Source organism: Sphingobium trunci, assembly GCF_022664535.1.
Lineage (GTDB): Bacteria > Pseudomonadota > Alphaproteobacteria > Sphingomonadales > Sphingomonadaceae > Sphingobium.
The window spans coordinates 1-114,779 of the sequence record NZ_JAKUJY010000012.1 but is presented as its reverse complement, the minus strand read 5'-3'; the positions used below and the strand labels follow the sequence as shown (position 1 = coordinate 114,779).

106 protein-coding genes and 1 tRNA gene (1 of these 107 running past the window's edge) are annotated in these 114,779 nt (G+C 65.4%); 55 read left to right on the top strand and 52 right to left on the bottom strand.

The features are described from left to right. On the bottom strand, positions 1-1,145 hold the 5' portion of the coding sequence (locus tag MJ601_RS12580; RefSeq protein WP_242126889.1) for a ligase-associated DNA damage response DEXH box helicase. It extends 1,267 nt beyond the left edge of the window; 1,145 of the gene's 2,412 nt are visible here — the first part of the coding sequence; it begins with the start codon at positions 1,143-1,145; its stop codon lies beyond the left edge, outside the window. Positions 1,146-1,321: 176 nt separating this feature from the next. On the opposite strand from MJ601_RS12580, the gene MJ601_RS12575 reads away from it, so the two are divergent. After that, positions 1,322-2,647, top strand: a complete 1,326-nt coding sequence (locus tag MJ601_RS12575; RefSeq protein WP_242126887.1) for a cystathionine gamma-synthase family protein — start codon at positions 1,322-1,324, stop codon at positions 2,645-2,647. After that, the gene (locus MJ601_RS12570) at positions 2,644-3,576 is read left to right on the top strand and encodes a 2-hydroxyacid dehydrogenase (RefSeq protein ID WP_242126885.1); all 933 of its coding nucleotides are present in this window, start codon (positions 2,644-2,646) and stop codon (positions 3,574-3,576) included. The genes MJ601_RS12575 and MJ601_RS12570 overlap by 4 nt, the downstream gene beginning before the upstream one ends. Here MJ601_RS12570 and MJ601_RS12565 read toward each other — a convergent pair. Continuing rightward, positions 3,573-4,247: an HAD family hydrolase gene (locus tag MJ601_RS12565; protein WP_242126883.1), complete on the bottom strand. Its 675-nt coding sequence runs from the start codon at positions 4,245-4,247 to the stop codon at positions 3,573-3,575. The two genes, MJ601_RS12570 and MJ601_RS12565, sit on opposite strands and share 4 nt — an antisense overlap. A gap of 99 nt (positions 4,248-4,346) precedes the next feature. On the opposite strand from MJ601_RS12565, the gene MJ601_RS12560 reads away from it, so the two are divergent. The 4 genes from MJ601_RS12560 to MJ601_RS12545 are packed head-to-tail and all read left to right on the top strand — an operon-like array spanning position 4,347 to position 7,887. Continuing rightward, complete coding sequence (locus MJ601_RS12560; protein ID WP_242126881.1) at positions 4,347-5,456, top strand: MlaE family lipid ABC transporter permease subunit; 1,110 nt, start codon at positions 4,347-4,349, stop codon at positions 5,454-5,456. Further along, positions 5,456-6,304: an ABC transporter ATP-binding protein gene (locus tag MJ601_RS12555; RefSeq protein ID WP_242126879.1), complete on the top strand. Its 849-nt coding sequence runs from the start codon at positions 5,456-5,458 to the stop codon at positions 6,302-6,304. The genes MJ601_RS12560 and MJ601_RS12555 overlap by 1 nt, the downstream gene beginning before the upstream one ends. A 3-nt stretch (positions 6,305-6,307) precedes the next feature. After that, positions 6,308-7,270: an MlaD family protein gene (locus MJ601_RS12550; protein WP_242126877.1), complete on the top strand. Its 963-nt coding sequence runs from the start codon at positions 6,308-6,310 to the stop codon at positions 7,268-7,270. An 11-nt stretch (positions 7,271-7,281) separates the two neighbouring features. Next, a complete protein-coding gene (locus tag MJ601_RS12545; RefSeq protein ID WP_491572915.1) occupies positions 7,282-7,887 on the top strand; it encodes an ABC-type transport auxiliary lipoprotein family protein in 606 nt (201 codons plus the stop codon). 46 nt (positions 7,888-7,933) lie between these two features. Here the strand turns inward: MJ601_RS12545 and pepN are convergent, their stop codons facing one another. The 7 genes from pepN to MJ601_RS12510 form a co-directional block, all read right to left on the bottom strand. Then, positions 7,934-10,534 (bottom strand): aminopeptidase N, encoded by a 2,601-nt coding sequence (pepN, locus tag MJ601_RS12540; RefSeq protein WP_242126875.1) that lies wholly within the window; start codon positions 10,532-10,534, stop codon positions 7,934-7,936. Between the two features lie 70 nt (positions 10,535-10,604). Next, a complete protein-coding gene (locus tag MJ601_RS12535) occupies positions 10,605-11,525 on the bottom strand; it encodes a ParB/RepB/Spo0J family partition protein (RefSeq protein ID WP_242126873.1) in 921 nt (306 codons plus the stop codon). Beyond that, the gene (locus MJ601_RS12530; protein WP_242126871.1) at positions 11,522-12,304 is read right to left on the bottom strand and encodes a ParA family protein; all 783 of its coding nucleotides are present in this window, start codon (positions 12,302-12,304) and stop codon (positions 11,522-11,524) included. The genes MJ601_RS12535 and MJ601_RS12530 overlap by 4 nt, the downstream gene beginning before the upstream one ends. Next, positions 12,301-12,942 carry a 16S rRNA (guanine(527)-N(7))-methyltransferase RsmG gene (gene rsmG, locus MJ601_RS12525; RefSeq protein ID WP_242126869.1) on the bottom strand — a complete coding sequence of 214 codons (642 nt, stop codon included), beginning with the start codon at positions 12,940-12,942 and terminating at the stop codon, positions 12,301-12,303. Before rsmG ends, MJ601_RS12530 begins: the two co-directional genes overlap by 4 nt. Next, complete coding sequence (gene mnmG, locus MJ601_RS12520) at positions 12,939-14,789, bottom strand: tRNA uridine-5-carboxymethylaminomethyl(34) synthesis enzyme MnmG (protein ID WP_242126867.1); 1,851 nt, start codon at positions 14,787-14,789, stop codon at positions 12,939-12,941. Before mnmG ends, rsmG begins: the two co-directional genes overlap by 4 nt. A 72-nt stretch (positions 14,790-14,861) precedes the next feature. After that, a complete protein-coding gene (mnmE, locus tag MJ601_RS12515) occupies positions 14,862-16,145 on the bottom strand; it encodes a tRNA uridine-5-carboxymethylaminomethyl(34) synthesis GTPase MnmE (RefSeq protein WP_242126866.1) in 1,284 nt (427 codons plus the stop codon). Positions 16,146-16,172: 27 nt separating this feature from the next. Continuing rightward, complete coding sequence (locus MJ601_RS12510; protein WP_242126863.1) at positions 16,173-16,427, bottom strand: DUF6489 family protein; 255 nt, start codon at positions 16,425-16,427, stop codon at positions 16,173-16,175. A 160-nt stretch (positions 16,428-16,587) separates the two neighbouring features. Between MJ601_RS12510 and MJ601_RS12505 the strand changes: the two genes are divergently transcribed. Together MJ601_RS12505 and MJ601_RS12500 are read left to right on the top strand one after the other, a co-directional pair. Further along, positions 16,588-17,286, top strand: coding sequence for a dienelactone hydrolase family protein (locus tag MJ601_RS12505; RefSeq protein ID WP_242126861.1), 699 nt, complete (start codon positions 16,588-16,590; stop codon positions 17,284-17,286). 15 nt (positions 17,287-17,301) lie between these two features. Beyond that, positions 17,302-18,270 carry a quinone oxidoreductase family protein gene (locus MJ601_RS12500; protein WP_242126909.1) on the top strand — a complete coding sequence of 323 codons (969 nt, stop codon included), beginning with the start codon at positions 17,302-17,304 and terminating at the stop codon, positions 18,268-18,270. 126 nt (positions 18,271-18,396) lie between these two features. On the opposite strand, the gene MJ601_RS12495 is transcribed toward MJ601_RS12500, so the two are convergent. Together MJ601_RS12495 and rho are read right to left on the bottom strand one after the other, a co-directional pair. Next, the gene (locus MJ601_RS12495; RefSeq protein WP_242126859.1) at positions 18,397-19,116 is read right to left on the bottom strand and encodes a YjbE family putative metal transport protein; all 720 of its coding nucleotides are present in this window, start codon (positions 19,114-19,116) and stop codon (positions 18,397-18,399) included. 131 nt (positions 19,117-19,247) lie between these two features. After that, positions 19,248-20,504 carry a transcription termination factor Rho gene (gene rho / locus MJ601_RS12490; RefSeq protein ID WP_242126858.1) on the bottom strand — a complete coding sequence of 419 codons (1,257 nt, stop codon included), beginning with the start codon at positions 20,502-20,504 and terminating at the stop codon, positions 19,248-19,250. A gap of 261 nt (positions 20,505-20,765) precedes the next feature. Here rho and MJ601_RS12485 point away from each other — a divergent pair, with 261 nt between their 5' ends. Further along, a complete protein-coding gene (locus MJ601_RS12485) occupies positions 20,766-21,734 on the top strand; it encodes a retroviral-like aspartic protease family protein (RefSeq protein WP_242126856.1) in 969 nt (322 codons plus the stop codon). 189 nt (positions 21,735-21,923) lie between these two features. Here MJ601_RS12485 and MJ601_RS12480 read toward each other — a convergent pair whose 3' ends face one another. From MJ601_RS12480 to MJ601_RS12455, 6 genes are all read right to left on the bottom strand, one after another. After that, entirely contained in the window at positions 21,924-23,993 is a 2,070-nt protein-coding gene (locus MJ601_RS12480) for a transglycosylase domain-containing protein (RefSeq protein WP_242126854.1), read from the bottom strand. A gap of 111 nt (positions 23,994-24,104) precedes the next feature. Then, positions 24,105-24,509 (bottom strand): peptide-methionine (R)-S-oxide reductase MsrB, encoded by a 405-nt coding sequence (gene msrB, locus MJ601_RS12475; protein ID WP_242126907.1) that lies wholly within the window; start codon positions 24,507-24,509, stop codon positions 24,105-24,107. Positions 24,510-24,549: 40 nt separating this feature from the next. Then, positions 24,550-25,575, bottom strand: coding sequence for a DNA polymerase III subunit delta (gene holA, locus MJ601_RS12470; RefSeq protein WP_242126852.1), 1,026 nt, complete (start codon positions 25,573-25,575; stop codon positions 24,550-24,552). Beyond that, complete coding sequence (gene lptE, locus MJ601_RS12465) at positions 25,572-26,081, bottom strand: LPS assembly lipoprotein LptE (protein WP_242126850.1); 510 nt, start codon at positions 26,079-26,081, stop codon at positions 25,572-25,574. Before lptE ends, holA begins: the two co-directional genes overlap by 4 nt. 120 nt (positions 26,082-26,201) lie before the next feature. After that, on the bottom strand, positions 26,202-28,718 hold the full coding sequence (gene leuS, locus MJ601_RS12460; RefSeq protein ID WP_242126848.1) for a leucine--tRNA ligase: 2,517 nt from the start codon (positions 28,716-28,718) through the stop codon (positions 26,202-26,204). Positions 28,719-28,803: 85 nt separating this feature from the next. Further along, a complete protein-coding gene (locus MJ601_RS12455; protein WP_242126846.1) occupies positions 28,804-29,253 on the bottom strand; it encodes a DUF3576 domain-containing protein in 450 nt (149 codons plus the stop codon). 273 nt (positions 29,254-29,526) lie between these two features. Here MJ601_RS12455 and MJ601_RS12450 point away from each other — a divergent pair, with 273 nt between their 5' ends. Then, entirely contained in the window at positions 29,527-30,261 is a 735-nt protein-coding gene (locus MJ601_RS12450; protein WP_242126844.1) for a hypothetical protein, read from the top strand. 303 nt (positions 30,262-30,564) lie between these two features. On the opposite strand, the gene MJ601_RS12445 is transcribed toward MJ601_RS12450, so the two are convergent. Beyond that, positions 30,565-31,119 (bottom strand): thiamine phosphate synthase, encoded by a 555-nt coding sequence (locus tag MJ601_RS12445; protein WP_242126843.1) that lies wholly within the window; start codon positions 31,117-31,119, stop codon positions 30,565-30,567. A gap of 22 nt (positions 31,120-31,141) precedes the next feature. Here MJ601_RS12445 and MJ601_RS12440 point away from each other — a divergent pair, with 22 nt between their 5' ends. Continuing rightward, a complete protein-coding gene (locus tag MJ601_RS12440; RefSeq protein WP_242126840.1) occupies positions 31,142-31,876 on the top strand; it encodes a YggS family pyridoxal phosphate-dependent enzyme in 735 nt (244 codons plus the stop codon). Here the strand turns inward: MJ601_RS12440 and MJ601_RS12435 are convergent. Both MJ601_RS12435 and pdeM read right to left on the bottom strand, forming a co-directional pair. Continuing rightward, complete coding sequence (locus tag MJ601_RS12435) at positions 31,854-34,637, bottom strand: TonB-dependent receptor (RefSeq protein ID WP_242126838.1); 2,784 nt, start codon at positions 34,635-34,637, stop codon at positions 31,854-31,856. The two genes, MJ601_RS12440 and MJ601_RS12435, sit on opposite strands and share 23 nt — an antisense overlap. A 190-nt stretch (positions 34,638-34,827) precedes the next feature. After that, positions 34,828-35,490, bottom strand: a complete 663-nt coding sequence (gene pdeM, locus MJ601_RS12430) for a ligase-associated DNA damage response endonuclease PdeM (RefSeq protein ID WP_242126836.1) — start codon at positions 35,488-35,490, stop codon at positions 34,828-34,830. Between the two features lie 46 nt (positions 35,491-35,536). On the opposite strand from pdeM, the gene trhO reads away from it, so the two are divergent. Continuing rightward, a complete protein-coding gene (gene trhO / locus MJ601_RS12425) occupies positions 35,537-36,385 on the top strand; it encodes an oxygen-dependent tRNA uridine(34) hydroxylase TrhO (RefSeq protein WP_242126834.1) in 849 nt (282 codons plus the stop codon). Here the strand turns inward: trhO and MJ601_RS12420 are convergent. The 4 genes from MJ601_RS12420 to MJ601_RS12405 are packed head-to-tail and all read right to left on the bottom strand — an operon-like array spanning position 36,382 to position 38,455. Beyond that, positions 36,382-36,642, bottom strand: coding sequence for a hypothetical protein (locus MJ601_RS12420; protein ID WP_242126832.1), 261 nt, complete (start codon positions 36,640-36,642; stop codon positions 36,382-36,384). The two genes, trhO and MJ601_RS12420, sit on opposite strands and share 4 nt — an antisense overlap. A 3-nt stretch (positions 36,643-36,645) precedes the next feature. After that, entirely contained in the window at positions 36,646-37,353 is a 708-nt protein-coding gene (locus MJ601_RS12415) for a M48 family metallopeptidase (protein WP_242126830.1), read from the bottom strand. A gap of 16 nt (positions 37,354-37,369) precedes the next feature. Then, positions 37,370-37,795, bottom strand: coding sequence for a YcgN family cysteine cluster protein (locus tag MJ601_RS12410; RefSeq protein ID WP_242126828.1), 426 nt, complete (start codon positions 37,793-37,795; stop codon positions 37,370-37,372). 3 nt (positions 37,796-37,798) lie between these two features. After that, positions 37,799-38,455: an SCO family protein gene (locus MJ601_RS12405; protein ID WP_242126826.1), complete on the bottom strand. Its 657-nt coding sequence runs from the start codon at positions 38,453-38,455 to the stop codon at positions 37,799-37,801. 48 nt (positions 38,456-38,503) lie between these two features. Between MJ601_RS12405 and MJ601_RS12400 the strand changes: the two genes are divergently transcribed. Next, on the top strand, positions 38,504-39,106 hold the full coding sequence (locus tag MJ601_RS12400; RefSeq protein ID WP_242126825.1) for an ankyrin repeat domain-containing protein: 603 nt from the start codon (positions 38,504-38,506) through the stop codon (positions 39,104-39,106). Positions 39,107-39,386: 280 nt separating this feature from the next. Here MJ601_RS12400 and MJ601_RS12395 read toward each other — a convergent pair whose 3' ends face one another. The 11 genes from MJ601_RS12395 to MJ601_RS12345 form a co-directional block, all read right to left on the bottom strand. Then, a complete protein-coding gene (locus MJ601_RS12395; RefSeq protein ID WP_242126823.1) occupies positions 39,387-39,881 on the bottom strand; it encodes an MmcB family DNA repair protein in 495 nt (164 codons plus the stop codon). A gap of 114 nt (positions 39,882-39,995) precedes the next feature. Beyond that, a complete protein-coding gene (locus MJ601_RS12390; RefSeq protein WP_242126821.1) occupies positions 39,996-40,643 on the bottom strand; it encodes a cell wall hydrolase in 648 nt (215 codons plus the stop codon). 177 nt (positions 40,644-40,820) lie between these two features. Further along, positions 40,821-41,159: a DUF1491 family protein gene (locus MJ601_RS12385; RefSeq protein WP_242126819.1), complete on the bottom strand. Its 339-nt coding sequence runs from the start codon at positions 41,157-41,159 to the stop codon at positions 40,821-40,823. Further along, entirely contained in the window at positions 41,149-41,631 is a 483-nt protein-coding gene (locus MJ601_RS12380) for a PaaI family thioesterase (RefSeq protein WP_491572914.1), read from the bottom strand. The genes MJ601_RS12385 and MJ601_RS12380 overlap by 11 nt, the downstream gene beginning before the upstream one ends. Further along, positions 41,606-42,073 carry a PTS sugar transporter subunit IIA gene (locus MJ601_RS12375; RefSeq protein WP_242126815.1) on the bottom strand — a complete coding sequence of 156 codons (468 nt, stop codon included), beginning with the start codon at positions 42,071-42,073 and terminating at the stop codon, positions 41,606-41,608. Before MJ601_RS12375 ends, MJ601_RS12380 begins: the two co-directional genes overlap by 26 nt. A gap of 119 nt (positions 42,074-42,192) precedes the next feature. Next, positions 42,193-42,789 (bottom strand): ribosome hibernation-promoting factor, HPF/YfiA family, encoded by a 597-nt coding sequence (gene hpf / locus MJ601_RS12370; RefSeq protein WP_242126813.1) that lies wholly within the window; start codon positions 42,787-42,789, stop codon positions 42,193-42,195. A 92-nt stretch (positions 42,790-42,881) separates the two neighbouring features. Beyond that, positions 42,882-43,574 carry a DNA polymerase III subunit epsilon gene (gene dnaQ / locus MJ601_RS12365; protein WP_242126810.1) on the bottom strand — a complete coding sequence of 231 codons (693 nt, stop codon included), beginning with the start codon at positions 43,572-43,574 and terminating at the stop codon, positions 42,882-42,884. 32 nt (positions 43,575-43,606) lie between these two features. Continuing rightward, complete coding sequence (coaE, locus tag MJ601_RS12360) at positions 43,607-44,200, bottom strand: dephospho-CoA kinase (protein WP_242126905.1); 594 nt, start codon at positions 44,198-44,200, stop codon at positions 43,607-43,609. A gap of 5 nt (positions 44,201-44,205) precedes the next feature. Next, positions 44,206-45,027 carry a shikimate dehydrogenase family protein gene (locus MJ601_RS12355; protein ID WP_242126808.1) on the bottom strand — a complete coding sequence of 274 codons (822 nt, stop codon included), beginning with the start codon at positions 45,025-45,027 and terminating at the stop codon, positions 44,206-44,208. Next, positions 45,024-45,617 carry a Maf family protein gene (locus MJ601_RS12350; RefSeq protein ID WP_242126806.1) on the bottom strand — a complete coding sequence of 198 codons (594 nt, stop codon included), beginning with the start codon at positions 45,615-45,617 and terminating at the stop codon, positions 45,024-45,026. Before MJ601_RS12350 ends, MJ601_RS12355 begins: the two co-directional genes overlap by 4 nt. Before the next feature lie 4 nt (positions 45,618-45,621). Further along, positions 45,622-46,443, bottom strand: a complete 822-nt coding sequence (locus tag MJ601_RS12345) for a pyruvate, water dikinase regulatory protein (RefSeq protein WP_242126804.1) — start codon at positions 46,441-46,443, stop codon at positions 45,622-45,624. 286 nt (positions 46,444-46,729) lie between these two features. On the opposite strand from MJ601_RS12345, the gene hemE reads away from it, so the two are divergent. Together hemE and MJ601_RS12335 are read left to right on the top strand one after the other, a co-directional pair. Then, the gene (gene hemE / locus MJ601_RS12340; RefSeq protein ID WP_242126801.1) at positions 46,730-47,794 is read left to right on the top strand and encodes a uroporphyrinogen decarboxylase; all 1,065 of its coding nucleotides are present in this window, start codon (positions 46,730-46,732) and stop codon (positions 47,792-47,794) included. Continuing rightward, positions 47,794-48,234 (top strand): CopD family protein, encoded by a 441-nt coding sequence (locus tag MJ601_RS12335; protein WP_242126902.1) that lies wholly within the window; start codon positions 47,794-47,796, stop codon positions 48,232-48,234. Before hemE ends, MJ601_RS12335 begins: the two co-directional genes overlap by 1 nt. A gap of 33 nt (positions 48,235-48,267) precedes the next feature. Here MJ601_RS12335 and panC read toward each other — a convergent pair whose 3' ends face one another. Beyond that, the gene (gene panC / locus MJ601_RS12330; protein ID WP_242126799.1) at positions 48,268-49,116 is read right to left on the bottom strand and encodes a pantoate--beta-alanine ligase; all 849 of its coding nucleotides are present in this window, start codon (positions 49,114-49,116) and stop codon (positions 48,268-48,270) included. Positions 49,117-49,225: 109 nt separating this feature from the next. Between panC and MJ601_RS12325 the strand changes: the two genes are divergently transcribed. The 13 genes from MJ601_RS12325 (at position 49,226) to MJ601_RS12265 (ending at position 63,104) form a co-directional block, all read left to right on the top strand. Continuing rightward, positions 49,226-50,032 carry a division plane positioning ATPase MipZ gene (locus tag MJ601_RS12325; protein WP_242126797.1) on the top strand — a complete coding sequence of 269 codons (807 nt, stop codon included), beginning with the start codon at positions 49,226-49,228 and terminating at the stop codon, positions 50,030-50,032. Next, on the top strand, positions 50,032-50,466 hold the full coding sequence (locus tag MJ601_RS12320) for a molecular chaperone DnaJ (RefSeq protein WP_242126795.1): 435 nt from the start codon (positions 50,032-50,034) through the stop codon (positions 50,464-50,466). Before MJ601_RS12325 ends, MJ601_RS12320 begins: the two co-directional genes overlap by 1 nt. Before the next feature lie 17 nt (positions 50,467-50,483). After that, positions 50,484-51,851 (top strand): phosphoglucomutase/phosphomannomutase PgmG, encoded by a 1,368-nt coding sequence (gene pgmG / locus MJ601_RS12315; protein WP_242126793.1) that lies wholly within the window; start codon positions 50,484-50,486, stop codon positions 51,849-51,851. Positions 51,852-52,284: 433 nt separating this feature from the next. Then, positions 52,285-53,583, top strand: coding sequence for an OmpP1/FadL family transporter (locus tag MJ601_RS12310; RefSeq protein ID WP_242126791.1), 1,299 nt, complete (start codon positions 52,285-52,287; stop codon positions 53,581-53,583). Positions 53,584-53,636: 53 nt separating this feature from the next. Continuing rightward, a complete protein-coding gene (gene ispG, locus MJ601_RS12305) occupies positions 53,637-54,797 on the top strand; it encodes a flavodoxin-dependent (E)-4-hydroxy-3-methylbut-2-enyl-diphosphate synthase (protein WP_242126789.1) in 1,161 nt (386 codons plus the stop codon). After that, complete coding sequence (locus MJ601_RS12300) at positions 54,794-55,048, top strand: hypothetical protein (RefSeq protein ID WP_242126787.1); 255 nt, start codon at positions 54,794-54,796, stop codon at positions 55,046-55,048. Before ispG ends, MJ601_RS12300 begins: the two co-directional genes overlap by 4 nt. 42 nt (positions 55,049-55,090) lie before the next feature. Next, the gene (locus tag MJ601_RS12295) at positions 55,091-56,026 is read left to right on the top strand and encodes a DMT family transporter (RefSeq protein ID WP_242126786.1); all 936 of its coding nucleotides are present in this window, start codon (positions 55,091-55,093) and stop codon (positions 56,024-56,026) included. A 10-nt stretch (positions 56,027-56,036) separates the two neighbouring features. Further along, positions 56,037-56,528 carry a GNAT family N-acetyltransferase gene (locus MJ601_RS12290; RefSeq protein WP_242126784.1) on the top strand — a complete coding sequence of 164 codons (492 nt, stop codon included), beginning with the start codon at positions 56,037-56,039 and terminating at the stop codon, positions 56,526-56,528. A gap of 231 nt (positions 56,529-56,759) precedes the next feature. Continuing rightward, positions 56,760-59,075, top strand: a complete 2,316-nt coding sequence (locus tag MJ601_RS12285) for an FtsK/SpoIIIE family DNA translocase (RefSeq protein WP_242126782.1) — start codon at positions 56,760-56,762, stop codon at positions 59,073-59,075. A 624-nt stretch (positions 59,076-59,699) separates the two neighbouring features. Next, positions 59,700-60,338 carry a LolA family protein gene (locus tag MJ601_RS12280; protein WP_242126780.1) on the top strand — a complete coding sequence of 213 codons (639 nt, stop codon included), beginning with the start codon at positions 59,700-59,702 and terminating at the stop codon, positions 60,336-60,338. A gap of 413 nt (positions 60,339-60,751) precedes the next feature. Beyond that, positions 60,752-61,549, top strand: coding sequence for an exodeoxyribonuclease III (gene xth, locus MJ601_RS12275; protein WP_242126779.1), 798 nt, complete (start codon positions 60,752-60,754; stop codon positions 61,547-61,549). Then, positions 61,549-62,607 (top strand): GTP cyclohydrolase II, encoded by a 1,059-nt coding sequence (gene ribA / locus MJ601_RS12270; RefSeq protein WP_242126777.1) that lies wholly within the window; start codon positions 61,549-61,551, stop codon positions 62,605-62,607. Before xth ends, ribA begins: the two co-directional genes overlap by 1 nt. Beyond that, on the top strand, positions 62,604-63,104 hold the full coding sequence (locus MJ601_RS12265; RefSeq protein WP_242126775.1) for a L,D-transpeptidase family protein: 501 nt from the start codon (positions 62,604-62,606) through the stop codon (positions 63,102-63,104). The genes ribA and MJ601_RS12265 overlap by 4 nt, the downstream gene beginning before the upstream one ends. Before the next feature lie 56 nt (positions 63,105-63,160). On the opposite strand, the gene MJ601_RS12260 is transcribed toward MJ601_RS12265, so the two are convergent. Continuing rightward, positions 63,161-65,920, bottom strand: coding sequence for a [protein-PII] uridylyltransferase (locus MJ601_RS12260; RefSeq protein ID WP_242126772.1), 2,760 nt, complete (start codon positions 65,918-65,920; stop codon positions 63,161-63,163). Between the two features lie 9 nt (positions 65,921-65,929). Then, the gene (gene mutS / locus MJ601_RS12255) at positions 65,930-68,593 is read right to left on the bottom strand and encodes a DNA mismatch repair protein MutS (RefSeq protein WP_242126771.1); all 2,664 of its coding nucleotides are present in this window, start codon (positions 68,591-68,593) and stop codon (positions 65,930-65,932) included. A gap of 137 nt (positions 68,594-68,730) precedes the next feature. On the opposite strand from mutS, the gene MJ601_RS12250 reads away from it, so the two are divergent. After that, positions 68,731-70,992, top strand: a complete 2,262-nt coding sequence (locus MJ601_RS12250) for an NADP-dependent malic enzyme (protein WP_242126769.1) — start codon at positions 68,731-68,733, stop codon at positions 70,990-70,992. Between the two features lie 84 nt (positions 70,993-71,076). After that, a complete protein-coding gene (locus MJ601_RS12245; protein WP_242126767.1) occupies positions 71,077-71,574 on the top strand; it encodes a flavin reductase family protein in 498 nt (165 codons plus the stop codon). A gap of 28 nt (positions 71,575-71,602) precedes the next feature. On the opposite strand, the gene MJ601_RS12235 is transcribed toward MJ601_RS12245, so the two are convergent. The 6 genes from MJ601_RS12235 to MJ601_RS12210 all read right to left on the bottom strand — a co-directional run bounded on the left by MJ601_RS12235 (position 71,603) and on the right by MJ601_RS12210 (position 82,384). Beyond that, positions 71,603-75,340 (bottom strand): cadherin domain-containing protein, encoded by a 3,738-nt coding sequence (locus MJ601_RS12235; RefSeq protein WP_281061287.1) that lies wholly within the window; start codon positions 75,338-75,340, stop codon positions 71,603-71,605. Positions 75,341-75,491: 151 nt separating this feature from the next. Continuing rightward, entirely contained in the window at positions 75,492-76,859 is a 1,368-nt protein-coding gene (locus MJ601_RS12230) for an HlyD family type I secretion periplasmic adaptor subunit (RefSeq protein WP_242126765.1), read from the bottom strand. Further along, positions 76,859-78,547 (bottom strand): type I secretion system permease/ATPase, encoded by a 1,689-nt coding sequence (locus MJ601_RS12225; RefSeq protein WP_491572916.1) that lies wholly within the window; start codon positions 78,545-78,547, stop codon positions 76,859-76,861. The genes MJ601_RS12230 and MJ601_RS12225 overlap by 1 nt, the downstream gene beginning before the upstream one ends. An 11-nt stretch (positions 78,548-78,558) precedes the next feature. Continuing rightward, positions 78,559-79,782: a glycosyltransferase family 4 protein gene (locus tag MJ601_RS12220; protein ID WP_242126760.1), complete on the bottom strand. Its 1,224-nt coding sequence runs from the start codon at positions 79,780-79,782 to the stop codon at positions 78,559-78,561. After that, entirely contained in the window at positions 79,779-81,119 is a 1,341-nt protein-coding gene (locus MJ601_RS12215) for a pectate lyase (RefSeq protein ID WP_242126758.1), read from the bottom strand. Before MJ601_RS12215 ends, MJ601_RS12220 begins: the two co-directional genes overlap by 4 nt. Further along, the gene (locus tag MJ601_RS12210) at positions 81,116-82,384 is read right to left on the bottom strand and encodes a sulfotransferase family protein (protein ID WP_242126756.1); all 1,269 of its coding nucleotides are present in this window, start codon (positions 82,382-82,384) and stop codon (positions 81,116-81,118) included. The genes MJ601_RS12215 and MJ601_RS12210 overlap by 4 nt, the downstream gene beginning before the upstream one ends. Here MJ601_RS12210 and MJ601_RS12205 point away from each other — a divergent pair. The 3 genes from MJ601_RS12205 to MJ601_RS12195 all read left to right on the top strand — a co-directional run bounded on the left by MJ601_RS12205 (position 82,383) and on the right by MJ601_RS12195 (position 86,895). Then, positions 82,383-83,741, top strand: coding sequence for an O-antigen ligase family protein (locus MJ601_RS12205; RefSeq protein ID WP_242126900.1), 1,359 nt, complete (start codon positions 82,383-82,385; stop codon positions 83,739-83,741). The genes MJ601_RS12210 and MJ601_RS12205 overlap by 2 nt on opposite strands. Positions 83,742-83,875: 134 nt before the next feature. Next, complete coding sequence (locus tag MJ601_RS12200) at positions 83,876-86,161, top strand: GumC family protein (RefSeq protein ID WP_242126753.1); 2,286 nt, start codon at positions 83,876-83,878, stop codon at positions 86,159-86,161. Positions 86,162-86,244: 83 nt separating this feature from the next. Continuing rightward, positions 86,245-86,895, top strand: a complete 651-nt coding sequence (locus MJ601_RS12195; RefSeq protein WP_242126751.1) for a helix-turn-helix transcriptional regulator — start codon at positions 86,245-86,247, stop codon at positions 86,893-86,895. A 63-nt stretch (positions 86,896-86,958) separates the two neighbouring features. Here the strand turns inward: MJ601_RS12195 and MJ601_RS12190 are convergent, their stop codons facing one another. The 6 genes from MJ601_RS12190 to MJ601_RS22030 form a co-directional block, all read right to left on the bottom strand. Then, positions 86,959-88,320: a lipopolysaccharide biosynthesis protein gene (locus MJ601_RS12190; RefSeq protein WP_242126749.1), complete on the bottom strand. Its 1,362-nt coding sequence runs from the start codon at positions 88,318-88,320 to the stop codon at positions 86,959-86,961. A 103-nt stretch (positions 88,321-88,423) separates the two neighbouring features. Beyond that, positions 88,424-89,032 carry a LuxR C-terminal-related transcriptional regulator gene (locus MJ601_RS12185; protein ID WP_242126747.1) on the bottom strand — a complete coding sequence of 203 codons (609 nt, stop codon included), beginning with the start codon at positions 89,030-89,032 and terminating at the stop codon, positions 88,424-88,426. Between the two features lie 478 nt (positions 89,033-89,510). Beyond that, on the bottom strand, positions 89,511-90,158 hold the full coding sequence (locus tag MJ601_RS12180; RefSeq protein ID WP_242126744.1) for a PIG-L deacetylase family protein: 648 nt from the start codon (positions 90,156-90,158) through the stop codon (positions 89,511-89,513). 39 nt (positions 90,159-90,197) lie between these two features. After that, positions 90,198-91,112, bottom strand: a complete 915-nt coding sequence (locus MJ601_RS12175; protein WP_242126742.1) for a formyltransferase family protein — start codon at positions 91,110-91,112, stop codon at positions 90,198-90,200. After that, positions 91,075-91,671 (bottom strand): sugar transferase, encoded by a 597-nt coding sequence (locus MJ601_RS12170; protein WP_242126741.1) that lies wholly within the window; start codon positions 91,669-91,671, stop codon positions 91,075-91,077. Before MJ601_RS12170 ends, MJ601_RS12175 begins: the two co-directional genes overlap by 38 nt. Continuing rightward, a complete protein-coding gene (locus tag MJ601_RS22030; protein ID WP_242126739.1) occupies positions 91,668-92,855 on the bottom strand; it encodes a glycosyltransferase family 4 protein in 1,188 nt (395 codons plus the stop codon). The genes MJ601_RS12170 and MJ601_RS22030 overlap by 4 nt, the downstream gene beginning before the upstream one ends. Positions 92,856-93,246: 391 nt before the next feature. Here MJ601_RS22030 and MJ601_RS12160 point away from each other — a divergent pair, with 391 nt between their 5' ends. From MJ601_RS12160 to MJ601_RS12110, 11 genes are all read left to right on the top strand, one after another. Next, a complete protein-coding gene (locus MJ601_RS12160) occupies positions 93,247-95,355 on the top strand; it encodes a polysaccharide biosynthesis protein (RefSeq protein WP_242126737.1) in 2,109 nt (702 codons plus the stop codon). 18 nt (positions 95,356-95,373) lie between these two features. After that, positions 95,374-96,591 (top strand): DegT/DnrJ/EryC1/StrS family aminotransferase, encoded by a 1,218-nt coding sequence (locus tag MJ601_RS12155; protein WP_242126735.1) that lies wholly within the window; start codon positions 95,374-95,376, stop codon positions 96,589-96,591. Between the two features lie 22 nt (positions 96,592-96,613). Beyond that, entirely contained in the window at positions 96,614-97,456 is an 843-nt protein-coding gene (locus MJ601_RS12150; protein WP_242126733.1) for a sulfotransferase, read from the top strand. A 144-nt stretch (positions 97,457-97,600) separates the two neighbouring features. Beyond that, a complete protein-coding gene (locus tag MJ601_RS12145) occupies positions 97,601-98,176 on the top strand; it encodes a polysaccharide biosynthesis/export family protein (protein WP_242126731.1) in 576 nt (191 codons plus the stop codon). Then, on the top strand, positions 98,176-99,414 hold the full coding sequence (locus MJ601_RS12140) for an outer membrane beta-barrel protein (protein ID WP_242126730.1): 1,239 nt from the start codon (positions 98,176-98,178) through the stop codon (positions 99,412-99,414). Before MJ601_RS12145 ends, MJ601_RS12140 begins: the two co-directional genes overlap by 1 nt. A 135-nt stretch (positions 99,415-99,549) precedes the next feature. Beyond that, positions 99,550-100,686: a glycosyltransferase family 4 protein gene (locus tag MJ601_RS12135; RefSeq protein WP_242126728.1), complete on the top strand. Its 1,137-nt coding sequence runs from the start codon at positions 99,550-99,552 to the stop codon at positions 100,684-100,686. Beyond that, positions 100,683-101,540, top strand: coding sequence for a sulfotransferase domain-containing protein (locus MJ601_RS12130; protein ID WP_242126726.1), 858 nt, complete (start codon positions 100,683-100,685; stop codon positions 101,538-101,540). Before MJ601_RS12135 ends, MJ601_RS12130 begins: the two co-directional genes overlap by 4 nt. Before the next feature lie 2 nt (positions 101,541-101,542). Then, positions 101,543-102,667, top strand: coding sequence for a glycosyltransferase family 4 protein (locus tag MJ601_RS12125; protein ID WP_242126724.1), 1,125 nt, complete (start codon positions 101,543-101,545; stop codon positions 102,665-102,667). 94 nt (positions 102,668-102,761) lie between these two features. Next, positions 102,762-103,478, top strand: coding sequence for a metallophosphoesterase family protein (locus MJ601_RS12120; RefSeq protein WP_242126722.1), 717 nt, complete (start codon positions 102,762-102,764; stop codon positions 103,476-103,478). Next, complete coding sequence (locus tag MJ601_RS12115) at positions 103,475-104,458, top strand: ATP-grasp domain-containing protein (protein ID WP_242126720.1); 984 nt, start codon at positions 103,475-103,477, stop codon at positions 104,456-104,458. The genes MJ601_RS12120 and MJ601_RS12115 overlap by 4 nt, the downstream gene beginning before the upstream one ends. A gap of 14 nt (positions 104,459-104,472) precedes the next feature. Further along, positions 104,473-105,357, top strand: coding sequence for an NAD-dependent epimerase/dehydratase family protein (locus MJ601_RS12110; protein ID WP_242126719.1), 885 nt, complete (start codon positions 104,473-104,475; stop codon positions 105,355-105,357). A gap of 85 nt (positions 105,358-105,442) precedes the next feature. On the opposite strand, the gene MJ601_RS12105 is transcribed toward MJ601_RS12110, so the two are convergent. Then, positions 105,443-106,006 carry an outer membrane protein assembly factor BamE gene (locus tag MJ601_RS12105; RefSeq protein ID WP_491572913.1) on the bottom strand — a complete coding sequence of 188 codons (564 nt, stop codon included), beginning with the start codon at positions 106,004-106,006 and terminating at the stop codon, positions 105,443-105,445. Between the two features lie 87 nt (positions 106,007-106,093). Here MJ601_RS12105 and MJ601_RS12100 point away from each other — a divergent pair, with 87 nt between their 5' ends. From MJ601_RS12100 to dinB, 4 genes are read left to right on the top strand one after another with little or no spacing between them, the layout of a single operon-like run. Beyond that, the gene (locus MJ601_RS12100) at positions 106,094-106,609 is read left to right on the top strand and encodes a ubiquinol-cytochrome C chaperone family protein (protein WP_242126715.1); all 516 of its coding nucleotides are present in this window, start codon (positions 106,094-106,096) and stop codon (positions 106,607-106,609) included. Further along, entirely contained in the window at positions 106,606-107,130 is a 525-nt protein-coding gene (locus MJ601_RS12095; RefSeq protein ID WP_242126714.1) for a DUF177 domain-containing protein, read from the top strand. The genes MJ601_RS12100 and MJ601_RS12095 overlap by 4 nt, the downstream gene beginning before the upstream one ends. Further along, positions 107,127-107,690: a hypothetical protein gene (locus tag MJ601_RS12090; RefSeq protein WP_242126712.1), complete on the top strand. Its 564-nt coding sequence runs from the start codon at positions 107,127-107,129 to the stop codon at positions 107,688-107,690. Before MJ601_RS12095 ends, MJ601_RS12090 begins: the two co-directional genes overlap by 4 nt. Positions 107,691-107,735: 45 nt before the next feature. Next, complete coding sequence (dinB, locus tag MJ601_RS12085) at positions 107,736-108,818, top strand: DNA polymerase IV (RefSeq protein WP_242126710.1); 1,083 nt, start codon at positions 107,736-107,738, stop codon at positions 108,816-108,818. Positions 108,819-108,821: 3 nt separating this feature from the next. Here the strand turns inward: dinB and MJ601_RS12080 are convergent, their stop codons facing one another. Continuing rightward, positions 108,822-109,634 (bottom strand): DUF1134 domain-containing protein, encoded by an 813-nt coding sequence (locus MJ601_RS12080; RefSeq protein WP_242126707.1) that lies wholly within the window; start codon positions 109,632-109,634, stop codon positions 108,822-108,824. A 228-nt stretch (positions 109,635-109,862) separates the two neighbouring features. Between MJ601_RS12080 and MJ601_RS12075 the strand changes: the two genes are divergently transcribed. From MJ601_RS12075 to MJ601_RS12045, 7 genes are all read left to right on the top strand, one after another. Next, positions 109,863-109,954, top strand: a tRNA-Ser gene (locus MJ601_RS12075). A gap of 143 nt (positions 109,955-110,097) precedes the next feature. Next, positions 110,098-111,096, top strand: coding sequence for a tyrosine-type recombinase/integrase (locus MJ601_RS12070; RefSeq protein ID WP_242126705.1), 999 nt, complete (start codon positions 110,098-110,100; stop codon positions 111,094-111,096). A 291-nt stretch (positions 111,097-111,387) separates the two neighbouring features. Next, positions 111,388-111,738: a hypothetical protein gene (locus MJ601_RS12065; protein ID WP_242126703.1), complete on the top strand. Its 351-nt coding sequence runs from the start codon at positions 111,388-111,390 to the stop codon at positions 111,736-111,738. Positions 111,739-111,790: 52 nt separating this feature from the next. Next, positions 111,791-112,249 carry a hypothetical protein gene (locus MJ601_RS12060; protein ID WP_242126701.1) on the top strand — a complete coding sequence of 153 codons (459 nt, stop codon included), beginning with the start codon at positions 111,791-111,793 and terminating at the stop codon, positions 112,247-112,249. Then, complete coding sequence (locus MJ601_RS12055) at positions 112,203-113,471, top strand: hypothetical protein (protein ID WP_242126700.1); 1,269 nt, start codon at positions 112,203-112,205, stop codon at positions 113,469-113,471. Before MJ601_RS12060 ends, MJ601_RS12055 begins: the two co-directional genes overlap by 47 nt. Then, positions 113,464-114,126, top strand: coding sequence for a dCTP deaminase (dcd, locus tag MJ601_RS12050; RefSeq protein WP_242126697.1), 663 nt, complete (start codon positions 113,464-113,466; stop codon positions 114,124-114,126). The genes MJ601_RS12055 and dcd overlap by 8 nt, the downstream gene beginning before the upstream one ends. A 228-nt stretch (positions 114,127-114,354) precedes the next feature. Beyond that, on the top strand, positions 114,355-114,779 hold a 425-nt coding region (locus tag MJ601_RS12045), incomplete at its 3' end, for a patatin-like phospholipase family protein (RefSeq protein WP_242126695.1).

Below are 114,779 nucleotides of genomic sequence, written 5' to 3'. Positions count from 1 at the left end.
TCGGCGTCGCGTTCGCCCGCCTCCACGGCGTCCAGTGCGGCGCGCGCCTCGAGATATTCGAAGCGGTTGCCCGGGATGAGGATCGCTTCGCTGGGCGTGTCGAGCCGGTGATTGGCGCGGCCGATGCGCTGCAGCAGGCGCGAGCTGCCCTTGGGCGCGCCCATCTGGATCACGCAGTCGACATTGCCCCAGTCGACGCCGAGGTCGAGCGAGGCGGTGGCGACCAGCGCGCGCAGCCGGCCCGCCGCCATCGCCGCCTCCACCTTGCGGCGAGCTTCGATGGAGAGGCTGCCATGATGGATGGCGATGGGCAGGTTGGCGTCGTTCACCGACCAGAGTGACTGGAAGATGAGCTCGGCCAGCCCGCGCGTGTTGCAGAAGACGAGCGTGGTGGCGCGGCGCTCAATCTCCGCCATCACCTGTTTCGCGGCATATTTGCCCGAATGGCCCGACCAGGGGACGCGGCCTTCGGGGATGAGGATGGCGACATTGGGATCGGCGCCCTGTTCGCCGATGACAGGCGTGACGGCGCCGATGTCGCCATCCGGGGCGAGCCAGGCGCGATAGGCGTCGACATCCGCGACGGTGGCGGACAGGGCGATGCGGCGAAGGCCGGGATGGATGGCTTGCAGCCGGGACAGCGAGAGATTGAGCAGGTCGCCGCGCTTCTGGGTGGCGAAGGCGTGGACTTCGTCGACGATGACGGTCTGCAGGCCGGAGAATAGCAGGAAGCTGTCGGGGTAGCTCAAGAGCAGCGACAGGGATTCGGGCGTGGTGAGCAATATCTGCGGCGGGCGGGCGCGTTGGCGGGCCTTGCGGTCGGAGGGGGTGTCGCCGGTGCGGGTTTCGACCCGGATCGGCAGGCCCATTTGCTCGATGGGCGTGAGGAGGTTGCGGCGGACGTCGACGGCGAGCGCCTTCAACGGTGAGACATAGAGGGTGTGGAGGCCCTCTGTCGGATTTTCGATCAGGCCGGCGAGCGTCGGGAGGAAACCGGCCAGCGTCTTGCCCGCGCCGGTCGGGGCGACGAGCAGGGCGTGTTCGCCGGATCGGGCGGCGGCCAGCATGTCGAGCTGGTGGCGGCGGGGTGTCCATCCGCGCGCGGTGAACCATTGCTCCAGCGGTTCGGGTAGGCCTTGGTCCATCAGGCTGATGTAGGAAGAAGGGAGGGCGTTCGGCAAGCTGGGCCGGAATGGTAATATAAGTTTAGTCTGGAGGAATAAAATTACGCCTTGCCTCTGGCCCCCTCCCCCCTCCCCGCGTTACACTCCCCACCATCGGAGCGGCGCAGCAGATGCCGCAGAACATGCAGGAGAATCGAATGACCGGCGAAACCGAAGCCGACCTCACCGGCGTGGAACCCGCGAACAACCGCCGCCGCCCCAAGGCGCCGATCATGGAGATTGACGGGCGCAAGCTGAAGCCCGCGACGCTGATGATGGGGCATGGCTATGACCCGACCCTGTCCGAAGGCTCGCTCAAGCCGCCCATCTTTCTCACCTCCACCTTCGCGTTCGAGAGCGCGGCGGCGGGCAAGCGGCATTTCGAGGGCGTGACCGGGATCAGGCCGGGCGGGGCCGAGGGCCTCGTCTATTCGCGCTTCAACGGTCCCAATCAGGAGATTGCCGAGGATCGGCTGTCGGTGTGGGAGGAAGCCGAGGACGCGCTGCTCTTTTCCAGCGGCATGTCGGCCATTGCGACGACGCTGCTGGCGCTGGTGCAGCCGGGCGATGTGATCGTCCATTCCGCGCCGCTCTATGCCGCGACCGAATCGCTGATCGGGCGCATCCTGGGGCGTTTCGGGGTGCAATGGCTGGATTTCCCGGCCGGCGCCACCGAGGAGGAGATCGGCGCCGTGATCGAAAGGGCCAAAGGCCTGGGCCGCGTGGCGATGATCTATCTGGAAAGCCCCGCCAATCCGACCAATGTCCTGGTCGATCTGGAGGCGGTAGTTGCGCGGCGCGACTTTTACTTCGCAGGCGAAGAATATCGGCCGCCGATCGCCATCGACAACACCTTCCTGGGCCCGCTCTGGCATCATCCGCTCAGCCATGGGGCCGACCTCGTCATCTACAGCCTCACCAAATATGCGGGCGGGCATAGCGATCTGGTCGCGGGCGGGGTGCTGGGGCCGAACGGTCTCATCAACACCATCCGGCTGATGCGCAACACCATCGGCACGATCCTCGACCCGCATTCGGCCTGGATGCTGCTGCGGAGCCTTGAGACGCTGGAATTGCGGATGAGCCGGGCGGGCGAGAATGCCGCGAAGGTCTGCGCCTGGCTGAAGAACCAGCCGCAGGTGGAGAAGGTCGTCTATCTCGGCTTTCCGGAGACGGAACGGCAGGCAGACATCTACCGCCGCCATTGCAGCGGGGCCGGTTCGACCTTCTCGCTTTACCTGAAGGGCGGGGAGGCGGAGGCCTTTGCCTTCCTCGATGCGCTGAAGATCGCCAAGCTGGCGGTCAGCCTGGGCGGGACCGAGACGCTGGCGAGCCATCCCGCCGCGATGACGCATCTGTCCGTGCCCGCCGAGCGCAAGAAAGCGCTGGCGATCAGCGACAATATGGTGCGCATCTCCATCGGCTGCGAGGATGCGGACGACCTGATCGCGGACTTCGCCCAGGCCTTGCGGGCGGTCGGATGAGGGAGGCCCGCCCGCTGATCCTGGTGGCGCAGCCGCATCTGGCACCGCTGCTGGCGCTGCTCTCCGCCCGATATGACGTCATGCCGCTGTGGGAGGAAAGCGGGCGCGCGCGGCTTGCGGAGGCGGAGGTGCTGGTGACGGCGGGCGAGTTCCGGCTCGACCCGGCGATGCTGGAGGCGATGGCGGCGCTGCGGCTGATCGCCTGCTTCACCGTGGGCTATGATGGGGTCGACCTTGACTGGGCGCGGGCGCGGGGCGTCGCCGTAAGCCATGCGGGCGACGCCAATGCCGAGGATGTGGCCGATCATGCGCTGGGCCTGATCCTCGCCCATCGGCGGCAGATCGTCGTCGGCGACCGGCAGGTGCGGTCCGGCGAATGGACGGCGGGCGCGAAGATGCTCACCCGGTCGATGGCGGGGGCGCGGCTGGGGATCGTCGGCATGGGCAGCATCGGCGTGGCGCTGGCGCAGCGGGCCGAGGCGATGCGGATGCGGGTGGGCTGGTGGGGTCCGCGCGACAAGCCGGACCTGCGCTGGGCGCGGGCGGCCGGGCTGCAGGCGCTGGCGCGGGAAAGCGACGTCATGGTGATCGCGGCCAGGGCGACCGGGGAGAATCGGGGCATGATCTCGGCGGCGGTCTGCGATGCGCTGGGGCCGCAGGGCCTGCTGGTGAATGTGGCGCGGGGTCAGCTGGTGGATGAGGATGCGCTGATCGCTGCCCTGCGCGAAGGGCGGCTGGGCGGCGCGGCGCTGGATGTGTTCGAAAGCGAGCCGACGCCCGCGGAGCGCTGGGCCGACGTGCCCCATATCGTGCTGACCCCGCATACCGGTGGGGCGACGCAGGAGGCGGTGGCGAAGATGGCGCAGATGCTGCAGGCAAACCTTGCCGCGCATTTTGCGGGGGAACCGCTGGTTTCGCCCGTATCCTAATTCCAGTCGACGCGCGTCCAGCCGCGTTCCGCCGCCAGTTTCGCCAGCGGCTTGTGCGGGTTGGAGGCGAAGGGAATATCCGCAAATTCCAGCATCGGCGCGTCCGACACATGGTCCGAATAGGCGCGGATATGCGCCATGGACCGGTCGATCGCCTCGGCCGCCATCCATGCCTTGATCATGCGCAGCTTGCCGGTGTCGTAGCAATTCTCGCCCGCGATCTTCGCGCGGACATAGCGCAGGTCCTGGCTCAGATGATCGGTCGCGATCACCGCGTCGAAGCCCAGCCGCCGGGCGATCGGCTCCACATAGAGACGGTAGGACGCCGTGGCGAGGACGAGCGTATAGCCGTCCGCCCTGTCCTTCGCGATCTGGGCCAGCGCGCCGGCGCGGACATTGCGCGCCACCACCTTCGCCGCATAGCTTTCGACATGCGGCATCAGCTTCGCCCGCTCGACATTATGGCCGATCATCAGCGCCTGGTTGAGTTCCTTCAGCCGCTGGCGGGAAATCAGCTTCAGCACATAGGCCAGCATCAGCAGGATCACGCCGGGAAACAGCGCCAGACGCCACGGCGCCATGCGTTTCGCGACGTGGAGAAGGAAACCCGTATAGGTGCCCGAAAAGGTCACCGTGCGGTCCATGTCGTAGAAAGCGATCCTGTGCGTCATGCCGTGTCCGAAACTTTTTGGGGCGTCCCTTCGTTTGATCGTGCGGATGGGCCGTTTCGGCTTGCCGTGCAACCGATAATGGACCACATCTCCGCCTTGATGAACAAAGCCGCTGATCTTGCCCAGGAAATGCACGATGGCAAAGAGGTCGTCCGGCTTTCAGGCACGCTGTCCATCGCCTGTCTTCACGACCTTTCCGACAGGCTGGACGCCATTGCCGGTCCGGTCGACGCCATCGACCTGAGCGGCGTCGACCATATGGACACGATCGGCGCCTGGGTGCTGCATCGCACGATCAAGCGGCTGGATTGCAAAATCACGGGCGATCGCTGCGACGCCGAACGGCTGATCGCGGCGGTCGGCCAGCTCGACGAACCGGTCAATATCCGCCCCGACTATGTGCCGCCCTGGGAACGGGTGGTGGGCCAGATCGGCGAGGCGGTGGTCAATTCGGGGGCCACGCTGCTCGGCCTGCTCGGCTTTTTCGGCAGCACCCTGGTGGCGACATGGAACGTCATCCGCCATCCCGGCCGTTTCCGCGTCAATGCCGTGGTCCAGCGCTTCGAAGTGGTCGGCGTGTCGGCGCTGGGCATCATCGGCCTGATGAGCTTCCTGATCGGCATCGTCATCGCCCAGCAGGGTTCGGTGCAGTTGCGCCAGTTCGGCATGGAGATGCTGACGATCAATCTGGTCGGCCGCCTCACCTTCCGCGAGCTCGGCGTGCTGATGACCGCGATCATGGTCGCGGGCCGTTCCGGTTCCGCCTTCGCCGCGCAACTGGGGACGATGAAGCTGACCGAGGAGGTCGATGCCATGCGCACGATCGGCGTGTCGCCGATGGAGGCTCTGGTGCTGCCGCGCACGCTGGCCGTGGTGGTGATGATGCCGCTGCTGGGCTTCTATTCCTCGATCGTGGCGATCATCGGCGGCGGGTTCCTCTGCGCCGTGTCGCTCGACATTCCGCCCATCACCTTCGTCCAGCGGCTGCGCGAGGTGGTGCCGATCCATGACCTGTGGGTCGGCCTGATCAAGGCGCCGGTGTTCGGCGTCATCATCGCGCTGGCGGGCTGTTTCCAGGGCATGCAGGTCAAGGCCAATGCCGAGGAAGTGGGCCTTCGCACCACATCGGCCGTCGTGCAGGCGATCTTCCTGGTGATCGTGCTGGACGCCTTCTTCGCGGTGTTCTTCACCTGGGTGGGCTGGAACTGATGGCGCCCGAAGAGGAGATCAGCGCAGAGGAAGCCCGGGTCGAACAGGCGGTCGAAAAGGACGACATCGCCATTTCGGTGCGCAATCTGAAAAACAGCTTCGGCGACCAGGTGGTGCATGAGGGGCTGGACCTCGACGTGCGCAAGGGCGAGATTCTGGGCGTGGTCGGCGGCTCGGGCACCGGCAAGTCGGTGCTGATGCGCTCCATCATCGGCCTGCAGACGCCGGAGGAGGGCGAGATCCACGTCTTCGGCGAATCGATGATCGGCCGTCTGGATGACGAGGCGCTGGCGATCCGCAAGCGTTGGGGCGTGCTGTTCCAGGGGGGCGCGCTCTTCTCCACCCTGACGGTAGCCGAGAATGTCGAGGTGCCGATCCGCGAATATTATCCCAATATCGGGCCGCAACTGCGCGACGAGATCGCCGCCTACAAGATCCGCATGACCGGCCTGCCGGCCGAGGCTGGCCCCAAATATCCGGCGGAACTGTCGGGCGGCATGAAGAAGCGCGCGGGTCTGGCGCGGGCCCTGGCGCTCGACCCCGACCTGCTGTTCCTGGACGAGCCGACGGCGGGGCTGGACCCGATCGGCGCGGCGGCCTTCGACGATCAGACGCGCAAATTGCAGCAGACGCTGGGCCTCACCGTGTTCCTCATCACCCATGACCTCGACACGCTCTATTCGATCTGCGACCGGGTGGCGGTGCTGGCGGACAGGAAGGTGACGGCGGTCGGCACCATCGACGAACTGCTGGCGACCGACCATCCGTGGATTCAGGAATATTTCAACGGCCCGCGCGGGCGCGCCGCGACGGCGGCCGTCGCTCGCGAACAGGACAAGAGGCGATAGGATATGGAAACCCGCTCCAACCATGTGCTGGTCGGCACGGTCACGCTGCTGCTGCTGGCCGCGATCATGGTCGCCGCCTTCTGGTTCTCGCGCCTCTCGCAGGGCGACAATATGGAATATGACATCTTCTTCAAGCAGTCGGTGAACGGCCTCGCCAAGGGATCGAGCGTCAACTATTCGGGCGTTCCTTCCGGCCAGGTCGAGAAGATCGAGCTGTGGAAGCGCGATCCCAGCTTCGTGAAGGTGCGCATTTCCGTGAAGGAAGGAACGCCGGTATTGCGCGGCACGACCGCGACGATCTCCGGCGTCGGCTTTACCGGCGTTTCGGAGATCGTGCTGGACGGCGCCGTCAAGGGCGCGCCGCCCATCGTCTGCCCGGCGGACAATACGCTGGCCATCTGCCCCGACGGTGTGCCGGTGATCCCGACCAAGCCCGGCGCACTGGGCGAGCTGCTCAACAATGCGCCGCAACTGCTGGAACGGCTCTCGACCCTGACGGAGCGGCTGACCGAATTGCTCAACGACAAGAATCAGCAGTCGATCGCGGGCATCCTGGCCAATGTCGAGCGGATTTCCGGGTCGCTGGCGGACCGCAGCCCGGAAATCTCCGCGACGCTGGCCGAAGCGCGCGTCGCCGTGCAGCGCACCGGCATCGCCGCCGAGCAGATCGGCAAGCTGGCCGCGACGACCGATGGCCTGCTGAACGACGAGGGCCGTCCGCTGATGGCCGACCTGCGCAAGAGCGTGCAATCGGCCACGCACAGCATCGATACGCTGGACAAGACCATTGCCGAAGCCCAGCCCGGCGTCCACGCCTTCAGCAACCAGACCATGCCGGAAGTGAACCAGCTGGTGCGCGACCTGCGCGAAATGTCGCGTTCCTTCCGCGGCGTCGCCGAAAAGCTCGATCAGCAGGGCGCCGGGTCGATCGTCGGATCGCCCAAATTGCCCGATTACAAGCCATGAGAGAGGCTGCGATGATGTTCCACAAGAAACCGGGCCTCGCCCTTGTCTGCGCCCTCGCTCTGTCGGGCTGCGTCTCCTTCGGGGGCAAGCCGCCGGAACGGCTGCTGTCGTTGGATGCCGCGCAGAAGGTCCAGCCCGGCACGCTGCGCAGCGCCAGTCCGGGCACGACGATCACCATCGCCGATCCCGAAGCGCCCAAGATGCTGGACACGGTACGCGTTCCGGTTCGCACGTCGCCTACCTCGGTCGCCTATGTGACCAAGGTGCAATGGGCCGACACGCCGCGTCACCTGTTCCAGAAGCTGCTGGCGGAGACCATCGCCGCGACCAGCAACCGGATCGTGCTCGATCCCGGCCAATATTCGGCCGATGCGGGGCAGCGGCTGATGGGCGAGCTGGTCGATTTCGGCCTGGACGCGACGGGCCATCAGGCGGTCGTGACCTATGATGCGATGCTGGCGGGACCGGGCGGCGTGGCCATTGCCAAACAGCGCTTCACCGCCAGCGCGCCCGTGACCGGCAAGATCGACGCGCTGAGCGTCGGCGCGCCGCTCAACGCCGCCGCCAACAAGGTGGCCGCCGATGTGGCGGCTTGGCTGGCGGCGCAGGGGCGTTAGAAGCCGGTTCGCGCCCTCTTCCTGAGTGGGCGGATCGGGGCCGGGGTCACTCCAGGCTCTTGCCCGCCTGTTCGGTGACATCCTTGGACAGGCCCGGCTCCGCCAATATCCGTTGCAGTTCCGCCCGCATCAGGGCCGCCCGTTCCCCGTCGAAGCGCTTCCAGCGGCCGAGCGGCGGGACTAGACGGGCTGCGGTCTGAGGATTGAGCTTGTCGAGCGCGATGATGCAGTCCGCGACCAGCCGATAGCCCTTGCCCGACTTGTGATGGAACGCCCACTGGTTGCCGGCAAAGGCCCCGTAGAGCGATCGTACCCGGTTGGGATTGGCCATGGTGAAATCCCTATGCTTCCCCAGTTCCTCGACCAGATCGACCGTATCGGGATGGAAGGCGAAGGCCTGGGTCTGGAACCATTTGTCCAGCGTCAGCGCATCGTCGCGATAACGGTTGTAGAAGATGTCGAGCGCAGCTTCCCGCTCCGCGCTGGTGCCATTGGCGAGCGTCGCCAGCGCCGCCTGCCGCTCGGTCATATTGTCGGCTTCGCTGAACTGGCCGAAGGCGACGGCCGGACCGTCCGAGGCGCCTGACGCCGCGAGATAGAGCAGCGCGGTGTTGCGCAGCTTGCGCGCGCCCTTTGCCGTGGAGGAGAGCGCGAAGGCGTTGGCCCTGGTCCGGGCATGGATATCGCGCCACAGCGGCTCCAGTTCGGCGCCGATCCGTTTCTGCAAGGCATCGCGGGCGGCGTGGATCGCATCGGGATCGACCACCGCCATCTGGTCCCCCAGATAGGCCTCGCTCGGCAAGCGGATCGCTTCCGCGACGAAGGCCGGGTCGAGCAGCGGATCGGTGGCGGTGTTGCGGATCGCCGCGACCACCGCATCCTCGTCCACCGGCTGCCCGGCGATGCGGCCGACCAGCACATTGACCATCAACTGCTGCATCGCCTCATAGCGGGCGAAAGGATCGTCATCATGCGCCGACAGGAAAGCGAGATCGGCCTGGCTGCGATTGGTTCCGACGATCACCGGGGCGGAAAAGCCACGATTGATCGACAGCACCGGCGCGGTCGGCCAGTCGGCGAAGGTGAAGCTCTGCTGCGCCTGCGTCAGCATCAGCAGTTCATCGCCGCGGCTCTGGCCCGTCTCCCTGTCGAACAGGGCCATGCGCAGCGGGATCGCCATGGGCCGCTTTTCCGGCTGGCCCGGCGTCGGCGGAACCGTCTGCTCCAGCCGCAATTCGGCGATTCCGGTTTCAGGATCATGGGTCAGCAGCGCGCGGACATGGGGCGTGCCCGCCTGCTCATACCAGCGGCGGAACTGGCCAAGGTCGATCCCGCCCCCCTCCTCCATCGCGCGGACGAAATCCTCGCAGGTGGCGGCCTGCCCGTCATGGCGCTCGAAATAGAGATCGGTGCCCGCCCGGAACCGCTCCGGCCCCAGCATCAGCGCCATCATGCGGATGAGCTCCGCGCCCTTGTTATAGATGGTGGCGGTATAGAAGTTGCTGATTTCCATATAGGATTCGGGCCGCACCGGATGCGCGAGCGGGCCGGAATCCTCCTGGAACTGGGCCGCGCGCAGGATGCGGACATCCTCGATCCGCTTGACCGCGTGGCTGCCCATGTCGGCGGAGAAATTCTGATCGCGAAAGACGGTGAAGCCTTCCTTGAGGCTCAACTGGAACCAGTCGCGGCAGGTGACCCGGTTGCCCGACCAGTTGTGGAAATATTCATGCGCCACCACGCCCTCGACGCCATCATAGTCGATGTCGGTCGCGGTTTCGGGATCGGCCAGAATATAGCGTGAATTGAAGATGTTAAGGCCCTTATTCTCCATCGCGCCAAAGTTGAAATCGGCAACGGCGACGATGTTGAACACGTCCAGATCATATTCGCGGCCATAGACCCGCTCATCCCAGGCCATGCTGTTCTTCAGCGCCTGCATGGCATGGGCGGTGCGGGGCAGATCGGCTTCCTTGACCCAGATGCCAAGCTGCACTTCACGGTCGCTCATTGTGACGAAGCGGTCGGCATTGCAGGCGAGGTTCCCCGCCACCAGGGCGAAGAGATAGCAGGGCTTGGGGAAGGGGTCGCTCCAGCGCGCCCAATGGCGGCCGTTGGGAAGGTCGCCCTGCTCCACCGGGTCGCCATTGGCCAGCAGCACCGGGTACAGCGCCTTGTCCGCGCTCATCCGCACGTCATAGCGCGAGAGCACATCGGGCCGGTCGGGGAAGAAGGTGATGCGCCGAAAACCCTCCGCCTCGCATTGGGTGCAGAGCAGCCCGCCGCTGGCGTAAAGGCCCATCAGCTTGCTGTTCCCCTGCGGCGCAATCTCCACCAGCGTTTCGATGACATGCTCCGTCCCGGACAGCGGGATCAGAAGCGCACCGGCCTCCAGCGACCATTGATCCTGGGACAGGGGCTGGCCGTCGACCTTGATCTCCAGCGGGATCAGGCCGTCGCCGTCCAGCCGGATCGGGCGGTCATGCTCGCCATTGCGGCTGACCGACAGTGTCGCGCTTACCCGGGTCGCGGCCGCATCCAGATCGAAATCCAGAGCGAGGTCGGGGACCAGCCAGTCGGGCGCACGATAATCTTCGCGGCGAATGACGGCGGGAAGGGCGGCGGGGGAGGATTGCATGTCGGCCATTCCCGCAACCTAAGGATCTGGCGGGTAAAAGGCCAGTGGTGGCGCGCGGAAATGCGCACCACCCGGACGGTCAGATGCGTTCGCCAGACAGGCGCTGGCAAAGCATGTCGAGCTGGTCGAGCGTCGAATAATGCAGCGACAGGATGCCGCCACCGCCATTGCCGTAACTGATATCCACCTTCACGCCCAATATATCGGCCAGATGCTGCTCCAGCGCGGCGATATCCGCGTCATTGTCCTTGGGTGCGGCTTCGCGTCGCCGAGGCTGCGCGTCGTCGCCCTTTTTGGCCCGGCGCACCAGTTGCTCGGTGTCGCGCACCGAAAGGCCCTTCGTTTCGACCGTCCGCGCAAGGCTTTCGCAATCGGGCGCGCCGATCAGGGCGCGGGCATGGCCCATGCTCAACCTCTGCTCGATCACCTGCTGCTGCACCGGTGCAGGCAATTCGAGCAGGCGCATCAGATTCGCGACATGACTGCGCGATTTGCCGACGAGGCGGCCGAGCGCTTCCTGGCTGTGATGAAATTCCGCGATCAGCTTGCGATAGGCTTCCGCCTCTTCGATCGGGTTCAGATCCTCGCGCTGGATATTCTCGATCAGCGCGATTTCAAGCGTTTCCGCCTCGTCAAAGTCGCGGACGATGGCGGGGATGCGGTGGAGCTGCGCCCGTTGCGCGGCGCGCCAGCGCCGTTCGCCCGCAACGATCTGGAAACCGCCGCCATGGGGGCGGACGATGATCGGCTGGATCACGCCGCGCTTGGCGATGCTATCGGCCAATTCCTGGAGCGCGCCATCGTCGAAATGGCGGCGCGGCTGTTCGGGGTGAGGCTGGATCAGCGCCACCTCGATGCTCTGGATCGCCTTTGTCGAGGGCGGCGGGGCGGCATTGGCCGCCACCGGCTCTTCGCGCGCGACATCGCCCAGCAAGGCGGACAGGCCCCGGCCCAGACCCTGCGGACGCCGGGCCGGCTTCGTCAGATTCTCTTCACTCAAGCGGCAACCTCCTGACGGGGCAGGCGCGCAATCAGTTCGCGCGCCAGACGCATATAGGCTTCCGACCCCGGACAGCGAAAATCATAGATCAGCGCCGGAACACCATGGCTAGGCGCTTCGGACAGGCGAACATTGCGGGGGATGACGGTGGAAAAAACCAGGTCGCCCAGACAGGCGCGCACATCATCCGCCACCTGGTCGGTCAGGCGGTTGCGGCGGTCATACATGGTCAGCGCCACGCCCATGATCGACAGGCCGGGATTGAAACGGCCCCGGATGCGCTCGACCGTCTGGAGCAGTTGCGACAGACCCTCCAGCGCAAAAAATTCGCATTGCAGCGGCACCAACAGCGATTGGGCGGCGACCAGCGCATTGATCGTCAACAGGCCCAGCGAGGGAGGGCAGTCGATCAGGCAAATGTCCCAGCGGCCCGGCTGCGCCTCCGCCAGCACGCGCTCCAGCCTGTGAGTCCGTTCCTCATATTCGATCAGTTCGATTTCCGCGCCCGACAGGTCCTGCGTCGCGGGCACGATGTCCAGCTTGGGCACGCGGGTCGTGATGATCGCATCTTCCAGCGCGCAATTGCCGACCAGCAGATCATAGCTGGACTGGCTGCGTTCCGACTGGTTGACGCCCAGGCCGGTCGAGGCATTGCCCTGCGGGTCGAGGTCGACCAGCAGCACGCGCAGGCCCGTCGCAGCCAGGCCGGTGGCCAGATTGATCGCGGTCGTGGTCTTTCCGACGCCACCCTTCTGGTTGGCAATGGCGATTTGGATCATCCTCGGGCTTTCCTCCTGGCGGATCTGACGGCGCTTGCAACGATGATCGCGCTATCGGCATCCGTCACGCTGCGTTCCACGTGGAACACACCTTGCCATGATCGAGTCGCCGCCTCCAGTTCATTCTGCGCATTTCGTCCTTTTGGCAGCACCCAAATGGTCTTTTCTGTGGACAGATGGATCGCGGATTCGAGCAAGCGGGGCAAAGGCGCATAGGCGCGGGCGCTGATGATCGCCGCCCGTGCCGCAGGGACGGTTTCGACGCGGCCGCCAAAGACACTCGCATGGGTCAGGCCGATACGGGATAGCACGCTGTTGAGAAAATCGATCCGCTTGCGGCGGGATTCGACCATCTGCACCGGCCGGTCCGACAATATGGCCACGACGATGCCCGGCAGACCGGCGCCCGATCCCAGGTCGATCCATGCCCCGTCCCCTGCCGAGGCGGCGAGCGGCAGAAGCTGGGCAGAATCCACGATATGGCGCGCCCAGACGTGGGGGCGCGTCGATTCCGCTATCAAATTCTGCTGTTCCATCTCCTCCAGCAGGATGGCGACATAGGCTTCGAGCCGCTCCCATGTTCCACGTGAAACATCGAACTGCCGATCGAGCCAGGCCCGCGCTTCTTCTTCCGTCACGCCGCGCGCCGCCGGATATGCACGAGAAGGGCCGCCAGCGCGGCGGGCGTGATGCCGCGAATGCGACCGGCCGCCGCCAGCGTGTCGGGACGCGCCCGATCAAGCCGCTCGATCATTTCCGTGGATAGGCCACCGATGTTGGCAAAGTCGAAATCGGCGGGAATGACGACCCGCTCATTGCGGCGCAATTCGGCGATCTCCGCGTCCTGCCGTTCAAGATAAGGGGCATAATGTGCGTCCTCCAGAATCTCGGCGCACAAATCTTCCGCGACCGTCTGGAGCGACGGCGCCAGGTCGAGCAGCAAAGCCCGGTCGACTTCTGGAAAGCGCGCCCAATCGAACAGGGATCGGCGGGCGCCGTCCTGACGAACCGCCGCACCCGCGCGCGCCATTTCGGTCGCGGACATGAGACGGGCAAGCTCGACTTCCACCCTCTCCCGCTCCGCCTGCCGCGCTTCATAATGAGCCGCCCGATCCGAACCCAACAGGCCATGCTCCTGCGCCACCGGACCAAGCCGCGTACCAGCATTGTCGGCGCGAAGCCGCAAGCGATATTCCGCCCGCGCCGTCAACATGCGATAGGGTTCGGTGACGCCCTGAAGGACCAGATCGTCGATCATCACACCGATATAGCTGCTTGCCCGGTCCAGGATCAGAGCTGCCGCCCCCCTCGCCCGCGCGGCGGCATTGGCGCCCGCGACCAGCCCCTGTGCAGCGGCCTCCTCATAGCCGGTCGTACCGTTGATCTGCCCGGCGCAGAACAGGCCGGGAATGGCGCGCGTTTCCAGCGACGAGTCCAGCGCGCGCGGATCGATATGATCATATTCGACGGCATAGCCCGGCACCACGATCTCGGCCTTCTCCAGCCCCGCCATGGAGCGGATCATCGCCAGCTGGACATCGGCGGGCAAAGAGGTGCTGATGCCATTGGGATAGACCAGATGATTGTCCAGCCCTTCCGGCTCCAGGAAAATCTGATGCCCGTCGCGGTCGCCAAAACGGATCACCTTGTCCTCGATGGACGGGCAATAGCGCGGGCCGCGCCCCTCGATCGCGCCGCTGAACAGAGGCGATCGTCCCAGACCTTCACGGATGATGGCATGGGTCCGGTCGTTGGTGCGGGTGATCGCGCAGCTCAGTTGCGGCAACAGGCGCACGGGCGACAAGGCCGACATGGTCCAGCCTGCGCCGTCCGACGGCTGCTCCTCCAACTGCGCCCAATCGATGGTCCGCCCGTCGATACGCGGCGGCGTTCCCGTCTTGAGCCTGCCGATCGGCAGGTCGAGCGCGCGCAGTTGAACGCCCAGCTCGGTCGCGGCGCGCTCGCCGGTGCGGCCGCCGATGCTGGTCTCCTCGCCCCGGAACAGCTTGCCGCCCAGAAAGGTGCCGGTCGCCAGCACAACGGCCCGAGCAAGGATATGGCGGCCGTCGGCCAGACGCAGTCCGGATACTTCGCCCCGCGCCAACAGCAGTTCGACCGCCTCGCCCTCGACAATCTCCAGTCCGGTCTGGCTATCGAGCAAGCGGTGAATTTCCGCGCGATAGAGCTTCCGGTCCGCCTGTATGCGCGGCCCCTGGACCGCCGCGCCCTTGCTGCTGTTGAGCATGCGATAATGAATGGCGGCGGCATCGGCGGCGCGGGCGATCAGCCCGTCCATCGCGTCGACCTCGCGAACGAGATGGCCCTTCCCCAGCCCGCCGATCGCCGGATTGCAGGACATCGCCCCGACTGTAGCCCTTTCAAAGGTCAACAGCGCGACCGACGCGCCCTTGCGCGCCGCCGCAGAGGCTGCCTCGCAGCCCGCATGGCCGCCGCCGACCACGATCACATCATAGCTTGTCTGCATGGGAGGCCCCTTATCAGATTCGGGCCGGCCGGGTCAAAACTGTTTCAAGACTGTTCCACGTGGAACATCAGATCATTTGCCGATACAGAAGCCTGCAAACAGATGGTCCAGCATATCCTCCGTGCTGGCCTGTCCGGTCAGGGCGTCGATGGTGTTGCGGGCCTGGCGCAATTCCTCCGCCGCTATCAGCAGGTCATCCCTTCCAGCCGCCGCCCGTAGATGCTGTTCCAGCAAAGCCGCGCCGTCACGCTGGCGACGGTGGAGGGCATAATCACCCTCCCCCGGCAGCAGGCGAGCCGCACGCTCCAGCAATGTCGCGACCAGCCGTTCCATCCCCTGTCCCGTCCGGGCCGAAAGACGCAGGCCCGGCCGGTCGTCCCGATCGCGCAGGTCGGCCTGTGCCGCCACGAGGATTGCGTCTTCACGGGGCAGGTCCGCCGGATCGCCAAGCCACAGGATGATATCGGCGGCATCGAGCGCCATGCGCGCCCGGTCCATGCCGATCGCCTCGATCGCGTCGCCCACTTCGTCACGCAGACCCGCCGTGTCCGTGAAAAGAAAGGCGACGCCGCCGATGGCCGCCGGCACCTCGATCCGGTCCCGCGTGGTCCCGGCAATGTCGGAGACGATGGCGGCCTCGCGTCCGACCAGATGATTGAGCAGCGTCGACTTGCCCGCATTGGGCGGCCCGGCCAAGACCACCCTGATGCCGTCGCGAAGTCTCTCGGCCGAGGGCGCCGTCAATATGGTGGCGACGTCCCGCGCCAGCGTGAGAATCTCGCTGCTGATCCGCGCCTCTATCCCGGCGTCGGGGACGTCATCCTCATCCGAGAAATCCAGCGCCGCCTCGGTCATAGCGGACAGGCGGAGCAGCGCTTCGCGCCAGGCCTCGACCCGGCGGGAAAAATGGCCCTCCGCCATCATCAGCGCGGCGCGCCGTTGTTGCTGCGTTTCGGCGGCGAGCAGGTCCGACAGCCCCTCCACGGCGTTCAGGTCCATCCGGCCGTTGACGAAGGCGCGGCGGGTGAACTCCCCCGGTTCGGCGCGGCGCAGCCCCGGCAAGCTGCCCAAGGCGTCCTCGACCGCCGTCACGACGGCCCGCCCGCCATGGCAATGTAACTCGGCAAGATCCTCGCCGGTGACGGTTCCCGGACCCGGCAGCCAGAGGACCAACGCCCGGTCCAGGGGCGCCCCGTCGCGCGGATCGGTGAGCAGGGCCAATCCCGCCCGCCGCGCTGCGGGAATCCGTCCGGCCAGGGCCTCCAGCGCGGCACCTGCCCTTGGCCCGCTGATCCGGATGACCGCGATCCCGGCGGGCGGGGCGCCGCTGGACAAAGCGAAGATGGTGTCGGTCACGGCAGGCTGTGCGGGGAAATCGCAGTCCTAATTCTTGTCGCCATTCTTGCCCGGCATTCCGGCCAGGCCGATGTTCATCATCTGCTGGAACAGGCGCATCCCCGCATCGCCCAGCGGCGAGAAGCTCTTGAACAGGGTTTCCATCTGCTCGACATTGGCGATCCCGTCGAAACTGTCCAGCACCGTCTTCACATATTTGTCATGAATCGGTGTGACATCGGGCAGGCCGAGGAAAGCCCGGGCCTCCGCAGGGGTGCAGTCGACATCGACGCTTACCTTCATATCAGACTACCTTTTGTGGGTGCGAGCACATGCCCACCCCTCATGCCGCAACAAGGATGATAAACGCAAATTTTTTGACTCCTGCGGCGTTGCGCTGGCCAGCACAGTGGCCAATATGCTGTCGGATTTTCGAGACCGAGAAAGAGGAAAGGATTTTTCCATGGCGACATTTACATCCATATCCACGCTGGAGGGTGATGCCCAATTCGATGTCTATGTTGCCCGGCCGGAGGGGACGCCCAGGGCGGCGATCGTCGTGATCCAGGAAATTTTCGGCGTGAACGAGGGCATCCGCCGGAAATGCGACAGCTGGGCGAAGGCCGGCTATCTGGCGCTCTCGCCCGACCTGTTCTGGCGCGAAAAGCCGCATGTCGAGCTGGACCCCGACGTGCCGGAGGAATTCCAGGCCGCGATCGGACATATGCAGGAGTTCGATCAGGATCTGGGCATCCGCGATATCGAGGCGACGATCAAGGCGGCTCGCGCCGAACTGGCTGACGGCGGCAAGGTCGGCCTGGTCGGCTACTGCCTGGGCGGGCGGCTGGCCTTCATGGCGGCCTGCCGGACCGATGGCGATGCCTTTGTCGGCTATTATGGCGTGGGAATCGACGGCCTGCTGGGCGAACAGCATGCGATCGGCAAGCCGGTGCTGCTGCATGTCCCCACCGCCGACGGCTTCGTCCCGGCCGACGTCCAGCAGAAAATGCATGAAGGGCTGAAGGATAACCGCCATGTCACCCTGTATGACTATGAGGGGCTGGACCATGGCTTTGCCGCCGAAATGGGCAATCGCCGCAATGAGGAGGCCGCACAACTGGCCGACCAGCGGACCGCCGATTTCTTCGCGGCGAATCTCTGACGGGAAGGACGGATGATGGTTCAGGCTTGGCGGATGGTGGTCCGGTCCCATGGCGGGCCGGAAGTGATCGAGCGGGAGGATTTCGATCCGGGAGCGCCCGGCGAAGGCGAGCTGTTGATCGCGCAGGACGCCGTCGGCCTGAACTTCATCGACACCTATTATCGCACCGGCCTCTATCCCCTGCCCTTGCCGACCCCGCTGGGGTCCGAGGGCGCGGGCCATGTCGCGGCCGTGGGGCCGGGCGTGACCGGCTTTGCGGTAGGCGACCGGGTGGGCTGCGTCAGCGGCATGGGCAGCTACGCCACCCACCGCATCGTGCCGGCCGACCGGGCGGTCAAAATCCCCGACGGCATCAGCACCGAAGATGCCGCCGCGATGATGCTGAAGGGCATGACCGCCTGTTATCTGGCCGAAGATACCATCGCCTTGGAAGCGGGACAGGCCGCTCTGGTCCATGCAGCGGCGGGCGGCGTCGGGTCGGTGCTGGTGCCGTGGCTCCGCGACAAGGGCGTGACCGTGATCGCGCACAGCGGATCGGCGGAAAAGGCCGCGCGGGTGGAGGCGGACCATAGCCTGCACGGTCCGTTCGACACTCTGGCGGCGAGGGTGCGTGAATTGACCGGCGGCAAGGGCGTGGACGTCGTCTATGACGGCGTCGGCAAGGATAGCTGGTCCGCCTCCCTCGCCAGCCTCAAGCGGCGGGAACTGATGGTCAGTTACGGCAATGCGTCGGGGGCAGTGCCGCCGGTCAGCCTGCTGGACCTCAGCCGGGGCGGATCGCTTTACGTCACCCGCCCGACCCTGTTCGACTATATCGTCACCCAGCAGGAGCTGGATCATACCGCCCAGAGGCTGTTCGATCGCATGGCGCGCGGGGTGGTGAAGACCGTCATCGGCCAGCGCTTCGCCCTGGCGGACGCGGCGGATGCGCATCGGGCGCTGGAGGCACGCCAGACGATCGGCAGTACCGTCCTCATCCCCTGAGGATAAAGACCTGTTTTAATGGAATATTTTCGGCAGGGAGCGGGGATTGCCCCCAGCCCCGGCGACTGAGCGCCACGAACCGGCGGACGGCTGATCCCTCCGCCGGACCTCCGCCGGGCCGCGGGATCAGACGAACAGGGTCAAAATGCCCACCTGATGGTCGACGATGCCGTCATAGATCATCTTGAACGCGACATAGACGATCACGGCAAGGCCGATATAGGCGATCCAGCGGAAGCGCTCTATATATTTGGCGATGATGTTGGCGGCGATGCCCATCAGCGCCACCGACAGGATCAGGCCGATGATGAGGATGCCGGGATGATCCCGCGCCGCGCCCGCCACCGCCAGCACATTGTCAAGGCTCATGGACACGTCCGCGACGGCGACGGCCCAGGCGGCGCCCGCAAAGCTCTTGGCCGGACGCAGGCCGGAAATATCGTCATCGCTTGTTTCGGGCGTGTCCCCGCCCCTCTCCGGATGCAGTTCGCGCCACATCTTGAACGCGACCCAGAGCAGCAGCAGCCCGCCCGCCAGGATCAGGCCGACGATCTGCATGAGCTGCGTCACGACCAGCGCAAAGGCGATGCGCAGCACCAGCGCCGCGATGATGCCGATCAGGATCACCTTCCTGCGCTGCTCGGCCGGAAGGCCCGCCGCCAGCGCACCGACGACGATCGCATTGTCGCCCGCCAGCAGAACGTCGATCATCAGCACCTGGCCGAATGCAGCCAGCGCGGCAGGCGAGCCGATATTGCTGAAATCATTGACGATATGCGCCCAGATATCGGCTGGTGAGCCGGCCCCCTGGGCCGCGGCAGCGGCGGTTGCGAGTAGGTCGATCATGACGGCCTGCTATCCCCTGAAAATATGGGCCAAAATGAAGGGCCGCCAGACCGGAGTCCGACGGCCCGAAAATCGCGGCGGCGCGATGACATGGATCGGGCTTCCGGCAGAAGCACAACCCATGCAGCCGCTTACTGGTTCATCGAATCGAAGAAATCCTCGTTGGTCTTGGAATCCTTCATCTTGTCGAGCAGGAATTCCATGGCATCGACCGTGCCCATCTGCATCAGGATGCGGCGCAGCACCCACATCTTGGACAGCTTGGCCTTGTCGACCAGCAGCTCTTCCTTGCGCGTGCCCGACTTGCCGACGTCCAGCGCCGGGAAGATGCGCTTGTCCGCCACCTTGCGGTCCAGCACGATTTCCGAGTTGCCGGTGCCCTTGAACTCTTCGAAGATGACTTCGTCCATGCGGCTGCCGGTGTCGATCAGCGCGGTCGCGATGATCGAGAGCGAACCGCCCTCCTCGATATTGCGCGCGGCGCCGAAGAAGCGCTTGGGACGCTGGAGCGCGTTCGCATCCACACCGCCGGTCAGCACCTTGCCCGAGGACGGCACCACCGTGTTGTAGGCGCGGCCCAGACGGGTGATCGAGTCGAGCAGGATCACCACATCCTTCTTGTGTTCCACGAGGCGTTTGGCCTTTTCGATCACCATTTCGGCGACCTGGACGTGGCGCTGCGCCGGTTCGTCGAAGGTCGAGGAGACGACCTCGCCCTTCACGCTGCGCTGCATGTCGGTGACTTCTTCCGGACGCTCGTCGATCAGCAGGACGATCAGGAAGACTTCGGGATGGTTGTCGGTGATCGCCTTGGCGATGTTCTGGAGCAGGACGGTCTTGCCGGTGCGCGGCGGCGCGACGATCAGCGCGCGCTGGCCCTTGCCCTGCGGCGAGACGATGTCGATGACGCGGGCCGACTTGTCCTTGATCGTCGGGTCGAGCGTGTCGAGCGTCAGCTTCTGGGTCGGATAGAGCGGCGTCAGATTGTCGAAATTGACCCGGTGACGGACGACTTCCGGATCGTCGAAATTGACCGAGATGAGCTTGGTGAGCGCGAAATAGCGCTCGCCATCCTTGGGCGCGCGGATTTCGCCTTCCACCGTGTCGCCGGTGCGCAGGCCGAATTTGCGGACCTGGTTGGGCGAGACATAGATGTCGTCCGGACCGGCGAGAAAGTTCGCTTCCGGCGAGCGCAGGAAGCCGAAGCCGTCGGGCAGCACCTCGATCGTGCCCTCGCCCATGATCTGCTCGCCATTGTCGGCCTCGACCTTGAGGATCGCGAACATCAGGTCCTGCTTGCGCAGGGTCGATGCGCCTTCGACGCCCAGCTCCTCCGCCATGGTCACGAGTTCGGCAGGCGCTTTTTTCTTGAGATCCTTGAGGTGCATTCGCGTGAAGTCCGATGGGTTGAGAAAATGAGGAAGGGGGGAGGGGGGAAGATCAGGCCCGGCAGAGACTCGGGAAAGACCCGCTCCGGACGGGCGGGATAGAATGTCTGGCGTTTAGCGATCCCACCCCGTCCAAGTCAAGGCGGCTGCATGCAGGAAAGCGACAGAAAATTGCCGCCCTGCGCCCTGCCGCGAATGAAATGGGATGGGCGGAGGTCCGGCGCCCATGCTATACGGGTATAAAATATGGAGGATGAGGAGATGGCCCGACCCTGCGCCGTCCGGCGTGCCGCCCTGGGCATCGCGCTGGCGATCGCCAGCCCTCCGCTCGCCGCGCAGGACCGTCCCGCCCTCGACCCCGCCGATCCGCCCGCGGTCGTCCGCACCGTGCCCACCGCCGACGCGCGCATCACCATTCCCATCCAGATCGACGGCAAGGGGCCGTGGAACTTCGTGGTGGACACCGGATCGCAGCGCACGGTCGTGTCGCGCGAACTGGCCGAGCGGCTGGCATTGCCGCCGCGGGACCGGGTCACGGTGATCAGCATGACCGGCCGGGCGGAGGTGGAGACGGTCGCCGTGCCGCGCCTGGGCTTCGGCCGGACGGTGGTCGACGATATCGAGGCCCCGGTGCTGGAGGGCGAGAATATCGGCGCGCCCGGCCTGCTGGGACTGGACGGGCTGCACGCCAAGCGGCTGCTGCTCAATTTCCGCACCGGCCGGATGGAGATCAGCGACAGCAGGCAGGGCTGGCGCGACCCCAATGTCATCATCGTCGAAGCGCGGCGGCGCAAGGGTCAGCTCATCCTGCTCGATTCCGACGTGAACGGGACGAAGGTCAGCATCATCCTGGACACCGGCACGGCGATCAGCGTCGGCAATATGGCGCTGATGGACAGGCTCTTGCGCCGGAAGAAGGCGCCCGCGCTCAACATGGTGTCGCTGACCAGCGTGACCGGCGAGACGCTCGCCGGACAATTGGGCCTGATAGACCGGGTGCGCATGGGCCGGGTGACGCTGAAGGACATACCGGTCATGTTCGCCGATGCGCGGCCCTTTGCCGAACTGGAGCTGCAGGACAAGCCGGCGCTGCTGCTCGGCATCGACGCGCTCAAGGCGTTCGATCGGGTCGCGATCGATTTCGGGCGGGGGAAGGTCGACTTCCTGCTGCCCGATACCGGCCTGCTGGACCGGACCCGCTTTGCCGCGACGCGGCGCGCCGCAGGCTAGGGTAGGGACACCCCAGGGTCAGGACCCCAGGATCTGTGGGGATTGAGCCCAAGGCGGGCTGCAAATGACGGCTTTCTGCGCTTCCAGCGCTCACGACCTGCCGGTCGCTCCGTGCCGGTTCTCGAAATCCGCCATTTTAGCTGCGCTGGGCTTCGGCTCGCCTCACCCGGCACTGAATCCCCACACATCCTAGTGCGGCTGTTGTTGTTGCTGCTGCTGCTGCCGGTTGCGGCCCAGCACATTGTCGATCCATTGCTGGTCCAGGCGCGGCGGTTGCGGGCGATCGGCCGGATTGGGCGCGGCGTCCGGGCTGTCGCCGGACGGCTGATCCTCCTCGCCTGTCCGCTGCTGGCTACGCTCGATCGGCAGGCCGTTCTCGTCGACCATCATGCCATTGTCGGGCTGGCCATAATAGGCTTCCTCGTCCGGTTCCAATTGCCATTCGGGCAAAGTCACCTGGGTCTCGAACTGTTCCACCGGGCGATTGGCGACCGCCACCTTCATATAATCGGCAAAGGCGCGCGCGGGGGCGCGGCCGCCATAGAGGGCGGGCACCGGCCGGGCATCGTCGCGCCCGACCCAGACGCCGGTGGTGATGCCGCTGGAAAAGCCCAGGAACCAGCCATCCTTGCCGCTGTTGGTGGTGCCGGTCTTGCCCGCGACCGGGCGGCCGATCTGCGCCGCCTTGCCGGTGCCGGTGCTGACCGCCGTCTGCATGAGGTCGGTCATGCCCGCCGCCACCCAGGGGGCGACCAGCACGCGGCTGGTGTCGTCCTGATGCTCGTAGAGGACGCGCCCGTCGGCGGTGGTGACCTTGGTAATGCCATAGGGCGTGACCGCGACCCCCTTGCGCGCGACGGAGGCGAAGGCGCGGGTCATGTCGATCAGGCGGACATCCGACGTCCCCAGCACCATCGAGGGATGGGTGTTGATCGGCGTGGTGATGCCGAAGCGGCGCGCCATGTCCGCGATGGTCGGGAAACCGACCTCCACGCCCAGCTTCGCCGCCACGGTGTTGACCGAATAGGCGAAGGCGGTGCGGATATCGATGTCGCCCGAATAGCGGCCATTGCTGTTGCGCGGCTTCCATCCGTTGATGTCGACCGGGCCGTCGGTGACCCCGGTGTCGGGGGTATAGCCCGCCTCCAGCGCCGCCATGTAGACGAAGATCTTCCACGCCGAACCGGGCTGGCGCGTCGCCGTGGTGGCGCGGTTGTAATTGGAGGTCACATAATCGAGACCGCCGACCATCGCCCGTACCGCGCCGTCCCGGTCGAGCGACACCAGCGCGCCCTGCATCCCGTTCGAGACATTGGCCTGCACCGCCGCCGTCGCCGCCTTCTGCATGCCGAGGTCGATGGTGGTATAGACCTCCAGCGGCTCATTGGGTTCGTCGATCAGCGTGTCGAGCTGCGGCAGCGCCCAATCGGTGAAGTAGCGGACGCTGTTCTGCGGCGGTTCGGGCGCCATCTTCACATCCTGGAGATGCGCGTCGGCGCGCTCCGACGGGCTGATCTTGCCATTTTCCTCCATCAGTTCCAGCACCACGCCCGCGCGGCCGATGGCGGCTTCGGCATCGGCGGTGGGGGAATAGCTGGAGGGCGCCTTGACCAGCCCCGCGATGATCGCCGCTTCGGGCAGGTCCAGGCTGGTCGCGGGATGGCCGAAGAATTTGCGGCTCGCGGCATCGATGCCATAGGCGCCGCCGCCGAAATAGACCTTGTTCAGATAGAGTTCGAGGATCTGCCGCTTGGAGAATTTGCGCTCCAGCGCCAGCGCCAGAACCATTTCCCGGACCTTGCGGCCCCAGCTGTAGCTGTTGTTGAGGAAGATGTTGCGCGTCACCTGCTGGGTGATGGTGGAGGCGCCCTGCCAGCGGCGTCCGCTGCCGCGCCGTTCCATCGCCACCCAGGCGGCGCGCGCCATGCCGATGGGATCGACGCCGGGATGCAGATAATAGCGCTTGTCCTCGGTCGAGACCATGGCGTCGACCATCACGGTCGGGATCTGGTCGAAACTGAGCCAGCGGCCGAAACTCGGCCCCAGCGAGACGATGACGCTGCCGTCCGCCGCATGGACGCGGATCATCTGCCCATTGGGCGAGGATTTCAGCGATTCATAATCGGGCAGCGACTGATAGGCGATCACCACCGCCACCACGACCGCGATCGCCGCGCTCAAAAAGCCGACGAGGCCGATCTTCAGCCCCCGTACCAGCCATTTCTTCACCTTGCCTCGCGGTTCGCTCGATCGTGCCATGGTTCGCCCGGATATGCGCTAAACAGAAAGGCGGCCAGTGGAAAAGCCGTGCAGGCCGCACATGAAGTTCATGGCTGTGAAGAGAAGCGACGCTTTACCGGCGATGAACGATCATTCGCCGTCGTCGCGCGGCTTGAAATCCAGCGATGCGCTGTTCATGCAATAGCGCAGGCCGTTGATCCCCGGCCCGTCCGGGAAGACATGGCCCAGATGGCCGTCGCACTTGGCGCAGCGCACTTCGGTGCGGATCATGCCATGGCTGTTGTCGCGGATTTCGTCGACCGCGTCGATATCGACGGGCGCGGTGAAGCTGGGCCAGCCCGAACCGCTGTCATATTTTTCCTCGGCGTCGAACAGCTCGGCGCCGCAGCCCGCGCAATAATAGAGGCCATCGGCCTTGTTGCTGTTATATTTGCCGGTAAAGGCCCGCTCCGTGCCCGCTTCGCGCAGGATATGATATTGTTCGGGGGAAAGGCGCTCACGCCATTCCGCGTCGGTCAGATCCAGCTTGTCCATGCGCGGCAATATGGCGATGGCGCTGCGTCCGATCAAGCGCTTACCGCTCCCGCGCCGCCTGCCGGGCAATGGCGAGCAATTCATGGCGGACCATCAGGTCGCCCAGCCCCCTGCCCGACCGGCTGGCACGCTCGGCCTGGGCCAGACGCTGGATCACGCGGGCGATGCCGGTCGCGTCCCACAGGCGCACCTGGCGGGTGACGACGCCCTTTTCCTTCCAGAACACCGCCTTGCCCGCTGCCTCGACCGCGCCCTCCAGCCTGCCGCTCTCATCGAAATCGGCGCGGATATTGGCAAGCAGCATGGCGCGGGTCAGCAGCGGACGAAGCACCGCCGCCATCGCCGTCCCGGCTTCGGCCAGACGCCCCAATTCCCGATTCATGCCTTTGAGGTCGCCGCCCAGCACCGCGTTCACCAGGGGCGCTGCGTCGCTGTCGGGATTGTCGGCGGACAGGGCATCCAGCGCTTCGCCGGTCGCCTCGCGCGGGCGGTCGGGCGCGGCATCGAGATAGAGGATCAGCTTCTCCACCTCCCCCGCCATCAGCGTGCGATCGCCGTTGGTGAGGTCCGCGATGCGGCGGCCCAGGTCGGACGAGAGGCGCAGGCCCCCTTCCCGCGCGATGGCGACGGCGATCTGTTCGGCCTCCCGCGCGTCGGGCTGGTATGAGGCGAAGGCCATGGTCTGCTTGTGGTCGAGGACCAGCTTCAGCAGCTTCGACGTCGCCTTGAGCGCGCCCGCCGTGGCGATGACGGGATTGCCCGCCGCTTCCGCCTCCAGCAGCGCGGTCAGCGCGGGGAGCGATTCCTCGCCCATGCCGTTGACGCGGATCCAGCGCTTGTCCCCGAACATGGAGAAGGACGCCGCCTCGTCGGCCAGCCGGGCCGGATCGTCGCGCAGCGTCGAGATGTCGAGGTCGATCCGCTCCGCCTCCGGCCCCATGGCGCGTTCCAGCCGCTTGACCAGCGTGGCGCTGCCCGCCTCATCGGGACCGTAGAGCAGGAAGAAGCGGCAGTCGGCAGGCGGCGCGTCGAGCGCCTTTTCGATCTGGCCGCGATTGGCCTTCAACGCGACGAGTCCCGGCTCTGCTCCCTTTGGGCAAAGCGCGCGAGCCGGGCGACGATCTGGTCGGCGATGGTCTGCGACAGGCGTTCGAGCGCCGTGTCTTCCGCCGCGATGGTCGCATATTCGCTGGAAACGACGTCGATGCCGACGTCCGACCCGGCGGTGTCGTCGAATATCTGCGCGCCCGTGGCGCCGTCGATCAGCTGGTAGCGGGCGCGCAGGGCCCGCCGCTCGCGCGTGACGGCAGCGTCGGACCGCAGACCGAAGCCGCTGATATTGTCATCCAGCTTCACCACCAGCTTGTAGCCCGGCCCGGTGCCGCTCATCGCCGAGAGCCGGTCGTTCAGCGCATTGCGCACCAGCCAGCCGCCCTTGCCCTCGATCGGCTGCACCTCGACATGGCCGAGCGCCTGCGCGACCGCGCCATGGCTGCCCCCGCTATAGACGGGGCGCAGGCCGCAGGCGGAAAGCAGGAGGGTAAGGCCAAGCAGGGGCAATATGCGCTTCATGGATAAGCCCTTAGAGCATTCTGAAGCCGGCTGGAACAGTGGACGGCTCGCGGAATGCGGCAAACGAACGAAAATGGAAGGGCGAACGCTTCCTCCGCTCGCCCGTCCCACCCTTCCCGATCAGATGACCAGGTTCACCAGGCGATCCGGCACCACGATGATCTTCTTGGGGCTGGCGCCGTCCAGCGTCCGCGCCACATTGGGCGCGGCGAGGGCGAGGCGTTCCAGCTCGTCCCTGGGTGTGCCCTTCGGCACGGTGATGGTGTCGCGCAGCTTGCCCATGACCTGACAGGCGATGGTGACCTCATCCTCGACCAGCAGCGCCGGATCGACCGCGGGCCAGGCGGCTTCCGCCACCAGGCCAGCCTCGCCCATGTCCGCCCAGGCCTCCTCGGCCAGATGCGGGGTCATCGGCGCGACCAGCAGCGCCAGCGCGCGGATCGCCGCGCTGCGGCTGGCCGAGGGCCTGGCCTTTTCGACCGCGTTGGTCAGTTCGTAGATTTTCGCCACCGCCTTGTTGAAGGACAGCGCCTCGATATCCTTCGCCACGCCGTCGATGGTCTGGTGCAGCTTGCGGTCGAGGGCCTTGTCCTGCCCCTCGGCGGCCTTGTCGGCCTCCCCGAACAGCCTCCAGAGGCGATTGACGAAGCGCCACGATCCTTCGATGCCGGCTTCCGTCCAGAGCAGGTCGCGCTCCGGCGGGCTGTCGGACAGCATGAACCAGCGCACCGCGTCCGCGCCATATTGGGCGATGATGTCGTCGGGATCGACGACATTCTTCTTGGACTTGGACATTTTCTCGACGCGGCCGACCGTCACCGGCGCGCCGCCTTCGAGCATCACCACCTTGTCGCCCTGCCGCTCCACATCCTGCGGGGCGAGCCAGGCGCCTTCGGGCGACTTGTAGGTCTCGTGCGTCACCATGCCCTGCGTGAACAGGCCGGTGAACGGTTCGGCAAAGCCGATCTGCCCCATATGCCGGAGCGCGCGGGTCCAGAAACGGGCGTAGAGCAGGTGCAGGATCGCATGTTCCACGCCGCCGATATATTGGCCGACGGGCAGCCATTTCTCCACCGTCTCGCGGTCGAAGGGCTTATCCCTGGGCTGGCTGGCGAAACGGATGAAATACCAGCTCGAATCGGCGAAGGTATCCAGCGTGTCCGTCTCGCGCCGCGCCGGACGCCCGCATTTGGGGCAATCGACATGTTTCCAGGTCGGATGGCGATCGAGCGGATTGCCCGGAATGTCGAAGCTGACATCCTCCGGCAGCACCACGGGCAACTGGTCCTTGGGCACGCCCACCGGGCCGCAATCCTCGCAATGGATGACCGGGATCGGCGTGCCCCAGTAACGCTGGCGCGAAACGCCCCAGTCGCGCAGGCGGAACACGGTGGTGCCGGTGCCCCAGCCCCCTTCCTCGGCGCGGCGGACGATCTCGGCCTTGGCTTCCTCGACGCTCATGCCGTTGAGGAAATCAGAGTTCACCAGCCGGCCCGGCCCGACATAGGCCTCCTCGCCAATGCCCTTGTCCTCGTCGCCCTCGGCGGCGACCACGCGCTCGACGGGCAGCATATATTTGCGCGCGAAGTCGAGGTCGCGCTGGTCATGGCCGGGAACCGCCATGACGGCGCCGGTGCCATAGTCCATCAGCACGAAATTGGCGACGAACAGGGGAAGCTTGCGCCCGGTGAAGGGGTGGATCACCGACAGGCCGGTGTCGTAGCCCTTCTTCTCCTGCGTCTCGACCTCGGCGGCGGCGGTGCCGGTGTGGCGGCATTCCTCGGCAAAGGCGGCCAGCGCCGGGTCCTTCGCCTCCAGCGCGAGGGCCAGCGGATGGTCCGCCGCGATCGCCGCGAAGCTCGCGCCGAAGATGGTGTCGGGCCGGGTGGAGAAGACCTCCACCTCGCCGATGCCGTCCACCACCTGGTCCAGCTTGAAGCGGAATTGTAGGCCGACCGACTTGCCGATCCAGTTTTCCTGCATCAGCCGCACCTTTTCGGGCCACTGGTCCAGCGTCTTCAGGCCCGCCAGCAGATCGTCGGCGAACTGCGTGATCTTCAGGAACCATTGGGACAGCTTGCGCTTCTCGACCGGCGCGCCGGATCGCCAGCCCTTGCCGTCGATCACCTGCTCGTTCGCCAGCACGGTCATGTCGACCGGGTCCCAGTTGACCGCCGATTCCTTGCGATAGACCAGGCCCGCTTCCATCATGTCGAGGAACAGCGCCTGCTCATGGCCGTAATAGTCCGGCTCGCAGGTGGCGAGCTCGCGGCTCCAGTCGAGCGCGAAGCCCAGCTTCTTGAGCTGCGCCCGCATGGTCGCGATATTCTCGCGCGTCCAGCTTCCGGGGTGCACCTTCTTTTCCATCGCCGCATTTTCGGCGGGCATGCCGAAGGCGTCCCAGCCCATCGGATGCAGCACCTCATGCCCGGTCATGCGGCGGAAGCGCGCCAGCACGTCGCCCATCGAATAGTTGCGCACATGGCCGATATGGATGCGCCCGGACGGATAGGGGAACATCTCCAGCACATAGGAACGCGGGCGGTCGCTGCTGTCCGACGCCTTGAACGTCTGCTTCTCGTCCCAGACGGCCTGCCAGCGGGCGTCGGCCTCCAGCGGGTTGAAGCGCCTTTGCATTGGATGAGTCCTCAAAAATGCGTTCGGGCCGAGCTTTTCATGAAGCCCAGCCCCCTGATTCTACAACAATCGACGGAAAAGGGCTTTAGCCTGCAATCGCCATGCGGCGCAGGTCGCGGGCCTTGGTCAGGATGATCTCTTCCAGCTTCTGCACGGTCGCCGCCTGCACCGGGGCGTCGACCCACTGGCCGTTCTGGCTGACCTGGCGGCTGGCGGCGACGCGCAGCGCATCGGCGCGCAGATCCTGGTCGAGGATCGACACGGTCAGCTTCATCCGCTCGTTCGGGCTGTTCGGATTGGCGTACCAGTCGGTGACGATCACGCCGCCGTTCGAATCCGTCTGCACCATCGGCATGAAGGACAGGGTGTCGAGGCTCGCGCGCCACAGATAGGCGTTGACGCCGATCGTCGTCACCTTGGAGGCGGCCAGGTCGGCCTTCGGCCGTTCCTTCGACCCGCCCCCACAGGCGGCGAGCGGCAATAGGGCAGCCAGCAGCAGACCGGCGGTAAGAGGCGAAGAAAGGCGGCGGACCATCAATTCATGTCCCATCATTCAGGAAAACGCCTCGCTTCTATAGAGAAGCCGCGCCAATCGGCAAGGGGTTGGGCGCAAGAGTGGGGTCGGGCGCGGGAGGGGGGCATCGGGCGCCCCACGGCCCGTCGCAACGGCCCGTCGCGGGATCGGCAAGAATCCTGTGTGTTCCGTGCAACAGCCCGGACAAAAAAATGGTAGCGCTCTACCCATATCAGACTCTTGCGTGTAGAAAGACACGCAGAAAACTTTGTCGGTGGGGAAGAGATTCGTATCATGGGCCTGAAAAGGGGACATATCGCATTGGCGGGCTCGGCAATTGCCGCGGCCGGCTTCATGCTGTCTCCCGCTTTCGGCGCGGCGACCGATCTCGTGCGCCTGCGGCATGAGATACCTGTTTCGCTTGGCGCACTGGGCAGCATCTCCTCCTTCACCCCCACGACCAAGGATCCGCGTCTGGCGGCAGCCTATGCGAAGATCGCGGCTTCGGCCAGTCGTCAGAGTTTCCGCTTCACCCCGACCAGCGGTTCGATGAGCGGGCAGCGTTCCGTCACCGTGATGGTCCGCGCGGCCGATCTCAACGATGGCGCGAACGCGAAGCGCGGGCTCGATCCGATCAGCATCGCGCCGGTCGCCTTCAGCCTGAACAGCGCCCATAACTGGCGCAAGTTCGCCCTGCCCGAAGCCGTGGGCCGGAAGGAACTGGATCCGGTTCCGGTCGAAATGGCGGGCGCGCGGAATTTCTCGCTGGACAAGGATAAGGACGGCAAGGATCGCTTCAGCACCAAGGTGCTGATCGAAAGCCGCCGCGAACCGGCGGCCACCGTCCGCAATCCCAGCGCCGACAAGGATTATTCGCTGGATCTGGCGAGCTCCTATTCGCTGACCCGCAACCTGAACGTCACCGCCGGCATCCGCTACAACAACAGCTTCGCCGGGCGCCTGACGCCGATGACGGACGACCGCCAGGACGCCCAGGCCGTCTATCTGGGCACGGTCTTCAAATTCTGACCCTGCGGGAATCCCCCGGATTCCCCTGAATGAAAAATCCTCCCCATCGAGAGATGGGGAGCGGGACCATGTGCATTATGGTGGAGGGGAACCGGCACGTCTGGCGCCTTTTCCTCTTTCCACCTCCGCCATGGGCCGCCTGCCGAAATAAGTCTGTCCTACAGCCACCGGCCCGCGCTAAACCGCTCGCGGCTCTTTCAACAGTCTGGATGCAATAGGAAATCCTGCCGGAAATGGCGGATTCACACCCCTCTATCGTGTCACCTATGTCACCCGGATCCCGCCGCCAGCCTCACGCCATCCTCAACCCGACAAGGCATCGATGGCGGCCCAGCCTGATGCGCCCAGGCCTTTCAGCATCGCCCGATGCCCCCGCCGGACCCCGCCCAGCGCCATGACCGGCACCCTTGCCTGCCGCGCCAGGGCGGCGAAACGCACCCGGCCCAGCCAGGGACTGCCGGGATGGGAGCGGGTCACGAACAAGGGCGACAGGAAGACGAGGTCGGCCCCCTCCGCCCCAGCCTTCCGCATCTCCCGCGCATCATGCACGGGCATGCTGTGGAGAAGCGGATACCCTGCCCGGCGGATATCCCGCCCATGCCAGCCGTCCGCGCCCCAAGCCGCGGCCTGCCGCGCCGTGCCGCCGAGCATCAGCACCAGCCGCCGCCGCCGCGCGATCCCCGCCAGACGGTCGAACAACGCCCGCCGCTCCGGCTTGGGCGTGCGATAATGGCGCAGGACCATGCCCGCCCGCCCCTTCGGCAAGCGCGCGGCCGCTGCCAGCAACGATGCTTGCCCGACGCGCTCATCGGTCATCAGCCAGAGACCCGGCAGTTTTTTGCGGTGGCGGCCTTTCATGGCCCTGCCTATAGCAGCGCCCATGACGACCGACACCCTTGAAGCGGCCGAACGCCTCGCCGCCGTCCGCGACGCCATGGGCCGCGCCGCGCGCCTGACCGGCCGCACAGCCGACGATATCAACCTGATCGCCGTGTCCAAGACCCAAGGGGCCGACGCCATCCGCCCGCTGATCGGGGCCGGGCAAAGGGTCTTCGGCGAAAATCGCGTGCAGGAAGCCCAGGCCAAATGGCCCGCCCTGCGCGAGGAATATCCCGATCTCACGCTGCATCTGGTCGGCCAGCTTCAATCGAACAAGGCGGCCGACGCGGTGGCGCTGTTCGACACCATCCATTCGCTCGACCGCCCTTCCCTGCTGAATGCCCTGGCCAAGGCCATGGATGCGGCGGACCGGCGTATTCCCTGCCATATCCAGGTCAATATCGGCGCGGAGGAACAGAAAGGGGGCTGCGCCATTGCCGAAGTCCCGGCACTCATCAAGGCCGCGCGGGCCGCGGACATTCCCCTGCTGGGCCTGATGTGCGTGCCCCCGGCCGATATCGAACCGGCGCCCTTTTTCGCGCTGCTGGCGAAAATGGCGCGCGAGGAAGGCCTTGCGCGCCTCTCCATGGGGATGTCGGGCGATTATGAAACGGCGATCATGCTGGGCGCGACCGACATTCGCGTCGGGACCGCCCTGTTCGGCGCACGCCCGTCTCCCGCCCGCCCCCTGCCGGCGAGCGGGAGGGGCATGATCAGAAACTCCCGCGCAGGGTGATGCCGTAGGTGCGCGGTTCGGCCAGATAGGCCGAGATCAGCTGGTTCGCCATCGGCGCGCCGGGGAATTGCCCGACGGTCGACGTCGCCGGGCTGCTCGATTGCAGCGGGCTGCTGAAGGCGACCTGGGTATAATCCTGGTTGAAGATATTCTGGCCCCAGAATTCGACCGCCCAGCGCTGCTGCGGTCCGCGGATGCCGATGCGGGCATTGAACACCGCATAGCCATCCTGCCGCTTTTCCGGGAACAGGTCGGACCCGGTGTTGAAATCGCTGCTCATGCGGCCGTCGATATAGAATAGCGCCGACAGCCCGCCAGTCCCCAGATTCGGCGTCCAGGACGCGCTGACCGTCGTCACCACTTCGGGCGCCTGCGAGTTGACCGATCCGGGCAGCAGGAACAGGGCCGGGTCGAGCGGTACCGCGCCATTGCTGCTGCCGACCAGCCGGTTGGCGAACTTCGCCCGGGCATAGGTCAACCCGCCAGCGAACCGGACATTGCGCACCGGCGTCGCGGACAGTTCCAGTTCCACGCCCTGGCTGATGAGGCCTGGACCGACATCGCTGCTGGCGCAGCGCCCGCCGCCGGCCGCGATCGTGCCGGTTGTCAGCGCTCCGTCGCAGCCGTTGATATTCTGAACAACGAAGCTGGTGCCGTTGAAGGTATTGAGCTGGAAATTCTTGAACTCCTGCCGGAAGGCGGCGATGTTCGCGCTCCATTTGGGCTGGCTGTATTTCAGCCCTATTTCAAAGGCATCGACCTTCTCGGCGGCAAAGCGCAGGCTGGTCACATCCGCATTGGTGCGGGGCGCGAACACGGCCGGAACCGGGTTCACGCCGGTCGAACCGAGCTGGAAGCGATCGAGATTGTAGCCGCCCGCCTTATAGCCCTTCGAATAGCTGCCATAGACCAGCAGTTCTTCGACCGGTTTCCACGACAGGACGGCGGTGCCGGAAAATTCCCCGTCGCTGATCTTGTCATTGAGGTTGAGCGCGTTGAGACCGGTCGAACCATTCCCCAGGCAACCCAGCGTCAGGATGCCGCCCGCCAGTGCCGCTGCACTGCCCAACCGCGCATTCGTCGCAATGGCCGGCAGGCTCGATGCCTGCAAGGCCGCGCAGGTCGCGTTATTATTGTTGAAATCGGCCGAGAAACGCTTGCTTTCATGGGTGTAGCGCAAGCCCAGGGTCAGATCGAGCCGCTTGGTGATATGGATGATATTGTGGGTGAACAGCGCCCAATTCTCGCTCTTCTGATGGTAGAGCGAGGCAACGTCCCCGGTGCCCGAAGGGATAGCCGCCAGCGCGCGCAGGCCATTGCCCAGACCGGTCGAAATGGCGCCCGCCTGCAAGGCCGGAACCCCCGCGAGGATGAGGCCGCCATTGAGCTGCGCCTGCGTCCCGGCAATCAGAGCCTGTGTCGCCGTTCCATTGCCGCACGCCGCCAGCTGTCCGGCGGTCAGATTGCTGTTGACGCCTGTCCCCGCCATCAGGCGGCAGGCAGCAAAGCGGCCATAATCCGCGCCGAAACGGATATTGTCCTCCAGCGTCAGCTTTTCATTCGCATAATAGCCGCCCACCAGCCAGTCGAGGACATCGTTGAAGGCCGACCCCTGCGCCCGCAGCTCCTGGGTGAAGGTCTTGAACTGGCGATAGGTGTTGGGATCGCGATAGAGCAGGTCCGCCCCGCTATAGTCATAGTCGCCATAGTCCTGGCTCTTATAATCGCGATAGGCAGTGATGCTGGTCAGCTTGGCGCCGCCCAGGTCATAGTTGATCTCGCCCGAAACGCCCCAATCCCGCAGCTTGCTGACATAATCCCGGCCCGCCGTGATGTGCAGATCGCGATCAAAGGGATCGGCAGCGAAAATGCTGCCCTGCCCGGCCAGGATCGCGGCTATGCGGTTGAACGGCGCTGTGCTGTAGCCGCCGCCCGACAGCGGACGGCGCTCGCGCGTTTCGATATAGGCCGCGCCGCAGCAGCTTTCGTCGCGATGGGTATAATCGCCGATCAGGCGGATGGAGAGCGCATCGTTCGGCTCGAACAAGGCCTGTCCGCGCAGGAAATAGCGGTTGCGGTCATTGGTGTCGCCCACCTTGGCGCCGCTGGCGTCCACCAGATCGTAGAAACCATTACGCTTCGACCAGACGCCGTCCAGGCTGAGTGCAAGGCTGTCCGTAACCGGTCCGGTGATCCGGCCCGCAAGCCGCCAATAATCATAATTGCCGTAGGTCACCTCAGCCTTGCCGGCCAGCTTGAATTCGGGCGCCTTGCTGATGATGTTGATCAGGCCCGCCGAAGCGTTGCGGCCGAACAGCGTGCCCTGCGGTCCGCGCAACACCTCGACCCGTTCGATCTCGCCCAGTTCGTTGAGACCCGCACCGGTGCGCGAACGGTAGACGCCGTCGATGAACACCGCGACCGAGCTTTCCAGCCCAGGATTGTCGCCGACCGTGCCGATGCCGCGAATACGTGCCGACGCATTGGCTTCGGTGCCGGTGGAGGACAGAAGCAGCGACGGAGCCAACTGGTTCAGCGAACGGATATCCGTGGCACCGCTATTCTGCATCGCCTGCGCGGTTACGGCGGATACCGCGATCGGCACGTCCGACAAGGGACTGGCGCGCCGCGTCGCCGTGACAATGATGTTGACGCTCTCCGGATCGGTCGCTGCATTGCTGTCCTGCGCCCATGCGGCAGGAATGCTGCTGCCCACTGCGATCGCACCGGCAGAAATCAGCCAAAGGCTCTTTTTATGCATGATGATGCTCCCTCTCTCTTCACCCCGCATGACTTTCCGTCACGTCGATTTGTCTTGTGAAACTATCCCGACACAGCGGGTAAAGGCAAGATATCACTGATTTTCTGCGCTTTTTACTGCAGTTCGTGCCTGAATATCCATCTGTTGTTGCCTAGCAGCAACAGCTTAAATTAAGGTTTCCCTAGGGTCATTATGAACCGAGCGGGAAGCGCAGCAGCCGGTCGGCGACGGGGACCAGCGCCATGGCATCCGGGCCCATGACGCGCCGAATCTCGCCATGCCCCGCATCCAGACCCCCGGTCAGCGCGCCCAGGGCAGGCAGAATGAGCTTATTTCGGGAGCCGACGAAGCAGCGGCGGGATACGTGCCGTCCGCGCAGGGAGAGGCGCAGCTTGGGATGGAAATGACCCGATATTTCCGGCTGCTCGTCTGCAGGGTCGGCTTCGTGCCGCAACCGGATGCCCTCGACCTGCCATTCCGCGCAGCGCCGCCCGCCCGGCGTCTCGGCCATGGCGACATCGTGATTGCCGGTGATCCAGACCCAATCGAGCCGGGCGGTCAGCGCAGAAAGCCTGTCGCGCGTCCGGGCATCGAGCCGCGCGGCGCCGTCGGCGTCGTGAAAACTGTCCCCCAGCGACCAGACCGCCCGCGCACCCGTGCGTTCGACCAGCATTTCGATCATGTCGAGCGTCGCCTGGCTGTCATGCGGCGGCAAAAATTGTCCGAAACGGGCAAACCAGCTCGCTTTTTCGAAATGCAGGTCCGCCACCAGCAAGGCGCCATGCGTGGGCCAGAACAAGGCTGCCTCGGGCAATGCCAGAAACTGGTGACCTGCGAACGAAAGGGGAACCATGGCCCGGCTATGCGCCCTTGCCCCCCGGCTTTCAAGAGGGCAGCCGATGCTTTATGGGCGCGGCATGGACTCACCCTTCACCATCGCCGCGCTCTACCGCTTCACCAACTTTTCCGATCCGCAGGCGATTGCGGCCGATCTGCGGGTCATTTGCGCAGAGCTTCTGACGTGCGGCACGCTGATCGTGGCGGGGGAAGGGATCAACGGCACGGTGGCCGGCAGCGGGGCTGCGATCGCGGCGCTGGTCGCGCATATCCGCGCCCTGCCGGGTTGCGCCGATCTCGACGTCAAATATGCCGGCGCGTCCGGCGCCCCCTTTGCCCGGATGAAGGTGAAGGTGAAGCGGGAGATCGTGACCCTGGGCGCGGGCGACCTCGATCCCGCCAACCAGGCCGGCACCTATCTGGATCCTGCCCAATGGAACGAACTGATCGCCGATCCCGACACGGTCATCATCGACACGCGCAACGCCTATGAGGTGTCGGTGGGCAGCTTCGAAGGTGCGATCGATCCGGGAACGCGGTCCTTTCGCGAATTTCCCGCCTGGTTCGACGGCTTTGCCGCAGGACTGCGCGAACAGGGGCGGCGACCGCGCATCGCCATGTTCTGCACCGGCGGCATCCGTTGCGAGAAGTCGACCGCGCTGGTCCGCGAACGCGGCTTCGATGAGGTCTACCATCTTCGCGGCGGCATATTGCGCTATCTGGAGGAAATGCCTGAGGCGGAGAGCCGTTGGCAGGGCGACTGCTATGTGTTCGACGAACGGGTCGCGGTGGGCCATGGTCTGAAGCCCGGCGACTACAGCACTTGCCGCAATTGCGGCCTGCCCCATCCACGTGATGCCGCGCATGATTGCCCGGCGGATGCATCGGGCGCCTGGCCCCACAGACGTTAGACTGGCGTTTCGACCAGCTCCACGATCTCGAACGCATAGCCTTTCCAGCCGCGCATCCTGGCGCCGTCCTGCGCGGCGGTCCTCTTCTTCTTGGCTTCGGCCAGCGAGCGGGCGTGGCCCCAAAAGACCTCGGTCCTGCCATTTTCCAGCTCGGCGACGATCCGCCAATAATGGGTAAAGGGATCCGCGGTCGGCCCAATGGTCTTCACATAGCCGTCCGCCATGGTTGCCGTCAGATAGCGTTTCCTGCGGGCCATGCCTTATCCCACGAAACGATGCAGGGCCGAACCATGGACTCGCAGCCAGACGCGGGCGGGCCGGGGATCCACGCCCAATATCCTCTGATGGGCCTCATGGAAGGCCGGGCTGTGATCCATGTGCAGCAGATGGGCCAGTTCATGCGCGACGGTGGCGCGCCGCACATCGGGCGGGCAGAGGATCAGCCGCCAGCTATAGCGGATCGCCCCGCTGGAGGCGCAGCTCGCCCAACGGCTGCGCGGATCGCCGATCCCGACCGAGGCCACGATCAGGCCATTGTCTCGCGCCATGGCATGGCTTTCGGTTTCCAGCACCGCTCTGGCACGGCTCTTCAGCCAGCGCAGCACCCGCGCGCCCACCGACTCCGCCGCGCCGCCCAGCAGTAGCCGGTCGCCCTCGATACGGATCGTTCGCGATGCACCCTCGACCCAGCAGATGCGGACCTCCCGTCCTTCCAATGGAAAAACAGCGCCGTCAGCCAGCTTCACCAGCCCCGGCCGCGCCGCCATCTGGGACCGCACCCAGCCCTCATGCTCCTGCGCCCATCCCAGGGCGCGCTTCAAATTGGCGCGGACCGGCAGCGAGAGGCGCAACTCGCCGCGCGCATGGTCGAGCGACAGGCGATAGGCCTTGGCCCGCGCCGAACGGCGGACCCGCACCGGAACCGCGATGCCATCGACGACAAGGACTGTGTCGGGATCGGCCGTCATTCAGCGCAGGCCGATCCTAGAGTTCCCGGTCCACAAGATGATTCTCCCAGTCCCCGGCATCGGCCTCGGCCACCGTCCATCCCCGCACGGATTGCTGCGCGCGGTGCACGGCTTCCCGGTCCCCGCAGATCAGATAATGCCATGGCGGCAGCGGCCGGCCCTCGCCGCGCAACCGGTAGGCGCAGGTGCGCGGCAGCCAGCTGATCGTCTTCACCTTGTGCGGCGTCAGGCGCACGCAATCGGGCACGAAGCGGCGGCGTTCTTTGTAATTGGTGCACTGCCCGCTGTGCCGGTCGAGCAGGCGGCAGGCGACATTGGTGGGGTAGATATGCCCCGTATCCTCATCCTCGGCCTTGTGCAGGCAGCATTTGCCGCACCCGTCGCACAGGGCTTCCCATTCGGCGCGGTCCAGCTTGTCGAGGGGTTTTTCCCAGAAATCCAACCGTCACTTCACCCATTTTTCGAGAAATGCGGTGACCTTTTGCGGATCGCCCTCATCCTCGCCCGGCGTTCCCGGATCGTCCACCGGCACCAGCGCGACCGGCGCGCCATCCGTCCCGAAAAGATAGGGCGTCCGGCTGTGGCTGACCAGATAGCCGCTCGCCCCCTGTGCCTTTTCCTTGTTGTAGAGCACGACGAAATCCTTGGCCACCTTGGCGATCTCGTCAGGCGTGCCGGTGAGGCCGATCAGGCGGGGATGGAAGGCCGCGACGTAGCTTTTGAGGACGGCGGGCGTGTCCCGTTCCGGATCGACGCTGACGAAGATCGGCTGGACCCTGGCGGCGAGCGCGGGCTTCTCCCTCTCGAACCGGGCAAAGCCCTGCATGATGCGCTGCAGGTCGAGCGGGCAGACATCGGGGCAGAAAGTATAGCCGAAATAGACAAGCCGGTACTTGCCCTTGAAATCGTCCCAGCGGACTTTCCTGCCATCCTGATCCGTCAGGGCGAAGGGCGCGCCGATCCGCGCGCCGTGCAGATCGCCCGGCACATTCTCCTCGCCGCTTGATGCATTGCCGCCCGCGCCCATATTGCAGGCAGCCAGCAAGGCGGCGAACGGCAGGGCGAGCGAAATCAGCGCTTTGTTCATGGCGCGGCCAGCCATGCCCTGCTATGGCCCGATTTGCAAATCCCAACGGGGCTTTCGACGACTATGACGAGACGTTTTCCGGCTTTGGCCGCTTTGGCGCTGGCACTGCTGCCGGTCGCGGCGCAGGCGCAGTTTTCGGACAATTACAACTTTCTGAAGGCGGTGAAGGATGCCGACGGCCAGAAAGTGACCGACATGATCCAGAAACCGGGATCGACCGTCATCAACAGCCGCGATATCACCACGGGCGACACCGCGCTGCATCTGGTCGTGCAGCGGCGCGACAATACATGGCTGACCTTCCTGCTGGCCAAGGGCGCCAATCCGAACCTGACCGACAATAACGGCAACACGCCGTTGATGGATGCCGTGCAGGCGCGGTTCGAGGAAGGCGTGCGCAGCCTGCTCACCTATAATGCGCAGGTCGATAAGCCCAATGGCAGCGGTGAAACGCCGCTGATCCGCGCGGTGCAGTTGCGGGATGTGGGGCTGGTCCGCCTGCTGGTGGCGCAGGGCGCCAATGCCGACAAGCGCGACAGCATCGCGGGCATGTCGGCGCGGGACTATGCGCAGCGGGATTCGCGCACGCCCGGACTGGTCGAGGCCCTGAACGCGGCAAAGACCCAGGCCGCGCCCAAGGGACCGGTGCAGGGACCGACATTCTGATCCGACGGACGGAAACCGGGTGACACAAGTGACACGATGACAGCACCGGAAAGTGCGGTCTATGCCCCGATTTCCTGTTTCAAGGAGCCGTCATCCGTCTAGCGCAGACGCTGCCCTGTAGGACAGCGAAAATGCGCTGGCGATTGGCTGCCATTCGAAATCCATACCCCCGAATCGGGTCCGGGGTGACGAGAATTTCGACGGTGGGAGCCCATCTCCGGTTTTCTGTCTTCGCATCCTTTCAAGCGCAAAACCGGTTCCCACTCTTGCGCAGGATGCTCTACCATCCCAGCTCCGCGGCATGGTCCGGATCGGCAAGTGCCGTCAGCCGCCGCGCCGCGCGCCGGGCGAAGCGCAGCGTTTCCGCCTTTCGCCGCGCCGCCGCCAACGGCTCCATCGGTGCGGGGCGGACCAGTTCGGCGTCATATTGATCCGCCACGATCAAACCCGTCCGTCCCGGCCACAGCGCCTCGCTGTCGAACAGCGACAGGTCGAAGCCTGACGGCACCGCCCAGAAATAGCGGTCGCAATAATCGAAATAATCCGGCCATTTCATGTCGCCCAGCAGGTCCGCGCGGCTGCACTTGATCTCGACGATGGTGATCCGCCCCGCCCCGTCCAGCGCCATGATGTCGGCGCGGCGGCCGTTGGGCAGCGGCACTTCCAATATGCCGCTCATGTCATGGCGGAAGAACAGGCGGAGCGTACCCCGCGCCACGGCCAGCGCGGTGCCGTCAGTCAGCGGCGAACAGCTATCGGAAAGATCGGACGTCATGCGCCGATTTAGAACAAGTCGGGAACAAAAAGAAAGAGCCGATTGGAAGCTGTCCCTCCATCCGGCTCTTTCGATCCCGATCCCCGGCCTCTCGCGCTCGCGCGCGACGAAGGCTCAGCGATAAAAGACGTGATTGTCGATCGCGGCGAGCTGATGCTTGCCCCAGCCCGGCGAGACTCGGCGGGCATGGAAATACAGGGCGCCTTCCGCCTTGCTGTCCCAACTGTCGTCCACCGCGATCTGGGCGATGGCGACGGCTTCGCGCCAGCTTTCGCTGCCGGTGCGGATCGAGGGCATGCCGCCGCCGCGCACGAAGCTGAACTGGCCCGGCTGGTAGACGACGCCGCACAGGCTGCTGGCGAAGCGGCCGGACCTGGCGCGGTTGATGATGACGCGGGCAACGGCGAGCTGGCCTTCCAGGCTTTCGCCCTTGGATTCGAAATAGACGGCGCCGGCCAGGCACTTCATGTCGCCGGACACATCTTCGGGCACGCTCTGCGCATCCACGAGGGCGGCGAGATTATCCGCCTTCACATCCTCGCTGCCGGAAAGGGGAGCCAGCGGCTGCACGACTTCGCGCGGCGCGGCGAAAGTGACGGCGGGCTTCACGCCGGCCGGAGCTGCATTCAGCTCGGTGGTCCCCGGAAGGGACAGGACCGACGGAGCGGCTGGCGAAGCGCTCGACATGTCGGCCGCAGTGACCGCCGCGGTGGCGGACAGGGCAAATGCTGCGATGATCGCAGCCTTCAGACGAAAACTCATTACGGCTCAAAATCGTGCGGTTCTTGGCCGAGGACGTCAAAAAAACCCCAAAAACACCGACGTCCGGCCGCCCCCCGTCTGCGTGTTTACCGCATCCGCCCCCCATGGACGAAACCGGCAACCTGCGCGTTGAAAGCGTCGGAGGCCTGTGCCCGCGCGTGGAAAATGAGTCAACGATTAACAGATCGTTTCAGCGGCGAACCGTTCCGCATCCGCGATATCAAGCTCCACGACCCACAGATCGGGGTCCGACCGGCGCCGACGCTCTATATATTGGGCCATGGACTCCGCGCCCTTTTCCGGGTCGGGACCGCAGCGGACCAGGCTGTAGCCGCCCGCCCAGTCGGAAACGCGTTCCAGAAGGCACATTTCCCGCCCTCTTTCAAGCGCTTGAATGAGAATCACGCCGCTGATGTCGTCGCCCCTCACCAGCACTGTGGCAAAACCGCCCGCGGCCGCGCTGCGCCGCACCAGAACGCCGACCAGCATGGCGCTGGTCAGCCGGTCAGCCGGCATAGCCCGGCAGCGAGGATAGCGGGAATTGCGATCGCATGAAGGTGCCGGTGCCGCGTCCCACCTCCTCGCCTTCGCTGTCGATCAGGCTGGCCTCGGCGACATAGACGCGCCGCTTGCCGCTGATCCAGCGTCCCTCGGCCCGGATCCGGCCAGGCCCGATCGGACGGGTGAACAGCAGGTTGAAGCTGGTGGTGAGCAGGAACCGGTCGCTGACCAGGCTGTTCGCGGCGTAGAAGGCGGCATCGTCCAGCATCTTGAAATAGACGGTGCCGTGCACGGCGCCAGCGGCATGGAACTGCGTCTCGTCGACGTCGAATTGGATGATCGACCGCCCCTCTTCCGGGATGGTGAGTTCCGACCGGAACAGCCGGTTGATCGGCGCCGACAGATAGAGTTTCTCCAGCGCGCGGAAATGCGCCGCCTCGCCGCTGGGCGAAGAGGCGCTGTCAGGCCGCGTCACGCGCCCCGCCACCGGTCAGCAGGGCATGGAGCGCCGCGGTCGACTTGGCGCCGCGCAGACGGGCCACCTGCCCCTCGTCGCGCAGATAGCGCGACACCCGCGCCAGCGTCTTCAGATGCTCGGCGCCGCTGTCGACGGGCGACAGCAGGGCAAAGACGACATCCACCGGCGCTTCGTCCACCGCGTCGAACGGCACCGCCGGATCGACCAGCACGACCACGCCGCACATTTTCTGCAGGTCGGGAATCTTGGCATGGGGAATGGCGACGCCGCTGCCGAATCCGGTCGAACCCAGCTTTTCGCGTTCGGTGAGCGCCTCCGCCACCAGATCGGCGTCAAGGCCATAGGCCTGCGCGGCAAGCCCGGCAACCTTCTGAAACAACTGCTTCTTGCCGTTCACGGACAAGCCTGTGGCAAGCGCTTCGGGTGCAACGATGTCGTTGAAATGAACCATGCCAAATCCCAGCCGAGCCGCGCCCAGCTTCGGAAAATTGACGCAATGCCCGGATCTTTAAAGCCCGGCCCCATAGGCCGCCTGTCGACCAAGGTCAACCGGCGGCCGGGAAAGCCCTGTCAGCGCAGCCGGGGTTCGACCCAGCCGATGGTCCCGTCATGACGGCGATAGACCATGTTATAGGCGGCCGTGCCGGCATTGACGAACAGCAGCGCATTGGTGTTGCGCAGGTCGAGCATCATCACCGCGTCGGACACGCTGGCTTCGGGGATGTCCACGCGGGTTTCGGCCACGATCAGCGGCGCTTCGGCCGGTTCCTCCTCATCGTCGATCGAAGCGAAGATGGTGTAGCCCGCCCCGTCAAGCGCATCCAGGCCATAGCCGTTGGACCGGTTGGCTTCAGCCGCTGCCGCCTGCATGCTGCGGTCCTTCAGGCGGCGCATGTAGCGGCGAAGCTGCTTTTCGATCTTGTCGGCCGCGCCTTCGAAGGCGGGGTGCGCCTCCTGCGCCTCGCCCGCACCTTTCAGGATCAGGCCGGTCATCACATGGCAGACGATGTCGCAATGAAAGGCCCCGTGCGGCGCTGGCCGGAAGGTGACCTGGGCGGAAAGGGTTCGGGAAAAATATTTCTCGGCCATGGCCTCCAGCCGGGTGGTGACATGCTCCTTGAGAGCGTCGCCCGTGTCGACCTGATGCCCGGAAACACGAATATCCATATGCCTTCTCCTTGTTCTGCCCGGACCGCGGACGACGGTCCGGCTGGCATGGGGCCTGAAGGCAGTTGCGTCATGGTCAGATGACGGCTGTTTCAGGCCTCCTCGAGCCAGAGCGGCTTATCCAGCGTCGCGACGAACGCCGCATGCCGCTCCAGCTCCTCCGCGCTGGCCATGAAGACGCGCGCGGGACGTACAGGGCGAACCGCGACTTTGGCCGCGAGTTCCACCCCAACTTCCTGTTTTCCTTCCTCCTGTGCAAGACCAAGGCCGATCTGACGGCCGCCGGTCAGTTCGATATAGAGCTGGGCCAGCAATTCGGCGTCGAGCAGCGCGCCATGCTTGATGCGATGGCTGCGGTCGATGCCGTAGCGGGTGCAGAGCGCGTCGAGGCTGTGCTTGGCGCCGGGATGAAGCTGCCGCGCGATGGCGACGGTGTCGATCATCCGGTCCATCGACACTTCGGGCAGGCCGCAAAGCTTCAGCTCGTGATTGAGGAATCCGAAGTCGAAGCGCGCATTGTGCGCGACCAGATGGCTGTCCTCCAGAAAGGCCAGCAATTCCTCTACCCCGTGCGAAAAGAGCGGCTTGTCCCTGAGGAAGACGTCCGACAGGCCGTGAATCGCCTCCGCCGCGGCGGGCATGGCGCGCTGCGGGTTGTAATAGGCATGGAAGCTACGCCCCGTCGGCACCCGGTTCAGGAGTTCTATACACCCGATTTCGACCAGCCGATCGCCGGAGGCGGGGTCGAATCCAGTCGTTTCGGTGTCGAAAATAATCTCGCGCATCGCCCTCTTCAACGACTCTGGCCGGACACCTCTTATCGGACTCTCTTCGCGCCAAGGCAAGCGACCAAGCGGCGAACCTGGGAACGGGTCTCGGCGAAGGTGGTGCCCGTGTGGACGATATAATCCGCCCGGCGCCGCTTTTCGGCATCGGGTGTTTGCAGATGGACGATGCGGCGGAATTTCGCGGCGGTCATGCCGGGCCGGGCCAGGACTCGCTTGCGCTGTTTCCAGGCCGGGGCGGTCACGACGATCACGCCCGCCAATTTGCGGTAGCCGCGCGTCTCGAACAGCAGCGGAATGTCGAGGACGACGAATGTCCGGGACCGGTTGCGGCGCAGGAAACGCTTGCGGCTCTGCTGCACGGCGGGATGGACGATGGCCTCCAGCGCCTTCAATTCCTGCGGGTGGCCGAACACCGCGGCGCCCAGCTTCGCGCGGTCGACGCCCTGCGGTCCGGTGGTGCCGGGAAAGCGGGCCTCGATCGCGGGCAGAAGGGCACCGCCTGGCCCCTGCAGCCGGTGCACTTCGGCATCGGCATCGAACAGCGGCACCCCCTCCCGCCGCAACATCGCCGCGACGGCCGACTTGCCCATGCCGATGGAACCGGTGAGACCGTAGATTTTCATGGGCATCAGGCAGCCATCAGCAGGGCGCGCAATTCCTCGTCCCGGTCGCGCGGCGCATCGGCATCGAAGAAAATGTCGAAGGCCAGCGCCGCCTGCCCGATCAGCATCTCCAGGCCGTCGAGGGTCTTGAGCCCCCTGCCCCGCGCGTTTTTCAGCAGCTGCGTCTCCAGCGGGGCATAGACGATGTCATAGACGGTCGCGTCGGCGGGCAGCGGCGCCAGGTCGAGATCCAGCGCCGGCTGGCCCACCATGCCGAGCGAGCTGGTGTTGACCAGCAGATCGGCCGGGGGAAGCGCATCGCCCATGCCGATCACCCGGCCCTTCACACCTGCCCGGTCCAGCAACGCCTGTCCCCTGCCCGCGTCGCGCGCCATCACGCTGATGTCGGGCACGCCCAGGCTGGTGAGCGCGAACAATATCGCCCGGGCCGCGCCGCCCGCGCCGACCAGGACCGCGCTCTGCCCCTTCCACTTGTCGCGCAGGAGGGGCTGGAGGAAACCGCCCGCATCGGTGTTGGTGCCGATCAGCGGGCCGCCGGTTTCGCTGGCGATGGTGTTCATCGCCCCGATCCGTTCGCGCACGCCGCCCGGATCGTCGGTATAGTCCATCACCGCGATCTTGTGCGGAATGGTGACGTTGCACCCCAGCCAGTCGGGATCAGCCCTGCGCGCGAGGAAATAGGCGGACAGCCCCTCGGCGGTGACATGGGTCTTCCGGTATTCCGCCTCGATCCCCAGCGCATCCAGCCAGAAATTGTGGATCAGCGGCGATTTGCTGTGCGCGATCGGATCGCCGATCACTTCTGCATAGGGGAGCTTGTCGGTCATGACGCCAGAACGCCCCGCACGCGCAGAAAGTCAAGCAGAGGCAGCAGGGGCAGGCCCTGAATCGCGAACTGGCTGCCTTCGACCTTCGCGAAGAGCTGCGCCCCCGGCCCCTCGATCCGGTAACAGCCGACGCACCAGCGGCATTGATCCCAATCGCCATCCAGATAGGCGGCGATGAAGGCTTCCGACAAAGGCCGCACCGTCATCCGCACCCGTTCGATATGGCGCCAGATCGCTTCGCCGTTGAGCGCGATCACCGCCGCGCTGTGGAGATGATGCACCTTGCCGGACAGCAGGGCGAGGATGTGCCCGGCATCGGCGCGGTCGACCGCCTTGTCGATCATCGTGCCGTCTTCCAGGCTGAGAGTCTGGTCGCAGCCCAGTACCAGCCCGCCCGGCACCCGCCGCGACACGCGCAATGCCTTCAGTTCGGCCAGCGCGTCGGCCAGTTGCCGTGCATTCAGTCCGTCGGCCCGCAGCGCTTCCTTCGCGGCCTCCTCGTCGACGCCGGGCGAGAGCGCCTCGAACGGCACCTGCGCCGCCTCCAGCAGCGCCCGGCGGCTCGCGCTCTGCGATGCCAGGACGATCATATCTCTACGCTCCTTCCGCCAGCACGCGGTCGTTGAACAGGTTGATGATGGCGGCGGCCGCCTCCTCGATCGAGCGGCGGGTCATGTCGATCACCGGCCAGCCATTGTCGGCGAACATGCGCCGGGCAAAGGCCAGTTCCTCCTGCACCCTGTCGAGGTCGACATAGCTGGTTTCCGGCGCCTGGTTGAGCGACAGGAGGCGGTTGCGGCGAATCTGCACCAGCCGTTCCGGACTGACGGTCAGGCCGACCACCATCGGATGCTTGAGCGAATAGAGGCTGCGCGGCGGCGGCGACTGGATCACCAGCGGGATGTTGGCGGTCTTGTAGCCGCGATTGGCGAGATAGATGGAGGTGGGCGTCTTGGACGCGCGCGACACGCCCGCCAGCACGATATCGGCCTCCTCCCAATTTTCATGGCCGACGCCGTCATCATGGGCGATGGTGAACTGGATCGCCTCGATCCGGGCGAAATAGGCCTCGTCCAATATATGCTTGCGGCCCGGCCGGTTGCGCGTTTCCTGTCCCAATATGTTGGACAGCGCATCGGTCACGCTGTCGAGCGCGGCGACATGCGGCAGGCCCAGCGCCCGGCAGCGCGTTTCCAGGCGCCGGCGCAATTGATGATTGGACAGGGTGAACAGGACCAGCCCCGGATTGGCGGCAATCTCCTCCATGATGCGGTCGAGATGGACATCCGACCGCACCATCGGCCAGAAATGGCGCACCGCCTCGACATTCTCGAACGCGCCGATCGCCGCCTTGGCGATGTTCTCCAGCGTTTCGCCGGTCGAGTCCGAAAGGAGATGGAGATGGATGCGCGACATGGAAGAATATCTCTGTGGGGAGGCTGTGGATAAATCAAGGCATAGGTTGCGGACGAAATCAGCCCCCTGTCCCACTCCCCGATTCCGGGATTCTTTTCCACAGCCCTCCAACAGTCGAATTTTTCCATCCACAAGCTGTGGATAAGGGGGATAAGCGGTCTGACTCGGACGGGAATCTGCGCACCGATGGAGTCAAGTTGTTGGCAAATCCGGGCACAGCGCATAAACCCCGCTGCCAAGCGCCCTACTCACTCCATCATCCTTTTGAATCATAATAAGAGATAATATGACGGGACCAGATGCCGGCCTTCCCAACGGCCCAAGCCTTAAGCCGCTTCTGTCGGTCCTGAAAGGCGAGCGCCTGTCGCCGCCGCCGCTGTGGCTGATGCGCCAGGCCGGGCGTTACCTGCCCGAATATCGGGAATTGCGCGCGCGGAAGGGCGGGTTCCTGGAACTGGTCTATGACAGCGCGGCGGCGGCGGAGGTGACGCTCCAGCCGCTGCGCCGGTTCGGCTTCGACGGCGCCATCCTCTTTTCCGACATATTGATCGTGCCCTATGCCATGGGACAGGATCTCTGGTTCGAGGCGGGGGAAGGCCCGCGCCTGGCGCCGGTCCTGGCGGAAACCCCCCTGGATGCCCTCAAACCCGATTTCAGCCGCTTCGAGGCGGTCTATGAGACGGTCCGGCAGGTCAGGGCGGCGCTGGACCCGCATGTGACCTTCCTGGGCTTTGCAGGCAGCCCCTGGACCATCGCGACCTATATGGTGGCGGGGCAGGGCAGCAAGGATCAGGGCGCGGCCCGCCGCCTCGCCTACAGCCAACCCGAACGCTTCGCGGCGATCATCGATGCGATCATCGATGCGACGGTGGTCTATCTGAGCGGCCAGATCGAGGCGGGGGTGGAGGCGATCCAGCTGTTCGACAGCTGGGCGGGCAGCCTCGCGCCGCTGCAGTTCGAACGCTGGGTGATCGAACCCAACCGGCGGATCGTGGAGAAGCTGAAGGCGATCCATCCCGCCATTCCGCTGATCGGCTTTCCCAAGGGCGCGGCCGAGAAGCTGGCCGATTATGCTGCCGGCACCGGCGTCGATGCGGTGGGGGTCGATGAGAGCGTCGATCCGCACTGGGCCGACCGCGCGCTGCCGCCGGGCCTGCCGGTGCAGGGCAATCTCGACCCGCTGGCGCTGATCGCCGGGGGCAGGGCGGTGGAAGAGGCCGTGGACAATATCCGCGCCGCCTTTGCCGGGCGCCCGCATATCTTCAACCTCGGGCATGGCATATTGCCCGATACGCCGATCGCGCATGTCGAGGCGCTGATCCGCCATCTGCGTCAGCCGGAGAGCCGATGATGCCTTATCTGGGAGCCGCCTATTTGTGGGTCAAAGCCGCGCACGTCATCTTCGTGATCTTCCTGATGGCGGGGCTGTTCATGATGCCGCGCTTCTTCGTCTATCACCAGCAATGCCCGGTGGGATCGGATGAGGACAGGAAGTGGATCGAGCGGGAAAAGCGGCTGCTGAGCATCATACTCAACCCGTCGATCATTCTGGTCTGGGTCTTCGGCCTGATGCTGATGGTGGAGATCGGCGCCTGGCATTTCGGCTGGTTCCACATCAAGCTGCTCTTCGTGCTGGGCCTGTCGGGCTATCATGGCTGGATCGCGGGTTACACGAAAAAGCTCGCCAGCGGGCAACGTCCGCTTTCGGAAAGGCAGTTGCGCCTGCTCAACGAGATACCGGGAATCGCCGCCGCGGTCATCGTCATCGCGGTCATCGTCAAACCCTTCTGATCCCCATCCCCGGCGCCTGTGCCGGGCTGACGGTCAGGCGCCCCGATCGACCGCGATATTGTCGATCAGGCGCGTGCGGCCCAGCTTCGCCGCGCCCAGCAGGCGGGCCGGTCGATCCAGCACCGTCATCGGCTCCAGCGTCACCGCGTCGCACAGCGTCACATAGTCGATCGGGTCGAAACCATGCGCCGCCAGCATGGCGATCGCCTTGGCGGTCGCCGCGTCGACGGTCGCGCCCTTTTCCATCTGCCGGGCCGCCTCGCCCAGCGCGCGCGGCAGGGCCAGCGCATCCTTGCGCTCATCCCCGGTCAGATAGGCGTTGCGCGAGGACAGGGCCAGACCGTCCTCCGCCCGCTGCGTCGGCACGCCGATGATCTCGATCGGCATGTCGAGGTCGCGCACCATCTGCCGGATCACGGCGAGCTGCTGATAATCCTTCTCGCCGAAGAGCGCGACGTGGGGCTGGACCTGGTTGAACAATTTGGTCACGACGGTGGCGACGCCGTCGAAATGGCCGGGCCGCGCTGCGCCGTCCAGCCCTTCGGTCACGCCGGACAGCGAGATGTTGGTGGCATAGCCCGCAGGATACATGACCTCCACCGTGGGCGCCCAGAGAATGTCGACTCCAGCCGATTGCAGCATCTGCGCGTCCTTGGCCTCGCGCCGGGGATAGGCGTCCAGATCCTCGTTCACCCCGAACTGGCGGGGATTGACGAAGATCGACACCGCCACATGCCCCGCATGGCGGCGCGCTTCCTCCACAAGTGCCATATGCCCTTCATGCAGGGCGCCCATGGTGGGCACCAGGGCCAGCGGTTTTCCGTCGCTTTTCAACGCCGCGACGGCAGCGCGGAGGGAAGGGAGATCACGGAGGGTTTGCACGAGAAGAGTGGCTCCGATAAGGGCATCAACAGGGGTTTATCCTGCTAAGGCACGGCCGGTCCTGACGGTCAACCGACAATGCGACAATCAACGGGGTTATCAAGGTCCGATGGCGAACGCCCACACGCACCATATCGTCTTTGCCAATGAAAAAGGCGGAACGGGGAAGTCCACCACCGCCGTGCATACGGCCATCGCGCTGACGGTGCTGGGTCACAAGGTCGGCATGATCGATCTCGACCCGCGCCAGCGGACCATCACCCGCTACATGGAAAATCGCGCCGAAACCGCGCGCCGCCGCGGCATCGACCTGCCGACTCCGGATTTCGCCGTGTTCCAGGGCGACAGCGTCGGGGCGCTGGAGGAACAGGCCGCGACCCTGGCCGAGGGCAAGGATTTCCTGGTCGTCGACACGCCCGGCCGCGACGATGATTTCGCCCGCCACATGGCCGCCCGCGCCCATACGCTGGTGACGCCGATGAACGACAGCTTCGTCGATTTCGACCTGATCGGGCAGGTGGACGCCGAAACCTTCAAGGTGAAGCGGCTTTCCTTCTATTCCGAACTGATTTTCGAGGCGCGCAAGACCCGCGCCAAGGCCGATGGCGTGACGATCGACTGGGTGGTGCTGCGCAACCGCGTCCAGCATCATGACGCGCGCAACAAGAAGCGGGTGGGCGATGCGCTGGTCGAACTGTCCCGCCGCGTGGGATTCCGCGTGATTCCAGGACTTTCGGAACGCGTCATCTTCCGCGAGCTGTTCCCTTCGGGCCTCACCTTGCTGGACAAGGGGCATCTGGGCGAACTGGGCGTCAGCCATATCGCCGCCCGGCAGGAATTGCGCGAGATGGTGTCGGGCCTCGCCCTCCCCGTGCGCGACGAGGTCCAGCCGCTGGATATGCTCGGCGCGGCCTGATGGGTCTGCTTGCCCTTTTGCTGATCGGGCTGGCGGCCTGGCTGATCTGGACGGGACGGCTGCAACGCATGAGTGCAAAGGATGGCATGGCGCTGGGCGCCGCAATGGTGGGCGCGGTGATGGCGGCAAAGGGCAGGCCCATGATCGGCGCGCCGCTCCTGCTGGGGGCGACGCTGTTCTTCTTCGCCCGCAGCCAGCCCGCCGGAAAGCGCAGGAAGCGCGCGAATCCTTCGCCGGCGCCCGCATCGCAGGATATCATCGCCGCCCGCAAGCTGCTGGGCGTCGGGGCGGATGCGGACGCGCGCGCGATTCGCGCCGCGCATCGCCGCCTGATCGCCTCGGTCCATCCCGACAAGGGTGGCACCGAAGCGCTGGCGGCCCAGATCAACGCCGCGCGCGATCTGCTGATCGGGGACGCAGCGCAGCGCCATTGACGCAAGGAGAGGATGCCGTGGCCCACCGCTTTCATCCCACGCTGCTGCGCGAATATGACATGCGCGGCGTCGTGGGCGAAACGTTGGGCGAGGCGGATGCCTATGCCGTCGGGCGCGGTTTCGGCACGCTGGTCAGGCGGTCGGGCGGATCAAGGGTCGCGGTCGGCATGGACGGACGGCTGACCTCCCCCATGCTGGAAAAGGCGGTGGTCAGGGGCCTTCGCGAATCCGGCGCCGACGCCGTCCGCATCGGCATCGGCCCTACGCCCATGCTCTATTATGCCGAGGCGGTGCTGAACGTCGATGGCGGCATTCAGGTAACCGGCAGCCATAATCCCGCCGATCACAACGGCTTCAAGCTGGTATTTCAGCACCGCGCCTTTTTTGGCGAGGATATCCAGCGCCTGGCCGGCATGGCGGCGGCGGGCGACTGGACCAACGGATCGGGCGGGCAGGACAGGGTCGCCATCATGGACCGCTATGCAGCGCGGTTGGCCGAGGGGTTCGACGGCGCGGCCTGGCGCATCGGCTGGGACGCGGGCAACGGCGCGGCCGGTCCGGTCGTGGAGAAGCTGGTCAAGCTCCTGCCGGGCGAGCATCACATGCTGTTCACCCAGATAGACGGCCATTTTCCCCATCATCACCCCGATCCCACTGTCGAGGCGAATCTGGAGGAGCTGAAAAGGCTCGTCGTCTCCAACAAGCTCGATTTCGGTGTGGCTTTCGACGGCGATGGCGACCGGATCGGCGTGGTCGACGGCAAGGGACGGGTGATCTGGGGCGATCAGCTTCTGGGCATCTTCGCCGAACTGGTGCTGCAGACCTATGCCGGGGCCACGATCGTGGCGGATGTGAAGGCCAGCCAGGCCCTGTTCGACCGGATCGCGGCGCTGGGTGGCAAGCCCTGCATGTGGAAGACCGGGCATAGCCTCATCAAGTCCAAAATGAAGGAAATAGGTGCGCCGCTGGGTGGGGAGATGACCGGCCATATCGTCTTCGCGGACGATTATTATGGCTTTGATGACGGGCTTTATGCGGCGGTGCGGCTCATCCGGGGGCTGACGCGCCTGGGCCGCAGCGTGACGGCGCTGCGCGATGCCATGCCCGCCCTGGCCAATACGCCCGAGATTCGCTTCCCCGTCGACCATAGCCGCAAATTCGCGGTGATCGAGGAAGTCCGCGCCCGCCTGCACGCGGTGGGCGCCGTCGTGGATGAAACCGACGGGCTGCGGGTGACGGAACCGGCGGGCTGGTGGCTGCTGCGAGCCTCCAACACGCAGGATGCGCTGGTCGTGCGGGCGGAGGCGACCGATTCGGAATCCCTTGCCGGTTTGATGGCGGCCGTCGATTCCCACCTGGCTGATTCGGGGGTGATTCGCGCGTGATTCGGTCCAGAAAAAGACCTACAAATGACAGCGCAGGACAAAATCGTGATACCGTTATCAAAAAAATCGGGTGCCTTTCCCTTACGGAAAGCTGGGGAAATCATGACAATTGCATGAAACGCAATCGAGGGTCAGCTTTTCGCATTTGCGGGATAGGACGCTGCACCGCAAAAGGAACGGGCCTTTCAGGCATCCTCTCCTAAAACTTTCAAGCCGTCCTTCGGGGCGGCTTTTTTTTGGATTTACGTAAACGTCATTTTCGCCTGCTTGCCGTAAGGGCGAAGCATCATTTCGCCGCATTGTCGGTTGGGAATCGCGAAATTTAGGGCTTTTCGAACGATAAATTAACCATATGGCTTATAGCTGCATGGCGTTCAGGGGACCGTTTTCGGTGAGAGCCATGCCTATAGTCGAGTTCAGGAGAGGAATTGCCATGCCGTTGCGCCGTCCCATTGCCGCCAGCCTGCTGTTGAGTGCGCTGGCAGCGCCCGTCCCCGCTTTCGCAGGCGGATTTTATCTTCAGGAACAGTCGCCCATCGAGACCGGCCGCGCTCTGGCCGGTGCAGGTGCGGCGGCCGACGATCCGTCCGCCATCTATTTCAATCCCGCGGCGATCACCCAGTTGCAGGGCATCCAGACCTCGGTCGGCGGCGTGGCGCTGATGGCGTCGGCCCATCAGTCCAATCGCGGTTCCTACCGCACCATTCCCGGTTCCACGGTCCGGGTTCCGATCGCGGGCAATTCGGGCGGAGATCCGTTCGACAAGGTCATTCCAGTGCCGAGCTTCTATATCACCGGCCAGGTCAGCGACCGGCTGTGGCTGGGCGTGGGCGTGAATGCGCCTTTCGGGTTGAAGCTCGACTATGACGACGGCTTTTTCGGCCGCTACGATTCGCTCTACACCAACCTCAAAACCTATAATATCCAGTCTTCGGCGGCCTATAAGCTCAACGACCATTTCTCGGTCGGCGGCGGCGTCGACGTGCAATATGTGAAGGCGACGCTGACCAACGCCCTGCCGCAGCTTTCGCCGCTGATCGCGACCGACGGCCTGGCCGAGCTCAAGGGCCATGACTGGTCGGTCGGCTGGAATGCGGGCCTGTTCTACACCAATGGCGACACCAATGTCGGCGTTTCCTACCGTTCGGGTATCAGCCACAAGCTGACCGGAACGCAGACGGTTTCCGGGCTTCAGAGCCTGCTGGCCAGCGGCAATGGCACATTCGCCGCCACCGCGCCGCTCGACCTGCCGGATATCGTGACGGCGGGCTTCATGCACCGCCTGACGCCCAAGCTGCGGGCCTTGATCAGCGCCCGTTGGTATAACTGGTCGCGGTTCAAGGGCATTGCCGTCACCACGGCGGCAGGCACCACGAACAAGGAACTGGACTATAAGGACAGCTACAGCGTCAGCCTGGGCGGGGAATATGATGTCAGCCCGGCACTGACCCTGCGCGCGGGCACCATGTTCGACCGCTCGCCGACCAACCGGCAGCATCTGACGACCCGCGTGCCTGATGGCGACCGTGCCTGGCTGACGGCGGGGGCGACCTACAATGTCTCGCCCGCCTTCGCCCTCAACCTCAGCTACGCGCATAATTTCGTGGAAAAGGCGAATATCATCCGTCCCGACAGCTATTATCCCTTCCCCGCGACGGTGACGGCGATCACCCTGTCGCAGACCAGCGGCAATGCGGATCAGATCGCCGCATCGTTGACGGCACGCTTCTAACTTTCACGATAAATCCCTATAGGGGGCTTCATCACCGATGGAGCCCCTTCTTCATGTCCGATCATAATCCCGGCCTGCGTCCCTGGCGCGACATCGCCCGTCGCCAATGCCGACAGATCATGGTCGGGAACGTTCCGGTCGGCGGCGGCGCCCCGGTCACGGTGCAGACCATGACCAACACGCCGACCCATGACGTGAAGGCGACGATCGACCAGATCCGCCGCTGCGAGGAGGTGGGCGTCGACATCATCCGCGTCTCCTGCCCCGACGAGGAATCGACCGCGGCCTTGAAGCAGATCGTCCGCGCCGCGCGCGTGCCGATCGTCGCCGATATCCATTTCCACTATAAGCGCGCGCTGGAAGCCGCCGATGCGGGCGCGGCCTGCCTGCGCATCAATCCGGGCAATATCGGCTCGGAAGCGCGGGTGAAGGAAGTGGTCGAGGCGGCCAAGGCGAACAATTGCTCGATCCGCATCGGGGTGAATGCGGGCAGCCTGGAGAAGGACCTGCTCGAAAAATATGGCGAACCCTGTCCCGAAGCGCTGGTCGAAAGCGCGCTCGATCATATCAAGCTGCTGCAGGACCGGGATTTCCACGAATATAAGGTGGCGGTGAAGGCCAGCGACGTCTTCCTTGCGGTCGCCGCCTATATGCAGCTCGCCGAAGCGGTCGACTGCCCGCTGCACTTGGGCATCACCGAGGCGGGCGGCCTGATCGGCGGCACGGTGAAGAGCGCGATCGGCATCGGCAATCTGCTCTGGGCCGGGATCGGCGACACGATCCGCGTCTCCCTCTCCGCCGAGCCGGAGGAGGAAGTGCGGGTCGGTTATGAAATCCTGAAATCGCTCGGCATCCGCACGCGCGGCGTCAAGGTGATCTCCTGCCCCAGTTGCGCGCGGCAGGGCTTCGACGTGATCCGCACCGTCCAGGCGCTGGAGGAACGGCTCCAGCATATCCATACGCCGCTGTCGCTGTCGGTGCTGGGCTGCGTGGTGAACGGTCCCGGCGAAGCGCGCGAAACCGATATCGGCCTGACCGGCGGCGGCGCGGGCAAGCATATGGTCTATCTTTCCGGCCTCACCGACCACACGGTGCAGGATGAAGGCATGATCGACCATATCGTCCAGCTGGTCGAAGCGAAGGCGGCGGAGATCGAGACGGCGAAGCTGGAGGCGGAAACGACCGATGCCGGGAAAGCCGAGGCAGCGGAATGACCGGCGGCACGGACAGGGCGGATAATGTCGTGATGGAGCCTTCCCGCGTCCTCCGTCCCGTGACGGCGACAGGGGCATCGGCGCTGGGCGCCGGGGCGATCGGAAGCCTGGCCCTGGGGGCACTCGCGCTGGGCGCTCTGGCCATAGGCGCGCTTGCGATCGGCCGTCTGCGCGTCGGCCGGGCGCGTATCGCCCGGCTTGAAATCGGCGAGCTGGCCGTCGGGCGCCTGAGCTGGACGAACCGCGACTGACGGCGCCGATCGACCGGCCTTCCGCATCGACAGGCGATATTGATGGGCAGCGACAGCAGCGGCATGGGTGGCGCACCGGCGAGTTCCTTTCCCCTCGCATTCGCGGTCTGCTGCGTCGGCGTCGCCCTGTTTTCGGTGATGGACGCGGCGATGAAGGGGTTGAGCCTTTCGATCGGGCTGTTCAATGCGCTGTTCTGGCGCGCCGTGGCGGGAAGCCTGCTGGGCTTTGCGCTGATGGCGCTGACCCGGCAGCGCTGGCCTACCCGGGCAGTGCTGCGCCTGCACCTGCTGCGCGGGACCGTGGTGGCGGTGATGGCCAGCCTGTTCTTCTGGGCGATCATGCGGATGCCGCTGGCCGAAGCCATCGCCCTTTCCTTCATCGCGCCGCTGATCGCGCTCTATCTCGCGGCGCTGCTGCTCAAGGAAAGGATCGGGCGGCAGGCCATCGGCGCATCGCTGCTGGGGCTGGTGGGGGTGGGCGTGATCCTCTCTGGCCGGATGCGGGGCGATTATGACCTGAACGCCCTGCTGGGTGCGGGCGCGGTGCTGCTGTCGGCGATATTGTTCGCCTGGAATCTCATCCTCCAGCGGCAGCAGGCGCAGCTCGCCTCCCCGGTCGAGGTCGCCTTCTTCCAGCATATCGTGATGCTGGCGGTGTTCGTCCTGTTTGCCGCCCTGATGCGTTGGACGCCGATCCTGCCTGCCGCCCCGTCATGGCTGCTGATCCTGCTGGCCGCGACGCTTGCCTTCACGTCGCTCGCCGCGCTCGCCTGGGCCTATGCGCGGGCGGAGGCGCAACGGCTGATTCCGGTCGAATATACCGCCTTCGTCTGGGCGGCGATCATCGGCGCCCTGGTCTTTGGCGACCGCCTCACCCTGAGCACGGTCGCGGGCGCCGGGCTGATCGTCACCGGCTGCCTGGTCGCGTCGCGTGTCCGGCCGGCGCCCGCACCCCCTATCGAACCGTCCGCCGCCTGAAAGGAAAGCCATGCCCGTCACCATCCGCGATGCCGTTCCATCCGACATCGGGACGATCCACGACTTCATCCTCGCTCTTGCCGACTATGAAAAGCTGTCGCATGAGGTGAAGGCCGATCGCGAGACGCTGGACAAATATCTCTTCGGCGCCCGTCCCATGGCCGAAGTGCTGATCGCGGAACATGAGGGCCAGGCGATCGGCTTCGCGCTTTTCTTCCACAATTTCTCGACCTTCGAGGGGCGGCCCGGCCTCTATCTGGAGGATCTGTTCGTCATTCCCGAAGCACGGGGCCTGGGCGCGGGCAAGGCGCTGCTCTCCCGCCTGGCGCAACTGGCGATCGAACGGGACTGCGCGCGGCTGGAATGGTGGGTGCTGGACTGGAATGCGCCATCCATCGCCTTCTATCGCTCGCTGGGGGCGCGAGCGATGGACGAATGGACGGTGCAGCGGGTCGATGGCGAGGCGCTCAACGCCCTCGCTTCAGCGCATCCTGCAGGCTGACGCCGATCAGGACGAGGGAAAAGGCACCTAGCGCGACGAGGACGAGGGCAGGATAAAGGTCGGCGATCATGGCGAAGTCTCCTTTCGCCAGCCTTGTGCGCCGACCGGGCCGCCACCGACATAAGGGTTGTTACGGAGTCCGCGGGACGAGCCGAGGGGCCGGACTCTTGACGGGGACTCCCCGCTCGGCGCATTGTGCCGGAACGGAACATTTGGGGGACATTCGAAGCCATGGCCGTCAGCCGCGGAGCCAAACGCACGCCGGAATGGCGCGAAATGCTGAAACGCAGCCTGATCCGCAGCGGCGCGCTGATCGGGTCGATCGCGCTGTTGCTGGCGACCCTGTTCCTGGCGCTGGCGCTCCTCAGCTATCAGCCGAGCGACCCCTCGATGAACACGGTCGCGGGCGATCAGGTGCAGAATATCATGCAGCTACCCGGTGCCTGGATCGCCGATTTCCTGCTCTGGCTGCTGGGCGTGCCGGTCGCGCTGGTGCTTCCGCTGATGGCGATCACCGCGCGGCGCCTGTGGGGCGACCAGGATATGAGCGGCTGGAAGGCGCAGTTCGGCAAATGCTTCGCCGGCATCGTGCTGGTCGGCATTGCCCTGGCGCTGTTCCAGGCCAATCCGCTGGTCGGCCTGCCCGCCGGATGGGGCGGCGTCATCGCGCTGGCGACGGCCAGGGGCGTCATGAGCCTGACCGCGCAGGCTCCCGCCGCGCAGGGCTGGATCAGGGGCATATTGGTGGTGTCGACGCTGGTCGCCGGGGCGGTCTGCTGGTATCGCAGCCTGGCGCTGGAAAAGCCGATCATTGCGCTGCGGCGGCCTTCCCTCCCCCGGCTGGCCCTCCCCCGGCCCGCTTTCGCGCTGGCTGGCCCGGCGCCCGCCGGGGACGAGGAAGAGGAGGTTTTCGAACGGGTCGCGGCCCCGCGCAAGACCGTCTCCAACGAACCCAAGCCGCCCATCACCATCCAGACGCCCAAGCCCGCCCCGGTCCAGCGCTCCATGGCGCCGGTTTCGCAGGACGATCTGTTCGGCAACAGCTCCCTGCCCTCGCCCGATCTGCTGAACCCGATTCCGGCCAATCAGGCGCAGAAGATCGACAAGGCCGCCCTGGAGCGCAACGCGCGGCTGCTGGAGAGCGTGCTCGACGACTTCCATGTGAAGGGCAATATCGTCGAGGTGCGGCCCGGCCCGGTCGTCACCATGTATGAGCTGGAACCGGCGCCCGGCATCAAGGCGAGCCGGGTGATCGCGCTGGCCGACGATATCGCGCGCAACATGTCGGCGCTTTCGGCCCGCGTGGCGACGATTCCGGGGCGTACGGTAATCGGCATCGAGCTGCCCAACGCCAATCGGGAGGGTGTCTCCTTCCGCGAACTCATCACCAGCGAGCAGTTCGCGCAGGAAGCGACGCTGCCGATCATCCTGGGCAAGAATATCTCGGGCGAGCCGATCATCGCCGACCTGGCGCCCATGCCGCACCTGCTGATCGCGGGCACCACCGGTTCGGGCAAGTCGGTGGGGTTGAACGCGATGATCCTGTCGCTGCTCTACCGCATGACGCCGGACCAGCTTCGCCTCATCATGATCGATCCCAAGATGCTGGAACTGTCGACCTATGACGACATTCCGCATCTCCTTTCCCCGGTCGTCACCGAACCGGCCAAGGCGATCCGCGCCTTGAAATGGGCGGTGGAGCAGATGGAAGACCGCTATCGCATGATGGCGTCCATCTCGGTCCGCAACCTCGCCAACTACAACGAGAAGGTCCGCGCCGCGAAGGCCAAGGGCAAGCCGCTCGGCAGGCGGGTCCAGACCGGCTACGATCCCGAAACCGGCAAGCCCATATATGAGGAGGAGCAGCTCGATTTCCAGCCGCTGCCGCAGATCGTCGTGGTGGTGGACGAGCTGGCCGACCTCATGATGACGGCGGGCAAGGAAGTCGAATTCCTGATCCAGCGGCTTGCTCAAAAAGCCCGTGCGGCGGGCATCCACCTGATCCTGGCGACGCAGCGCCCCTCGGTCGACGTCATCACCGGCGTCATCAAGGCGAACCTGCCCACCCGTATCAGCTTCTTCGTCACCTCGAAGATCGACAGCCGCACCATCCTGGGCGAACAGGGCGCCGAGCAACTGCTGGGCAAGGGCGACATGCTCTATATGCATGGCGGCAAGGGCCTGATGCGCGTCCATGGGCCCTTCGTGTCGGACGATGAGGTGCGCGTGGTCGCCGATCACTGGCGCGCGCAGGGCCAGCCCGATTATATCGCCGCCGTCACCGAGGAGCCGGAAGAGGGCAGCTTCGCGCTCGACGGCGTCGATCTGGGCGACGACAGCCCCGACGCGCAGCTTTTCCGCAAGGCCTGCCAGCTCGTGTTCGAGAATCAGAAGGCGTCCACCAGTTGGCTGCAACGTCAGCTCCGCATCGGCTATAACAGCGCCGCGCGGCTGATCGAGCAGATGGAGGAGCAGGGTCTGGTCGGCCCGCCCAACCATGTCGGCCGCCGCGAGGTGCTGCGCGACGAGAATGGCAACCCGCTTTAGGGTTCGGGGATTCCATCCATCGTGTCCGACGTGCTCCTGCGAAGGCGGGAGGACCAGCACGCGCCTTGCCCCATGCTCCGGGGTATCTAAAAATTCGTTTGGCCTGATGCGAAAAAGTCACTGACCATTTCGCTATGAAACTCGATTTGGCGGGGTTGACCTTACGGCACAGGGCCTCTCGAACGATGCTCCTGCGGCGGAAATGCCTGATTTCCGGGCATGATTGCGTTTCATGCAATCGTAAACCTCTTCTTCGCATTTGCAGCGAAGCGCGATTGGGCGGAAAAGGAACCCGCCTTTCAGGCATCCTCTCCTAAAAACTTTCAGGCTGGTCTTCGGATCGGCCTTTTTTTTGTCATGGCGCCGCGCTAGAGAAAGGCCGCTCACCGCAGCGCCTAAAATATAAATCGGGAGAGGGGCCGCCGGAAGGACCGGCACTGGCGACGCGGGAGCAGAGGGGGATTGAGCGGCTTCGGCCGCTCTCCCCCTTCCCGTTTGGACCCTTCCCGTTTCCGGCCCTTTTCCTTCTCCGACCGCCCGTTGCCGTGACGGAACGAGTGGGTTCACAGCGGGTTCAAGCCCTGCCACCTATGCTCGACATCCTGAACAACTGGAGATGATTGCATGAAGCGCATCCTTGCGCCCCTCGTCCTGACACTGGCCGCCTTTCCTTTGGCGGTGCCGGTGATGCCCGCGGCCGCGCAGGCGGACCAGTCGGACCTGTCCAGGGTCAATGCCTATATCCGCGCGGTCGCGACCATGACCGCCGACTTCGCCCAGACCGACCGCAACGGCCAGACGCTGACCGGCCAGCTCACCATCAAGCAGCCGGGCAAGATCCGCTTCCAGTATCAGAAGGGCGTGCCCCTGCTGATCGTCGGCGACGGCAAGGCGCTGACCATGATCGACTATGAGGTGCGGCAGGTGCAGCGCTGGCCGATCGGCAATTCGCCGCTGGGCGCGCTGATCGATCCCAGCAAGGATCTGTCGAAATTCGGCAAGGTGATCCAGACCGGCGACCCCACCATCCTGTCCGTGCAGGCGCGCGATCCCAAGCGGCCCGAATATGGCACCATCACCATGATCTTCAAACGCGATGCCGCCAGCCCGGCGGGCCTGCAGCTTTATGGCTGGGTTGCGCTGGATTCCCAGAACAACCGGACGTCGGTGAAGCTGTCCAACCAGCGTTACGGCGTGCCGGTTGCCGATTCCGCCTTCCGCTGGACCGATCCGCGGCCGAAGGGACGCGCCGCCGGAGGGTGAACCGGGGCGGGCGCGCGACGGACCGGGAAGATTTCATTTCCGTTCATCTGAGGCTCATATCCCGGCCCCTAATAAGGACTCCACGGCGCGAGACGAAACCGGGATTTCCCCCCTGTTACCCGGAACCCCGCTCCCGCCGCAAAGCGCTTCAAGGGCGCGATCGAGGCCCCCGTTCCATGCCCCCGGAGCGGGGGCCTTTTTTGTGCCACTCGACATTCAGTTCATGCGGCCTGCAAAGTGCGATTTCCTGCGCTTCGGTGCTCACGGACATTGAGTCCGCTGCGCTCCGATGCTCGGAAATCACTCTTTTCGGCTTCGCCTGAACTGAATGTCGAGCGGCACCCATGCTGTTCTGTCGATACAGCTAATCCGCCACCCTTGCGCCGGGTGGATTCGCCCCCTAGTGGATCAGCATGGCGCAGACCCTCAGCATCGCTTCCTGGAACATCAACAGCGTTCGGGCGCGGATCGATATTGTCGAGCGGTTCCTGACCGAAGAGGCGCCCGATATCCTCTGCCTTCAGGAAACGAAGGTGGTGAACGAGATTTTCCCGACCGCCATGTTCAGGCAGTTGGGCTATGTCCATCAGGTGCTGAACGGCCAGCGGATGCATCATGGCGTGGCGATCATGTCCAGGGTGCCGATCCATGAGGACGACCGGCTCGACTGGCAGGCCAATGGCGAAGCGCGGCATGTCGGCGTGCGGCTGGACAATGGCGTGCGGATCGAGAATGTCTATGTGCCGGCGGGCGGCGACATACCCGACCGGGAGCTGAACCCGAAATTCGGACAGAAGCTCGATTTCCTCGACCGGATGATCCAATGGTCTTCGGGGCTGGAGGACAAGCCGACGATCCTGACCGGCGACTTCAACATCGCGCCGATGGAATGCGACGTGTGGAGCCACAAGCAACTGCTGAACGTGGTCAGCCACACGCCGATCGAATGCGAAATCCTGGCGCGGTTGCAGGAATCGAACAATTGGGTCGATATCGGCCGCAAATTCTTCCCGGCGCCGCAGCGGCTCTATACCTGGTGGAGCTATCGTGCGCGCGACTGGGCGGAATCGGATCGCGGGCGGCGCCTGGACCATATGTGGATGACGCAGGATGTCGCGGAAAAGGCGGTCAGCCACCGCGTGGTCGAACCCGCGCGAAGCTGGGGCAAGCCGTCCGATCATATTCCGATCATCACGGAATTCGCCTTCTGATGGGCGCGCGCTCGGCAGCCCGCGCCATCGATGCGCTGCGCCGTGGCTGGGCAGTGACGGTCAGCGCTGGTGACGGCGCGCTGCGCCTGATGGCAGTGGAGGGGGCGGACGCGGTGACGCTGGCCGCCTTCGATCCGGGGGCGGAAGCCGACATCCTGATTTCCGCCGCGCGGGCGCAGACGCTCAAGCTTGCCAACCAGATCGCGGCGGCCGATCCCGACATGCCGGTGCTGGTGGCGCGGGCGCCATGGATCGATGCCGATGTGGCGATGGCCATTGCCGATCCGGTGCTCGACCTCGCCTCGCCGCTCAAGGGGCCGTTCATGGCCAGGGCGCTGACGGCGCCGCTCGCGGCCAAGGCGGCGCTGCGGCTGGCACGGCTGGCGGGGATTCTCCCGGCCTATTTCGCGACGGCGGAGGGAGAGAGCGAGGCGCAGGTCAGCGCGGCCGATATCGACGCCTATGACGATGCCGTGCATCTCGCCATTGCGACGCGGGCGCGCCTGCCGGTGTCGGCCAGCGAGACGGCCGAGATCGTGGCCTTCCGCAGCCCCGACGAACCGCGCGAGCATGTGGCGCTGGTCGTCGGCCAGCGCACCGCCTCGCCGCCGGTCATCCGCCTGCACAGCGAATGCCTGACCGGGGACGTGCTGGGGTCGCTGAAATGCGATTGCGGGCCGCAACTGCATCAGGCGCTGCACCAGATCGCCGACGCGGAATGGGGCATATTGCTCTATCTGCGGCAGGAGGGACGCGGCATCGGCCTGGTCAACAAGCTGCGCGCCTATGCCCTTCAGGATCAGGGGTTCGACACGGTGGACGCCAATGTGCGGCTGGGTTTCGCCATCGACGCGCGCGATTTCTCGGTGGCGGCGCGGATGCTCGACCTGCTGGGCGTGCAGGAGGTGCGGCTGCTGACCAACAATCCCAACAAGGTGACCGGGCTGGAGGCCGCCGGAATCCAGGTGGTCGAGCGGCTGCCGATCATCCTGCCCGCCAATCCCCATAATGAGCGCTATCTGGCGACCAAGCGCGACCGGACCGGGCATCAGTTGTGAGCCTGATCAGCGTCGACGGCGGCACGGGGCGCCTTTCCTTCGGCGATATCGCCATGCCATGCACGATCGGGCGCGGGGGCGCCTGCGTTGCGGCGGACAAGCGGGAGGGGGACGGCTGCACCCCTTTGGGAATCTGGCCGATCCGCGCGGCGTTGTTCCGCCCCGGCAAGGTGGAACCGGCCGGCATCCGCCTGCCATGGCGCTGGCTGCGGGAGGGGGATGGCTGGTCCGACGATCCGGCCGACCCGGCCTATAACCGGCCGGTTCATCTGCCGCGTCCTTTCTCGGCGGAAAATCTGCTGCGCGCCGACGATGCCTATGACGTGATCCTGGTGCTGGGGTATAATGACGCGCCGCCGATGCCGGGGCGGGGGAGCGCGATCTTCTTCCACCTGTCCGAAGGCCGTCCCACCGCGGGTTGCGTGGCGGTGGAACGGGAAGATATGCTGCGCCTGTTGCCGTTGCTGGCGCCCGGCGACGCAATGGAGATCGTCTGAAGCAGGGTTTCGTCATTCCCCTTCGGGAATGACGATGCAGACGAGCGGTCCTTGCGCTACGCCCGCTCCAACTCCGCCACTTCGCCACCAGCCGCCTCCAGCAGGCGCCGCTCCAGCGTCTGCAATCGCGCCTTGCTCTCGATCTTTCCGGCCAGCAGGTCGGTGACGTAGAAAGTATCGACCGCGCGCTCGCCATAGGTGGCGACATGGGCGCTGTGCACCGTCACCTTCGACTGGAACAGCGCATTGGCCAGGCTGAACAGCAGCGCCGGACGGTCGCGCGCATTCACCTCGATCACGGTGAAGCGGTTCGATGCCTTGTTGTCGATCAGCACATTGGGTTCGATGCGGAAGGCTTCGGCGCGTGTGCGGGGCAGGGGGCGCGCTTCCAGCTTGGTGATCATGCGATGGCGGTTCGCCAGCGAATCCTCGATCGCCTTGCGGATGCGGGCGAGCTGGTCCGGGGCGTGGAAGGCGCCGCCCAGCGGGTCCTGCACCAGGAAATTGTCGATGGCGACCCCGTCGCGCGTCGTGTGGATGCGCGCGTCGATGATGTTGCCGCCGGCCAGATGGATGGCCCCCGCGATGCGATAGAACAGCCCCGGATGGTCGGCGGCATAGACCGTCACCAGCGTCGCCCCGCGCTGCGGATAATATTGCGCGGCGATGGAAAGGGGGGAATCGCCCGCTTCCAATATATGCTGCGCATTATGGATCAGTATGTCCTCCGGCTCGGCGATCCAGTAGCTTTCGGGCAGCCGCTTGCGCAGCTTCCCGAAATCCGCCTCGGAGAGGCCCAGCGCCTGGCGCAGCGCCTGCTGTTTGACGGCGACGCGTTCGCTGCGGCCCTTCTGCTTGTGGCCCAGGCGCAGCACTTCCTCGGCCGCCTCATAGAGATCGCCCAGCAACTGCCGCTTCCAGCTGTTCCAGACTCCCGGCCCGACGGCGCGGATGTCCACCACCGTCAGGCAGAGCAGCAGGCGCAGCCGTTCGGGGCTTTGCACCACATCGACGAAATCGAGGATGGTCTTGTAGTCGGCCAGGTCGCGCTTGAAGGCGGTGGCCGACATCAGCAGGTGATGCAGCACCAGCCAGGCCACGGTCTCGGTTTCGGCGGGCGTCAGGCCCAGGCGCGGGCAGAGATGCTCGGCCACTTCCGCGCCCAATATGCTGTGGTCGCCGCCGCGCCCCTTCGCGATGTCGTGCAGCAGCACCGCGACATAGAGAACCCGGCGGGAGATCAGCTTGCCCATCAGGTCGGTCGACAGCGGATGGTCCCCGCCCAGTTCGCCCTTCTCGATCCGGGCGAGCAGGCCGACGGCGCGGATGGTGTGCTCGTCGACGGTATAATGATGATACATGTCGAACTGCATCTGCGCGACGACGCGGCGGAAATCGGGGATGAAGCGGCCGAACACCGTCGATTCATTCATCCAGCGCAGCACCGTTTCGGGATCGCGCGGTGACGTCAGCACGTCCATGAAGGCGGCGTTGGCGCGCGGGTCGCGGCGGACTTTCGCGGTGATCAGGCTGGCGTCGCGGCTGGCCGCGCGCATGGCGCTGGGATGGATGGCGAGGCCATGCCTGTCCGCCAGCGCGAAGATTTCCAGCAGGCGGACGGGGTCCTCCTGAAAGAACCGGTCGTTGGGCAGCGCCAGCCGCCCGCGATCCAGCACGAACCCGTCCAGCTTCTTGGGCCTGCGGAAGAAGCTGGGGATATAGCGGCGCCCGCGCTCGGCCATCTGGTCGTCGAGATGGGCGAGGAACACGGCGGTCAGGTCGCCCACCGTCTTCGCGTTCAGGAAATAATAGCGCATGAAGCGCTCCACCCCCGATCGCCCGGCGCGGCCGGTGAAGTGCATGCGGGTGGCGGTTTCCAGCTGAAGGTCGAAGGTCAGCCGGTCCTCCGCCCGCCCGGTGATCATGTGCAGGTGGCAACGCACGGCCCAGAGGAAATCCTCCGCCTTCTGGAACTGGCGCAGCTCGCTTTCGGTCAGCAGGCCGACATCGACCAGCTCGGCCACCGACTTCACCCGGTTCACATATTTGCCGATCCAGAACAGCGTGTGCAGGTCGCGCAGGCCGCCCTTGCCCTCCTTGACATTGGGTTCGACGACATAGCGGCTGTCGCCCATGCGCTTGTGCCGCTCGTCGCGCTCCTCCAGCTTTTCGGTGACGAAGGCGCGGGCGGTGCCCTGCATCACCTCGGCGTCGAAGCGCCTCGCGGTGTCCTCGTACAGCGCGCGGTCGCCCCAGATGTAGCGCGCCTCCAGCAGGGCGGTGCGCACGGTCAGGTCGCTCTTCGCCATGCGCATCGTCTCGTCGACGGAACGGCTGCTATGGCCGACCTTCAGCCCCAGGTCCCACAGCGAATAAAGCATGGATTCGATCACCTGCTCGGTCCAGCCGGTCGGCTTCCAGGGGGTGATGAAGCCGATATCGACATCGCTGTGCGGCGCCATTTCGCCCCGGCCATAGCCGCCCACGGCGATCAGTACGATGCGCTCGCCGGTGCTGCGGTTGTTCGCCGGATAGAGATGGTGGGTGGTCGCGTCGTAGAGCAGGCGCAAAATCTGGTCGATCAGGAAGGCGAAGGCGGTCACCGCCTCGCGCCCGCGCGTCGGCCTTTGTTCGAGACGGCGGGCGACATCCTCGCGGCCCGCGTCCAGCGCGGCCTTCAATTCCTGCACGATCAGGCCGCGCAGCCTGATCTGGTCGCTGCCATGTTCCTGCGCCAGTGCATTGATGCGGTCGGAAATGGCGCGCCGGTCGATGATGGCGCGTCTGGACCCCAATTTCGGAAACTGCATGACCATGGGATGTATCTAGCTATCCTGCCCGGCTGCCGCCAGTTGCTTGAGGCGGTAGAGTTGGTCGAGCGCTTCGCGCGGCGAGAGCGCGTCGGCGTCGATGGCTTCCAGCGCGGCGCGGAGGGGATCGGCCTTCTCCTCCGCCTGCGCGGTGGCGGCTGCGAACAGCGGCAGGTCGTCCAGGCCCGCCGCGATCCCGCCGGTCTTGGCCTTGCCCGATTCGAGGCGGGAGAGCACGTCCTTGGCGCGCTTGAGGACCGCAGGCGGCAGCCCGGCCAGCCGCGCCACGGCCAGACCATAGCTGCGATCCGCCGGACCTTCCGTGACCTCGTGCAGCAGGACGAGGTCGCCTTTCCACTCGCGCGCCCGCACATGGTGGAGCGAGAGCGAGGAGAGCGTCTCCGCCAGCCGCGTCAGCTCATGATAGTGCGTCGCGAACAGGCAGCGGCAGCGATTGACCTCATGCACCGCCTCCACCACCGCCCAGGCCAGCGCCAGCCCGTCATAGGTGGATGTGCCGCGCCCGACCTCATCCAGGATCACGAAGCTGCGTTCGGTCGCCTGCGCCAGGATGGCGGCGGTTTCGACCATCTCGACCATGAAGGTGGATCGGCCCCTGGCCAGATTGTCCGACGCGCCGACGCGGCTGAACAGGCGGTCGACCAGCGTCAGCGTGGCCGATGCGGCGGGCACATAGCTGCCCGCCTGCGCGAGGATGACGATGATCGCATTCTGCCGCAGGAAGGTCGACTTGCCGCCCATATTGGGACCGGTGACGAGCCAGAGCCGGTCGCCGGACTCGAGGCGGCAGTCATTGGCGACGAAGGGCTGGCCCTCGCGGCGCAGGGCATCCTCGACCACCGGATGGCGGCCGCCGCTGATGTCGAGGCAGGGGCCTTCGCCGTCGTCGGGCAGGAAGTGGGGCCGTTGCCAGCCGCCTTCCGCCGCGCGCTCGGCCAGCGCCGCCGCCACGTCGAGCCGGGCGAGGGCATCGGCGGCGCGGGCGATATCGGCCTTGCGGGAGAGGGTGGCTTCGATCAGCTCCTCCAGATGCGCGGCTTCGGCGACCAGCGCATGGGCGCCCGCCTGGCTCACCCGGCTTGCCTGTTCGTGCAGGTCGACCGAATTGAAGCGCACCACCCCGGCCAGCGTCTGGCGATGGGTGAAGCCGCTGTCCGGCTGCATCAGCGGGTCGGCGGCGCGGGCGGGCACCTCGACATGATAGCCCAGCACGCCATTGTGCCGGATCTTGAGCGCGTTGATGCCGGTCTGCTCGCGATATCTGGCCTCCAGCGCGGCGATCGCGCGGCGGCCGTCGCCCGCCAGTTGGCGCAGTTCGTCCAGCGCCGGGTCATAGCCGTCCGCGATATAGCCGCCATGGGCGGTCTCGGTCGGCGGGCTGGGGACCAGGGCCCGCGACAGGCTGTCGACCAGCGCGCCATGGCCGTCGAGCGCGGGGAGAAGCCGGGCGAGCAGCAGCGGCTGGTCGGGCAGGCGGCCCAAGCGCTCTCGCAGCAGCCGCGCTTCGCCCAGCCCGTCGCGCAACTGGCCCAGGTCGCGCGGGCTGCCCCGGCCCATGGCGAGGCGGCCAAGCGCGCGCCCGATATCCGGCTGGGCGCGCAACGCCACGCGCAACTGGTCGCGCAGCATGGGATCGTCGTGGAAGAGCTGGACGAGGCCCAGCCGCGCCTCGATGGCGGCCTGATCCATCAGCGGCGCCGACAGATCCTGCGCCAGCAGGCGCGCTCCCGCACCCGTGACGGTCCGGTCCACCGCGCCGAGCAGGCTGCCCTGCCGCGAACCGCTCATGGTGGCGATGATTTCCAGACTCTCGCGCGTCGCGGCGTCGATGGCGACATGGGCGCCGCTGGTCTTGCGCGCGGGCGGGGCGAGGAAGGGCAGGGTGCCCTTGCCCGCATGGTCGAGATAGGAAAGCAGGCCCCCCATCGCCGCCAGCTCGGCACGGCCGAACTGGCCGAAGCCGTCCAGCGTGGCGACGCCGAACACGCGTTTCAGTACGGCTTCGGCCCGGCTGCTGGAAAAGGCAGCGCGGTCGAAGGGATGGGAATCGGGCAGCTCCAGATCCAGCCCGTCCGGCAGCACGATCTCGCTCGGCCGCAGGCGGGCGAGTTCGGCGGGCAGGTCGGCGGCGCGCAGCGTCAGCGTCTCGAACCGGCCGGTCGAGATGTCGGCGGCGGCCAGGCCATAGTCGCCCGCGCCACCCCCTGCGCCCTGGCCCCCGATCTGCGACAGCGCCACCAGCATATTGTCGCGGCGGCTGTCGAGCAGCGTCTCCTCGGTCAGCGTGCCCGCGGTGACATAGCGCACGATGGCGCGGGCGACGAGCGACTTGGACCCGCGCGCCTTGGCCTCCGCCGGGGTTTCGGTCTGTTCGGCGATAGCGACGCGGTGTCCCGCCTTGATCAGCCGTGCGAGATAGCTTTCCGCGCTGTGCACCGGCACGCCGCACATCGGGATCGGCACGCCGGCATGTTCGCCCCGGCTGGTCAGCGCGATGTCGAGCGTCGCGGCGGCGGCCCTGGCATCGTCGAAGAACAGCTCGAAGAAATCGCCCATGCGGTAGAAGAGCAGGCAATCCTGCGCCTCCGCCTTCAGCGACAGATATTGCGCCATCATCGGCGTGGCTTGCGCTGTGGATATGTCGATCGATTTCGCCATGGGGGAAGCGGATAGCCTGATCGCGCGGCTCAGGCCAGAGCGGGCGGGAGACGTAGGAAAATTACGCTTCTCGCACTTGCCCACAAGATATTCTTGCCGCTAGGGCCTCCCCATTGTTTCAATATATGGGTGCAGCCATGACCGAGAAGTCGAATGTGGAATTTTCCGAGCGCGAGGCGCTGTTCTTCCACTCGACCGGCCGACCCGGCAAGATCGAGATCATCGCGTCCAAGCCGATGGCGACGCAGCGGGACTTGAGCCTCGCTTATTCGCCCGGCGTCGCGGTGCCGGTCCGCGCCATCGCCGAAGACCCTGCCACCGCCTATGACTATACGGCGAAGGGCAATCTGGTCGCGGTGATCTCCAACGGCACGGCGATCCTGGGCCTGGGCAATCTCGGCGCGCTGGCGTCCAAGCCGGTGATGGAGGGCAAGGCGGTGCTGTTCAAGCGCTTCGCCGACGTCGACAGCATCGATATCGAGCTCAAGACCGAGGATGTCGACAAGTTCATCGACGCGGTCGAGCTGATGGAGCCGAGCTTCGGCGGCATCAACCTTGAGGATATCAAGGCGCCCGAATGCTTCATCATCGAACAGACGCTCAAGGAACGGATGAACATTCCGGTGTTCCACGACGATCAGCACGGCACCGCGATCATCGCGGCGGCGGGCGTCCTCAATGCGGCGATGCTGACCGGCCGGGACATGAAGTCGATGAAGGTGGTGGTGAACGGCGCGGGTGCGGCGTCCATCTCCTGCACCGAACTCATCAAGGCGCTGGGCGTGCCCCATGAGAATGTCATCATGTGCGACAGCAAGGGCGTGATCTACCAGGGCCGCACCGAGGGCATGAACCAGTGGAAGTCGGCCCATGCGGTGAAGACCGACGCCCGCACGCTCGCCGAAGCGGTCAGGGGCGCCGACGTGTTCCTGGGCCTTTCCGTCGCGGGCGCCATGTCGCAGGACATGGTGAAGTCGATGGCGGACCGGCCGATCATCTTCGCCATGGCCAATCCCGACCCGGAAATCGCCCCGCCCGACGTGCTGGCGGTGCGCCCCGACGCCATCGTCGCCACCGGCCGCTCGGACTATCCCAACCAGGTCAACAACGTCCTGGGCTTCCCCTTCATCTTCCGCGGCGCGCTCGACGTGCGGGCGACCGGGATCAACGAGCCGATGAAGCTCGCCGCCGCCAAGGCGATCGCCGAACTGGCGCGCGAACAGGTGCCGGAGGAAGTGGCCAAGGCCTATGGCCGCTCGCACAGCTTCGGCCCGGACTATATCATCCCGGCCCCCTTCGACCCGCGCCTGATGGAGGTCGTGCCCTCCGCCGTCGCGCAGGCGGCGATGGAAACCGGCGTTGCGCAACGGCCGATCCCCGACATGGCGGCCTATCGCCAGTCGCTCAAGGGGCGGCTCAACCCCACCACTTCGGTCCTCACCACCGCCTATGAAGTGGCGAAGGCCCATCCCAAGCGCGTCGTCTTCGCCGAGGCGGAGGAGGAGGTGGTGCTGCGCGCCGCGATCCAGTTCCGCAACCTTGGCTATGGCATCCCGGTGCTGGTCGGCCGCGCCCATGTGCTCGACAAGCTCAAGGAACTGGGCGTGCAGGATCCGGAGAGCTTCGAACTGCACAACAGCGTCAATTCGCCGCTGGTGCCCGACATGGTGGACCTGCTCTACAAGCGGCTCCAGCGCCGGGGCTATCTGCGCCGCGATTGCGAGCGGATGGTGAACCGGGACCGCAACATCTTCGGGTCGCTGCTGGTCAATATGGGTCATGCCGACGCGATGATCACCGGCCTGACCCGGCCCTTCGGCCAGACGCTGCGCGAGGTGAAGCGGGTGATGGACCCGGCGGCAGGCCGCACGCCCTTCGGCATCCACGTCATGGTGACGAAGGACAAGACGGTGTTCCTGGCCGACACCACGGTCAATGAACGGCCCTCCGCCAGCGAACTGGCCGACATTGCCGAGGGCACGGTCGCGGTGGCGCGGCGCATGGGGCATGACCCGCGCGTCGCCTTCCTCTCCTATTCCAATTTCGGCAATCCGCCGGGCAGCTTCCTGGAAAATATGCGCGACGCGGTGAAGCTGCTCGACGAACGGGGCGTCGATTTCGAATATGAAGGCGAAATGACCGTCGATGCCGCGCTCAACCCGACGGTGATGAAAAATTATCCGTTCAGCCGCCTGTCGGGTCCGGCCAATGTGCTGGTGATGCCGGGGCTTCAGTCGGCCAATATCTCGGCCAAGCTGCTGCGCGAACTGGGCGGCGCGACGATGATCGGGCCGATGCTGGTGGGCATGGACAAGTCGGTGCAGATCGCGACCATGTCCTCCAACGCGTCGGAACTGCTGACGCTGGCGGTGCTGGCCTCGGCGGGCGTGGCGGTCTGACCGGAGGCGGGCGTTGCGCAACTGGGCTGATTCCGCCCAGCTTTTGCTTGCCATGTTCCGCCAAAGTCGAGAAGACAGAGAGCCATGAACATGACCGCCACCTTCGACAGCTCCACCTTCCGCCGCGTCCTGGGCCATTATCCGACCGGCGTCTGCGTGGTCACGGCGGCGGGCACCGATGCTCTGCCGACCGGGATGGTGGTGGGTTCCTTCACGTCCGTTTCGCTCGATCCGCCGCTGGTGGCCTTCTTCCCGGCCAAGACGTCGCATAGCTGGCCCCTGATCGAACAGGCGGGCAAATTCTGCGTCAACATATTGGCCAGCGACCAGCAACCCCTATGCAAGCAGTTCGCGACCAGCGGCGCTGACAAATTTTCCGGCGTGTCGCACCGTGTCTCCACCAACGGGTCGCCGATCCTGGACGGGGTGGTGGCCTGGATCGACTGCCAGCTCGACGCCGTGCATGAGGCGGGCGATCATTTCATCGTGCTGGGCCGGGTGGTGGCGCTGGAGGTCGAGACGCCGGGCAAGCCGCTCCTCTTCTTCCAGGGCGGTTATGGCGAATTCGCCCATCTGAGCTGAAGCCGGGTCGGCATGCCGGACCGGCAGGTCAGAAGAAGCTGCCCGAATCCACGCCCGCCAGCGTGTTGACGCCGACGAGCTGGATGCTCTGCTCGAACGTGCCGTCGCCATTGGCGTCGTAGAAGAGCCAGCCGTCGGTCGTCCCGGCGATGAAGGTCACATGATTCACTCCGGCGGTCGCGCCCGCCGCCGCCAGCGCATCGGAAAAATTGTTGGTGGCAATGGCCGCTTCCGCATAGTCGGCCGCGGGCAGGCTGCCGTTCAGGAAATCCAGGTCGATCCGGTCGCCTTCGCTGGCCCTGAAATCCGTGATCCGGTCGTAGCTGGCGGAGTTCAGCGTCGTGTCGCCCCGGTTGAAGACGAAGATATCCGCCTCCGTCCCGCCGGTCAGCGTATCCTTGCCCGCGCCGCCGATCAGCATGTCATTGCCCGCGCCGCCCTTCAGCGTGTCGCCCGCCGCGCCGCCATCCAGCCAGTCATTGCCCGATCCGCCGTCCAGGCTGTCCATGCCGTCTTCGCCATAGAGCCGGTCGTCGCCGCCATTGCCCAGCATCGTGTCGTTGCCCGCGCCGCCCCACAGGCCGTTATTGCCGCTGTTGCCGGTGATGGTGTTGGCCAGGTCGTTGCCGGTGCCGTCGATCGCGTCGGCGCCGGTCAGCACCAGCTTCTCGACCTCGGCGCCCAGCCGGTAGCTGACGGAGGCGTTGACCTGATCGATGCCTTCGCCCGGCAGTTCTAACACCATGTCGTCATTGGCAGCATTGCCGTCGTCGGACCAGCTGTCGACGACATAGACGTCGTTGCCCAGGCCCCCGGCCATGCTGTCGGCCCCGGTGCCGCCATCCAGCGTATCATCGCCCGCTCCGCCGATCAGCATGTCGTTGCCGTCGCCGCCGAACAGCGTGTCGCTGTCGTCCCCGCCATCCAGCATGTCGGCGCCGCCATTGCCGTAGAGTATGTCCGCGCCCAGCCCGCCGGAAAGCTGGTTGGCCGCGTCATTGCCGGTGATGACGTTGGCCAGCTCGTTGCCGATGCCGTTGATCGCCGCCGCGCCGGTCAGCGTCAGCCTTTCCACCTGCGCCGCCAGCCTATAGCTGACGGAGGCATAGACCAGGTCGCTGCCGCCGCCCGCCAGTTCGATCACCTGATCGTCATTGCCGGCGAAACCGTCGTCGGAATAGGTGTCGACATAGAAGATGTCGTTGCCCGTGCCGCCGTCCATATAATCGGCGCCCGCGCCGCCATCGATGCTATCATTGCCCGCAAGGCCGTAGATCGTGTCGTTGAGTGCGGTGGTCTGATAGGCCGACACGCTGGTCGTCGGGCTGATTATGTTGTTGCCGGACGAGCCGGTGATGGTCCTGCCCGTTTCCATGACGTCGGTGATGGTGATGGAAAGCAGCTGGTCGTCGGCATAGCTGCCGTCCGTCGCGCGCACCACAAGCTGATAGACGCCGTCGCCATCGGCATCGAGCCGGTTTTCGAAATCCGGCGCGGTGATGAAGGAGAGGGCGCCGGTCACGGCATCGATGGTGAACAGCGCTGCATCCGCGCCGCCCGCAATGGCAAAGCCGGGGGTGGTGCCGTCGGCATCGGTGGCGGTGACGGTGGTGACCGCCGTCCCATTTTCTGCCATGCTGATCGCCGCCGTCGCGCCGCCGCCGTTGGAGGTGATGACCGGCGCATTGTCGTTCAGGTTGGTGACGGTGATGGCCAGCATCTGGGCAACGCTGTTGGTGCCGTCGCTGGCGCTGACGGTCACATTGTAGATGCGGTCGCCATTGCTGTCGCCGGGGGCTTCATAGTCCGGCGCGACCTTGAAACGGAGGGCGCCGGTGGTGGTATCGATGGTGAACAGCGCCGCATCCGCGCCCCCGCTGATCGTGTAGTTGAGCGGCGTGCCGTCGGCATCGCTGGCCTGCACGGTCGCGGCGATCAGGCTGTTTTCCGTCACCGACAGGGCCGTGGAAGCCGCGCCGCCATAGGATGTCAGGACCGGGACATTGTCGTTCAGGTTGGCGACCGTGACGGTCAGCGTCTGCCGGTCCATGTTGCTGCCGTCGCTCGCCTGCACGACCACGTCATAGCTGTTGTCGCGATCGGCGTCCGCCGGGCTCTCATAATCGGGTGCCGTCTTGAAGCTGAGGGCGCCGGTCGCCGCGTCGATGGCGAACAATGCCGCATCCGCGCCGCCGACGATGGAGAAGCTGATCGAAGGGCCGTCGGCGTCGGTGGCGGTGACGATGGTCACGGCCGTGGCATTTTCATTGACGGTGACGGCCGCATCGGCGCCGCCGCCATTGGAGGTGATGACCGGCGCCGCGCCATCGGGGACGTCGCGCACGGTGACGGACAGGCTTTGCGTATCCACCCCGCCATTGCCGTCATTGGCGGCGACGATCAGCTGGTAGACATTGTCCCGATCGGCATCGGCGGGACTCTCGAAATCGGGCGCGGCCAGGAAACGCACTTCGCCCGTCGCCGCGTCGATAGCGAACAGTGCCGCGTCCGCGCCGCCGACGATGGAAAATCCGATCGTCTGCCCGGCATCGGGATCGGTCGCGGTCATGATGGTGACGGCGGTGCCGTTCTCATCGATCGCCAGCGCCGCGCTCGCGCCGCCGCCGTTCGAGGTGATGACCGGCGGCGCGTTCAGCCCGGCGGACGGGGTGGTCATGTCCGCGAACTGGAAGAATTCGACGTTGCGGATGGACTTGCTGCCTTCCGGCGATCCGGCGCGCTGATCGACCGCGACATAGCTGCCGTCGGTCTGCAGGGTGAAGACATAATCCGCCCGGTTGCCCGAAAAGATGACGGTATCGATGTCGGCGCTGCCGTCGATCACGTCATTGTCCGGCCCGGCGACGATCATGTCATTGCCGCCGCCGCCATGCATATAGTCGTTGCCCGCGCCGCCATCGAGCCAGTCGTCGCCCGAATCCCCGTACATCTCGTCCCCGGCCAGCCCGCCATAGAGCCGGTCGTTGCCGGAATCCCCATGCATATAGTCGTTGCCCGACGTCAGATCGTCGTCGCCGTAGAGGATGTCGTCGCCCGCGCCGCCCGACAGGCTGTCGTCTCCCGCTCCGCCATAGAGGATGTCGTTGCCGTCGCCGCCGGTCAGCTTGTCCTTGCCGCGCCCGCCATAGAGGATGTCGTTGCCCGTGCCGCCATCCAGCGTGTCGTCGCCGGAGATGCCGTTGAAGCCGAGGTCGTCGCCATAGAGGATGTCGTCGCCGGCGCCGCCCGAAATGGTGTCGCTGCCGCGCCAGCCGAAGATGATGTCGTTGCCGCCGTCGCCCTGCAGATTGTCCTTGCCCGCGCCGCCGATGATCTGATCATTGCCCTCGCCGCCCTGGACCAGAATATCCTTGGTGTAATCGATGCCGCCAGGACCGTGGGCCGACAGGTCGATGATGTCGTCGCCATCGGCCAGCCAGAATTGCTCGATATTGTCGAAACCGCCGAAACCCCCGGAAATGGTGCCGTTATTGTAGAATATGGCGTCGTTCAGATTGGACCCGTACAATATATCGGTGCCCAGGCCGCCCAGGAACAGGTCGGTGGAAATCTGGATATTGGTGGCAGCCAGCTGATAGGCCGCGCCGCTGCCGGTCAGGATCGCCGAGTTCCAGAAAAGCTGCGCCATCACCGCATCGGGGCGTACATAGTCCAGATTGGCGAGCCGCGTGAACGCGAAGAACTGGTCCTTTTCACTACCCGCCATGATGGTCTGGCTGCCAACCACGTTGAAATAGTTCGCCATGATTTCCCCTGTCCCGCGTCCTTGTGAAAGGTCGGAATCATCTACTCCCAATCGCCGCCGGGACGGTGGGGGCATAGGGATAGAGGGGCCTCCATAGGGATTGCTCCGATGGGCTTAGCCGCAGCTTCGGTATGGATCATGGCGAGAGGGGCTATTGCTCCCGGAAGGCGCGCCACATCGTATCGGTCAGCGGATCGAACATATATTGCAGCGCCGTGCGCCGCCGCAGCGGGACCACCACTTCTACAGGCATGCCCGGCTTCATGGCGAAGTCGCCCCGCGCATGGCGCCGGATCAGCGCGATCTGGTCCGGGGCGATCCGTACCTCTCCGGCAAAATAGGCGATGCCGGTCTTTTCCTCGACGAAGCTGTCCGCCGACACCCGCGTCACCCTGCCCTCGATGATCGGCAGGCTGCGTCCCGGAAAGCCGGCGAAACGAACCTCCGCCTTCTGCCCCACGGCCAGATCGTCGACGTCATTGGGCGAAAAGCGCGCCTCGATCACCACGGCGGAATCGCGCGGCACGATGTCCATCAGCACCTGCCCGGCAGCAATCACGCCCCCGACCGTATGCACCGACAGGCCGACCACGGTTCCGCTGACCGGCGCGCGCACTTGCGTCCGGGCGAGTTCGTCCCGCGCCGCGCTCCATTTGGGCAGCACATCCCCCAGTTGCGCCTCGACGTCGCGCAGTTCGGCGGTTACCTTCTCCTGCAGATTCTGTTTCGCTTCCAGCGCCTTCAGCCGTGCCTCCCCGACCATGTTGGCGGAACTGTCCCGCGCCGCCTGCAACCGCCCGCGCTGGCCGATCAGGTCCGCCTTGGCCCGTTCCAGCGCCCGGATGCGCGTCTTGCTCACAAAGCCCTTTTCCGCGACGGTGCGCAGGCTTTCCAGTTCATCGGTGATCAGCCGCTCCTGCTCGATCACCGAAGCCACCTGTTCGCGATAGCCGACAGCCTGCGACCCCGCCTGACTTCCCTCATGCAGCGCCACGCCCCGCTGCGTGTTCAGAAGGGCCGATCGCGCCGCCATCTGCGCGCCCTGCGCCCGCATCGCCGCTTCCGCATTGGCCTTGTCATCGCCGCTCATCGCCCCGAATTCGGCGGGCCTATCGATCGCCGTGCCCGCCTGTTCCGCGCGCAGGCGCGCCCGTTGCGCGATCAGCCAGATCGCCTGGGATGCCAGCACCCGTTCCTGCGCGGCCACGGCGGGTGCGGCCAGCCGGATCAGCACGTCGCCCTGCCGCACCTTCTGCCCTTCCCGCACCGCTATGGCCGCGACGATCCCGCCGTCGCGATGCTGCACGCTTTGCCGCTGGCCCGCCACGCTCGTGCGCCCCGGCGCCAGCGCCGCCGCATCCAGCCGGGCCAAGGCCGCCCAGCCCAGAAACAGCAGGAAAAAGGCGGCCGTCACCAGCAGCCCGCCACGCACCTCCGGCCGCGGGTCGGCCGCGATCGGGGGCGGCGCAAAGGCCTCCGGCGCAGGGAGCATGAGGCGGCGTTGCGCCCGCATCAGCATCAGGCCGCGCCCGCAACGGGTGCCGGACGGGGCTTGGTCAGCGCGCCCAGCACCTGGTCGCGCGGTCCGCTCATCCGCATCCGGCCATTGTCCAGCACCAATATCCGGTCCGCCGGTCCCAGCAGCCCGGTGCGATGGGCGGTGACCATGATCGCCGCGCCGCGCGCCTTGGCCTGGGCGAGCGCGGCGATCAACTGCGCCTCCCCATCGGAATCGAGATGGGCGTTGGGTTCGTCCAGGATCAGCACGGCCGGGTCGCGGAACAGTGCGCGGGCCAGGGCGATGCGCTGCGTCTGCCCCATGGACAGCCCCATGCCGCCCCAGCCCAGCATCGTGTCATAGCCCTGCGGCAACCGCAGGATCATGTCATGCACCCCGCATTGTCGCGCCGCCGCGACCACCTCGGCGTCGATCCGGCCATCGCCGCCGGGATCGGCAAATCGCGCGATATTGTCGCGGATCGACCCGGCAAAGAGGGAGAGTTGCTGCGGCATATAGCCGACATGCACCGCCAGTGCGTCGCCGTCCCATTGCGACCGTTCCGCCCCGTCGATGCGGATTTCGCCCTCATCGCAGCGGATCGCGCCCGCCACCAGCCGCGCCAGGGTCGACTTGCCCGCGCCGCTGGGACCGATCACCGCCACCATCTCGCCCGGCGCGATCGCAAAGGACAGGGCGTTGAGGATCATCCGGCCGGAATGCAGATCCTCCACCGACACGCGCTCGACATCGACCCGCCCTTGGGGGCGCGGCAGGCCGGTCTGCGGCGCGGGACCGGACCGGCCGTCGAGCCAGGTGCCGATCTCCGCATAGGAACCGCGCGCCTGCACGACGCTGCGCCAGCTCGCCACGAGCTGGTCGACCGGCGCCACCGCCCTGCCCAGCAGGAAGGACGAGGCAAAGATCGCCCCGCCCGAAATCTGCCCGTCAATGGCCAGCAGCGCGCCCAGCCCCAGCGCCCCCGACTGCAGCGCATTGCGCAGGAAGCGGCTGATCGCCGTCCGGCTGCCGGCGGCGAAGCTGGCATTGGCCTGCCAGGCCAGCATATCCTCGCGCTCGGCCAGATGGCGGCGCACCATCGCGCCCTGCATCCCCAGCGCCCGCACCGCTTCGGCGCCCAGCATCGTCTGTTCCTGGCTGGCATAGCTGAGGTTCGCCGCCGCATTGGCCTGAAGCAGGGGGGTGCGGGTGGTCCGCTCGCCGACCCAGGTGAGCGCGACCAGCATCAACCCGCCCAGCAGCGCCAGCAGGCCGATCAGCGGGTGGATGAGCGCGCAGACGATGATGTAGATCGGCGTCCAGGGCGCATCGAACAGCGCGAACATCGCCGGTCCGGTCAGCGTCTGGCGAAGCTGGTCGCATTCGCGGATCGGCTGGCGGCTCTTGCGGCCGGTGCCGCCCTCGGGCTGCTGCGCAAGCGTCGCGGCGATCAGCCTGCGCGCCAGCCGCTGGTCCAGCCCGATGCTCGCCCGTACCAGCAGGCGCGAGCGGATATATTCCAGCAGCGCCAGCTTGGCATAGGCCAGCATCAGCACCAAAGTCAGGAATCCCAGCGTCGCTGCGCCCCGCGTGGGCACCACCCGGTCATAGACCTGGAGCATGTAGAGCGTCGGCGCCAGGAACAGCAGGTTGGCGAGCGCGCTGAACAGCGCCGCCCAGAGGAAATGCGTCCTGACCGCGCCGATCACGCCGGTCATCGTCAGGCCCCGGACGTGCGCAATTGTTCGTAGATCGCGCTCACCCTCGCGCAATGGGTGGCTTCGCTGAAGCGGCGGCGCGCATCGGCCTGCGCCGCCAGCGCCATCTCCCGGCCCATGTCCATGGCAGCCTCCCCAGCAGCCTTCCCAGCACCCTTCCCTCTGGCTCCCAGCTCTGCGCACGCCCGCGCCAGCGCGTCCGCATCGTCCGGCTCGACCAGCAGGCCGACGCCGCCCTCCAGCGCCTCGATATTGCCGCCGGACCGCGCGGCGACGATCGGCGTGCCGACCAGCATCGCCTCCACCAGCGTCCGGCCGAAGGGCTCGCCCACGGCTGGCACGACAAGCTGGTCGCAGGCGGCGATCCAGAAGGGGCCGGGCGTGCGATAGCCCATCAGCTTCACCTGACCGGCAACCCCCTTGCCCGCAATATGCTGGCGCAGCGCGGAATCCATGGCGGGCAGGCGCGCCTCGCCGAACATCACCCCCATGACCGGCCGGTCGACGAGGCCGCGCAGCCGCGCCATCATGTCGACGAACAGCAGGGGCCGCTTGCGCGGCACGAAGGCGCCGAAATAGCCGAGCAGCAGCGTGTCGGGCGTCACCCCCAGCTCCCGGATCAGCGTGTCGCGCGCCTTGGCCCGGTCGATGCTGATGCCGGTATCGAACGGGCTGTGCACCACCGATGCCTTGTCGCGCGCCGACCAGATCCCCTCGGGCGGCAGCGCGAAGGCGGATACCGCCAGCACCCGATGCGCCAGCGCGGGTGCCAGCAGGCGCAGGCCCAGCGCCCGGGGATCGCCGCGATGGTGCCAGATCAGCCTGGTCCCGGCCAGCCGGGCGGCCAGCGCCCAGTTGGCGCTGCTGCGCCCGTCATTGACATGGACGATGTCGATCCGCTGCCGCCGCAGGAAGCGGGCGCGGGGCAGGACTCCGGCCAGGGTCCGCGTGAATTTCCGCAGGGTGAAGGCCTCGCCGGGCACGAACAGGCCGTGCGCGCCGGGATCGTCCATCCGTTCCTGCCCGGCGAAAAAGCGGGCGATCATGCCGTCGGGCACCTCGGTCACGACGATCGGCCGGTACAACGCGGGGTCGAGATTCGTCATCAGTCCGCGCACCGAAATATGGCTGCCCCCGACGCTGTCCCCGGAAAAGGGGAAGCAGATGCGCAACGGGCGATTCTCCGCCGCTGCTTCGGCCTGGAAACGGGGCGCCAGCGCGTTCATCCCGCCTTCCCGTCGATCAGGTCGCGGGACCGCTGGTCCAGAAACTGGTCGAGATTGGCGATCCCGTTCCCGTCCGCGTCGCCCCAGGGATCGGCCTTGCGCGGATTGGTGCCGTGCTGCGCCTCCCAGCGGTCGTCCATGCCGTCGCCGTCCGCATCGGGATAGGGCGTGCCGGGCAGCGGATCGTCGATCATCCCCGGCTGCCTGACGATATGGCCCTTGCGCTCTCGAATCTGGCTGACGATGCGGCGGTCGAACGGATCGCGCGGAAAGGCGCCCGCATCGCCCAGCACCATCTCATAGGCATCCGTTGCGGGCTGGGCCGCGACGGTCGGGGGGCAGGGCGGCCGGTCGACCTCCGCATCCTTCAGCAGGGGGGAAAGATGGACGAAATCCCCATCGAACCGGTTGTCGGCCAGATAGACTTTCGCGAGCCCCTTGGACCCCATGACGTTCCGCGCGACGCCGACCGTGTCGGGCCGGGTGTTCCTCCCCGCGATGAAGCTGTTGCCGATCAGCGAAACCGGTACGCCACCGAAACTTTCCCAGATTTCGGCGAATTCCGACTGGCCGTTATAGAGGATGTTGTTCACTACCTCCGCGCAGGAACCGGGCGGGAAGTTGAGGTCCGGGTTGCGGTCGCCATTATGCGCGCAGATATTGCCGATGAAGCTCAGATGCTGCGGTCCCTTGGGATCGCTGGCGAGCAGCGCGCATTTGTCGTGACGTGGAATCCCCTCGGCGAAGATGCTGTTGCTGATCGTGATCCAGTCATTGTCGCCATAGCCGTTGATCAGCTCGTCCCGCGCCCAGCTCGCGCTGACATGGTCGACGATCACCTGCCGGCTGTTCATGATGGTGAAGCTGTCCTCCGACCCGCGATGCGCACCGATCCTGTCGTTGCGCACGCGGATATGGCGGATAACGACGTCGTGCGTGTTCTTGACCACGATCGGGGTGCGGCCGTTCTCGCCGCCCGCATGGGCGATGACGATGCCGTCGCCCGGCGCGCTCTGTCCGGCAATGGTCAGGAAGGGATTGTGGATGATCGGCGGCGGCGCGGTGAAGCGGATGATGCCGCTCACCCGGAAGATGCAGACGCGCGGTCCCGACGCTTCGATGCAGGCGCGCAGGGACCCGGGGCCGCTGTCCGCCAGCGTGTCGACGGCGATGATGCGCCCGCCGCGCCCGCCGCTGGCTGCGGCGCCATAGCCCACCGCGCCGGGAAAGGCGGGCTCGCCCTTGACCGGCTGCGCCGCCGCCTGCGATTCGGTGCCCGCGCCGGAGCAGCCCGCCATCGCCACGGACAGGCACAGGGCCAGCAACAGGCGCCTCATGCCACGTCTCCGCTGCGCAGCGGATAATCATAGCGGTGCAGCATCGGCGCGCACATGGCAGTGAAGATCCACCGCTTCCATCCGGGCATTTCCCGCTTCCACTTGTCGTCGCTGCGCAGGACGATCGATTTCTGCATCCGGTGGCGGCTGCCTGCGACCTGGTGCTGCGGTTCGAAGGGGACGGCGCCGGTCGCGGCGTCATGGGGCCGTTCCCCCACCAGCGCGACGATCCGGCCGATGGTGCCGCGCGGATCGTCGATGAAATCCTCATACCGCACGCGGATGCTGCGGTCGGGGCCGACCCGGCGACACAGCCATTCGGCCGCCAGATTGACCATCGACCAGCGCAGCGCAGTGTAGAGCAGCGGCTTGGGCCGCAATTCGCGCTGCACGCCCTTTTCGACGCTGCGCCTGTGTCCCTTCAGCAGCGACCAGGCGACGCCGCGCCCGTCGCGCACCACATGGACGACATGCAGGTCGATGCCCGGCATCGCCGCCAGCGCGAAGGCGCGGCCCGGCAGTTTGGAACTGTCCACCAGGATCGGCCGTCCCGACACCAGCGTCATGCCGCGCAGCAATTTCAGCGTGCGCCGCGCATGGCTCCGCCATCCGGGCAGCCGCAGCAGCCTGCCCGGCGCCAGCAGCCCCTCGGTCAGCGCCTGCGCCCGGCGATAGCCCGCCAGAAAGCCGTCCGGCTCTCCCTGCATCCAGCGGGTGACGATCGCCTTCCAGGCCGGACAGTCGTGGACCCGCGCTCCGCAGGCGCAATATTCGCCATTGTCCCAGACATGCCGCGCCAGCGTCGCGACCTCGCCCGCGCCCATGATCGCGGGATGTTCGCCCAGCGCGATGTCCAGCAGGGTCGTGCCGCTGCGCCCATAGCCCGCGACATAGATCAGCTTGATCGCGCCCTGGTCCGCAGCCGGGGAGGAGGTGCGGCTTTCCCGTGGGGCCATGGTCGTTTCATCGGCATTGCGCCGGGGCAGGATGGCATCCGTCACCGAATCGTCCTTTTCGCGGAGGGCGCCCCTGCCGTCTTCCGGCGGCGCGCCGGTGCAGGCATTTATCCCGTCGGACAGATGGCCGATCAACGGATCACACGGCTGATATCCCGGCAAATTCGGATAGGTCCGGCTGCCCTTTATGCCCCGCCGCCTGTCCCGAATGTCCTTTGCGCCGGGGTGGGAGGGAGGGGCAATGTGCCGCTCCAGCCCATCAGCCCTGCCCACTGGCCCAGCGGAGGGGAAGCCGATCGTGACCGCCATGACCAGCCCTGCTCCGTTTACCGGTCCGGCGGTTCATCGCGCGAGCGCGAGCCCTGCCGGAGCGGCGCGGGGACAGGAGCATGTCTGGGACCGGATCGCCCGCTACTGCCTGCTCGCCGCGATCTTCCTGTCGGGATGGAGCCTGCTGCGCGTCGGCCAGATCAATCTCACCTTCTCCGACGTCTTCTTTCTCCTCAGCTTCGCCATATCGGGCGCGCGCGGCCATTTGAGCGCCACCCCCTTCCGGTCGCTCACTCCCTTCTGGCTGACGGGCCTGGTGATGATGCTGGGCGGCCTGTTCGTGGGATCGGTGGTCAATGGCGATCCGCTGCGCTGGGTGAACATCGCCCTGCAATATACGGTGGCCTTCCTCTTCATTCCGGTGCTGCTGATGCAGCAGGGCGAAAGGATCACGCGCATCGCGCCGCTGGTCTTCGTGCTGGGAACCGCCCTGTCGGAAACCATCGGCATCATCGCGACCTTCTTCCTCACCTTCCATGACACGGTCCACTGGCTGGGCGACGGCTTTATCACCGGCAACGACCGGCTGGGGGCGATGGCGGGGCAACCCAATCCCAATGGCGCGGTGGTCGCCTTTTCCCTGCCGATGCTGCTGTTTTCGGTGCGCCAGCACATGCTGTCCGGCCTGGCCGGGCTTTGCTGCCTGATCCTGCTGCTCTGGGGGCTGATGCTGAGCGCGTCCTTCACCGGATTTTCCGCCTCGCTGCTCGCCATCTTCACCGCGATGCTGCTGATGGGCATGCGCTATATCTTTCGCCTGGGTCTGGCCGCTGCCGTCGCCGCCAGCCTGTTCTTCGCCTCCGGCGCGCCCCTGCCCAAGGCGTTTCAGGAACGGGTCGGCAATGCGGTGGAAAGCGGCGACCTCAATCAGGCGGGCACCTTCATCAACCGTGCCCAGCTGATCGAGGAAGCCTGGGGCTTTGCCGAGGACAATATGCTGATCGGCATGGGCGTCGACCGCTATCGGGAAATCAGCGCCTACGACAATCCGGTCCACAATCTCTATCTGCTGATCTGGAACGAGGGCGGGTCGGTCGCCTTTTGCGGGCTGATGATCCTGCTTGTGCTGCTCTGCCTGCTGGCGGTGAGCGGACTGCGCCTCCATCGCGATCGGGGTGCGATGGCGGGGGCGGTGCTGTTGGTCTTCCTGATCTACACCATGTCCTATCCGCACATGTATTCGCGCATGTGGGTGATGCCGGTCATGGTGGCGCTGGCCACCCTCTATGGGCCGCGGCGGAACGGGAAGGCAGAGGGCGCCCGGCTGATCTACGCCCGTCCGGCAGGCCCGCTGCAGCCTTCGCCGCCTTCCCCGCTTATGCATCCGAAGGGTTAGCACCTATGCGCAGCCCGCCGTCCCGATGCGCTTTTGCTCTGGCGCGGCGCAGACATCAATATTTGGAATGATTTGGGGAAGGGCCTCCTGCCAGGCCCTGTTCACACGCCCCTGCGATCCGACGGGAGACTATCATGGCGTCTGCACAGCTGACACTGATCGACGGCGCGGTTCGGCCGGGCGGCGGGGAAAAGCAGCAGGACCTGTCCTTCGAACTGCAACAGATGACGGCCCGCCAGATCTGGTTTCTGTTGTGCCGGCATATCAAGCTGGTGGCGACGATCGTCATCGCCTGCGTGGTCGTGGTGCTGGCCGTTCAGTTGCAACTGCCTAACCGTTACGAGGCGACCGCGACCGTTCAGGTGGAACTCAACGATTCCACCGGTTCGAACCAGGCCGATGCCACCCGCAACCAGCAGCGCGTCGCCAACGAGGCGCGCATGTACCGTTCGCAGGCGCTGGCGGAACAGGTGGTGCGCGACCTTGATCTGAACCGCAACCCGACCTTCACCCATAATGTCCCGATGACGGTGCAGCAGGCGGCTGTGCAACTGACCAAGAATACCCGCGTGGTCAGTTCCACCGACTCCGACTTCATCGATATCACCGTCCAGTCGCGCAAGGCGGAACTGTCCGCGCGCGTCGCCAATCGTTTCGTCGACAGCCTGCAAAAGCTGCGGTCGCAGCGGCGGCAGAACTGGCGCGATGGTCTCAGCACCGCGCTGGACAAGGAAACCGGCCGCCTGGCTTATGAAGTGGAGGTGGCCGAGCGGGCCGTCGCCGATTTTCGCCGCGACCATCTGATGCCGATGGGGGCGGGCAGCGCGGAGGATTATCAGCAGATGAACCGCATCGCGGTGGAGGCCGCCTCGACCGCCGCGATTAGCAGCGCGATGCAGGCGCAGGCCGCCGGGGTCGGCCGCGCCGCTGCCATGCGCACCGTCGCCGGTGCGACCTCGCCTGCGCTCGACAATCTCCAGAAGCAATATGACGACCTGGTCCGCCAACGCTCCGAAATCTCGGTGCAGATGGGCGCCAACCATCCCCAGATGCAGGCGCTTTCGGCCCAGATCGCGCAGGTCGGCAACGCGCTGGTCCAGGAACGGGCAGCGGTCATCAACACGCAGCAGACGAAGAATGACACGGATGCCGGGCGCGAACGGGCCATGGCCCTGGCGGAGGCCAGCGCCGCGTCCGCGCGCGCGGGCCAGCTTCAGGCAAGGCTCAATGCGATGAGCGGCGCGGCCTTCCGCAACAATGCCAATCTGGTCGATCTGTCGATCCTTGAACGGCGGGCGGAAGTGGCGCGGCAGGCCTATCTGACCACGGCCGGGCGTGCCCAGACGGTGCAGTCCGAACTCCAGACCACGGGCGTCAACTCGACCATGGTGTCGGCCGCCGCCGTGCCGCTCTATCCGGTCGCGCCCGCGCCCAAGAAAATGGCGCTGGCGGCCTTCGTCGGTTCGTCGGTGCTCGCTTTCCTGATCGTGCTGGGCATCGAGATGTTCGACAATCGCCTGCGCAGCGGGGAGCAGCTACGCCGCCTCTTCGGCCTGCGGACGCTGGCGATGTTGCCCAGGCTGGAGGATTCGATCGGCGCCACCATCGAGGAAAATCCGGTCATCACCCAGCCGCAATCGCTGTTCACCGAGGTCGCGCGCAACCTGGCGAGCGAAATCGGCGAATTACCGCATGACGGTGCCCTTGACGGAGGCAGCCAGCGCGTTCTGGTGACGTCGCCCCTGCCCGGCGACGGCAAGTCCAGCGTGGCGCTGACGCTGGCCGCCGCTGCCGCCTCCATGGGGCGGCGCGCGATCGTCGTCGACCTTGACCTGCGGCGTCCCGGCCCCAGCATCCTGCGTTCGATCCAGGACAGTTCCAACACGCCCGACCTGATCGAGGTGCTGACCCATGCGGAGGAAAGCCGCAGGCTCATTCCCCAGATCGAACCGCATCTGGAGCATGATGCGGCCGAAGGAGCGGCCCCCACGGCGCTGATGCCGGTGGTGCTCAGCACGCGCGAACAGATTCGCAACCCCGCCGCCGTGGTGCAGGGCTGGCAGGTCGGACGGCTGCTCGATGATCTGCGCGATCGCTTCGACCTGGTCGTCATCAATGCCCCCGCCATCCTTGCCGTGCGCGACGCGCGAACGCTGTCCAGCCTGGCGGATTCGACCGTCATGGTCGTGCGTTGGGGCCATACCACGGTCGAACAGCTCCGCGCCTCGCTCCAGATGGTCAACAACCAGGTAGTGGGCGCGGTATTCAACCAGGTCGATTATGAAGATCATGCCCGGCGCGGCTATGGCGACGCGGTCCAGTTCTACATGGGATCGGCCGCCTATTATTCCGACAGTTTCCCCGTTCAGCAGGGCTGGTTGAGGCGGGTGCGCCACGTCTTCACGCGCAAGGCCGCGTGAGCACGCTGCCACCCCCACGTCAAAGTGCCGCGCATCCCACTTGTTTCGAAAGCCTGATGGTGGAAAAGGATGCCCGTCTGAGCTTGCTGATCATCGATGGCAGTCCGCTGCGGCGGGCCTGCATCGCGGTCGCGCTCGATACCCCGGACAGCCGAATCCTGCCGCAGACCGGCCTGGATCCATCGGATGGCGTTCAGGCGCCCGACATCATCCTGTTCCAGACGGGCGATTCCGATGCGGAGAGCACGGCCCTTCCGCTTCAGATCGGCGAGGCAGGTCGGGTCTGGCCGCATGTCCCGATTCTCGTGATCGCGGACCATGGCAATGAAGCGCTGATGACGGCGGCGGTCATGGCTGGTGCGCAGGGGCTGTTGCGATCGAGCACCAGCGTCGAGACGATGCAGCGCGCATTGCTGCTGTTGAAGGACGGTCTGGCCGTCTACCCGGCCGCCTTCGCGTCGGCGATGCAGGCGCGGTTCGGTTCCACCCGGCCGGAGGGCACTGATGAACGGATCGCCCTGGCGGTCGACAAGTTCAAACTGCTCACCAAGCGGCAGCGCGACGTGCTGCGGCTGCTGGCGCAGGGTGCCTCCAACAAGGATATCGCCCAGCGCCTCGACATCAGCGAGAGCACCGTCAAGGTCCATGTGCGCGCGATCATGGCGGTCAATGGCGCCGCCAATCGTACCCAGATCGTCGCGCATCTGCTGAAAGGCGGAGACGTCGACGATTGAACCAAGGGGGTCTTCGGCACGGAAGCCGAAGACCCTTTCCCCATGAATGCGTGGTGGAGAGGATCAGTGGGCGCCGGCTGCTACCGGCCTGATGCGTGCCCGGCGAAGCCAGCTTACGTCCAGCAGCCCGGCCGTCACCACGCCCAGCAGGACATGCGCCATATTGCCGCCGATCGGGCCGTAGCGCGGCACGGCATAGGCCGCGACCGCCACGAACAGCGCCGTGCCGAATCCGGAGATCGCCAGCACCTTCCAGCTCTGGTTCATCGCCAGCATCGCCGATCGGGACGGCGCGGCGTGCAGCATCAGCATCACCGCCACCAGCTGCGTCAGCAGCAGGACATAGGTTTGTGCATAGGCCTCGCCCGGCCCCACCCGGATCAGCAGCGGCCCGAACAGCCAGGCGCCCGCCAGCATGGCGAAACCGACCGCCGCCAGGGCCATCTGCACCTGCAGCGTCGCCGCTCGGAAGTTGCGGATATTGCCGTTGGCCCACATCCGCGCGACATCGGGATAGACCACGGCCTGCACCTGTGCACCGACCTGGGCCGCCACCTTGGCGATCCGCTTGGCGAGATAATAGACCGCAGCGGCCGAGCTTCCGGCCACTGCCCCCACGAACAGCGAATCCGCTTCGGTGGTGATGACGCGCAGCGTCAACGACAGGTTGGTCGAACAGGCGAAGCCGAAAAAGCCGGGAAAGTCGCGGACAAGTCCCCGAAGCCGGGCACGCAGCGGATTGGGTATCCCCATTTGCCTGAGCGCCCGGAAGCCGACCCAGAAGACCGCCACCGACCCCAGCGCCTGCGACACCGTCCAGGCGACCATGAAGCCGATCACCCCCGCATGGTTCACCATGCAGATGAAGGCGAGCAGGATGCGCAGCACATTGCCCGCAACCTGCGCATAGGCCAGCATCTTGAACTGGCCCGACAGCCGCAAGGCCGCGGTAGGCACACCGGCAATATTGAACAGCGTCGCGACCGAATAGATCGCCACCAGTTCCACATGCAGGGGTTTCAGGCCGAAGAGTGGCCCGAACAACAGGGCCAGCCCGATGGCGCTGAAGGCCGCCAGCGCGGCGGCACCCATATCCAGCATCAGGCCGTAGCAATAGAGCCGTTGCAGGCGTCGCGGCGAACCTTGCGCCTCTTCCTGGACGGCGAACCGGATCAGGGGCTGCCAGGATTCGAAGCGCAAAATCCGCTCGACCACGCGATTATAGGAAAGGACCAGCACCATGACGCCATAGGTGGCTGGTCCCAGGGATCGGGCGGCCATCGCCACGCTGACCAGCATGATCAGCGCGTTCAGGAAATTGCCCGAAAGCAGGTGTCCCACCGCGACCAGCCGACCGCGCGTTCCCTTGATCAGGAAAGCGCCGAACCGGCTGCGCAACATCTGGGCGGCGCGTGCGGTCAGCACGTCCCTGTTCCATCTGACATGATGATCCCTCTTTTGCTTGTCGCGCGTCCGCAGGCGGTCAGCCGTTCGAGCCAGGCTGAAAGCGTTGTCGGGCGGTCGGGGATCAGACGCGGAGTGCGACCATTTCCATGGCCGGCAGTTGCGCGGGGTGCGGGATGCTGACGGGCAGCTCCGGTTCGACTTCGGTCACGCGGCCGCGCATCCCGTGATTGGCCGCCCAGATCGCCGCCTGCGTCCGGTTCTTGACGCGCAGCTTGCGCAGCACGGCCTTCACATGCACCTTCACCGTGGCTTCACTGATATCCATGCGCTTGGAGATGACCTTGTTCGGGCATCCCATGATCAGCCAGCGAAGGATCTCCAGCTCGCGATCCGACAGGCAGGCAGCATCCACCGGCCGTTCGACCTCCAGCGCATCGGTCAGGCTCGGGCGCGATTGCAGCTCATCGGCCAGTTGCGGCGGGAGGACGCGTTCACCCATGGCCACCAGCCGCAACGTCGCGACCAAGCGGTCACAGGAGATTTCCTTGACGATATAGGCGAGCGCACCGATCCGGAACGCCTTCAGCATGATCTGGAAATCGAACCGGTCGGACAGGAGAACCAGATAGGAGCAGGGAAAGCGCTTTTGCAGAAGCGACAGCGTCTCGACGTCCATCGCTTCGGTTCCATCGTCGATCAGAAGAAGGGACGGCCCATTATCTTCGGGCACTTCATCTTGCTGAACTATTGCTGCAATATTGGAATATTGAGTCACGCGGAAATCCCGCTCCGTCAGAATACGGCTCAACCCCTCTCGGACGATTGCATTACCGCACAACAGACGCACATTGACTGGATATGACATTGGGTGGTCCCCTCATGATCTCTTCTACTTCCGTAAGCAGGCCCCAAACGGAGTGTAGAAGACCAGTAATTAAATGCCTGTAGTGCGACCCTTTCTTTTTTTTCAATAACTTATGAGTAGCATATTTGTGCCGTCAGAGTCCCGGAGTCCACAACAGAAATTTCGGGTAACCGCAATGAACCGTTAACAACTTGTTAAGATGGCGAATTTTCTCCGTAAGCTTTAGTGGTTGTTGCGACGCGGCAGACATCGTTACCACTTTGGTAGTATATGAATTCGCTTAAGCCAGTGAAAAGGCTCGTTCGCAGAAAATAAAAATGATTCGGTAGAGTTATAACCTAAGTTAATTAATTTGCCGGATAAGAACAAATGCTTCCGCAGCGCAGCGATAGGCAGTTGCTCCCCTCAGCGTCGCCAGGGCACGAACGGCCTCGATCGAGCGCTCGTCTGGATGGGGTTTGACCTGGCTGCGGAAGGCCTGGAAGGCCGTGATCTTCCGTTCGATCGTCTCGCTGATGTCGACGAACATGTTGGGGCTGAAGGCGGGCGTGACGCCCGGCGCCAGCCAATTGGTTTCCGACAGGGTCTCATAAGCCAGAACGGAGGCGGGACCGCGGCTTGTCCTTGGCCGGGCATAGACCAGTGCGGCATTGAACACGATCTGATGGTCCATGTGGATGTCGCCGATGAAGGGAATCAGAAGCACATCGGGGTCGATCCGCGACAGGGCGGCTGACAGCGCATGGTTGAGATCGCTGCGTTTCACCTGGTCCAGTCCGGCAGCGGGAAAATCAAGAAACTGAGTGCTGGTTACGCCAATAATATTATGGGCTCCTATACTTTCTTCATGAACCTGGCAGACCAGTTCTTCATCGAACAGGGGCGGCTGACCACGCGTGACGATGATGACATGGACTTCTGCGCCTGCTGCGGCCGCGCGGGCCATGGTGCCGCCGCAGCCCAATATCTCGTCATCCGGATGCGGCGCCACGACGGCGATCCGGCGCGCGTTGAAGGGCGCTGACATTGGTTATTCCCCCAGCATGGCATGAAGCCGCGGCGGCTTTTCCGGGCCGCTCCATTGCGTGATTGTGAGCGCCGTGTTCCGGCCGCACATCACCGTGAAATTTTCGGGCGTCCGCAGGATCACCTGGCCCGGCAGGGCGGCGTGGCGGCCGCCCATGTCCGATGATATGCCTCCCCAGATGCGCAAGTCCGCATCGTTCATCCGGGTAAAGGCGCCGGGATAGGGATGGCCCACGGCCCGGATCAGGCGGAGCACATCGCCCGCCGGTCGCCGCCAGTCGATCATCCCGTCCTTCGCTGTCCGCCGCGCCGCCCATGTCGCGCAGTTCTCATCCTGCGCCGATCGCGGCAGTTGCCCGGCGGCGAGCCGGTCGAGGGTGCGATCCAGCATCACTGCCAGCGCCCGCATATGCTTGGCATAGAGGGAGGCGGCCGTTTCCATGGGGGCGACATGGAAATATTGCTGGTCGGCAATGTCGCCGGTATCGGTGCCCTCATCGATCCAGAACAGCGATCCGGCGGTGATCGGCTCGCCCTGCAGGATGGTCCAGGGGATCGCTGCCCGTCCGCGCAGGCGGGGGAGGGCGGCGGGGTGATAGCCGATGATCCGGTCGGGGAAAAGTTCACGGAAGGCCGCCCCGCAAATCTGCGACCAGCCCATGACGAACGCCATGTCGGCACCGGCCCGCGCCATCGCCGCCAACGCATCGTCCCGGTTGATATTGTCGACATGGATGACTGGGCAGCCCCGTGCCCGTGCCGCCGGTTCCAGATCGACAAAGTCCGAATGACGCCCGGCAAAGGCAGGATCGAGCGTGACGACCGCCGCCATCTCCCAGCCCGGATGCCGCACGATCGCATCGAAGGCGACAGCGGCGGTTTCAACGGCCCCAATGAGGAGGGCGCGCTTCGTCGACATGCCAGTTGATCCTTTTTTCCCCGGCAACCACCACCAGCAGGGTGCGGGCCATGATCTGCGCGTCGAGCCATGCAGTGCGATTGCGCACATACCAGAGGTCGAAGCGCAGCTTTTCTTCAACGGTCAGCAGCGTGTTGCCGCTGACCTGCGCCAACCCCGTCAGTCCCGGCCGCACCCGTCCGCGTTCGATGCCATCCTCGCGCATCGCGCCGATGGTCTGCGGCAGCAGGGGGCGTGGACCCACAAAGTCCATGTCTCCGCGCGCTATGTTCAGAAGTTCGGGCAATTCGTCGAGCCGCGAGCGGCGCAGGAACCGCCCCAGCGCCGTCACTCGCTGCGCGTCAAGCAGCGGCGTGCCTTGCGCGTCATGAATGTCCCGCATGGTGCGGAACTTGATCATCGGAAAGATGAGCCCGCCTTGCCCGCTGCGCTGCTGACGGAACAATATCGGCCGCCCCATGCCCAGAAGGACAAGGCCGGACAGCAGCGCGAGCAGCGGCAAGAGCAGGACGAGCAGCGCCAGCGCCACCAGTCCGGCCGGTCGAAGGCGAGCCGTCATGGGCGGCCCGCCATCAGCAGGGACGCGCGAGGGGACAGGACCGGCGCCGCTGCCGGGCCGTTCCCCTGCAACTGCATGACGTCGAGCAGCAGCCCGTTCACCTTGTTCACATCGTAGATGTCGATGGCCGTCTGGCGCGCGGACCGCGCCATGGCCCTTACCTGTATCGGGTCGCCGATCATCCGCTCCATTGCCGCCGCCAGCGCCGGGGTATCGCGTGGTGGCACCAGCAGGCCATTCACGCCGTCGCGGATCGGCTCGCGGCAGCCGGGCATGTCGGTGGTGATCACCGGTCTTCCGGTTGCCAGCGCCTCCAGGATCGTGCGCGGCAGCCCCTCGCGATAGAAGGACGGCAGGACGAAGACATGGGCCGACGCCAGGAAAGGCCGCACGTCGCGCGTTTCGGGCAGGAATTCGATCAGCCCTGCCGCGCGCCATTGTTCCAGGTCGGCGCTGGTATAGCCGGTCGGATTTTCGCTTTCCGGCCGGGTCAGCAGCAGGAAGCGCACATCGGGATATCTTTGCCGGATGATCCGCGCCGCCTCGACATATTCGCCCACGCCCTTGTCGCGCATCAACCGGCCCATCATCAGGAAGGTGAAGGGACCGTCGGGCAGGGGATGTTCGGCAAAATGCCGGATGTCGATGCCGGATCCCGGTACTTGCAGGACCGGCTGGCCCGGCGCGACGATACCGCTTTCCAGCATCAGGCGATGATCGTCGCCATTGAAGACGAAGATGCAGCCAGCCCTGCGCACCGCTGCCCGATAAAGGTGCGATACGATGGTGCGCAGCCATGGGCGCCCATCCGCCTCTTCGCTGAAAACATAGCCAAGGCCGCTCATGATCGCGAACAGCCGCGGGCGGCCAAGCAACCGGGTTGCCAGCCCGCCATAGATGATCGGCTTTTGCGTATAGGCGATGACGACATCCGGCCGCTCCTTCCGCAACAGGCGGATATAATGGAGCAGCGTGCGGGCGTCGCGCAGCGGATTGGTGCCTGTGCGCGCCATCGGCGTCCGTTGGAAACGGACGCCCAGCGCAGCTAGCCGGGCCGATATTTCGGGATCCTCATCAGGCGCGCAGGCGATGACCTCATGCCCTTCCGCGACCATCCGGGCGATCAGTGCGCCGCGAAAATTGATCAGCGACCAGGCGAGGCTGGAGAGGATCACGACTTTCACTGGCCCATCATCCTCCCGTTTCGCTGCCGGGCAGGGGGTAGCACAGACGCCCCGGCACCCGGCGGGTGCATCGGTAGATTACCCCTTTGAGGCAGAAGCGGACCCTCCGCACCCCGTCCGCCCCGTCCGTCCGCCTCGCTTGGGACGGCGATATAGCCCCAATGGGATGTCATCCGCTTCGGTCGGGCGCGGCATGGGATAAAGGATGATGGCTGATCGACCGATTACGGCGAACCGCCTGTTTCTATAGCTTTACGGTCACCGGCGGTTGCGTGGCCGGGTGAAGACGGTTCCCCGGGGCCGTTCCCCCCGCACCCTCCACGCGACCGCCGGACCATGTATCGGAGACATCGGAATGCCGAACATCGCGCCGGCCAGAGGGGACGCAGCAATGTTGGATGCGCCGCCGCCGCCCGCAACCCTGTGGCAGCGTCTGGAGGGGGACGCCCGCGCCTTTGCCGCGCAGAATCCGACCCGTTTCTGGGCGATCCGGCTGGCGATCATCCTGATGCTCGACGCGCTGATCATGCTGGGCGGTTTTGTGCTGTCGCGCCTGATCCTGTCGGACCTGACCATGCCGCAGACGCTGCATGAACCCTGGTTCACCGCCCTGTTCATCGGCGCCAACCTGACCGCGCTGTTCGCGATCGGCACCTATCGGCACAGCTGGCGTTTCGTGTCGATCGGCGACGCCCTGCCGCTGGCCGTCAGCCTGCTGGTGAGCAGCTGGCTCATCTGGATGATCACCGCCGGACTGCTGGTGCCGCAGAAAATGTATCGTGGGCCGATGACGGTCTTCCTGACCGTCGATGTGCCGCTGACCGTCGTCGCCCTGCTGGCGGCGCGGGTTGCCCGGCGCGCTTTCTTCCAGCGGGTTCGCGCCGCCCGGCTGCGCCGTTCGGTCCGGGCGCGGCGCCGGATCCTGCTGCTGGGTGAGCTGGACTGGGCGCGGGTGATGGCGGACCTGGTTCCCACCGATGCCCATAGCGGGCTGGAGATTGTCGGTGTCATTTCCTTCGACGGGCATGACCGGCGGCTGCATGTCGGTGGGCTGCCGATATTGGGATCGCCCGATATGCTGCCGCGGATCGTCGCCGATCTGGACCGGGCCGGAAAGCGCCCGGTCAGCCTGGTGGTGCAGGAAAGCAGCGAACGGCTCGACCGGCAGCAGATCTTGCGCATCGCGGCGCTGGCGGAGCAGGAAAATCTGGTCGTATCCCGCTTCCGCAATCCCTGGACCAGCGCGCAACCGCCGAACGGCGACCGCATGGCGATCGAGAAGATGCCGCTGGCCGAACTGCTGGGACGCCCGGAAATCACCGTCCAGCACAGCTATCTGGAACGCGTCGTCACCGGCGCGCGGATCATGGTGACGGGGGCAGGGGGGACCATAGGCGGCGAACTGGTGCGCCAACTGGCCCATTATGCCCCGGCGGAGATCGTGCTGCTCGATCACAGCGAATATAATCTCTACGCGATCGAGATGGAGGCGCGGGAGAAATTCCCCCATGTCCGCTTCCACGCCGAACTCTGCTCGATCCGCCAGCGCCCGGCGCTGTGGCAGGTGTTCGAACGGCGGCGGCCGGAGATCGTCTTCCACGCCGCCGCGCTCAAACATGTACCGATGGTGGAGGCCAATCCCTGCGCCGGGGTGCACACCAATGTGCTGGGCACGCGCAATGTCGCCGATGCGGTCTGCGAATTCGAAGCCAGGGCGATGATCCAGGTATCGACCGACAAGGCGGTCAATCCCGTCGGGCTGATGGGCGCGACCAAGCGGCTGGGCGAGCTTTACTGCCAGGCGCTCGACCTGATCGGCAGTTGCGATCCGGACAGCCCACGCTTCCTGACGGTCCGGTTCGGCAATGTCCTGGGGTCGAGCGGGTCGCTGATCCCGCTGTTCCAGCATCAGCTTGCCACCGGCAAGCCGCTGACCGTCACCCATCCGGATATAGAGCGCTTCTTCATGACGGTGCAGGAGGCGGTGCTGCTGATCCTCCAGAGCAGCGCCCGCGCGCTGGAGACGGATTCGGAACGCGGCACCATCTTCGTGCTCGACATGGGCGAGCCGGTGAAGATCGTCGAGATCGCCCGTCGCGTCATCCGCATGGCGGGGCTGCGGCCGGAGATCGACGTGCCGATCAAGTTCATCGGTCTGCGCCCCGGCGAAAAGCTGTTCGAGGAGCTGTTCGATACCACCGAGGACAAGATCGAAAGCGCCATCCCCGGCATTTTCGAGGCCATGCCCTCGCCCATTCCGCTGGAAATGCTGGTGGAGGGTTTCGGCCAGCTCGCCCGGCTGATCGCGGCGGGGGACGCGGACGAGCTGGTCAGGCTGACCCATGAGATGGTCGCCGCCTCCGCCAGTTCGCGCTGGGCCGAGATATTGCGGCGGCTGGCGGCGGAAAGCAGCGATACGCTCTTCATGATGCCGCGCCCGGCGGAAAGCTCCGCCGCGCTGCCGTCCTCGCAGACCCATCTCCCCCGCGATGTCGCCTGATCCCGCCGGAGTCACTCCATGATGCAAGCCGCTCCTGCCCCATCCGCGATCCAGCTTCGCCTCAGTCCGCTCGACCATCCCGAATTGCGCTGGCCGCAGCATGAGGCGGATGAAATTGCGGCGGTGGTGCGCATATTGGAAACCGGGCGGGTCAATTCGATGATCCATGGCGAACAGACCCGCGCGTTCGAAGCGGAATTCGCGGCCTTTTGCGCTGTTCCCCATGCGATAGCGGTCAGCAACGGCACGGTGGCGCTGGAACTGGCGCTGCGCGCGCTGGGGGTCGGGCCGGGCGACGAGGTGATCCTGCCCGCGCGCAGCTTCTTCGCCAGCGCGGCCTGCATCGTGGCCGTCGGCGCCGTGCCGGTCTTTGCCGATATCGATCCGCTCAGCAATGGCATCGACCCCGCCTCGGTCCGCCGGATGCTTGGGCCGCGCAGCCGGGCGATCCTCTGCGTCCATCTGGCGGGCTGGCCCTGCGCCATGGCCGAATTGCGGGCGCTGGCCGACGAAAAGGGGTTGTGGCTGGTCGAGGATTGCGCGCAGGCGCATGGCGCGACCCTGCATGGCCGCCCGCTCGGCAGCTTCGGCGACGCTGCCGCTTTTTCCTTCTGCACCGACAAGATCATGTCGACCGGGGGCGAGGGGGGCATGGTCCTGCTGCGGGATGAAGCGCATTGGAAGCGCGCCTGGGCCTATAAGGACCATGGCAAGAATCCGGACAAATTCTTCACTTCGGCGGCAGGCAGCGGTTTTCGCTATCTGCACGACAGTTTCGGCAGCAACTGGCGCATGACCGAAATGCAGGCCGCCATCGGCCGGCTGCAACTCGCGCGGCTGCCCGTCATGCTGGCCCGGCGCCGCAGCAATGCGCAGACGCTGATGGACCTGCTCGGCCATGATCCCGCGGTGGAGGTTCCGCCCGTTCCAGGCTCTGTGGGACATGCTTTCTACCGCCTCTATGTCACCATTGCCGCCGACCGGCTTGGCGAGATGGGGACGGGGCCGATCATCGAGCGGATGGTGCGCATGGGCATGCCGGTCGGCATCGGTTCCTGCGCCGACATGACGCGCGAGGCCGCCTTTGCCGGGCTGGATGTGCGCCGTGACGCCGATCTGCCGGTCGCGCAGGATCTGGGCCGCCGCAGCATTGCCTTCCCGGTCGATCATCTGCTCGATGAAAGCGACATGCACCGGCTCGCCAACGGCCTCCGGATTGCGATGGCGGAACCGTAAGGCTGATCGAGGGGACTATCGGATGAGCAACGACCGCCTGCCGCATTTCGTCATCATCGGTGCCGTCAAGGGCGCAACCACCTGGATTCACAACCAGCTTCGGGACAATCCTGCAGTGTATCTGCCCGCGCCGGAGCCGCATTTCTTCAGCCAGGACCATCATCTCGGTCTCGACCATTATCGCCGCTTCTTCGACGGGGCGCGGCCGGAGCAGATGCTGGGAGAGAAATCCGCCGACTATCTCGCCCATCCGCAGGCCGCTGCCCGGCTGGCGGCCGCCCTGCCCCGGGCGCAGCTGGTGGTGCAGCTGCGCAATCCGGTCGATCGCGCCTATTCCGATTACAAGATGCTGTTCCGGCGCGGCACGGTGACGCAGGGACCGGAAGCCTATCTGGATGGCCGCCCCTGCGACCAGCCCCGTTTCCTGGAGGATGGGCTTTACGCCCGGCATCTGCGCCGCTGGCGGGAGCATTTCGACGCGGATCAGATCAAGGCGATCCTGTTCGAGGATGTGAAGGTCGCGCCCGAAGCCACGGTGGCGCTGGTGAACGATCATATCGGCGCGCCATGCCATTATTCGGAAGCGGTCGGTTCCGATCCGCGCAACGACAGCAGCGAACGGTTCCTGCCGTTGCCGGTCCGCACCGCGCTCGCGCCGCTGAAGCAAGCGGCCCGTCCGCTGCGCGGCCATCCCATGTTCGAAAAGGTGCGCGGCCTGTTCGCCCGCCAGATCGCTTATCCGCCGCTCCCGGCATCGCTCCGTCGGCGCATGGTCGACTATTATGCACGCGATATCGAGGATCTGGAAAATCTGATCGGCCGCGACCTCAGCCACTGGAGGCAGGACCGGCGATTGGCCGCCTGAGGGGCGGGGAGGGGACTCTCCTTCGAATCATCCCGAAAGCGGTGGTCCCTCGCTCCTTTTTGCCCGCGTCCGACCCGTTATTGCCCGCCCCTGAATCAGCCGAAGGGCTTAAACTTTCGCTCATCCATTCAAGAGGGGAAGCAGATGCGCAACCGGCTTTACCATGGTGTTTGCCTTGGCCTTTTCGCCCTGTCGGCAGCCTGTTCGAGCGGGCTTTCCGGCCTTTCCAGCCTGCCTCCGGCGCCCACGGTCGCCTATCGTCTCGGGTCGGGTGACGAGGTGCGGGTAACGATCCCCGGCCTCAATGCCACGGACCCCGGCAACAGCAGCTATGTGATCAACGACCGGGGGCAAATTTCCCTGCCGGTCCTGGGCGATGTCGACGCCGGCGGCAAGACGGTGCCCGAATTGCAGTCCAGCATCGCCCGGCAACTGACGCAGCGGCAATTGCTGAACGCCCCCACCGTCAGCGTCCAGCCGGTCAGGCTGCGTCCCTTCTACGTGCTGGGCGAGGTGAAGAGTCCGGGCGAATATCAGTATCGCGCGGGCATGTCGGTGCTGGCCGCGGTCTCGGTGGCGGGCGGCTACACCTTCCGGGCGGAACAGGGCAGCGTCGCCATCACCCGCATGGTCGATGGCCGCCAGGTCGTCGGGCGCGCGGGCGAGCGCGACATGATCCAGCCGGGCGACACCGTGCGCATCTACGAAAAGTGGTTTTGATGCACCGGACCGTTTCGGGCGGCGCGGCCGCCGTGCTGATGCTCGGTCTTGGCGCCCTGCCGCTGTCGGTGGCGCGCGCGCAGGACCTGCAATCGCCCACGACCGCGCTCGATGCGCCGGAAGCGCTGTTCGTGCCGACCCCGCTGACGCTCGGCAGCGCGACGGTCGAAATCGGCGGGGCCGCGCGGCTTGAATATGACAGCAATATCTATGCGCAGGCCTTTGGCGAGAAGGACGATTTCCGCCTGCTCTTCCGGCCCTATGCCGAACTGAACCGCAAGGGCGGCGCGGTCGCGATCAACGCACGCGCCGAGGGGGATTTCCGCAAATATTTCCGGTATGACAGCGAAGATGCCATTGGCGGCAAGGTCACCGCCGGGCTGAACTGGACCCCATCCGCATCGGACAGGCTGGGGGCCGCCGCGAGCTGGCAACATATCATCGAGGATCGCGGCGAGCCGGAGGGCAATACGCTGCCCTCCATCGGCCCGCGCGAATTGAATGCGCTGGACGGGGACATTTCCTACATCCATCAGGGCGCGCATATCGGTTTCATGCTGCGCGCTTCGGCGTCGCATTTCCGCTACAGCAAGGCGATCGACGCCAATCGCGACCTCGACAATGTGGGCGCGCTGGCCCGCGTGATGCTGCGCGTCTCGCCGCTGATGAACGGCTTTGTCGAAGGGTTCGCGTCCCGACGGGATTTTCGCCAGACGCCGCAGGCAGGGGAACTCAACCGCGATTCGCGCACTTATGGCGGCCGGGCCGGCATCGCCATCGATCCGGGCGGGACTTTGCGGGGCGAGGCGGCGGTCGGTGTCTATCGCTTCGATCCCAGGGACAGCCGCATCGCGCCGCGCACCCGCATGTCGGCGGAAATCGGCCTCACATACGCGCCCCGGCCGCGAACGGCGATCACGCTGGACGGCTTTGTCGGCAATGTCGCGACCTATCGGGCGGGCGTACAATCGCGTGAGGACATGCGGTTTCGCCTGGGCGTTCAACAGGAAATCCGCCACAATCTGCGGGGCGAGCTGGGCCTGGTCTATCGCCGAAGCAAATATTTCGGCACCAGCCTGACCGAGAAAATCTACGGCATCACCGGCGAGCTGGAATATGCGCTCAATCGCCGCGTCGCCCTGGCGGCCAATGCGCGCTGGTCCAAACGCGACAGCACCGGTGCGCTGGACGATTATGACCGCACCCGCGTCGGGCTGGAATTGCGTGTGCATTATTGACCCGCCGCTCCCTGCCCCAAACTGAAACGGCACCACCCAAAGAGGCAAAGCCTAACCCCTTCGCGCAATGGACTTGGGCCTGACCGGCGAGGACACTGAGCGCCATAACTGCGTGTTTATACAGGATTCCGCCGCATGCTGGTAAGAGCATCCAGGCCGCCGTCGGTTGCGTTTGTCCTTCCTGGACTTGGCGCGGGCGGGTCGGAACATATCGTCAGCCTGCTGTGCAACCATCTCGCGGTACAGGGCTGGAACGTAACCCTGATCGCATTCGAAGATCCATCGGTCGTGCCCTATTATCCCCATCATCCCGATGTGCGGATCATCCGCCTGGGCATGAAGGCGCGCCGCCGCGCGGCCGTGTCCGGCACCATCGCCATGATAAGGCGGCAAGGCCTGCTCAAGGACGCGCTGAAACGGCTGCGCCCGGAACTGGTCGTCAGCTTCCTGACGCGCACCAACGTCCTGGCGGTCATGGCCGCCCGTTCGCTGGGCATCCCGATCATCGTCTCGGAACGCAACAACCCTGCCTTGCAGGGCGTTGGGCCGGTGTGGGGCCGGCTGCGGCTGATGACCTACCCGCGCGCCGTGGGGCTGATCACCATGACGCAGGGCGCGATGGACTGGTTCACCGCCGCCATGGAGGTGAGGGGGTGGGTGATCCCCAATCCCGTGCCGCCTGCCATAACCGCGGCGGAGCGGCGGCCGGCCGGGCGGACGATCGGCGCCGTGGGGCGGTTGGTGCCGCAAAAGGGCTTCGACCGGCTATTGTCGGCCTTTGCCCTTGCGGCGGCGCAAATTCCCGACTGGAAGCTGGTGATCTGGGGCGAGGGACCGGAGCGTGAGGCGCTGGAGCGCCAGCGTGACCGGCTGGGGCTGGCCGATCGGGTCAGCCTGCCCGGTGTCACGAAAAAGCCGGGGGAATGGATCGCGCAATCCGACCTGTTCATATTGTCGTCCCGCTTCGAAGGCTGGGGGATCGTCGTGGGGGAAGCGATGGGGGCCGGGTTGCCCGTGATTTCCTTCGATTGCCAGTGGGGACCGGCGGAAATGATCGAGCATGATCGCAGCGGCCTGCTGGTACCCAACGGCGATGTCGATGCGCTGGGGCGGGCTATCGTCGCGCTTTGCACCGACGAGCCGCGCCGGGCCGCACTGGGAAGCAGGGCGCGGGCACGCATGGCGCAATTCGGTCATGATCAGGTTCTGGCCCGCTGGCAGTCGGTCATCACCCATGTTCTGGATCATCATCGGGTGAGGGCAGGATCATGAACATGATGTCGCTGAAGGGCTTTGCGCGGGCGATGCGGCGGCGCTTGCGGGACGAACCGCATCTGCGCCTTGCCGCAGCGCGGGCCGATGCCTTTCTGGTATCCTATCCCAAAAGCGGGCGCACCTGGCTGCGTTATCTGCTCTCCTGCTATTTTGCGGAAAGCGCACGGTTGGGTTTCGAACCGGACCTCACCAGCACCTTTCGCGTGCTGCCCAATTTCGACCGTGACCGGGTGCGCGGCATCGACGCTTTTGTCGGGCGCGGCAGCAAAGCCGATCTGCCGCTGATCCTGGTCAGCCATCTGCCCTATCGCGACCGGCTGTTCCTGGACCGGCCGGTCCTGTTCCTCGTCCGTGATCCCCGCGATGTGATCGTATCGGCCTATTTCCATGCGACGCGTCACAAGAGGAGTTTTGCGGGGGACGTCGCGGCTTTCCTCGACGAGCCGAAATATGGGCTGGCGGCGCTGACGCGTTATCTGAACGGCTGGGCGGAGGGGCTTTCCAGGCGGCCGCATCATCTGATCAGCTATGAAACTATGCTGGCGGAACCGGAGGTGACCGTGGCGGGCATCCTCTGTTTTCTGGGCGTGCAGCCGCAGCCCGACACGCTGATGCGCGCCATCGCCGCGGCGCAGTTCGACCGCATGCGCGACAAGGAGCGCGACGGCGGCATCCCGGGCCATGACTATGACCGCAATGACGATCAGAGCATGCGGATGCGCAGCGGCAAGGCGGGCGGCTTCGCAGAGTGGTTGAGTGCCGATCAGGCCGATCTGGTGCTGACGCGTTGCCGCGCTTCATTGTCGCCCCGCGCGCTCAGGCTGTTGGCGGCCACCGGCGTCGACCTGTAGTCATGCGCATCTGTTCGATCATCACCAGTTTCACGTCGGGCGGCGCGGAGATGCTGGTCTGCGATCTGGCGGAGGCATTCGCCGCCGATGGTCATGAAACGACGGTGTTCGCCCTCAGCGACGCCGTGCAGGTCGGCAATCCCACCGATACGGAAATGGCGATGATGGCGCGCGTCCGGCAAAGCGGTGCAACGGCCATGTCGCTGTCGCTGGCCCATCGCAACAATTGGATCGGCGGAACGCTGGCCCTGCGCCGGGCGCTGCGGACGACAAGGCCGGACGTGATCCACACGCATACCGCCCGCGCCTTGCCGCTGATCGCGCTCGCCATGCCGCGCGTCCCGGTGGCGCTCACCCATCATAACAGCCGCCTGTCTTTTCCACCTTCGGCTTTCCATCTCTTCAACCGGATCGTCGATGCCTATGTGGCGATCAGCGATCAATGCCGGACGATGTTGCAAGCTCATGGGCGCCAGCCGGTCCGCCTGATCCTCAATGCCGCCCATCCCCGTTTTCAGGCGGATCGGCCGCGTCTGAAGCCCGCCCATGACCCGCTGATCCTGGCCGTCGGGACAGTGTCGGAGCAGAAGGATTATCCGACCCTCCTGGGCGCGGCCCAGCCTGTGGTGGATGCTCTGGCCGCGCAGGGCCGGAAAGCGCGAATCTGCATCGCGGGCGGTGGGCCTGATCTTGCGCGGCTTCAGAGCCGGGTGGCGGGGCAGCCGGTCGAACTGCTGGGCGCGCGAGGCGATGTCGACATGTTGATGCGGCAGGCCGATCTGTTCGTGAACTGCTCCTTGTGGGAGGGCTTTCCCATCTCCATGATCGAAGCTTTGACGAGCGGATTGCCCATCGTCGCGACGCAGGTGGCGGGCAATCGGGAAATGATCGTGCCTGGGGTGAACGGCCAGCTTGTCCCGCCCTCCAACCCTGCCGCGCTTGCTCACGCCATGGTCGATATATTGAGCGATGAGACAGGCTATGCTGCCCTCTCGCGGGGCGCGCTGGAGACAGCCGGCCGCTTTTCGATCGAAAGCTGCGCCAACGCCCATCTCCGGCTTTATGAAGAACTGCGCGCTGTTCGTCATCGCCATGGCCTGAACCATGGCATGGCACCAGCCGAATGACCACCGGCGGCGATTATGGATATACCCGCCTTGCACCGGCAGTCGGGCGGATTTTCATGATAATCCTGACGCCTGTCCGGTTTGGAAAGGTGCCATGCGCATAGCGGCCCTGACAGATATTCACGCGGCGAGCGATCCGCTGCAGCTCGCCCTGACCGCCGCGCGCCGTGAGGGCTTCGACGCCATGCTGATCATGGGCGACCTGCTGACCTATGGGGTGCAGCCGCTGGAGACGCTGGAACTGGTGCAGGGCGCGGTGGCGCGCGACGGGGCGATCCTGATCGAGGGCAACCATGACCTGCTCTATCAATCCTCCCCCCTGGCAGCCGCCTATCACGCGGGCCTGCCCGACTGGCTGCGCGAGAGCGTGGACTGGACCGCGGCGCATATCCCGGCGAACAGCATGAGCGCGTTCGACTGGCGGGAAAGCTGGTCGGCCGGAACGCTGTTCGCGGCCCATGCCAACCCCTTCGCCTTTGGCGACTGGCGTTATATCCGGTCGGCCGAGGACGCGGAGGAAGCCGCCGACAGCCTTGCGGGGCAAGGCTTTCTGTACGGCCTGTTCGGCCATGTCCATCGGCAACGCCGCTATGATTGTGCGGCGGCCACCATCTTCACCCTCGCCTCGCTTGGCCAGCCCCGGGACGATGGGGACCGGACGCCGAAATGGGCGATGGTTGAAATCAGGGGAGATTTTGTGAACGTCGAGATCCGCAATATCGATTTCGATCCGGAGGATCAGATGCATGCCATCCGCGGCACGACCTTGTCCGCCGCCACGCAGGAACGGCTCTGCCGCTATTTCGCATGAAGATACTGGTCACCGGCGCCGGCGCCCTTCTGGGGCAGGGCATCATCAGGTCGCTGCGGCAATCGACGCTGGATTGCACCCTGATCGCCGCAGACCCCAGTCCGTTGTCTGCGGGCCTCTATTGGGCGGACCGGGCCTATCGCCTGCCCTTTGCCGATGACCCGGCCTTTGGCGACCGCATCCACCAGTTGCTGGATCGGGAGCGGCCCGATGCCGTGCTGGTGGGGACGGACGTGGAATTGCCGTGGTTCGCCGCGCAGCGCCCGCGGCTGGAGGCGCTGTTCCATACCCATGTGCTCGTCAGCGATCCGCGTGTGGTCGCCATAGCCGACGACAAGCTGGAAACCGCGCGTTTCTTTGAGGATGTCGGCCTGCCCCATCCAGCCTCGGCCGCTTCCGGGGATGAGGCGGCGGTCACCGCGCTGGTGGAAGGGGTGGGCTTCCCCCTGATCGTCAAGCCGCGCATAGGCGCACGGTCGGTCGGCGTTTCGCTGGTGCGCGACCGGGCGGAACTGGCGCAGGCGCTGGAGGGACGGCAGGGACTGGTCATTCAGCAATGCGCGGGCGAGGCGGATCGGGAATATACCGCCAGCGTGCTCTATTTCGATAGCGAGGCGCAGGCGTCGATCGTGATGCGCCGCGACCTGCGTGACGGCAACACGTACCGTGCCTATACGGGCGACTATCCGGAACTGAATGCGCAGGTGCGTCTGCTGGGCGATGCCCTGAAGCCTCATGGCCCGGCCAATTTCCAGTTCCGCGTCGATGCCGATGGCACGCCCCGCGTTTTCGAGATCAATGCCCGCTTTTCCGGTACCACCCCGCTCCGCGCCCTGGCCGGGTTCAACGAGGTCGAGATGTGCGTGCGCAAGCTGCTGTACGGCACGCCGATCGTCCAGCCGCCGATCCGGTGCGGTGTCATTCTGCGCCATATGGACGAGATGTTCGTGCCGCGGGACAGGATCGATGCCGTGCCATGAGGGCGGCCCCTCTAATGGCTTTGACCGGCGGGTCCGGTTTCATCGGCCGTCATTTTGCCGATGGGTTGCGCCGTCATGGCTACCGCATCCGTCATCTTGCCCGTCGCCGTCCTCCCGACGGCGATCCGCAGGACGAATGGTTGCCCTTCGATCTTGGCGCCGCCGATGATGCGGGGTCGAGTCTGTCGGGCTGTGCCGCGCTGATTCATGTCGCGGCGCATATCCCTGCCCGGCATGACGATCCTGAAGAGGCTTCCCATTGCCTGCGCATCAATGCCCTGGGCACACTGCATCTGGCCGATGCGGCGGCGCGCGCAGGGGTCGGCCGCATCATCCAGACATGCGGCGCCAACGCCTATGCCCCGTCGATGGAGCCGCCGGATGAGCAGGCCGCCCTGTTTCCCCCCAGCAGGGGCTATTATCTCGGTTCGAAGATTTTGCAGGAAATCTATGCCTTGGAACGTTGCAAGGGGAGCGGCGTGATGCTGCAGACCATGCGGATCGCGTCCCCCTATGGACCGGGGCAGCAAGCCGGGGCGATCGCGGCGATGGCGCGGGCCGCGATGCGGGGAGGGCCGATCCAGGTCAGTGGGCAGGGTCTGTTCGGGGCGGATTTCGTCCATGTCGACGACATCGTGCAGGCGCTGCTCCTGCTGCTGGAAGACGGGCAACAGGGCGCCTTCAATGTCGGCAGCGGCATGCGGACGACGATCGCTGCATTGTCGGGCCGCATTTCCGCCCTGACCGGCGCGCGCGTGGTTCACGAGCCCATCGACGGGCGAGAGGAGGATAGCGGCTTTTCCGCGCTGAATATCGATCGGCTGCGTGCCTTGGGATACCGGCCGATGGCGCTGGACAGTGGCCTCCGATCCCTTTTTGTCCAGAGTGCGCTATGTTAGATTAGACGCAGGCCGCGCGGGCCAATTTCTTGTCTCTCGGATCATCCAAAGCGGAAAACCGGTTTCCACTTTTTCGCACGATGCTTCAGCTACCGTTGGGGCCGCCGGTGTTGCTGCCGTTGTTGCCGCCCATGCCGCCGGCGCCGACCGCGCCGATATTGCCGAAAATCTCGTCGAACAGGCTGCGATGGCGGCCGAGAGTCGGGGTCTTGTCGCCCGACGGCGAAATGCGCGCGACCTGTTCCAGCCCCATGCGGTCGACCGCGACGACATTGCCCGCCGCATCGAATTTCACGTGCAGGACCGTCTGCGACACCGGCTTGGGATTGGAAAAGGCAAGCGCGCGCATGTCGCGCGACACATAATACCAGTCCTGGTCGCCGAACTGCGCGACGAAGCTGGGGCGGCCCAGCGTGCCTTCCACCGATGCGCGGTTGTCGATGCCCGGCTGGACCGAATCGACCAGCAGCTTGTCGACCTGATAGCCCTGATGGGTGCGGATGCGGGTGCAGCCCGACGCGCCCAGAAGCAGCGCGCAGAGCCCTGCCGCAAGCAAGATCCGCCCGCTGCGGGATTGGCGGCTGAACTGGCGCATCAACTTCTCCTGCGGGGATCGCCCCGGACCTTGGCCGAAAAACAAAGCCGCCATTGCATCGGGCGGCTGGGCGATCAATATGGAAATGCGCGGGCCTCGGCAAGGGGCCGCCGCTCGGTTCAGCCAGGAAACAGTTTCGTCATGCCCAGCATCTTCCAGCGTCTGTTCGCTCCCAGCGATCCCAGGGATGCGATGCGCCCCCTTTACAACGCCATCGTTGCGGAGGGACGCCAGCCCCATTGGTATGTGGAAGGGCAGGTGCCGGACACGATCGACGGCCGGTTCGACATGATCGTCGCGGTCCTGGCGCAGGCTCTGATCCGGCTGGAGGCACTGGGCGCGGCGCAGGAAAGCGTCTGGCTGACCGAGCTGTTCGTCGACGATATGGACGGCCAGTTGCGGCAGGAAGGGATTGGCGACGTCGTCGTCGGCAAGCATATCGGCCGGATGGTGAGCGCACTGGGCGGGCGATTGGCGGCCTATCGCGCGGCTTTGGCCGGTGAGACCGAACTCGCCGAGGCCCTGCTCCGCAATCTCTACCGCGGGCAGGCTCCATCCGCCGAAGCGCTGACCCATGTCGAATCGCATTTGCGATCGCGCTGGGTCCGGCTCGGCTGCCTCAGCCGGGATGCCTTGATCGCCGGAGACCTTGGATGACCGAAACGCCCGAATTTTCCCGGCCGGTCCGCGTGGACCAGCTCGCCCGCCATGCGCAGCCGGTGACGATCACCGCCGACCCCGCCGAACGGGCAGCGCTGGCCAAACGGTTTCATCTGCTCGCGCTGGACCGGCTGGAAGCGGATTATGCGTTGAGCGAGGAGAATGGCGCCATTCTCGCGCGTGGACGGGTGCGGGCCGATCTGGCCCAGCCCTGCGTGGCCACGGGCCTTCCGGTCCCGGAAGCGGTCGACACCGACTTCCTCCTCCGCTTCGTCAAGGAAGGCGAGGGCCAGGCCGAAGGCGACGAGCTGGAACTGGATGCCGAGGATTGCGACATCATCGGCTTTGACGGCCTGGTGCTCGACATGGGGGAGGCGGTGGCGGAAACCGTCGCGCTGGCGATGACGCCCTATCCCCGCTCGCCGGAGGCCGACAACGTCCTGCGCGAAGCGGGCGTGTTGAGCGAGGAACAGGCCAGCCCCTTTGCCGCCCTGTTGTCGCTCAAGGACAAGGGATGAGGCTGTGGCAGGCCGGACCGGCTCTTGCCTTCTTGTGCACTGCTCTTCCGGCGCCTGGCGCTGAACCCACTTCCCTGATCGGGGAGCGGCGCGCCCGCACCGAATGGGCGAAGGCGGAAAATCGAAAATCCTGCGCGCCGGTCGCCCTTGCCGCCTCCGGCGATCCGGAAGGAACGCCCCGCGCCGCTGCTTTCGGCGGCGGCTGGGCGGTCGCTTTCGACCTGCCGGGCCTGCGCAGCGCCTATGGCTTCGCGGGCACTGGCCTGTTGCCCGGCGACGGGGATGGCGGCCAGGCGGATGCCCAGGTCCAGCGGCGCAGGCTGGCCAGCCAATGGCCCTATTTCCGGGAACTTTCCCATCTGCCCACACCCTCCTTCGCGGGCTACGGCCAGGAAGGGGCGGAAGCCTATCCCGCCGACAATCCGGCTGGCGCGGGCCTTCATTCGCTCGCTTATCTGCGGATCGGCGGCCAGCGCTGCACCTATAATGTGTGGAGCCGGATCAGCCGGGCGCATCTTGAATGGATGCTCGACAATCTGCGGCTTCTGCGCCGGCGATAAGCCTGCCCGTTTCCTTCCCGTCCCGCACTGTGCCATAGGCGGATCATGGACGCCCCGCCGCGCAAGATCATCCATATCGACATGGATGCCTTTTATGCGTCGGTCGAGCAGCGCGACGACCCCAGCCTGCGTGGCAAGCCGCTGGCGGTGGGCGGCGGCGGACCACGCGGCGTCGTCGCCACGGCCAGCTATGAAGCGCGCAAATTCGGCGTCCGTTCCGCCATGCCGGGCGCGCGGGCCAGGCGGCTATGTCCCGACCTGCTGTTCGTGCGGCCCCGGTTCGAAGTCTATCGCGCCGTATCGGCCCATGTGCGCGAGATATTTTCGCGCTTTACCGACATCGTCCAGCCGCTTTCGCTCGACGAAGCCTATCTCGACGTCACGGTGAACAAGATGAGCCTCACCTCCGCCACCCGCATCGCCGAGGATATCCGTCGCCTGATCCGCGAAGAAACCGGCCTCACGGCTTCGGCGGGGGTTTCCTATAACAAGCTGATCGCCAAGCTCGCCTCCGACCAGAACAAGCCCGACGGCATCTGCGTCGTCCGGCCGGAGGAGGGCGCCGCCTTCATCGCGAAAATGCCGGTGCGGCGCATCCATGGGATCGGCCCGGTCACGGCCGGACGGATGCAGGCGCTGGGCATCGAGACCGGCGCGGACCTGCGCGCCTGCGATCTTGCCTTCCTCCAGCATCATTTCGGCAGCGCAGCGCAATATTATTATGGCGCGTCGCGGGGGCTGGACGACCGCCCGGTCCATGAGCGGCAGGAACGTAAATCGGTGAGCGTCGAGGATACGTTCTTCGACGATCTCAGCAGCGAAGAGGCGCTGATACCGGAAATGGACCGGATCGCGGAAAATCTCTGGAGCCGGATCGAAAGAAGCGGCGCCTATGGCCGCACCGTGGTGCTGAAGATCAAATTCGCCGACTTCCGGATCATCACCCGGTCGAAAAGCTTCGGCGCGCCGGTGCGGTCCGCCGGATTGCTGATGGAAACGGGCCGCGCCCTGTTGCGCGCCCAATTGCCGTTACGCATGGGTGCCCGGCTGTTGGGCCTTGGCGTCCACAATCTCGATCATGAGGAACAGGATGGAGAGGCAGGCGAACAACTCCGCCTCTCGCTGTGAAGATCAGAAGGGCAGCCAGTTCCGCTTTTCGGTGAACTTCATATAGCCGGCATTGATGCCCAGCCGGTATCCGACGCCCAGCCGGATCGGGATGAGCACCACGCTGCCCCAGCGCAGATAGCTGGCGGTGAAGCCGCCCACCAGATAGGCGGTGCCCTCCGCCGCCGGAAAGCGGTGATACAGATCCTGTGTGTCATAGAGATTATAGACCAGAACGAAGGTATTGGCCGCATTGCCGCCCACGTCGAAGCCGATGGAGGGACCGGTCCAGTAAACCTCGCGCTTGCCCTCGATCTTGTGGTTCAACGTCCCCGACCCATAGCGCAGACCGACGACGAACGCGCCGGAAGCCTCCCGCCCGGCAATATAGGCATTGGGGCGGCCCTGATCCTTCAGGATCTTCTCGATGATTCCGGCCAGCCCCTCCGCGCCCTTGCCGAACACGCCCTCGGCCGCCCCGATCAGGTCGTCCTGCTGATAGGAATCGCCGGGAGAAAGGGCGGCAGGCGGCGAATTGGCCGAGACCGGCGCGCCGGTCGCGGTCGCCCCCGTATTGGCCGGCGGCGTATTGGGAGCCGTCCCGCTGGCGGCTGGAGCTGATGGAGCCGACGAAACGCTGTTGTCGACGCCGGGTTCGGTCGGTGCGCTGTTTGGCTGCGGCGCCGGTGCCAGATCGGAATCGATCGCCGTGTTCGGATCGACCGTGCGCACCTGCGCCTGCGCCGCGACCGGCGCCAGCGTCATTCCGGCCAGAGCGGCCGCCAGCGCCCCGGCGCGCGCCATGCGGCTGGATACCCGCCCCACTATCCCGATCATGCCCGATACTCCCGAAAAGGCCCGCCTTAGATGATCCGTCGGATTATCGGCCATCAAGCTGAAACGACAATGAACGAACGGCGACCCGAGTCGATTCCGCGCCAGTCCGAATCCGATATTCGAAATGGACGCCATTTTTCGTGATCAAGGACCGTTGCCATGGGCGAAAGCCGTCGCTATAGGCCGACACCTAGCCACTGCTCACCTTTCCGGTGGGCAAATTCGTGCGGAGACGTGGGTGAGTGGCTGAAACCAGCGGTTTGCTAAACCGTCGTAGCCTTAAGGGGCTACCGAGGGTTCGAATCCCTCCGTCTCCGCCACCTTTCCATCCTCTCACAACCGGGCCAATCTCTGAAAGTCCCACATTTCTGCGGCTTTCAGGGTGATTCGGGTCTCCTGCGATTTACCGCCTTCCATCGGCAACCGATTGGATTTGTGGTAAGATTTGTGGGAGATTTTGAGCATGGGAAAGCTCTCGGCAACGGCCGTCAAAGCCGCAACGCGACCCGGCCGGCTAGGTGACGGCGATGGTCTCTTCCTGCTCGTGCAGCCGGGCGGAACGAAAAGTTGGGTCTGCCGCGTGCAGAAGAACGGCAACCGCCGCGACTTCGGGCTGGGCAGTGCTTCGAAAATATCGCTGGCGCGGGCGCGGGAACGTGCACGACAAATCCGGACATGGATGGAGATGGGCCTCGATCCGCTGTTCGAACGTCGCAAGGCGCAAGGGGTGCCGAGCTTCAGGGAGGCTACCGCAAAGGTTCTGGCCGCTCGTCGCAAGACATGGCGGAACGAGAAACATGAAGGCCAGTGGCTTCAGACCCTCAAAGCCTATGCCTTTCCGCACATCGGCGATGTACGGGTCAGCGAGATCACAGGACCCATGATCCGCAACGCCCTTGCCGAAATCTGGCTGACGAAGCCAGAGACGGCTCGACGCGTGAGGCAGCGGATCGGCACTGTTCTCGATTGGGCCTATGCCTCGGGTTATCGGGAGAGCGAGGCTCCCATGCGGGCGATCACGAAGGGCTTGCCCAAGCAGCCCAAGAAGGACGGCCATTTCGCTGCCATGCCTTATGCCAAGGTGCCTCGGTTCGTCCTCAAGCTTCGGGAACGCGAATCATTCAGTCGTCTGGCGCTGGAGTTTGCGATCTTTACGGCTGCCCGTTCGGGCGAGGTGCGAGGGGCTAGCTGGGGTGAGATCGATTTGGAAGAAAAGCTCTGGACCATTCCCCAGGAACGAATGAAAGCCCATCGGGAGTACGTAGTTCCACTTTGTCCGCGCGCTATCCGCATCGTCGAGCGATGTGCCGAACTGCGTATCGGCGATTGCCCCCTCATCTTTCCCGGCATGCGCGGAAACCAGCCGATGTCAGACATGACTCTGACCAAGCTCATCAAGGAAATGAAAGAACCTTACACGGCCCACGGGTTCCGATCGGCATTCCGGGACTGGGTCAGTTAGGAAACCGACTATCAGGGCGAAATTGCTGAAGCGGCGCTCGCACATGTCGTCAAGGACAAGACCGAGGCGGCATATCGCCGAGGTAACCTCCTCGAGAAGCGCCGCAGCCTCATGACAGACTGGGCAAAGTTCATCGGTAGCTGACTCATCTTGCTGCAGAAAGAACGGCACCGCTTCTCTATCTTGGCGGAGCATTCCAAGATGATGAACCGACCAGTGTCACGTCACCTTCTAGGTCACTTGACGCCTTCGCGATTGAAGCGCTCTAACCAGAATAGGCTAGGGGGCGGCATGGCGCGTGGCGAAAATCAGGTGAATGTCTATCTGACGGTCGAGGAGCACGCGGCCTTTCGTTTATATGCAAATAAGTTCCTGCTCGACGCCGCGGCTTTGCTCGCATTACTCTTTGCACGCGAGCTGCGAGTCGGTCGGCTCCGCCAGCTCATATCTAGGGATGCGCCGCCCGATGATCCCAGGAAAGCCAAGGTCACCGCGCGTCTCAATGAGCGCGATCGGGCCGCACTCATGACGCTGGCGCAGAGCCAGGGCTTGAAGCTTTCCCAGCTCGGCGGCGTTCTCGTGCGAGCTGAGCTCGCGGAAAGCTGGCTCGCGCACGTCTGTACGACTCGATTCGAGTCGTGAAGCCTGAATTTATATGTTAACCTTGGTGGAATAACCGGGGGGCGTGACGGAGATGACGATGCAGACGCATGCGATGGCTGTTCGATTGTCGAAGTTCAAGGTCGGTGACCTTGCGCTCAAGTCGGCGCTTGAGCTCGAACGCGCACGCGCTGGCGTCGATTATGACAAGTCGCAGCTGACCGAGCTCGCCGATGCGTTGCGCGTCTCGGCCGGAGAGGACGAAAATGCTGGCTCCGTCGCTTACATGCGACCAGGCTATTTCGAGCCGTTCGAGCGTGTCTATCGTTCGAGCCATGCCATCGAGCCGAAATCTTCTGACGATATTCGCAAGTTTGTGATCGCTGCTATAAAGGATATCGACACCGCGGCGAACAAGAAGATCGATGAGAAGCTTTTGACCAAGCTTGTCGATTTCTGCCTCGAGCTCAACAGAGAGTTCGTTCGTCAGCCAACGGAGAACAGGGGTGGAAGACGACCGCGCAGCGTCGCAATTGAGGCTCTCGTCGGCTAGGCGCCGGATCGACGCCTTCATCGAGCAGATCGACATACTCTCGGCGTCGAGCTTCCCACATGATGATGGCGAAGCCGCACTCGCCGCGATTCGGCACGATTGCGTCAAGCTGCGCAAGGATCTCAACCTGCCGGCCGGCATCCGGAAAGATGTGGTTGATCAGCTATGTCTCGCGCTTCTCGATAAGGTCGATGACTATACAAGCATATTGGGCTTCATCCTGCGCTCGACCAACGTCCGCAATCCCTTCGAGCTGCACTATATCGTCAAGGATCTCATCCGCCGCGTGATTGGTGACGACGTGAGCCTGCTCATCTCGTCGGAATGGTCCTACACGCCCTTCACCTATCCCATGAGTATCGATCAGTTGCCGACGTCGATCCTCATCGGCACGCCCGCACCCGAGGCGGGCAATCCCCTCCTCATTCCCCTAGCCGGACACGAAGTGGGGCATTCGGCGTGGCGAACCTTCGGATGCGCGCCGCATTATGCCGCCGATGTCAGTGCCGCCGTCACCCGGCAGATCGATACGACGCGAGCAGGCAAGGATCTGCTCGCAACGTCGCCGCTGGGGCCTCTAGACAGCGAGCGCGTCATCGACCGCTGTGCCGGCCACGTCATGCGCCAGATCGAAGAGGTCTTCTGCGATCTCCTTGGCCTCTTCCTCTTCGGCCACGCCTTCATCGCGTCGTTCGACTATCTTCTCGGCCCCGGCGCGGGGCGCCGCTATGATCTCGATTATCCGAGCGACCAGCAGCGCATGGCCATATTGCTCGATGCCGCATCTCCCAGTGGTGATGGGCTCGCTATCGCCTACGACCCCGCTATGACCGATCGCTGGACGAGCGCGGTCGCAAGTCCTGAAGTGAAAAATGAAGCCGAGATCATCGACGCCGCTACCGCTGAAATGGTGCCGCGCGTTCGGGACGAACTTTTCGCACGATTACGGGCCAAGGCGTTGGAGCCACCTAGACAGGCGGTGATCAAGAATGTCCTCGCCTCCTTCGAGCGGGGCGAACCGCATTCCGATCGCGTAGAACTGGGCGAAATCGTTTCGGCTGGCTGGCTCCGCCTGCGCGCGCTCGACACCACAGTCTTCTTTGGCAAAGATGATCGCGCGCGCGAGTCCGAACGGACGAAAAGCTACAAGGTTCTCGCCGATCTCGTACTCAAAACCATCGAGGTCGCCGAATATCATGACAGGATAGCGGGCCATGCTTAATGCCGAGGATATTTGCGCTCGTCTTGGCCTCGAGCCCGGCGACCCCGATCGCTTATCAATCGTGCCACGACCTGATGAAAGTGCCTTGAAATCCCGGGGCGGCACATCGGTCGACCTTCGCCTGGGCCGCTGGTTCAGATCATTCAAGCCGTCCAAATCGAGCGAGGCGAAGCTCTGGCTCGAGCCCGAGCCGTTGTTCATGCAACCTGCGGACACTCTGCCGCCAGACGCTCAGCGCGCCACGCCCGGTCGCGATGCGATGCGCACAAGCGAGCATTTCGTGCGGTTCGGCAAGAACTTCGTCCTGCATCCCGGCCGCTTCGTTCTGGGCGTGACGATGGAGTGGCTGACCTTGCCTCAGACCCTCTCGGGCTATGTATCCGGCAAATCCTCACTCGGCCGTCATGGCCTCGTGATCGAGACCGCCGCCGGGCTGCACCCAGGCTTTTCGGGCTGCCTGACGCTCGAGCTCGCGAACGTCGGGGAAGTTCCGGTAGCAATCTCGCCGGGCATGGAAATCTGTCAGATCTTCCTGCACGAAATCGCGGCGCGCGAAAGCGACAGCGTCGGCACCTTTTCGGGCCAGCGCAAGCCCGCCATATCGCTTCCTAAGCAGGACAGGATATTCGACTTGCTGCGCGGAGCGCATCGCTGACGCTTGTCCCCGTAAGCTGAGCTAATCCAGACAGAAATAGAGAAAATTCCGCTGGCCATTATTTGAAAGGCTGGCAATCTCCAATGCATCAGCAGGAGCGGCGATGCCTCCTGACTGTTTCGGGGGGAATATCGTGGGTCGAACGAGATCAACGCTGCTGCGCGCAATGCCCATCATTGACGGTGGCAACGGATGAGCGACCCCGTCGCAGCCCCTTTTGCGGACGAGGTGCTGGGCGAAAGCCAGCCCATCGATGGTGTCGGCCTCTGCCTATCGGGCGGCGGCTATCGTGCGATGCTCTTCCATGTCGGCGCGCTCCGTCGTTTGCTCGAGACGGGCAAGCTCTTCGAGTTGACGCGCGTTTCCAGTGTCTCGGGCGGTTCGATCACCGCAGCCGTGCTGGCGCTCGCCTGGAATGATCTCAGAAACGGCGGCATGAAGGCCTTCGATGCTCAAGTGGTGAGGCCGTTGCGGGGCCTTGCAAGCGTCACCATCGACGACCGTTCGATCATCGGCGGCATCCTCCTTCCCGGCAGCATCGCGCAATATGTCGCCAACGCCTACGCCAAGCACCTTTTTGGCGAGCGTACGCTTCAGGACCTTCCCGAAAACCCCCGCTTCATCATAAACGCGACCAATCTCGAAACTGGTTC

Coding starts and splice junctions, on each gene's coding strand:
- MJ601_RS12575 (WP_242126887.1), top strand. CDS start 1,322: ATGACCGGCGAAACCGAAGCCGACCTCACCGGCGTGGAACCCGCGAAC.
- MJ601_RS12570 (WP_242126885.1), top strand. CDS start 2,644: ATGAGGGAGGCCCGCCCGCTGATCCTGGTGGCGCAGCCGCATCTGGCA.
- MJ601_RS12565 (WP_242126883.1), bottom strand. CDS start 4,247: ATGACGCACAGGATCGCTTTCTACGACATGGACCGCACGGTGACCTTT.
- MJ601_RS12560 (WP_242126881.1), top strand. CDS start 4,347: ATGAACAAAGCCGCTGATCTTGCCCAGGAAATGCACGATGGCAAAGAG.
- MJ601_RS12555 (WP_242126879.1), top strand. CDS start 5,456: ATGGCGCCCGAAGAGGAGATCAGCGCAGAGGAAGCCCGGGTCGAACAG.
- MJ601_RS12550 (WP_242126877.1), top strand. CDS start 6,308: ATGGAAACCCGCTCCAACCATGTGCTGGTCGGCACGGTCACGCTGCTG.
- MJ601_RS12545 (WP_491572915.1), top strand. CDS start 7,282: ATGATGTTCCACAAGAAACCGGGCCTCGCCCTTGTCTGCGCCCTCGCT.
- pepN (WP_242126875.1), bottom strand. CDS start 10,534: ATGGCCGACATGCAATCCTCCCCCGCCGCCCTTCCCGCCGTCATTCGC.
- MJ601_RS12530 (WP_242126871.1), bottom strand. CDS start 12,304: ATGATCCAAATCGCCATTGCCAACCAGAAGGGTGGCGTCGGAAAGACC.
- mnmG (WP_242126867.1), bottom strand. CDS start 14,789: ATGCAGACAAGCTATGATGTGATCGTGGTCGGCGGCGGCCATGCGGGC.
- MJ601_RS12510 (WP_242126863.1), bottom strand. CDS start 16,427: ATGAAGGTAAGCGTCGATGTCGACTGCACCCCTGCGGAGGCCCGGGCT.
- MJ601_RS12505 (WP_242126861.1), top strand. CDS start 16,588: ATGGCGACATTTACATCCATATCCACGCTGGAGGGTGATGCCCAATTC.
- MJ601_RS12500 (WP_242126909.1), top strand. CDS start 17,302: ATGGTTCAGGCTTGGCGGATGGTGGTCCGGTCCCATGGCGGGCCGGAA.
- MJ601_RS12495 (WP_242126859.1), bottom strand. CDS start 19,116: ATGATCGACCTACTCGCAACCGCCGCTGCCGCGGCCCAGGGGGCCGGC.
- rho (WP_242126858.1), bottom strand. CDS start 20,504: ATGCACCTCAAGGATCTCAAGAAAAAAGCGCCTGCCGAACTCGTGACC.
- MJ601_RS12485 (WP_242126856.1), top strand. CDS start 20,766: ATGGCCCGACCCTGCGCCGTCCGGCGTGCCGCCCTGGGCATCGCGCTG.
- MJ601_RS12480 (WP_242126854.1), bottom strand. CDS start 23,993: ATGGCACGATCGAGCGAACCGCGAGGCAAGGTGAAGAAATGGCTGGTA.
- msrB (WP_242126907.1), bottom strand. CDS start 24,509: ATGGACAAGCTGGATCTGACCGACGCGGAATGGCGTGAGCGCCTTTCC.
- lptE (WP_242126850.1), bottom strand. CDS start 26,081: ATGAAGCGCATATTGCCCCTGCTTGGCCTTACCCTCCTGCTTTCCGCC.
- leuS (WP_242126848.1), bottom strand. CDS start 28,718: ATGCAAAGGCGCTTCAACCCGCTGGAGGCCGACGCCCGCTGGCAGGCC.
- MJ601_RS12455 (WP_242126846.1), bottom strand. CDS start 29,253: ATGGTCCGCCGCCTTTCTTCGCCTCTTACCGCCGGTCTGCTGCTGGCT.
- MJ601_RS12450 (WP_242126844.1), top strand. CDS start 29,527: ATGGGCCTGAAAAGGGGACATATCGCATTGGCGGGCTCGGCAATTGCC.
- MJ601_RS12445 (WP_242126843.1), bottom strand. CDS start 31,119: ATGAAAGGCCGCCACCGCAAAAAACTGCCGGGTCTCTGGCTGATGACC.
- MJ601_RS12440 (WP_242126840.1), top strand. CDS start 31,142: ATGACGACCGACACCCTTGAAGCGGCCGAACGCCTCGCCGCCGTCCGC.
- MJ601_RS12435 (WP_242126838.1), bottom strand. CDS start 34,637: ATGCATAAAAAGAGCCTTTGGCTGATTTCTGCCGGTGCGATCGCAGTG.
- pdeM (WP_242126836.1), bottom strand. CDS start 35,490: ATGGTTCCCCTTTCGTTCGCAGGTCACCAGTTTCTGGCATTGCCCGAG.
- trhO (WP_242126834.1), top strand. CDS start 35,537: ATGCTTTATGGGCGCGGCATGGACTCACCCTTCACCATCGCCGCGCTC.
- MJ601_RS12420 (WP_242126832.1), bottom strand. CDS start 36,642: ATGGCCCGCAGGAAACGCTATCTGACGGCAACCATGGCGGACGGCTAT.
- MJ601_RS12415 (WP_242126830.1), bottom strand. CDS start 37,353: ATGACGGCCGATCCCGACACAGTCCTTGTCGTCGATGGCATCGCGGTT.
- MJ601_RS12405 (WP_242126826.1), bottom strand. CDS start 38,455: ATGGCTGGCCGCGCCATGAACAAAGCGCTGATTTCGCTCGCCCTGCCG.
- MJ601_RS12400 (WP_242126825.1), top strand. CDS start 38,504: ATGACGAGACGTTTTCCGGCTTTGGCCGCTTTGGCGCTGGCACTGCTG.
- MJ601_RS12395 (WP_242126823.1), bottom strand. CDS start 39,881: ATGACGTCCGATCTTTCCGATAGCTGTTCGCCGCTGACTGACGGCACC.
- MJ601_RS12390 (WP_242126821.1), bottom strand. CDS start 40,643: ATGAGTTTTCGTCTGAAGGCTGCGATCATCGCAGCATTTGCCCTGTCC.
- MJ601_RS12385 (WP_242126819.1), bottom strand. CDS start 41,159: ATGCCGGCTGACCGGCTGACCAGCGCCATGCTGGTCGGCGTTCTGGTG.
- MJ601_RS12375 (WP_242126815.1), bottom strand. CDS start 42,073: ATGGTTCATTTCAACGACATCGTTGCACCCGAAGCGCTTGCCACAGGC.
- hpf (WP_242126813.1), bottom strand. CDS start 42,789: ATGGATATTCGTGTTTCCGGGCATCAGGTCGACACGGGCGACGCTCTC.
- dnaQ (WP_242126810.1), bottom strand. CDS start 43,574: ATGCGCGAGATTATTTTCGACACCGAAACGACTGGATTCGACCCCGCC.
- coaE (WP_242126905.1), bottom strand. CDS start 44,200: ATGAAAATCTACGGTCTCACCGGTTCCATCGGCATGGGCAAGTCGGCC.
- MJ601_RS12355 (WP_242126808.1), bottom strand. CDS start 45,027: ATGACCGACAAGCTCCCCTATGCAGAAGTGATCGGCGATCCGATCGCG.
- MJ601_RS12350 (WP_242126806.1), bottom strand. CDS start 45,617: ATGATCGTCCTGGCATCGCAGAGCGCGAGCCGCCGGGCGCTGCTGGAG.
- MJ601_RS12345 (WP_242126804.1), bottom strand. CDS start 46,443: ATGTCGCGCATCCATCTCCATCTCCTTTCGGACTCGACCGGCGAAACG.
- hemE (WP_242126801.1), top strand. CDS start 46,730: ATGACGGGACCAGATGCCGGCCTTCCCAACGGCCCAAGCCTTAAGCCG.
- MJ601_RS12335 (WP_242126902.1), top strand. CDS start 47,794: ATGCCTTATCTGGGAGCCGCCTATTTGTGGGTCAAAGCCGCGCACGTC.
- MJ601_RS12325 (WP_242126797.1), top strand. CDS start 49,226: ATGGCGAACGCCCACACGCACCATATCGTCTTTGCCAATGAAAAAGGC.
- MJ601_RS12320 (WP_242126795.1), top strand. CDS start 50,032: ATGGGTCTGCTTGCCCTTTTGCTGATCGGGCTGGCGGCCTGGCTGATC.
- MJ601_RS12310 (WP_242126791.1), top strand. CDS start 52,285: ATGCCGTTGCGCCGTCCCATTGCCGCCAGCCTGCTGTTGAGTGCGCTG.
- ispG (WP_242126789.1), top strand. CDS start 53,637: ATGTCCGATCATAATCCCGGCCTGCGTCCCTGGCGCGACATCGCCCGT.
- MJ601_RS12300 (WP_242126787.1), top strand. CDS start 54,794: ATGACCGGCGGCACGGACAGGGCGGATAATGTCGTGATGGAGCCTTCC.
- MJ601_RS12295 (WP_242126786.1), top strand. CDS start 55,091: ATGGGCAGCGACAGCAGCGGCATGGGTGGCGCACCGGCGAGTTCCTTT.
- MJ601_RS12290 (WP_242126784.1), top strand. CDS start 56,037: ATGCCCGTCACCATCCGCGATGCCGTTCCATCCGACATCGGGACGATC.
- MJ601_RS12285 (WP_242126782.1), top strand. CDS start 56,760: ATGGCCGTCAGCCGCGGAGCCAAACGCACGCCGGAATGGCGCGAAATG.
- MJ601_RS12280 (WP_242126780.1), top strand. CDS start 59,700: ATGAAGCGCATCCTTGCGCCCCTCGTCCTGACACTGGCCGCCTTTCCT.
- xth (WP_242126779.1), top strand. CDS start 60,752: ATGGCGCAGACCCTCAGCATCGCTTCCTGGAACATCAACAGCGTTCGG.
- ribA (WP_242126777.1), top strand. CDS start 61,549: ATGGGCGCGCGCTCGGCAGCCCGCGCCATCGATGCGCTGCGCCGTGGC.
- MJ601_RS12260 (WP_242126772.1), bottom strand. CDS start 65,920: ATGGTCATGCAGTTTCCGAAATTGGGGTCCAGACGCGCCATCATCGAC.
- mutS (WP_242126771.1), bottom strand. CDS start 68,593: ATGGCGAAATCGATCGACATATCCACAGCGCAAGCCACGCCGATGATG.
- MJ601_RS12250 (WP_242126769.1), top strand. CDS start 68,731: ATGACCGAGAAGTCGAATGTGGAATTTTCCGAGCGCGAGGCGCTGTTC.
- MJ601_RS12245 (WP_242126767.1), top strand. CDS start 71,077: ATGAACATGACCGCCACCTTCGACAGCTCCACCTTCCGCCGCGTCCTG.
- MJ601_RS12235 (WP_281061287.1), bottom strand. CDS start 75,340: ATGGCGAACTATTTCAACGTGGTTGGCAGCCAGACCATCATGGCGGGT.
- MJ601_RS12230 (WP_242126765.1), bottom strand. CDS start 76,859: ATGCTGATGCGGGCGCAACGCCGCCTCATGCTCCCTGCGCCGGAGGCC.
- MJ601_RS12220 (WP_242126760.1), bottom strand. CDS start 79,782: ATGAACGCGCTGGCGCCCCGTTTCCAGGCCGAAGCAGCGGCGGAGAAT.
- MJ601_RS12215 (WP_242126758.1), bottom strand. CDS start 81,119: ATGAGGCGCCTGTTGCTGGCCCTGTGCCTGTCCGTGGCGATGGCGGGC.
- MJ601_RS12205 (WP_242126900.1), top strand. CDS start 82,383: ATGACCAGCCCTGCTCCGTTTACCGGTCCGGCGGTTCATCGCGCGAGC.
- MJ601_RS12210 (WP_242126756.1), bottom strand. CDS start 82,384: ATGGCGGTCACGATCGGCTTCCCCTCCGCTGGGCCAGTGGGCAGGGCT.
- MJ601_RS12200 (WP_242126753.1), top strand. CDS start 83,876: ATGGCGTCTGCACAGCTGACACTGATCGACGGCGCGGTTCGGCCGGGC.
- MJ601_RS12175 (WP_242126742.1), bottom strand. CDS start 91,112: ATGTCGACGAAGCGCGCCCTCCTCATTGGGGCCGTTGAAACCGCCGCT.
- MJ601_RS12170 (WP_242126741.1), bottom strand. CDS start 91,671: ATGACGGCTCGCCTTCGACCGGCCGGACTGGTGGCGCTGGCGCTGCTC.
- MJ601_RS12160 (WP_242126737.1), top strand. CDS start 93,247: ATGTTGGATGCGCCGCCGCCGCCCGCAACCCTGTGGCAGCGTCTGGAG.
- MJ601_RS12155 (WP_242126735.1), top strand. CDS start 95,374: ATGATGCAAGCCGCTCCTGCCCCATCCGCGATCCAGCTTCGCCTCAGT.
- MJ601_RS12150 (WP_242126733.1), top strand. CDS start 96,614: ATGAGCAACGACCGCCTGCCGCATTTCGTCATCATCGGTGCCGTCAAG.
- MJ601_RS12145 (WP_242126731.1), top strand. CDS start 97,601: ATGCGCAACCGGCTTTACCATGGTGTTTGCCTTGGCCTTTTCGCCCTG.
- MJ601_RS12140 (WP_242126730.1), top strand. CDS start 98,176: ATGCACCGGACCGTTTCGGGCGGCGCGGCCGCCGTGCTGATGCTCGGT.
- MJ601_RS12135 (WP_242126728.1), top strand. CDS start 99,550: ATGCTGGTAAGAGCATCCAGGCCGCCGTCGGTTGCGTTTGTCCTTCCT.
- MJ601_RS12130 (WP_242126726.1), top strand. CDS start 100,683: ATGAACATGATGTCGCTGAAGGGCTTTGCGCGGGCGATGCGGCGGCGC.
- MJ601_RS12125 (WP_242126724.1), top strand. CDS start 101,543: ATGCGCATCTGTTCGATCATCACCAGTTTCACGTCGGGCGGCGCGGAG.
- MJ601_RS12120 (WP_242126722.1), top strand. CDS start 102,762: ATGCGCATAGCGGCCCTGACAGATATTCACGCGGCGAGCGATCCGCTG.
- MJ601_RS12115 (WP_242126720.1), top strand. CDS start 103,475: ATGAAGATACTGGTCACCGGCGCCGGCGCCCTTCTGGGGCAGGGCATC.
- MJ601_RS12110 (WP_242126719.1), top strand. CDS start 104,473: ATGGCTTTGACCGGCGGGTCCGGTTTCATCGGCCGTCATTTTGCCGAT.
- MJ601_RS12105 (WP_491572913.1), bottom strand. CDS start 106,006: ATGGCGGCTTTGTTTTTCGGCCAAGGTCCGGGGCGATCCCCGCAGGAG.
- MJ601_RS12100 (WP_242126715.1), top strand. CDS start 106,094: ATGCCCAGCATCTTCCAGCGTCTGTTCGCTCCCAGCGATCCCAGGGAT.
- MJ601_RS12095 (WP_242126714.1), top strand. CDS start 106,606: ATGACCGAAACGCCCGAATTTTCCCGGCCGGTCCGCGTGGACCAGCTC.
- MJ601_RS12090 (WP_242126712.1), top strand. CDS start 107,127: ATGAGGCTGTGGCAGGCCGGACCGGCTCTTGCCTTCTTGTGCACTGCT.
- dinB (WP_242126710.1), top strand. CDS start 107,736: ATGGACGCCCCGCCGCGCAAGATCATCCATATCGACATGGATGCCTTT.
- MJ601_RS12080 (WP_242126707.1), bottom strand. CDS start 109,634: ATGATCGGGATAGTGGGGCGGGTATCCAGCCGCATGGCGCGCGCCGGG.
- MJ601_RS12070 (WP_242126705.1), top strand. CDS start 110,098: ATGGGAAAGCTCTCGGCAACGGCCGTCAAAGCCGCAACGCGACCCGGC.
- MJ601_RS12065 (WP_242126703.1), top strand. CDS start 111,388: ATGGCGCGTGGCGAAAATCAGGTGAATGTCTATCTGACGGTCGAGGAG.
- MJ601_RS12060 (WP_242126701.1), top strand. CDS start 111,791: ATGACGATGCAGACGCATGCGATGGCTGTTCGATTGTCGAAGTTCAAG.
- dcd (WP_242126697.1), top strand. CDS start 113,464: ATGCTTAATGCCGAGGATATTTGCGCTCGTCTTGGCCTCGAGCCCGGC.